Genomic DNA, 111687 nt, shown 5'->3' on the forward strand with positions numbered 1-111687 from the left:
GGCCGGGGCGGGGGCCGCGGAGGGACTGCCCACCGCGCTGCCGGTCGGGCATGATCTTCTGGGCGGGGACGGGTTCCCCGCGTACGGGGGAGAGGCTGTGACGGAACGAGTGGGGCGGTGGCGCGCCCGGGTGACCGGGGTCGACCCGTACGTCGTCGACGGCCTGCTGGCGGTGGGCTCGGCGGCGATCTCGCTCTGGTCGGTGTACCACGACGACACCGCCTGGGACTGGTGGGTCTACCTGCTGGCGTTCGGGACGGCCCTGCCGCTGCCCTGGCGGCGGCGGGCGCCGGTCACCGTGCTGGCGCTCAGCGGCGGGCTGTCGGCGGTGCTCTCGGTGCTCGCCCACTCGGCGATGCCGCAACTGCCGCTGTACGCGGTGATCGCGCTCTACACGGTGGCCGACCGGGCCGGGGAGCGGCAGCGCTGGACGGTGCTGGCGGTGACCGTGGTCGCCAATGTGGTGGGCACCCGCTCGCCGAACGGCGCGCTGTTCTCGCTGCTGACCTCGGTCGGGGCGTTCGTCTTCGGCTGCCTGGTGCGGGAGCTGCGCCGGCTGGCGGCGGTGGAGGCGGAGCGGGCCCGGGAGGCCGGCCGGCGGGCGGCCAGTGACGCCGCCCGCGCGGTGGCCGAGGAACGCGCCCGGATCGCGCGGGAGATGCACGACATCCTGGCGCACGCCGTCTCGCTGATGGTGATCCAGGCGGAGGCGGGGCCGCTGGTGGTCCGCGGCGACCCGGAGCGGGCGGTCAAGGTCTTCGACACCATCGCCGACTCCGGGCGGGACGCCATGGTCCAACTGCGGCGGGTCCTGGGGGTGCTGAAGGAGGACGGCGCGGTGCCGGAGCTGGCCCCGCAGCCCCGGTTGGCCGAACTGCCCGCGCTGGCCGAGCGGGTGCGCCGCACCGGGGTGCGGGTCGAGCTGGAGGTCGACGATCCGGCCGGACCGCTGCCCGCCGACGTCGAGGCGGCCGGCTACCGGATCGTGCAGGAGGCGCTGACCAACACGGTCAAGCACGCGGACGCCGCCCGGATCGAGATCCGGGTGGTCCGGGAGGGGACGGAACTGGTGGTGCTGGTGTCCGACGACGGGCGCGGGGTGCGGCTGCGGCCGGACCGCACGGCGGGCGGCCTCTCCGGCGGCCGGGGGCTGGTCGGCATCCGGGAGCGGGCGGCGGCCTGCGGCGGCCGGGCGGAGGCCGGTCCCGGGCCGGAGGGCCGGGGGTTCCTGGTGAGCGCCCGGCTGCCGCTGGGCCGGGAGGAGGGGGTGGGGGCGTGAAGCCGATCAGGGTGGTCGTCGCGGACGACCAGGAGCTGGTGCGGGCCGGGTTCGGGATGATCCTGGACGCGCAGCCGGACATCGAGGTGGTCGCCGAGGCGGCGGACGGGGCCGAGGCGGTCGAGGCGGTCCGCGCGCACGCCCCGGACGTGCTGCTGCTGGACGTCCGGATGCCGGTCATGGACGGTCTGGAGGCGGCCCGCCGGGTGTGCGCCGAGTACCCGGAGACCAAGGTGATCATGCTGACCACCTTCGACATCGACGACTACGTCTTCGACGCGCTGTACGCGGGGGCCAGCGGCTTCCTGCTCAAGGACGTCCGCCGCGACGACCTGGCGCACGGCGTCCGGATGGTGGCCTCCGGGGACGCGCTGCTGGCGCCCTCGGTGACCCGCCGGCTGATCGGCGAGTTCGCCGCCCGGCGTCCCGGCTCCGGCGAGCGCCCGGCGCGGCCGCCGTCCCGGCTGCTGGAGCAGCTGACCGCGCGCGAGCGGGAGACGCTGGTGCTGCTCGCCCGGGGGCTGTCCAACGCCGAGATCGCCGCCGAGCTGGTGGTGAGCGAGCACACGGTGAAGACCCATGTCAGCAATGTGCTGGCCAAGCTGGGGCTGCGGGACCGGGTGCACGCGGTGGTGTTCGCCTACGAGGCGGGCGCGGTGGTGGCCGGCGAGGGCTGAGTGCGGGGACGGCGGTCGGCGGGGGAGCCGGGTGCGGGGTGTCCTCCCTCGCGCGGGGGAGCCGCCGGGTTCGCCGGTGCGGGCGATCCGCGACGAGGGCCCCGGCGGACAGGATCCGTGGTGCCGGCCGTCGCCGGAGCCGCCGGCCGGGCCGGTGGACCCCACCTCGTCAGGAGTGCCCCGTGAACACCGTGCCGCCCGCCCGCCTCACCACCGTCGCCGTTGTCGCCGCCCCCGTGCTGGCGGGGCTGTACGGCGGCATCCGGCTGCTGGACGGATCGCGCGCCCCCGGCCCCGGCTGGCTGGTCGGTCACAGCCTGCTGCTGCTGGCCCTGCTGCTGTTCGCCCCGCTGCTGGTGGCGCTGGAGCGGGCCCCCGGCCCGCGCCGGACGCCCGCGGCCCGGGTGGCCGGCCGGGTGGCGCTGGGCGCGGCGTTCACCGGGCTCGCCGCCTCGCTGGGGCAGATCGGGATCGACCTGTACGTCGGCGCGGTGGCGGTGGACAAGGCGGACCAGCACCGCCTGTTCGAGGCGGTGCAGAGCCGGCCGGGCGTCGAGCCGGTCTTCTACTCGGTGCTCCCGCTGCTGTTCCACCTGGGGCTGCTGGCGCTGCTGGTGGGCGCCTCGGTCGGGGCCGGGCGGGTGCTGCGGTGGTGGAGTCCGGTGCTGGTGGCCGTCGGGACCGTGCTGACGGCGGCGGACCTGGCGTTCCTGCCGCTCGCGGCGGTCTGCCAGCTGGTGGCGCTGGCCCCGCTGGCCGGGTTCGGGCCGGGGGTCGGCCGTCCGGTCGCGGCCTGAGCGGCCTGAGCGGTCCGAGCGGCCCGAGCGGCGGCGCCCCGGGGCACGGGTGCCCGGGCCGGAGAGCCGACGTCCGGCGGGGCGGTCCGGCATCATGGGCGGGAGATGCACGGGACCGTTCGTGGGACGAGGTAGGCGTGGGCAGGCGTGGACAGAGTGGCAACGGCGGGGGCGGGGACGTCGGGGTGCTGCTGGACACGGCGGTGCGCGGGGTGGTGACGGCCCCCGAGGAGGGGCTGGACCTCGCGCTGGACACCGGCGCCTCACTGCTGGCGGCCTCCGCCGGGTTGTGGCCGTCGGTGAGCCGGGCGGCGCTGGGCCACGCCGACACCGCGGTCGGCCGGTGCTGGTCGGCCGGCTGGCGCCCGGCGGACCTGGTGCGGGTGGTGCGGCGCGAACTGAAGCCGGTGCACCTGGCGCTCGCCGTGGACCTCATCGCCGCCGAGGGGCGGCGCCACCCGGCCGCCGCGCTCGACCGCCGCTGGCACGAGCAGCTGCGGGAGCTGGAGGCGGAGGTCTGGTGGCCCTCCGACGAGGCGTACCTGTCCGGCTTCGCCCACCGGCACCGGCTGGACCGCTTCGCGCTGGCCACCGTACTGCTGGAGCTGCTGCGCAGCTGGGGCCGGCTGCCGCCGATCGCCCCGGTCGGCCCCGCCCCGGGGCGCTCGGCGCACACGGCGCAGGCTGCGCAGCAGCGGCCGCGCGGCCCGGTGGCGGGCGAGCCCCGGATGCTGTCGCGGATCCGCGCACTGCTGGCGAAGGCCGAGTCCACCGACTTCCCCGAGGAGGCCGAGGCGCTGACCGCCAAGGCCCAGCAGCTGATGGCCCAGCACAGCATCGACGAGGCGCTGCTCGCCGTCGAGGGTGCCGACCCGCACGCCCCGGGCGCGTTGCGGATCGGGGTGGACAACCCGTACGAGGGCCCCAAGACGATGCTGCTGGACGCCGTGGCGGCGGCCAACCGCTGCCGGGTGGTGTGGGCCAAGGAGTTCGGCTTCTGCACCGTGATCGGCTTCGACGCCGACCTCGACGGCGTCGAGCTGCTGTACACCTCGCTGCTGGTGCAGGCCACCCACGCGATGCAGCAGGCCGGGGCCCGGCAGCACCTGGACGGGGCCTCCCGGACCAAGGCGTTCCGGCAGTCCTTCCTGGTCGCGTACGCGGCGCGGATCCGGGAGCGGCTGACCGAGGCGACCGAGCGGACGACCAGTGACGCGGCGGCCGGCCGGCACCTGCGCGAGGACGGCACGGCGGAGCAGCTGGTCCCGGACGAGCGGCTGCTGCCGGCCCTGAAGGCGCGCACCGAGGCGGTGGACCACGAGGTCGGCCGGATGTTCCCCAAGCTGGTGTCGCAGCGGGTGCGGGTGAGCGACGGCGAGGGCTGGGCGGCGGGCCGGGCGGCGGCGGACCGGGCGTCCCTGCGCGGCCGTTCGGGGGAGATCCGCGGCTGACCCCGGGCCGCCCCCGCGGCCGACCCCGGGGCGGTTCGCCCGGCGGGGAGCCTCGGCCGGGACCGGGGCGCCTGGTACAACAGGGCACGGGGACCGACGAGGGGCGGGCAGTGTGAACACGACTACGGAGACCGGCTACCGGGACCGGGTGCGCGGCGCCCTGCTCGGCGGGGCGGTCGGCGACGCGCTGGGCTGGCCGGTGGAGTTCCAGCGGCTGGACCAGATCCGGGAGCGCTTCGGGCCGGACGGGGTGACCGGCCTGCCGGGCGGCGGGCTGGTCGCCGAGGTCACCGACGACACCCAGATGACGCTCTTCACCGCCGAGGGCCTGATCCGCGGCTTCGTCCGGGGCTGGTCCGGCGGCGGTGGTTCGGTGCCGGAGGCCGTGCACGGCGCGTACCGGCGGTGGCTGCTCACCCAGCAGCAGGGCGCACCCGACCGCAAGCCGCTGCCCCACCCGTACGACGGCTGGCTGCTGCGCGAGCCGTTCCTGTACGCGCGGCGGGCGCCCGGCAACGCCTGCCTGACCGGGGTGCAGTACCACCCGGTGTTCGAGGCGCCGGTGGCGCTGGGGCAGCCGGGACCGATCAACGCGCACTCCAAGGGCTGCGGCACGGTGATGCGCTCGGCCCCGTTCGGTCTCGGGCGGCTGGGGGTGGAGCAGGCGTTCGGGCTGGCCGCGCAGTGCGCGCAGCTGACCCACGGGCACCCGACCGGCTACCTCGCGGCGGGCGCCTTCGCGGCGCTGGTGGAGCGGCTGGCGGCCGGGACGGAGCCCTGGGCGGCGGTCGGCGAGACGGTGGAGCAGACCCGGGAGTGGCCGGCTTCGAAGGAGACCGTGCAGGCGCTGGCCCGGGCGGTGCGGGTGGCCCAGGAGTCCGGGCCGTCGGCGGAGGCGGTGGAGCGGGTCGGCCTCGGCTGGATCGCCGAGGAGTGCCTGGCGATCGCGGTGTACTGCCTGCTGGCGGGGGCCGAAGGCGCCGAGCCGGCCCGGGCGGCGCTGCTGCTGTCGGTGAACCACTCCGGGGACAGCGACTCGACCGGCGCGGTCTGCGGCAATCTGGTCGGCGCCGCGTACGGCGCCTCGGGGCTGCCGGCCGACTGGACCGAGGCGGTGGAGGGCCGGGAGACGCTGCTGCGGACGGCGGACGACCTGCTGGTGCTGTTCGGCAGCCGGGAGCCGGGCCATCCGGCGCTCGGGGACCGCTACCCGGTCTGACCGTTCGTTCGCCCGTCCGTCCGCTATGCCGCGGGGTCGGTGACCTGGCCGAGGAAGAGCGGCAGCCCGGTCGCGGTGTCCCGGACCAGGAACAGGAACGGCCGGTCGATGTGCAGCCGGGCCGGGTCCCGCGGCGCCGGCGCGCCCACCGCCTCCACCCCGACGCCGCTGCCGGCCGCCGCGACCGTGCCCTGCTCGTCGACCTGGACGGTGGCCTTCTGCACCACCGGGCCGATCCGGAGCTGCTCGGCGGCGCCCGGCCCCGGGATGCCGGAGAGGTCGGCGTCCTCGAACGCGGCGGTGACGCCGAGGGCCTTCAGCACGGGCGAGAGCTCGCCCCCGCTGCCGAAGCGGAACTTCGGCAGGGTGAGGTCGACCGTCCGCTCGGCGAGCGCGCCCAGCACGAGGTCCAGCTGCGCCTGGTCCAGCCCCTGGCGGAACGCCGTGAAGCCGCCCTGCGCGGGCACGATCAGGTCCATCGCCAGGGTGCTTCCCGCGTAGGGGAGTTCGACGGCCTGCCAGGGCTCGCCGAGGATGCCGCCGGAGCCCTCGGCGTAGCGCAGCGACTCGTTGCCGGCCATGGTCGGCACCAGCGCCTCGGAGCCGTCGAGGCGGTGGAACGGCAGGCCGGTGGTCCGCCCGGCCTTGAACGGGCGGGCCCAGTCGGCCTTGAGGTACAGCGCGTCGGTGAGCGCGAGCCGGGTGTCCGGATTGATCTGCCCCTCGGCGAAGAGGTCCTTGATCCGGCCCTCGGTGGCCTTCTCGACGACGCCGTTGACGGCCTTCCTGGCCCCCTCCGGGTCCTTGCGGAAGTCGGCGGTGCGCACACCGGTGCCGAAGCCGGCGGCCAGCACCCCGAGGTAGTGCGGGTCGAGCGGGAAGTCGCGCTGGGCCCAGAGGTCGTCGGAGCGCCGCAGGACGGCCCCGCCCTTGCCGCCCGGCGCGGCGGCGCGGTTCAGGGCGCCGGTGGCGAGCGCGTACTGCTCGGGGGAGAGCCCGGTGTGCAGGGCCTTGGCCAACTGCTCGGCGGTGGCGCCCCGGGCCCCGGGCAGCACCATCGCGAGGACGGTCGCCAGGCCGGACGGCGACAGCACCAGATTGCGGTCGGCCGCGCCGGGATCCGCGGTGAGGGTGTGCAACAGGTCGAGCCCGAACGCGGCGGTCGCCGTCGCGGTGGCGGCGACCGCCGCCGGGTCCGCGGGTGGCAGCGAGGCGGGTTCGGCCCGGACCACCCCGGTCCCGCCGCCGGTGGAGCCGCAGGCGGTGAGCAGGGCCGCGCAGCAGAGCAGGAGCACCGCCGGGCGGCGGGTGCGGACGGTCGTGGCGGACATGGCTGACCTCGCCCCTGGGTCCTGGCACGGGCCGGTGCCCGCGCCTCGGTGCCGGTTCGACGCGGCCCACCCGGACCCGGTTCCCGCCGGGAGGGCCGCAGCGCCATGATCGTTCGCCGTCGCGCGAACAGTGGGACGACCGGACCGACCGGGGGGCTCGATGAGCGGCGGTCGGTCCCGGAGCGCACCGGATCCCTCTTCCGTCACACCTCGACCAGCAGTTCCTCCAGCCCGCGGATCACGTAGCCCGGGCGCCACTCGGGCTCGCGGACCAGGCGCAGGTCCGGGGCGCGGCGGAGCAGGGTGCCGTAGGACTCGGTGAGCTCCAGTCTGGCAAGGGGGGCGCCGAGACAGAAGTGGATTCCGGCGCCGAAGGTGATGTGCGGGTTGTCGGTGCGGCCGAGGTCGAGGCGGTCGGGGGCGGCGAAGCGCTCGGGGTCGCGGTTGGCGGAGCCGAAGAGCAGGGCGATCTCGGCGCCGCGGGGGACGGTCACGCCGCCGATCTCGATGTCCTCCAGCACCCAGCGCTCGAACATCTGCAGCGGGGTGTCCCAGCGCATCAGCTCCTCGACGGCGGTGGGCAGCAGCCCGTCCACGTCGGCGCGCAGCCGGGCGAGTTCGGCGGGGTTGCGGAACAGCGCCCACCAGCCGTTGCCGGTGGTGTTGACGGTGGCCTCGTGGCCGGCGTTGAGCAGCAGGACGCAGGTGGAGACCATCTCCTGCTCGGTGAGCGCGTCGGAGCCCTCCTGGGCCTGGATCAGCGCGCTGATCAGGTCGGTGCCGGGGGCGGTGCGGCGGTCGCGGATCAGGGCGCGGAGGTAGTCGGAGAACTCGGTGCTCGCGGTGACGGCCCGGCGGGCGGTCTCCTCGGTCGGGTTGAGTTCGAACATCCCGGTGATGTCGGCGGACCAGGGGCGCAGCAGGTGCCGGTCGGACTCCGGGACGCCGAGCATCTCCGCGATCACCGCGACCGGCAGCGGCTCGGCGACGGCGGCGATCAGGTCGCCGCCGCCGGCCGCGAGCAGGTCGTCGACGAGTTCGCCGGCCAGGCGTCGCACGGTCGGGCGCAGGCCCTCGACCATGCGCGGGGTGAAGGCCTTGGAGACCAGGCGGCGGATCCGGGTGTGGTCCGGGGCCTCCAGGTCGAGCAGGCCGTTGTCGTTGAGGGTGTGGAACGGCTCGTGCGCCGGGTCGGGTTCGGGCCGGCCGAACTCCTGGTGGCTGAACCGGTGGGTGTAGGTGCGGCCGAGGCGGCGGTCCCGCAGCAGTGCGCCGACGTCGGCGTAGCGCGGGACCAGCCACTGGTCGGTGGCTTCGAAGTACGTCGCCGGACCCTGGGCGCGCAGTTCGGCGTACGCGTCGTAGGGGTGGGCCACGAACGCCGCGGACCAGGGGTCGAACTTCACCGTCGTCGTCATCGGTCGATCACTCCAGGCCGTGAGGGGGAGCCGGAAGGATCATCGTACGCACGCGCTCCGTCCGGCCCCCAGGGGCGGAGGACCTGCCGTCAGTCCGGCCGCCGCAGCCGGATGCTGCCCCGGGGCGCCCGGCCGTCGAACAGCCGCGCGTCGACCGGCCGGGACGGCCGCGGCACCGGAGTACCGGCCGGGGCGAGCGGGATGCTGCCCCGGCCGCCGAGCGCCAGCAGCCAGGCGGTCGGGTCCGGCCGGCTCCCGTACGGTCCGCCGGCCTGTTCCCAGACCCGGCGGGCCAGGCCCAGCTGCCGTTCCGTCAGCACCCCGGGCAGCGGATCGAACGGCGCTCCCGGCGCCAGGTACGGGTCCTGGGCCAGGATCCGGCCGATCAGCAGGGCCGCCTTGTAGCGGTCGCTGTCCACCGAGGCGGCGCTGCCGTGCGGGGAGAGCGGGTCGGACCAGTTGGGGGTGTCGGCCTGCTCCAGCACCGGCGCCGCCCCGACCCGGCGGATGCCGTCGCAGTCCAGCAGGTGCACCGCCGGTCCGGGCCGCACCGACCAGAGCACATTGGCGTGCGAGAGGTCGCCGATCACCAGCCCCAGGCGGTGCAGCCGGTCGATCAGCCCCAGCAGTTCCAGCACCAGGGCGAGCCGCTGCTCCGGGTCCGGGCGGACGACGCCCTGGGTGGCGGGCTTCTCCGGGTAGAGCAGGTACTGCGCCTCGGTGAGCCTGGACCCGCCGGAGGCCGTCCGCCAGGTCATCGAGGCGGGTGCCTCGCGCATCAGGAAGCCGACGCAGCGCGGGCCGTCGACCACCCGGCAGAGCGGCCAGGCGGTCTGCGCGTCCAGTCGGTCCCGGTCGTCCGGGGGCAGGCCGAGCCGCAGCGCGACCAGCTCGGCCAGGGCCGGGCCGTGCACCCGCCCGGGCTCCAGGTAGCGCTTGAACAGCACGCCCGGGACGCCGTCCAGCCGCCGCACCAGGCCCTGGCCGCCCCGGCCGGCCTCGGGGCCGGCGGGCAGCAGGGCGAGGCCGAGGTCAGCGCCGCCGGCCAGCGCGCCGGCGATGTCCGGGGCGGTCATGCCGGCGCCTCCCAGAGGCAGACGACCGAGCGGTCGTCGTCGTAGCTGCGCACCCGGACCTGGGCCTGCCAGAGGAACTCGGCCAGGCCGGGCACCTCGCGGCCCCAGCGCCCGCCGAGGAACTCCCGCAGTTCGGGCTCCTTGACCAGGGGGAGGGCCAGCCCGTCGGTGCAGAGCACCAGCACGTCACCGGGGCGGGTGTCGGTGATCAGCGCGGTCCGGACGAGCTCGTACGCCTCAGGCAGGCAGTCCGTCCGGGTGCTGATCAGGGTGCCCGCGCCGTCGCCGTCGCCGCCGTCCCCGTCGGCGTCCAGGTTCTCCCAGCCGCCCTCGCGCAGGCGCAGCAGTCCGCCGTCGCCGACCGCGAGGAAGCCCCGGGTCGGGACCTCCGGGTCGGCCGGTACCAGCAGCGCCCGGAGGGTGGTCGACCAGGTCTTCGGCGGATGTCCGAACCGTTCGGCCTCCTGCGCGAGTTCCTCGGCCGCGGCGGCGACGAGCCGGCTCGTCAGGGCGGTGAAGTCCGCCGCGGCGCCGGTCCGCAGCAGGTCCAGCAGGGTGTCCGCCCGCGGCAGGACCTGCTTGGCCAGCAGCCGGACGATGCCGTTGGAGCCGTGGTGGGAGTGCGGCTGGGAGCCGACGCCGTCGGCGACCGCGACGAGCAGCAGTCCGCCGGCCCGGACGACCAGGGCGGCGTCCTGCCGGCACTCGGCCGCGTAGCGGTGCGAGTCGCCGCGGACGGAGGCGGCCCGGACGGTGACCCGGCCGAACCGGCCGCCGTCCACGACGGTGTCGGGCAGCAGGACGCCGTAGAGGTCGCCGCCGCGGACGGTGGGGATGTCGGTCGGTTCGGCGGGATAGGCGGGGGCCTTGCGGCCGACGTGGGCGAGCGGTCCCGGGGTGCGGAACGAGGGCGGCCGTACGACCGGGTCGGCGCCGGTGGGCGCGCTCCCGGTGGGCGCGGCCGTCCCGGCCGGAGGTGCGGCCGGGGGTGCGGCGGCGGCCGGTTCGACCGGGCCGCCGAGCGGCGACACCGGGTCCGCCCAGGGCCCGCGGACCGCTGCCGGGCCCTGGCCGATCGGCCGCGGCAGGAAGTCCTCGGGCGTCACCCGCCCGGGGGTGACGACGGGCCCCACGACGGCGTCGGTGGGCGCGGGCGTGGGGCCCGGCGGCTTGAGGTCCCAGTCCTCGTAGACCGAGGCGGCGACCTCGATCGGGTCGTTCTTGCGGGTCGGCGCGTGTTCCGGCCCGGGCTCGGGCACCTGGCCGCCCGGCGCCGGACTCTCGTGCGGATTCATCCGGCGGCCCGGCTCAGAGCTTGTCGAGCGAGACGGCGGTGAAGCCGGACACCTGGTCGTCGACCTGGAGGCTCATCCCGGTGCCGGCGGCGGTCGCCCCGCTCACCGAGCGCACGATCGACCGGGTCAGGCTGGCCGCGAACTCCCGCAGCGCGGGCGCCACATCGGCGTTCCCGTCCTCCTGCATGAAGGCCTTGAAGGTCGCGACCTGCGCGATCACCGCCCGGTCGGCCTGGCCGATGCCGAAGGCGATGATGTGCGGCCGGAACGCGGCGGCGAGCAGGTCCTGGTAGGGCTGCTCCCAGTCGGTGTCGGTCGGCTCGCCGTCGGAGAGGAAGAAGACCACCGGACGGTAGACGTCGTGGCCCTCCGCCTTCAGCTCCTTCACGTCCCGCTCGATCGCCCGGCCGAGCAGGTCGAAGACTCTGCCGAAGGACGTCAGGCCGGAGGCCTCCAGGGCCGGCAGCTCCTCGAGGTCGCTCAGGTCGACCAGCGGCTGGAGTTCGTGGGCGTCGGTGGAGAAGCCGATCAGCCCGAACCGGGTCTTGTCGGCGACGGTCGGGTTGGTGCTGATCTCCTGGTGGAGCTCGAACAGCGCCTTGTTGAGGGTGTCGATGTACAGGGTCATGGACGAGGACTCGTCGCAGACGGCGTAGAACGGGAGGATCTGCACTGCACTTCTCCTTCGAACGGCAGGGCGTCGGCGGTCGGCCGCTGTGGCGGTCAGCCGGTGTAGAAGTAGATCTCCAGCGAGGCGTGCCGGGGGTTGTCCGCGAGCGAGATGAAGTCCCGGGCGGTGGTGCCCCGGAACATCTCCGGACGGGCTTGCGCCAGCAGGCCGTTGACGGTGTGGGCGTAGGCCTGGCCGGCGCCCGGGTCGCGGTTGCTGCCGAAGGTGAGGACCACGGCGGCCTGCCGTCCGGCGTACGGCTCGGTGGCGGTGCGGATCTGCGCGGCCAGGCCCGCCGTGTCCGCGGCGTCCCCGGTCACGTCGACGGTGACCGGGTCGTGCTCGACCCCGCGCGGCCCGGTCGGGGTGGGGGCGGGGAGCGGCGCGGCGCTCGCGGTGGCGCTCGCGCTCGGGGTGGCGGTGGGCGTCGCGGCGGCCCGTTCGGCGGCCACCGGGTCGCCCTGGTCGCCCATCGCGACCAGGGCGAGCACCAGCAGCATGTCGGCGAACAGCCAGCCGACCAGGTGGGTGCCGCGGAGGCCGGGCCGCGCGGTCCGGAACCGGCCCCTCATCGGCCCTGCCCGTGCACCGGCACCTCGTCCAGCTCCAGCAGCGTCCGGTCGTCCAGGTCGCCGGCCGTACTGCCGCCCGTACCGCCGGCGGCGGCGGTGCCCCGGGAGCGGGCGGCGCCCTCGTCGGGTCCTGGGCCGGCGGAGGTCTTCACCATCACGATCCCCGGGGACCCGTCGCTCCGCCGGTCGGCCGCCGCGTCCAGCCGGGCCGCCGCCGCGGTCGCCGCCGAGGCCGCGGCGGCGACCCGGTCCGCCATCGCCACGACCTCCCGCGCCAGGCCGTCGAGCCGCTCCAGCACCTGCCCGCCGACGTCCGCGACGGTCTCCGCGCCGGTGGTGAAGCCGCGCTGGGCGACCGCGAGGTCCCGCACCGCGTCCTCCACCCGCTCCCCGGCGTCCACGAGTCCGGTGCCGACCCGGTCGGTGGCCTGCCGGACCAGGTCGACCGCGTCGGCGGCCTGCCTGCCGCTCCGGTGGACCAGGCTGTCGGTGGCCGCCGCGCCGTCCCGGACGGTCTCGGCGAGCCGGTCCCCGCTGTCCTTCACCGCCCGGCCGACGCCGTCGACGGCCCGGCCGATGCCGTCGACCGCCTTCTCCACGCCGTCGACAGCCCGGCGCAGCGGGTCCACCGCCTCGCCCGCCTCGGCCAGCCGCTGCTCGGCCCCGGCGACCGAGCGTTCGACGGCCAGCGCCGCCGCGCTCAGCTCGCGCTGGGTGTCGGCGGCCTGCCGGGCGAGCCGTTCCAGGGTCTCCGCCGCGCCGGTGAGCTCGGCCGCGAAGCGCTGCGGCGTCGAACGGCGGCGCTCGTTCAGCACCAGCTGGGCCCGGGTGAGCAGCGGCGCCAGCTCCGCCAGCAGGTCCTCCGCCTCGGCCTCGGCCGCCGCCTCGCGGCGCTCGGTGCCCGCCCGGCGCAGGCCGTGCGCGACGGACAGGGCCAGCAGCAGCGCGATGAACACGGTCGCGGACCGCGCGATGTCGCCGAAGCCGGCCCAGCCGGGCAGCCGGCCCTCGAAGCCGGTCTGCCAGAGCTGGAGGAAGGGCCGCGCGGCCTGCCGGGGGTCCGCGCCGATCAGTGCCCGGTAGGCGCTGCTGGCCTGCATCAGGCCGCCCCAGGTGACCAGCAGGGGGACGAACACCAGCCCGCCGAGCGCCACTTCGGCCCAGGACCAGAACCTCGGCGCGGGCCGGGGCCGGACCGCGGCCCGTACGCTCTCCGGCCGGACGAAGCTGTGCACCAGGTCGAGTTCGGTCCAGCGGTCCAGGTCGCCGGCCCCGGAGAGCGCCAGACCCAGTTCGCGGAGCTCCTCCTGACGGTGCGCCAGTCCGGGGCGGTCGGCCAGCGCCCGCAGTTCGCCCCCGAGTGCGGTGCGGTCCAGCAGCTGGCCTGGGGTCATGAGGGCTCCTTCGTACGCGCCGCCGCGGAGCGGGCACGCCCGTGCCCCGGTGCGGCGCGCGGGCGTGCCCCGCCCGCGCGGCCTCCCCCCGTGGCCGGAAACCGACCACGCCGCTCCGCGCGGCAGCGTAGCGCAGAACAGGCCACCGGGACTTGGCAGTTCGGAAAGGTCGCGACCCTTTCCGGCGCCGCGCCCGGCGTGCGCGGGCGGTCAGCCGACCCGGGCGACCAGCCGTTCCACGAGGGCCGGCAGGGCGGTCGAGATCGGCTCCCGGACGACCTCCTCGGCGGCCTCGTCGAGCGGCGTCGGCTCGCCGTTCACCACGATCAGCCGGGCGCCGGCCCGCACCGCGTCGTACGGCAGCGCGGCCACCGGGTAGACCTTCAGGCTGGTGCCGACGGCGATGAACAGCTCGCAGGCCGTGCTGATCGCCTCCGCCTGCCGGAGCACCTCGGTGTCCAGCTGCTCGCCGAACATCACGGTGCGCGGGCGCAGGATCCCGCCGCAGGCCCGGCAGGCCGGATCCGGCTCGCCCGCCGCGACCCGCTCCAGGGCCTCTTCCATCGGGCCGGTCGCGCGGCAGTCCACGCACTGCACTTCCCTTGCGGTGCCGTGGAGTTCGAGCACCTTGCGCGGGGTCTGCCCGGCCCGCTGGTGCAGTCCGTCGACGTTCTGGGTGAGGATCCGCAGCGGCAGCCCGGACCGCTCCAGCGCCACCAGCGCCCGGTGCCCGGCGTTCGGCTCGGCGGCGAGCGCGCCGGTCGCGGCCCGCATCCGCCACGCCTCGCGGCGGACCTCCGGATCGGACAGGTACGGGCCGACGGTGACCAGCCGCTGCGCGCCCGGGTCGCGCTGCCACAGGCCGTTCGGGCCGCGGTAGTCGGGGATGCCGGAGTCGGTGGAGATCCCGGCGCCGGTGAGTACGGCGATCAGCGGGCGCTTGGCGTTCATGGCCGGGACGCTACGGTCCCCGCCGACCGCCCGCCACCGAAAATCCGCCCGGGGCAGGGGTGCCGGGTGCCGGGCTCCGGCGGATTCCGCGGGTCCGGCACCCCGCCGCCGGCGGGGTCAGCGTTCGACGGCCTTGGCGAGGATCTCCGGGAGGCGCTCCAGCAGCCGCCCGGCGGCGAGGCGCAGCCCGAGGGCGGCGACGGCGGCGCCGTAGAGGGGGCCGGCGAGCAGCAGCGGCCAGGTGGCGGCGCCGGTGGCGAGGGCCCAGACCAGGTAGCCGACGACCGGGGCGGCGACGAGGGCGCTGCCGAACATCGAGCCGAAGCTGTTCAGCATCACCAGCCCGCCCTGGCCCGGGGCGGCGTTGCGCATCGGGTTGTTGTCGGCGGGCATGGTGTACGGCGCGAGCACGCTGAGCACGGCGCCGATCGCGAGGCCGCTGCCGAGCAGGGCGAACGCGACGCCGACGGCGGCCGGCAGCCCGGACCAGTCGCCGGTGGCGGCGGCCAGCACCAGGGCGAGCACCAGGGTGACCGGGACGGCGTAGGAGAGGACGGCGTACGCCCGCCCGCGCAGCTCGTCCCGGGCGTCCGCCGGGGTGAGCAGGGTGGCCGCGACCATCCAGAACGCGGAGCCGTCCATGCCGAACAGGTTGAGCATCTGCAGCCCGAGGAACATCCCGGTCATCGCCACCAGGTAGACCGTCGACCAGCCCTGGACGATCGACAGCACGCAGATCACCAGCGTCATCCCGATGCTGGTGAAGACGGCGGCCTTGGCCCGCGGCTCGCGCCAGGCGTAGCGCAGGTGGCGCTGCATCACCGCGCCGGTCCGGCCCTCCGGCAGGAAGCGCGGGCCGCGCCGCGCCCGCTGCACGCCGCGGACGACCTCCACCGTCGAGGCGTCCGCGGTGACCATCAGCTGCTGCAGGCTGGCGCGCCACCACCGCAGCAGCAGGGCGAGCAGCGCGGCGGTCGCGGCGAGCTGGAGCAGCGCGAGCGGCCACCGGCCCTCGCCCGCGGTGCGGGTCGCGTCGACGGCGCTCACCGGCGGGATCCAGCGCAGCACGGCGGCGAAGGGGGCCAGCGGGCCGAGGTCGGCGCCGTTCTCGCCGGCCTTGCCGAAGACGCTCTGCGAGCCGAGGTTGGCGAGCTGCGCCAGCAGCGCGAAGAGCAGGCCGCCGAAGACGGCGAAGTCCTTGCCGCGCCGGCTGGACAGCAGCCGGGCGTTGCCGGCGGCGACCGCGCGGGAGAGCGTCACCACGGTGAGCACCGCGAGCGGCACCCCGACCGCGCCGGCCACCGCCGAGGCGGCGCCGTGCGCGCCGGACAGCGCGGCGCCGGTGAGCAGCACCAGGCTGATCAGCGGTCCGGGGCCGAGCAGCGCGGCCAGCACCGAGCCGCGCAGCAGCGGTCCGGGCCGCAGCGGCAGCATGGTGAGCCGGGTGGGATCGGCGCTCTCGTCGCTGGTGAAGAGGAACAGCGGGATCGCGGCCCAGCCGAGGGTGAGCGCGCCGGCCAGGACGACGCCCGCGTCACCGGCGGCGCCGTGCTCGACGTGGTCGTGGAGGATCGTCAGCAGCAGGGCGATGCCGGTCGCGAACAGCAGGCCGACGGCGGCGCCGAGCACGTAGAGGGCGGCGCGGCCGCGGCTGCGGCGCAGTCCGTTGCGCAGCAGCCGGAGCTTGAGCGAGACCAGGGTGCGGACGACCGTCCGGTCGTCCGGGATCCCGGACGTCGGGAGCGGGGCGGCAGCCGGGAGCGGCGCCGGGGCCGGGAGCGGGGCGGGGGAGGAGCTCACCGCTCGCCCCCGCCGAGCCAGTCGAGCGAGCGGCCGTCGTCCTCGCGGACGCCGATCAGGTCCAGGAACGCCTCGTGCAGGCTGCGCCCGCCGCGGACGGCGTCGAGCGGGCCCTGGGCGATGACCCGGCCGGCGCTGATGACGGCGACCCAGTCGCAGAGCTGCTCGACCAGCTCCATCACATGGCTGGAGAAGACGACGGTGGAGCCGGCCGCCGCGTACCGCTTGAGCACACCGCGGATGGTCTGGGCGGAGACCGGGTCGACGCCCTCGAACGGCTCGTCGAGGAAGAGCACGTCCGGGTTGTGCAGCAGGGCGGCGGCGAGGCCGATCTTCTTGCGCATGCCGGTGGAGTAGTCGGCGACCAGCTTGTCGGCGTGGTCGGCGAGGTCGAGGACGGCGAGCAGCTCCTCGGCGCGGCGGTCGACCTCGGCGCCCGGCAGTCCGCGCAGCCGGCCGTTGTACTGGAGCAGCTCGCGGCCGCTGAGCCGCTCGAACATGCGCAGGCCCTCGGGCAGGATGCCGATCCGGGCCTTGGCGGTGACCGGGTCGGCCCAGACGTCGGCGCCGTGGATGAGCACGGTCCCCTGGTCGGGCCGGAGCAGGCCGGTGACCATCGACAGCGTGGTGGTCTTGCCGGCGCCGTTCGGGCCGACCAGTCCGATGAACGCCCCGGTCGGCAGCTCCAGGCTGAGCCCGGCGACGGCGGCCTGGCTCCCGAAGTGCTTCCACAGGCCCTGGATGGACACGGCGGAGGGCACGGCCGGGGGCACGGGGGTGGTCGGGTCGGGGGACGGCGGCGGCGCCGAGGCCTGCATGGCGGCTCTCTCTGCTGGTGGTCGGAGCGGTCGGGCCGATGGTCGTTCCATGATCGAAACGGGCCCGACGACAGCCTGCCACCGCCCGGCCCGGCCTGTCTCCTGTGGCGATGCCCCAGGTGTGTCGGGACCAAACGGGTGAACGGTGCGGCGCGGGAGGACCGGCGGAACCGGAGGTGTACCGGATCGGGAGAATCGGCAACTACTCGGAGCCCCCGTTCGTCCTGCACTATGAGAGTCCGACGTACGGGGGGACTCCGTGGTCGCGCGGGGGTAACGGGAGGTGGCGGATGGCCGTTCAGCCGTGGGGTGAGCAGGAGTTCGGGGCGGCCCGGCCGCCGGTTCCGGGCCCGCCCCCGATGCCGTACCCCGTGATGCCGCCGGCCGCCGTGCCCCAGGCCGCGATGCCGCAGGTCGCGATGCCTCAGTCGGCGATGCGGGCGGCGACCGCGGACCGCGAGCGCACGGTGGACGTGCTGAAGGCCGCGTTCGCCGAGGGCCGGCTCAGCGCCGCCGAGTACGGCGAGCGCTTCGAGGCGGCCAGCACCGCGCAGACCTACGGCCAGCTCGCCCGGCTCGTCGCCGACCTGCCGGCCGGGCCGATGGTCGCCCCGCAGATGACGGTGGCGCAGGCCGGACCGGTCCTGGTCCCGGTGCCGCCGACCTTCCTGGCCCCGCCGCCGCAGCGGCGGACCAACGCCGTGGCGGTCACCTCGCTGGTCCTCGGCCTGCTCTGCGTGCCGACCGGCGGCCTGCTGGGGGTGCCGGCCGTGATCACCGGTCACATCGGACGCCGGCAGGTGGCCGAGCGGAACGAGGACGGCGACGGGATGGCCGTCACCGGGATCGTCTTCGGCTGGCTGTCGATCGCCTTCTGGGCGACGATCATGATGACGGTGGCCGTCTTCGGCTGACGCGGCCGGCCCGGGGGTGCCGCGACGGACCGGGCGACCCCTCCGGCCAGGTGTGACGGGTAGGTGAAGGTCCGGGTGAACCGCCGTGGGGACCAAGCCTTAGGATGCCGGGAAGGCTGCCCCGGACCTCGTGCCCGGGGCGGTTCCATGAGACGCGATCTCATTCCCGCCGGTACCTGCTCGAAGGACCTCGACGGGCGGTGACAGTGCCGCCAGGGAGAAAGTCCGGTGACGGGCTCGATGCTGACACGAAGAGACGGCAGTGACTCCTAATCCCAACCGACCGATGACGAAGACCTTCAAGCGGATAGCCGACCGCCTGGTGAACTCCCCGCGACGGCTGTGGGGGATCTCGTTCCTCCTGTTCGTCCTCCTCGGTTCGGCCTGGTCGGTGTCCACCCCGATGGGCGGCTCGCCGGACGAGTACGCGCACCTGGTGCGGGCCGCCGCGGTCGCCCGCGGGCAGCTCAACGGCACCGAGGTGATGGTCAAGCACCAGGTCGCCGGCATGGACGGCCAGTTCGCCGAGACCGGCGTCCAGCTGCCCGAGTGGTACCGCGAGCTGTCCACCCGTCACACCTGCTACGCCTTCCAGCAGTGGCAGTCGGCCGACTGCGCCCCGGCGCTGGGCACCTCGGAGAAGATCGTCGAGGTGACCACCGCGGCCGGTCGCTACAACCCGCTGTACTACACCCTGGTCGGCTGGCCGAGCCGGATCGTCTCCGGCGAGCCCGGGCTGTACCTGATGCGACTGGCCTCCGCGGTGTTCTGCGCCGCGCTGCTGGCCAGCGCCGTGGTCGCGGCCGCCGAGTGGCGCCGGCGGGGAATCGTGATCGCGGGGCTGCTCGCCGCCCTGACGCCGACGACTCTCTACATGGGCGGGGTGGTGAACCCCAGCGGTCCCGAGATCGCCGCCGGCGTCCTGGTCTGGAGCGCCGCGCTGCCGATGTTCATGGCGCCCGACCGCGTCCTGCTGAACCGCCGGCTGCTGAGGCTGGGGGTCGGCGGCCTGGTGCTGATCAACATCCGCCCGCTGGGCCTGGTCTGGTTCGCCGGCGCGGTCGCCTGCGCGCTGCTGCTGACCCAGCGCTCCGCCATCCGCATGGTGGTGCGGACGAGGGCGACCTGGGTGTGCGCGGCGGCCCTCGCGGCGAGCACCGGCGTCGCCATGGCCTGGTCGATGGCGCACCCGGACAACTCGGTGATCGAGATCCCGGACTGGTTCACCCCGCTGAATGCCGCGCGGCTGACCTTCGACCACTCGCTGATCTTCATCCACCAGATGATCGGCGACTTCGGCTGGCTGGACACCCCGGCCCCGGCGATCACCTGGCTGCTCTGGCCGGCCGCGATCATCCTGCTGATCCTGCTGGCGCTCTGCTTCGGCCGTCCGCGCCAGGCCCTCGTGGTGATCGCCGTCATGGTCGCGCTGATCGCGGTGCCGGTGGCCGCCCAGTCGATCCAGGCGAGCAAGCTCGGCATGGTCTGGCAGGGCCGCTACCTGCTGCCCTTCATGGTCGGCCTGCCGATGACGGCGGCGGCCGTGGCAGCCCTGCGGGTGCCTTCCGGCGGGCTGCCGTGGCGGCGGCTGATCGGCTGGATGGCGCTGACGCTGACCGTGGCGAACGTCTCGGCCTTCCTCTGGACGCTGCGCCGCAACGCCGTCGGCACCGGCGGCTCGTTCTTCATCCACCCCGCGCACTGGTCGCCGCCGGGCACCTGGCTGCTCTGGCTGCTGGTCTACGGCATCGGCGCGACCGGCCTGGCCGTGATCGCCCTGGCCGGCGACCGGGCGCCGACCCCGCCGGCGACCCCGCGGCCCCCGGCGGACGGGGAGCGGTCGGTGCGTCCGGTGGGTCACCGCCCGATGACTCCGGTCGGCTGAGCGCGGGACGAGTTGCGCGGCACGCCGTGAGGGAGTGTGCTATAAGCATCGGCCGTGGTGTCGGGGACCCCGGCGCCACGGCCATGACCTGCGATGTTCCATTTGTTTTGACCGAGCCCGATGCGCTAGGTACGCTCTGACCTTGTGCCTGGGGTGTCCCCGGGTCCTTGTGCGTGCATGCACACCGGTCGCCGCGCCGAGCCGGAGCGCCTTTTACGGCGCGCCGCGCGTAGAGCGCCGTCGCTGTACATCAGCCCACGGGATTCCGTGCCGGAAAAAACCCAACACACCCGACCGCGTGGGTCGAACCACGGGGCCGTGTGCGAGGGAACACCGCAGGTTAGTTCCACCAAGCCTTGGCACACAGAAAACGGAGAAACGGTGCCTACGATCCAGCAGCTGGTCCGAAAGGGCCGGCAGGACAAGGTCGAGAAGAACAAGACTCCCGCGCTGAAGGGTTCCCCGCAGCGCCGTGGGGTCTGCACGCGTGTGTACACGACCACCCCGAAGAAGCCGAACTCGGCCCTTCGTAAGGTCGCCCGTGTGCGCCTCACCAGCGGGATCGAGGTCACCGCTTACATCCCGGGCGAGGGCCACAACCTGCAGGAGCACTCCATCGTGCTGGTGCGCGGTGGTCGTGTGAAGGACCTTCCTGGTGTCCGCTACAAGATCATCCGCGGTTCGCTCGACACCCAGGGTGTCAAGAACCGCAAGCAGGCTCGCAGCCGCTACGGCGCCAAGAAGGAGAAGTAAGAATGCCTCGTAAGGGCCCCGCCCCGAAGCGCCCGGTCATCATCGACCCGGTCTACGGCTCCCCGGTCGTCACCCAGCTGGTCAACAAGATCCTGCTGCACGGCAAGCGCTCCACCGCCGAGCGGATCGTCTACGGCGCCCTCGAGGGCGTCCGTGAGAAGAGCGGCGCCGACCCGGTCGTCACGCTGAAGCGTGCGCTGGAGAACGTCAAGCCCGCCCTCGAGGTCAAGTCCCGCCGTGTCGGTGGCGCGACCTACCAGGTTCCGGTCGAGGTCCGCCCGGGCCGCGCCAGCACCCTGGCGCTGCGCTGGATGGTCGGCTACTCGCGCGCCCGTCGCGAGAAGACCATGACCGAGCGCCTGATGAACGAGATCCTCGACGCCAGCAACGGCCTGGGCGCTTCCGTGAAGCGTCGCGAGGACACCCACAAGATGGCCGAGTCCAACAAGGCCTTCGCGCACTACCGCTGGTAGTCCGTACCCCGTCACTAGACAGAGAGAGAACGAGCCACCATGGCTGCAACCTCCCTTGACCTCGCCAAGGTCCGCAACATCGGGATCATGGCGCACATCGACGCGGGCAAGACCACCACCACCGAGCGGATCCTGTTCTACACCGGCGTGTCGTACAAGATCGGTGAGGTCCACGATGGCGCTGCCACCATGGACTGGATGGAGCAGGAGCAGGAGCGCGGCATCACGATCACGTCGGCCGCGACGACCTGTCACTGGACCGTCGACGATGCCGACCACACCATCAACATCATCGACACCCCGGGTCACGTCGACTTCACCGTCGAGGTGGAGCGTTCGCTCCGCGTCCTCGACGGTGCCGTGACGGTGTTCGACGGTGTCGCCGGTGTCGAGCCCCAGTCCGAGACCGTGTGGCGGCAGGCTGACCGCTACGGCGTCCCGCGCATCTGCTTCATCAACAAGCTGGACCGCACGGGCGCCAACTTCTTCTTCTGCGTCAAGACCATCGTGGACCGCCTCGGCGCGACCCCGCTGGTCATGCAGCTGCCGATCGGTGCCGAGTCGGACTTCCAGGGCGTTGTCGACCTGGTCCGCATGAAGGCGCTGGTCTGGTCCGCCGAGGCGGCCAAGGGCGAGATGTACGACATCGTCGACATCCCGGCCGAGCTGCAGGAGCAGGCGGACGAGTACCGCGAGCAGCTGATCGACACCGTCTCGAACGTCAGCGACGAGATCATGGAGCTCGCCCTCGAGGGCGAGGACATCCCGGTCGAGCTGCTGCAGGACGCGATCCGCAAGGGCACCCTGAACTCGGACTTCACCCCGATCTTCTGTGGTACCGCGTTCAAGAACAAGGGCGTTCAGCCCCTGCTCGACGCCGTCGTCAAGTACCTGCCGTCCCCGCTGGACATCGAGTCCATCGAGGGCACCAAGCCGGGCGACGACACCGTCAAGATCTCCCGCAAGGCCTCGGACGACGAGCCGCTCGCCGCGCTCGCGTTCAAGATCATGTCGGACCCGCACCTCGGCAAGCTCACCTTCGTCCGGGTCTACTCGGGCCGCCTGGAGTCCGGCACCTCGGTGCTGAACGCCGTCAAGGGCAAGAAGGAGCGCATCGGCAAGATCTACCGCATGCACGCGAACAAGCGTGAGGAGATCGACTCGGTGGGCGCCGGCGACATCATCGCCGTCATGGGCCTGAAGCAGACCACCACCGGTGAGACGCTGTCCGACGAGAAGAACCCGGTCATCCTGGAGTCCATGGACTTCCCGGCCCCGGTCATCCGCGTCGCGATCGAGCCCAAGTCCAAGGGTGACCAGGAGAAGCTGGGTGTTGCCATCCAGCGTCTCGCCGAGGAGGACCCGTCCTTCCAGGTCAACACGGACGAGGAGACCGGCCAGACCATCATCGCGGGTATGGGCGAGCTGCACCTCGAGGTGCTCGTCGACCGTATGCGCCGTGAGTTCAAGGTCGAGGCCAACGTCGGCAAGCCGCAGGTCGCGTACCGCGAGACGATCCGTCAGGCCGTCGAGCGCATCGACTACACCCACAAGAAGCAGACCGGTGGCTCCGGTCAGTTCGCCAAGGTGCAGATCGCGATCGAGCCGCTCGAGCAGGCCGAGGGCTACGAGTTCGTCAACCTGGTCACCGGTGGCCGCGTGCCGCGGGAGTACATCCCGTCGGTCGACGCCGGCTGCCAGGAGGCCATGGAGTTCGGTATCCTCGCCGGCTACCCGCTCCAGGGCGTTCGCGTGAAGCTGCTCGACGGTGCGGCGCACGACGTCGACTCGTCCGAGCTCGCGTTCAAGATCGCCGGCTCGATGGCCTTCAAGGAAGGCGCCCGGAAGGCCAAGCCGGTCCTCCTGGAGCCGATGATGGCCGTCGAGGTCACCACGCCCGAGGACTACATGGGCGACGTGATCGGCGACATCAACTCTCGCCGTGGCCAGATCCGGTCCATGGATGAGCGTCACGGTGCCCGCGTCGTCACGGCGCTGGTGCCCCTCTCCGAGATGTTCGGCTACGTCGGTGACCTGCGCAGCAAGACCTCTGGTCGCGCGAGCTACTCGATGCAGTTCGACTCGTACGCCGAGGTTCCGAGGAACGTCGCGGACGACATCATCGCGAAGGCCAAGGGCGAGTAACGTCCCGACTTTCGGGACAACAGCCACCCCTTAGGCTATTGGGAGGCAACCCGGGAGGATCCGGTCGGATCCTCCCGGGGCCTCCGGCCCCCCACCCAGTGGGACGGCACGGGGTGTCCTCCGGACAGCCCACACAAAACATCAAAGACCAACTGACGTCACCACGGCGTACAGAACTGTCCTCAGGAGGACTCAGTGGCGAAGGCGAAGTTCGAGCGGACGAAGCCCCACGTCAACATCGGCACCATCGGTCACATCGACCACGGTAAGACCACGCTGACCGCGGCCATTACCAAGGTGCTGCACGACGCGTACCCGGAGATCAACCCCTTCACGCCGTTCGACCAGATCGACAAGGCGCCGGAGGAGCGGCAGCGCGGTATCACCATCTCCATCGCGCACGTCGAGTACCAGACCGAGGCGCGTCACTACGCCCACGTCGACTGCCCGGGTCACGCGGACTACATCAAGAACATGATCACCGGTGCCGCCCAGATGGACGGCGCCATCCTGGTGGTCGCCGCCACCGACGGCCCGATGCCGCAGACCAAGGAGCACGTCCTCCTGGCCCGCCAGGTCGGCGTCCCCTACATCGTTGTCGCCCTGAACAAGGCCGACATGGTGGACGACGAGGAGATCCTGGAGCTCGTCGAGCTCGAGGTCCGCGAGCTGCTCTCCGAGTACGAGTTCCCGGGCGACGACCTGCCGGTCGTCCGCGTCTCCGCGCTGAAGGCCCTCGAGGGCGACGCCGAGTGGGGCGAGAAGCTCCTCGGCCTGATGCACGCCGTCGACGAGAACATCCCCACCCCGGCCCGCGCCGTGGACCAGCCGTTCCTGATGCCGATCGAGGACGTCTTCACGATCACCGGTCGTGGCACCGTCGTCACCGGTCGTATCGAGCGTGGCATCCTCAAGGTCAACGAGACCGTCGACATCATCGGCATCAAGACCGAGAAGACCACCACCACGGTCACCGGCATCGAGATGTTCCGCAAGCTGCTCGACGAGGGCCAGGCCGGTGAGAACGTCGGTCTGCTGCTCCGCGGCATCAAGCGCGAGGACGTCGAGCGCGGCCAGGTCATCATCAAGCCGGGGTCGGTCACGCCGCACACCGACTTCGAGGCCCAGTCCTACATCCTGTCGAAGGACGAGGGTGGCCGTCACACCCCGTTCTTCAACAACTACCGCCCGCAGTTCTACTTCCGTACCACGGACGTGACCGGCGTCGTGACCCTCCCCGAGGGCACCGAGATGGTCATGCCGGGCGACAACACCGGCATGACGGTCGCGCTGATCCAGCCGATCGCCATGGAGGAGGGCCTGAAGTTCGCCATCCGTGAGGGTGGCCGGACCGTCGGCGCCGGCCAGGTCACCAAGATCATCAAGTAATTGATGCTCTGACCTGTCGACCCCGGTCGAGGAGGGCTTGACGAGGACCCCCTGGGTCCTCGTCAAGCCCTCTGTCATTGGCAAAACATTTGGTCAACTAGGATCGCTCCGTACCGGCGGGACATCGGCCGTACGGACTGTCCGACGCAGGGGATGGGATTCAGGGTCTCGATGGAAAGACTCCGCACCATGATGGCCGCGCGTTCCTCGGTCGAGGAGGACACTCCCGAGGACCTGGCGGCCGGCTCCCGCCCCCCGGCCCGCAGGCCGGCCCGCAGCCTTCCGGTCCTGGCCGGCGCCCTGGCCGCCGGCTGGGTGCTGCCCGCCGCACTGATCTCGCTCGGCCTCGGGATCCTGGTCCTGCCGCTGCTGGTCCTGGCGGTCGCCTCGCTGCTCCGGATCGGCGGCGTGCTGCTCGACCGGCTGGTGGCCGCGGCCCTGGTCGTGGCCGGCGGCGTGCTCGTGCTCGGGCTGCTGTTCTCGCTCTGGCCCTGGGGCATCGACCCGATCCCGACCTCGGGCGGACTCTTCACCGTCGTGGTCCTCACCGGCTGGCTCGGCCGCCGGGTCCCGCGGCTGCCGCTGCGGTTCCGGCCCTCCGACCTGATGGTGGTCGGCACCACGTACGTGATGTGGCACTACCTGTACAAGCCGCTGATCGGCAAGGGGCCGGGCTGGCGCCTGGAGTTCCTGACCACCGCCGAGGACCGGCTCAACCACTTCTCGTACTTCGTGGGCATCCAGCACGTCGGCGGCTACAACTTCCTGCACCAGGAGGCCGCCAAGGCGTACATGATGTCGCCCTCCGAAGCGGTCTACCCGCAGGGCACCCACTTCCTGCTCGCCTGGGTCGACTCGTTGGTGCGGTCCGCCGCGGACCTCGGCGCGCCGCTCGACACCATGAACCGCTACCTGCTCTACGTGCTGGCCGCGTACGCGCTGCTGGGCACGGCCCTGGTCTGGGCGGCCCGCTGGATCGGCGGCCCGCGCCTGCGGGGCTGGCGGACGGCGGCGGTGTGCGGCACGGTCGCCGCGCTGGTGTTCTCCAGCAACTACACCGATCTGGTCATCCACGGCTTCGACTCCACCGTCGTCGGCCTGCTGATGGTGGCCCTGCTCGCGGCCTTCATGGTGCGGCCCGCGATGGGGACGGTCGAGTTCCTGCTCGTCGCGGCGCTCGGCCTGATCACCGTCACGTACGTCTACAACCTCTTCGGCGCCGTGGCCGGCCTCGCCGTGGTCGGCGCCCTGGTGGTCCACCGCCGCCGGTTCCGGCGCGCGCACTGGCTGCGCTACGCCCTGGCCGCCGCGGTCGCGCTCGGCGTCGCGGGCCTGCCCAGCCTGGTGTCCGTGCTCTCCAAGCTCGATGTCGCCAGCACCTCCAACCTCGGCGGCCCCAGCGTCGGAGCGGACCGGGCCATCATGATCGGCGGTCTGCTGCTGGGCGCGCTGGCCGCCCTGTCGCCGAGCCTGCGGCGGACCGCGACCGGGCAGGCCCTGTTCGTGGTGGTGCTCGCCACCGGGGTCGCGGTCGGCGGCTTCGCCTGGTGGCAGATCCGCACCATCGGGCAGCTCTCCTACTACTTCGAGAAGCTGGCCGGCACCGGGATCGTGATCGCGCTGATCTCGATCGGCGCGGTCGGCCCGCTGCTGCGCACCGTCTCGCCCGCCCGGGTCCCGGTGCTGCGGCGCCGGATCAGCGACGCCGTGCTCTCGGTGCTCGCGGTGGCGACGGCGCTCAGCCTGTTCGCCGGCGTCCAGTGGGGCATGGACTCGTTCAAGGGGATGCCCTCGGTCTGGCGCAACAACCCGCTGATGGCCTGGAGCCGCGGCGACGCCTGGAGCGACATCGGCCCCCGGGAGGGCGCCACCGTGATGGGCGACCTGGACGGCATCCGGGGCCCGATGATGGTGCTCTACTCGAACGACGACTACAAGAACCTCAAGTCCACCTGGCTCGCCGCGCTGCTGCGTTCGCGCGGCGGCGACATGCTGCCGCTCTACGAGACGCACTGGGTGAACATCGGCGCCGCCGAGCGCGCCGAGCCGGAGCACAGGGCGGCGATGGAGCACGTCAGGAAGGCCGCCGAGAGGCTGGGCGAGCCGATGACCGTGGTGGTGGCCGACCAGGCGACCGGCGACCGGATGCGCCGTGAGCTCGTGGGCTTCCAACCGCAGATCACGGTCGTGGTCAAGCCGGGCAACAACTGGGTCCACCCGTGGGAGCGGAGCTTCCCCGGGGTCTGACCCCCGACCGGCACCCGGAGCCGTTCCCGCCGCGACCGGCGGGGACGGCTCTCATGCACTGCTCATCCGGTCTCATTCCGGGCTCAGCACCGGCTGCTAGGGTCGGCCACGATCCAGCAGCCCCGGCCGAAAGCGGGACCAACTCATGTCGACAGCGCCGCAGTTGTCGGTCGTCATGCCGATCTACAACGAGCAGGAGGCGCTGCCGAGGACCGTCGAGCGGCTGCGGCCGATCCTCGACGCGCTCGGGGTGGGCTACGAGGTGGTCGGCATCGACGACGGCAGTACCGACGCGACCCCCGTACTGATGCAGAAGATCCGCCAGGACTGGCCGGAGTTCCGGATCATCAGGCTGGCCCGCAACTCCGGCCACCAGGCCGCCCTGAAGGCCGGCCTCGACCGCGCCCTCGGCGACTACGTGGTGAGCCTCGACGCCGACCTCCAGGACCCGCCGGAGAAGATCCCGGAGATGTTCGCGCTGGCCCGCGAGCAGAACCTCGACATCGTCTACGGGGTGCGCGGCGACCGCACCACGGACAGCTCGTTCAAGCGGCGCTCGGCCGGTGCCTACTACTGGCTGATGCGCAAGCTGGTCGGGAAGCGGATGCCCAGCCAGGCCGGCGACTACCGGCTGCTCAGCCGGGCCGCGGTGGACGCGCTCAAGGCCCTGCCCGAGCACCAGCCGGTCTACCGGCTGCTGGTGCCGTGGCTGGGCTTCCCCAGCGGGGAGGTCGTCTACGTCCGCGAGGAGCGGGTGGCCGGCACCACCCACTACCCGCTGGGGAAGATGGTCCGGCTCGCGCTGGACAGCATCGTCAACTTCTCGGCCGCCCCGCTGCGGCTGGCCACCTGGCTCGGCCTGCTGAGCTTCGCGGTGTGCCTGGTCATGAGCGTCTACACCGCCGTCGCGTTCGCCATCGGGGTCACCGTCCCCGGCTGGTCCTCGCTCTTCATGGGGATGCTGTTCCTCGGCGCGGTGCAGCTGATCTGCGTCGGCCTGCTGGGGGAGTACACCGCGCGGATCTACTCGGCGGTGCAGGCCAGACCGGCCTATTTCGTCGGCTACGACTCGGTCGACGATGAACGCCGGGACAATTCTCGATGACATTCACCGGCGATCCGGCGCCTTCGACGCCGCCACCCGCACCGCCACCGGCACCGCCCGGCCGGGGTCCCCGGCGGCAGCTGCCGTCCTTCCTGGTGATCGGCGCGCTGAGCACCCTGTTCTACCTGGCGCTGTACGTGGGGCTGCGCCAGGTGTCCTCGAAACAGGTGGCCAACCTGGTCGCGCTGGCCGTGAGCGCGGTCGCCAACACGGCCGCCAACCGGCGCTTCACCTTCGGGGTGACCGGCAGCGAGGGCGCGCTGCGCCACCAGGCCCAGGGGGCGGTGGCCTTCCTGATCGCGCTCGGCCTGAGCATCGGCGCGCTGGAGCTGCTCGACCGGCTGGCGCCGACCGCCTCCCGCCCGGTCGAGGTGGCCGGGCTGGTGCTGGCGAACGGGCTCGCCACGGTGGTCCGCTTCCTGCTGCTGAAGGTCTGGGTGTTCCGGGGCCGCTGAGGCCGGTCGGTGCCCGGGACGACGGGAAGGGCCCGGCCGCGTTCGACGCGGCCGGGCCCTTCCCGTTCGGAGCGTTTCCGGATCAGGCCCGGTGGGCCTTGCCCAGCTCGGCGGTGAACGCCTTGACCGCCTTGTAGTCGGGCAGCAGGCCGCTCGCCAGCGCCTCGGCCAGCGAGGGGGCCTCGGTGTCCTTGGCGGACAGCTGCGGCACGTCGGCCGGCCACTCGATGCCCAGGTCCGGGTCCAGCGGGTGCACGCCGTGCTCGCCGGTCGGGTTGTAGGTCTCCGAGCAGAGGTAGGTCAGCGTCGCGTCGTCGCTCAGCGCGCAGAACCCGTGGCCGAGGCCCTCGGAGATGTACACCGCCTTGCGCTCGGTCTCGTCGAGCCGCACACCCTCCCAGGTGCCGAAGGTCGGCGAGCCGACCCGCAGGTCGACGATGACGTCCAGGACGGCGCCGCGCACGCAGGTGACGTACTTGGCCTGGCCGGGCGGGACGTCGGCGAAGTGGATGCCGCGGACGACGCCCCGGCTGGACAGCGACAGGTTGGCCTGCGCCAGCCGCAGCGGGTGGCCGACCACCTCGGCGAGCCGGTCGAAGCGGTACCACTCGGTGAAGTGGCCACGCGCGTCACCGTGCACCTGGGGGGTGAGCTCCCAGGCGCCCTCGATGGACAGCTCGCGGATCTTCATCGGGTGCCCTCCTCGTCCAGCAGCGCCACCAGGTACTGGCCGTAGCCGCTCTTCAGCAGCGGCTCGGCCAGCTCGCGCAGCTGGGCGTCGTCGATCAGGCCGGCCCGCCAGGCCGCCTCCTCGATGCAGCCGATCTTGAAGCCCTGGCGCTCCTCGATGACCCGGACGAACTCCGAGGCCTGCACCATCGAGACGAACGTGCCGGTGTCCAGCCAGGCGGTGCCCCGGTCGAGGATCGTCACGTGCAGGTCGCCGGCCTGGAGGTACGCCTCGTTGACCGCGGTGATCTCCAGCTCGCCGCGGGCACTCGGCTTCAGGCCGCGGGCGATCTCGACCACGCGGTTGTCGTAGAAGTACAGGCCGGGGACGGCGTACCGGGACTTGGGCTCGGTCGGCTTCTCCTCGATGGAGATGGCCTGGCCGTCCTCGTCGAACTCGACCACGCCGTAGGCGGTCGGGTCGGCCACCGGGTAGGCGAAGACCCGGCCGCCCTTGGCACCGGTGTGCTCGGAGAGCCGGGTGCCGAGACCGCTGCCGTGGAAGATGTTGTCGCCGAGGATCAGCGCGACGGACTCGTCGCCGATGAAGTCGGCACCCAGGACGAAGGCCTGGGCGATGCCCTCGGGCTTCTCCTGGACGGCGTACTCCAGGCGGAGGCCGAACTGGGAGCCGTCGCCGAGCAGGCGCTCGAACTGGTCGCGGTCGTTCGGGGTCGTGATGATCAGGATCTCGCTGATCCCGGCCATCACGAGGGTCGAGAGGGGGTAGTAGATCATCGGCTTGTCGAAGACCGGGAGGAGCTGCTTCGACACCGCTCGAGTCAGCGGCCACAGCCGGGAGCCGGTGCCGCCGGCCAGAAGGATTCCACGCATGCGTGCACCTTATGCGAGAACGGGCGGGGGGTACGGCCGGGGTCCTTGGCAGGTGCGGGACGGCGATAGACTGCGCGCATTATGCGCATCCTTGTGACCGGCGGCGCCGGGTTCATCGGGTCGGAGTTCGTCCGTCAGCTCCTCGGAGCCGACGCCGAGGCTCGGATCACCGTCTTCGACAAGCTCACCTACTCCGGTGTCGAGGCCAACCTGGCTTCCGTCGCGGGGCACAGTGGCTACACCTTCGTCCGCGGCGACATCTGCGACGCCGCAGCTGTCGACGACGTCATGCCCGGGCATGACGTCGTCGTCCACTTCGCGGCCGAGTCGCACGTGGACCGCTCCATCGCGGGCGCGGGCCCGTTCGTGCTGACCAACGTCGTCGGCACCCAGGTCCTGCTGGACGCCGCGCGCAAGCACGGCGTCGGCCGCTTCGTGCACATCTCCACCGACGAGGTGTACGGCTCGATCAGCGAGGGCTCCTGGACGGAGGAGTGGCCGCTGGTGCCGAACTCCCCGTACTCGGCCTCCAAGGCCTCCTCGGACCTGCTGGCGCTGGCCTACCACCGCACGCACGGCATGGACGTCGTGGTGACCCGCTGCTCCAACAACTACGGGCACTACCAGTTCCCGGAGAAGGTCATCCCGCTGTTCACCACCAACCTGATCGACGGCAAGAAGGTGCCGCTGTACGGCGACGGCGGCAACGTCCGCGACTGGCTGCACGTGTCGGACCACTGCCGCGGCATTGAGCTGGCCATGCGCAAGGGCCGCGCCGGCGAGGTCTACAACATCGGCGGCGGCACCGAGGCCACCAACAAGGAGCTCACCGGGCTGCTGCTGGAGGCCGCCGGGGCGGGCTGGGACATGGTCGAGCACGTCGCCGACCGCAAGGGCCACGACCTGCGCTACTCGATCGACATCAGCAAGATCCGCGAGGAGCTCGGCTACGAGCCGCAGGTCCGCTTCGAGGACGGCCTCGCCGAGACCATCACCTGGTACCGCGAGAACCGCGCCTGGTGGGAGCCGCTGAAGACGAAGGCGGCTCTGGAGAAGTGACCGGGACCTCCTCGGGTCCGGTCCGCTGGCTGGTCACCGGCGCGGCCGGGATGCTCGGCCAGGACCTGCTGACGGTCCTGGCCGGCGACCCGGCGGCCGAGGTGACCGCCCTCGGGCGGGCCGACCTCGACATCACCGACGCGGCGGCCGTGCTGGCCGCCGTCGAGGGCCACCACATCGTCGTCAACTGCGCGGCCTGGACGAACGTCGACGGCGCCGAGACGGCCGAGGAGGCCGCCACCGCCGTCAACGGCACCGGCGTCCGCCACCTGGCGGCCGCCTGCGCCAAGACCGGCGCCCGGCTGCTCCAGGTGTCGACCGACTACGTGCTGCCCGGAGACGCCACCGAGCCGTACGCCGAGACCGCGCCGACCGGCCCGGTCAACGCCTACGGCCGGGGCAAGCTGGTGGGGGAGCAGGCCGTGGCCGAGCTCCTTCCCGAGCACGGCTACGTGGTCCGCACCGCGTGGCTGTACGGCGAGCACGGCAAGAACTTCGTGGCCACCATGCTCCGGCTCGCCGCCCAGCGCGACAGCCTCGACGTGGTGGAGGACCAGCAGGGCCAGCCGACCTGGTCGCTGGCGCTGGCCCGGCAGCTCGTCGCGCTCGGCCTGGCCGCGCTCGCCGGGCAGGCGCCGGCCGGTGTCTACCACGGCACCGGCAGCGGCCGGACCACCTGGTACGGCCTGGCCCGGGAGGCGTACCGGCTGAGCGGGCTGGACCCGGAGCGGATCCGCCCGACCACCTCCGCCGCGTACGTCACGCCGGCCGTCCGGCCCGCGTTCAGCGTGCTCGGCCACGACCGCTGGGCCGACGCCGGGCTGAGCCCGCTGCCGGACTGGCGGGAGCAGCTGGCCGAGGCGCTCGGTACGCCGGTCTTCGCCGAGCTGGGCTCGGTGGCCCGGTCGACCGAGAGTGACAGGTCTCAGTGAAGAATCCGCTGACCAAGGTCGCCGCCGCGCTGCCGCCGGGAACCCTGGCGGTGGCCGGCGGCACCGTGGTGCTCGGGGCCGCCTCGTACATCCACCTCGGGGTGGCCGGCCACAGCCTGTCCGTCGACGACATGGCGAACGTCTCCCTGCTGTGGACGATCGTGATGTCCGTCGGGATCGGTGTGTTCTTCCCGATCGAGCAGGAACTCACCCGGATCGTCGCGGCCCGCGCCGCGCTCGGCCACGGCGCGGCACCGGTGCTGCGCCGTGCCACGCTGCTGACCGGCGGGATCCTCGGTGTCGTCCTGCTGGCGCTCGGCATCGGCTCGCGGAAGATCGCCGATGTGATGTTCCACGGCGACCGCTCGCTGGTGCTGGCCCTCGGCGGCGCGTTCGCCGGCATGGCCGTCTGCTACCTCACCCGCGGTGTGCTGGCCGGCCTCGGCCGGTTCGGTGCCTACGGCACCCAGCTCGGCATCGACGGCGGCCTGCGGATCGGACTGGCCTTCGGCGCCGGCCTGGCCGGGGTGCACTCCGCGCTGGCGTTCAGCCTGATCCTCGCCCTGGCGCCGGTCGCGGCCACCCTGCTGACGCTGCCGCCGCTGTTCAAGGCGGTCCGGCCCGGCCCGCGGATCCCCTGGTCCGAGCTCTGCTCCGGCCTCGGCCTGCTGATCTGCTCGACCCTGCTGTCGCAGGTCGTGGTGAACGCCGCGGTGGTGAGCACCAAGCTGCTCGCCCCGGAGGAGTCGGCCCTGATCGCGGCGCTGCTCAACGCGCTCGTGCTGGCCCGGGTCCCGCTCTTCGTCTTCGGCTCGCTCCAGGCCTCGCTGCTCAGCGGCCTCTCCGCGGCGATCGCGGTGGGCGACCGCGCGGCCTTCACCGGTATGCTTCGCCGGATCGGCGTCGTGGTCGGCGGTCTCGGTCTGCTCGGCGGAATCCCGGCGGTGCTCCTCGGACCCCGGCTGATCCAGGTGCTGTTCGGGGCCGAGCCGGTGCTCGGCCACCTCGACTTCTTCTGGATGTCCGCCGGTACCGTGGCGTACATGTTCGCGATGGTGCTGGGTCAGGCGCTGATGGTATTCAAGCGGCACAACCTGCAGCTGCTCTGCTGGGCGCTCGGCACCGGCGTGCTCGCCGGCATCACCTTCATGCCCGGCGAGGTCGCCACCCGGGTGGTGGTGGCGTACACCGCCGGATCGGTGGCGACCGTGCTCGGTATGCTTGCCGCTCTCAGGCGCAGCTTCCCCGGTTCGACGGCGAACCAGGCCGGTCCCGCGCCGAGTACGTCGGAGCAGGCTGTGCCCACCATGAGTGCCCGGGTGAGCGGCGAATGACCGTCTCGCCCCCCGACATACGGATTTTTGCCGCGCACGAGCGCGGGAGACACCACGAACATGGAGCCCCCATGTCCCAGTACGACGATGTCTGGCTGGTGATCCCGGCCTACAACGAAGGCCAGGTGATCGCTGACGTTGTGGAGGGAGCGCGCAAGACGTTCCCGAACATCGTTGTGGTCGACGACGGCAGCGCCGACGACTCCGCCAAGCACATTATGAGCACCGGCGCGCACCTGGTGCGGCACCCGGTCAACCTCGGCCAGGGCGCCGCACTGCAGACCGGGCTGGCCTACGCCCTGGCCCAGCAGGGCGCCAAGTACTTCGCCACCTTCGACGCGGACGGCCAGCACCAGACCGCCGACGTCGAGAAGATGGTCGCGCTGCTGCGCACCGGTGAGGCCGACGTGGTCCTCGGTTCGCGCTTCATCGAGCAGAACGGCCAGGTGCCGTGGATCAAGCGCGTGGTCCTGCGGACCGCCGCGACGGTCAGCCCCACCGCCCGCAAGCTCAAGCTGACCGACTCGCACAACGGCCTGCGCGTGCTCAACCGTGAGGCGGCCGGCCGGCTGCGGATCACCATGAACGGCATGGCCCACGCCTCGGAGATCGTCAGCTTCCTGGCCGGCGCGGACCTGCGGGTCGCCGAACTCCCGGTCGACATCCTGTACACCGACTACTCACGCGCCAAGGGTCAGTCCCTGATCAACGGCGTCAACATCATCTTCGACATCTCGCTTCGGGAGCGTGGCCGCCGATGAACTACTTCTGGATCCAGTTGGTCCTGATCGCTGGCGCGGTCATCCTCGCGTTCATGTTCATCCGGCGCTGGGACGCCGCGAACACCCGCGCCTGGAAGCGCATCGCGTTCTCGGTCTTCGTGGTCGCGAACATCTACGCGATCCTGCGCCCCAGCGACGTCACCTGGTTCGCCCACAAGATGGGCGTCGGCCGCGGCACCGACCTGGTGCTGTACGTGATGGTCCTGGCCATGGGCTTCCTGACCCTGAACACCTTCCTGCGCTTCCGCTCGCTGGAGAAGAAGCTCACCGACCTCGCCCGGACCGTGGCCATCAACGAGGGCGCCCGGCTGAACGAGGAGCGCTTCGACCTGGACCTCCCGGTCTCCGCCCCGGTGAACAGCAGCGGAGCCTGACCTCCATGGCCACCTTCGAGTTCATGCTGCCGTACTACGGCGACGTGGCCCTGATGCAGGCCGCCGTGCGCAGCATCCTCAACCAGAGCGACCCGGACTTCCGGCTGACCGTCGTCGACGACGGCAAGGAGCCCGAGGTCCCGGGCTGGTTCGCCGGGCTCGGCGACGACCGGGTCCGGTACCTGCGCAACGAGCAGAACCTCGGTATCACCAAGAACTTCCAGAAGTGCGTGGAGCTCTCCACGGCGGACCACGTGGTCATCATGGGCTGCGACGACCTGCTGCACCCGCACTACCTGGAGACCGTCCGGGCGGTCCTCAAGGACAACCCCGACCTGGGCATGGTGCAGCCGGGCGTCGAGGTGATCGACGGCGCCGGTGTCGTCACCAGCGGCCTGGCCGACAACGTCAAGGACAAGCTCTACTCGCCGAGCGTCAAGGGCCGACGGCTGATGGGCGGCGAGGAGCTGGCGGCCAGCGTGCTGCGCGGCAACTGGCTGTACTTCCCGTCGATCTGCTGGCGCGGCGAGGTGCTGCGGCAGGTGAACTTCCGCGACGAGTACTCGGTCATCCAGGACCTGGCGCTGGTCGTGGACCTGCTGGAGCGCGGCGAGACGATGATGGTGGACAACACCACCGTCGTCTTCCAGTACCGCCGGCACGCGGTGAGCGAGTCCTCCGTGCAGGCGTTCTCGGGCACCCGCTTCGCCGAGGCGGAGAAGTACTTCAACGCGGTGGCGGAGCGGATGGACGCCCGCGGCTGGCCGAAGGCCGCCCGGGCGGCCCGGTTCCGCAGCGCCTCGCGGCTGCACGCGCTGACGATGCTGCCGGGCGCGCTGCGCCGCGGGAAGAGCGGCGGGGCCAAGGTGCTCGTCCGCCACGCCCTGACCTCGGGGCAGCGGCACGACGCCTGAGGCGTCCCGCGCCGGCGACGGCGAACAGAACGGCCGTGGGGCCGGTGGATCGGAAGGTCCACCGGCCCCACGGCCGTTCCGGCTTCCCGGGCGGGGCGCCGGGTCGGGCCCTCCCGGTCAGGGCTTCCGGGCGTTCGGGAAGGGGCCGAGGTGCAGGCAGGTCAGGATCCCCAGGTCCGGCTCGGGCTGCCCGACCGTGGCCGGGTCGCCGGGCTGCCGGCAGGTGCCGCCCGGCGCGTACGCGGAGCAGTGGCCGCGCTGGTCGGCGGTGACCTGGGCCTCCCAGGCGAGGTTGCCGGTGCCGCCGTCCTGCTTCGGCATGTACTTGTCGGCGGTGGCCGAGCCGGCCATGCCGAACAGCAGGCCCAGGGCGCAGAGCGTGCCGACGGCCACCGCGCGCGGGCCGGGGCGCCGGGAGAGCCGCACCACACCCAGGACGGCCCCGGTGTCGGTGCCGCGGCGGGCCACCAGGAAGCAGGCGAGGCCGGTGAGCAGCAGCAGGCAGTGGAGCAGCTGAGCGCTGGTCCGCGGGTAGAGCATGACCGCCTGGTTGCTCTCCATGTGCGAGGCGTACCAGTAGCGCATCAGCAGGGCGCTCGCGGCGCAGGCGGCGGGGACGAGCACCGAGGCCCGGTCGCTGCCGAGGGCCAGGGCGACCGCGAGTCCCACCAGCAGGACGATCGTGAACAGGCCCACGCCGCCGAGCTCGCCGGGCAGCGGCCAGGTGTTCAGCGCGTCCGTCCCGGGCAGGTCGTCGCGCCACATCGCGAAGTAGGTGGGCTCGGTGTAGGTGTCGAAGTAGCAGTAGCGGTCGACCGTGGCACCGGCCGAGGAGAGCAGCCGGAACAGGCTGATCCCGGCCAGGGCGAGGAAGCCGGCGGCGGCGGCGCCGAGCGTGTACCCGGCGGTGACCAGGGCGTCGGCGCCGGCGGTCCGCCGGAGCCGGACCAGCAGCACGACGGTGAGGACCACGGCGCCCGCGGCGGACCAGACGAACCAGCCCGAGTAGACGAGGAACATCAGGCCGAGCAGCAGGCCGAGGAGGCCGCCGGTGACGGCGGCCTTCCGGCGCGGCAGCCGGGGCGCGCGCTGGACGGTCTGGAGCAGCTTGGCCAGCACCGGCACGAAGGCCACCAGCACGATGTTGGTGTAGGGCTTGTACGGCTGCATCATCGGCAGCGCCGCGGTGACGCCGATGCCCAGGGCCCAGAGCGGGGGCAGCAGCAGCCGCCAGGACAGGTAGGCGGCGGGCCCGAGCAGGGCGACGAACAGCAGGCCGACCAGCTTGAGGGCGTACCCCGGCTGTCCGTCGGTGATGTACTCGGCGGTCCAGGCGACCAGGTGCGGGTAGACCGGCGGGTAGCCGCCGTCGAGCGACTTGCCCTCCATCAGGGCGGTGGCCCAGGCCTGGAGGTTCCCGGCGTCGCCGCCCTGGGCGTTCAGCGGCCAGGTGGTGTCGCGCAGCGCGAGCGACACCCCGGCGGCCGTGACGCCGGAGGCGAGGCCGGAGACCGCGGCGGCGGCGAAGCGGACCGTGGCGAGCGGTCGGCGGCGCATCAGGAAGGCGCAGGCCACCAGCACGCAGCCGAGCAGCAGCAGCAACCGGAGCTGGAGTCCCGCCAGCCCGCTGACCTGGCCTATGCGCATCATCGGGTTCAGTTCGACGGTCGACGCGGCCGCGGTCATGAGCAGCGCCGCGGCGACGGCCGTCAGGCCTTCCGCGACCAGGGAGAAGGTCGGCCGGCCCTGGAGGCCCCGGGTGCTGCGGCGGCCTCGGGACGCCGGAGGCTGCCTGGTCAGGTCGGGGGCGGCTGTCGGTGCGCTCGTCACTGTCCGAGAGTCCTTCAGGGGTAGTGATCAGGGTGCGGGGCCGACGTGGACGACCGCGTGGGCCGACCGGTGGTGTGCCATGGCCGTGGGGCCGTGCGGCCGCGCCTCGATTCTGCCAGGCGCACGGGAGTCGTTCGAACGCCACCTGTGTAGACCACCCCGGCAGGAAAAGGGTTGCGCCCGGCAGATGAACACTCGTCCGCGCCGGGTGCTCGACTGCCCGAAGGGGTCGACCCGGTGGCGGGGCGCAACGGGGCCGGGCGGCGCCGGCGTCACCCCGTTGGACACATTGGCCTGGCCCAGGGCCGCGTGGCAGACTTCCCGGTGCGATCCGGAGGGTTCTGGTGGACCGACGCGCCACCCGCCCCGGTCGGATCGGACGCCCCGGGAGCGGCGCGCCGGCGGAGAGCCGCACGGATCCGTGGTCGACGGCCCGTCCACCGCACGGGAGCCACGAGGTGCTCCTCCGAGTTCCGGCGGTCCCGCGCGGCCGCCCGACGGAATGGACTGAGATGACGAACCTGGCCCCCGAAGCGGTCGACAACGCCGCGAGCACCGATCGCGACGGCGCACCGCCGCCGGAGGCGGGCGCGAGAGCGGGCCTTCCCGCCCTGCTGGAGCGGCGCTCGGTCCAGATCGCCGCCGAGGTCGTGGTCAGCGTCGCGGCCGCACTCCTCCTCACCCTGCTGTGCACGCGCATCTCCGTGAACCCGCTGAACCGGATCGGCCAGGTCAGCGGCCTGGCGAAGATCCAGCTGTACGCGGCGTTCCTCGGTCTGCCCGTGCTCGCGGTACTGGTCTACACCGCCTACCGGGGCGCGGCGCTCCGGCACCGGCTGGTCCAGCGGCTGGTCTGCGCGGCGGTCGCGGGCCTGGCGACCGGCGTGGTCGCCGGGGGAGTGGTGGTCGCGCTGCGCGGCACCCCGTGGCCGCTCGGCGGCCAGGAGGGCGACCCCAGCCAGCTGATCCACATGGCCACGTCGATCCTCGACGACAAGGGGCTGCCCGGCGTCTACCCGCCGCTGTTCCCCGGGCTGATCGCGCTCTGGGCGAAGCTCAACTACGGCGGGATCGGCGGCGAGGGCTACGCCCTGCACGATCTGCAGATCTTCTTCACCGCCGTGGCCGGGCCGATGAGCTACCTGGCCTGGCGGCTCATGCTGCGGCCGTTCTGGGCGCTGGCCGTGGCGGTGCCCTCGGTGCTGGTCTTCCTGGACCCGATCCGGCCCTACAGCCACGTCACGATGATCATCCTGGTGCCGCTGCTGGCGGCCTGCCTGCGCGAGCTGCGCCGGGCCGGCGAGCTGTCCACCCGCTCGGTGCTGCTGCGCGGCGCGGGCTTCGGCGCGGTCTTCGGGGTGCTCTTCCTCTACTACTCGGGCTGGTACCTCTGGTCGGCGCCGGGCATCTTCGTGCTGACCCTGTTCCTGTTCCCCTGGCGCGGCGGCGGCCGCGCCGTGCGGCGGACGCTGCTGTTCGTGGGCACCACGGTGGGTCTGGCGGGCGCCATCGGCTCGCCGCTGCTGTACCAGATCGCCAAGGAAGGGGCGACGACCCCGGACCGGTACGCCTACATCGTCAACTACGTCGACCCGGCCTATGTGCTCGGCTGGCTGTCGGACCGCTCCGGCCAGGAGACGTACCACACCTGGCCGCAGGCGGGCGAGATGGCCGGCCAGACCGGCTTCGCGCTGCTGCTGGTCGCCGCGGTCGGCATCGGCATCGGGATGGGGCTGCGCAGCCTGGTGGTCCGGGTGGCGGCGGCGGTGCTCGTCGGCGCCTGGCTGATGCGCTTCTACTACGCCTCGCACATGGCGCACGACCAGATGGTCCAGCTCTACCCGCGGACGACCTGGATCATCATGTACTGCCTGATCATCCTGGCGGTGACCGGTCTGATGGCCGCCACCGACCGGGGCCGGGGCTGGGCCGAGCGGGCGTTCCGCTCGGTCGGCCGCAGCGAGGCGGCGGGCCCGGTCGTCCCGCTCCGCGGTACCAGGCAGCTCGCCGCCGGACTGGTCTGCGCCCTGGCGCTGTTCGCCACCATGGGCGCGTCCTGGTCGGTGGACCGCTACATGCCGCAGGACGAGAAGACCAACACGATGGGCATCGACGCCTGGCGGGCGCACAACATCAAGAAGCAGGACGGCAGTTGCCCGAAGTTCGCCCCGGTGAAGTCGGAGACGCCGCAGCGGCCCTGCGCCGACCCGATCGTCAAGGACTGGGAGGCGGAGCCGGACAAGAAGTCGCTCCACTGCGCCGGGGTGTCGACCGAGGACTGGCCCGTGGTCTGCGGCAGGATCGCTCCCTGGGTGACCCAGAAGTAGTCCGCCCCTGAGGGTGCGCCCCCGACCGGGGCCGGTGAGGCCTGCCTCACCGGCCCCGATTGGCTTTCCGGCTCCCACCTGTGGCAGTATGTCCAAGTTGCTCGGTTGAGTGCCGATGCTGCGCGCCTCCCGCCGGGAGGACCGGAAGCGAGTCCCATCTACTCGTCGTTCCCGTGATGGCCGTCAAGCGTGTGTGTTACGCCACGGCAGCTGCGGGGCGAAAGTACGGGAATCTTCCGGGAAGCGTGTGCGGGGTCTCAGCCCGGCTTTTCCCCCTTTCCCGAAAGTTTGAAACCGACGAGTCAATCGCCGGTTTTTTGCAAGCGCGAGAGCGACACGCCCGAGCGCGGGGGTCGGAGGAGGAGTCGTGCAGCGACTGGACAGAAGGACTACAAGGTAGCCATGGCGGGACAGAAGATCCGCATCCGGCTCAAGGCCTACGACCACGAGGTCATCGACTCTTCGGCGAAGAAGATCGTCGAGACGGTGATCCGTACTGGTGCGCAGGTCGCGGGCCCGGTGCCGCTGCCCACTGAGAAGAACGTGTACTGCGTCATCCGCTCGCCGCACAAGTACAAGGACTCGCGCGAGCACTTCGAGATGCGCACTCACAAGCGTCTGATCGACATCCTCGACCCCACGCCGAAGACGGTTGACTCGCTCATGCGTCTCGACCTGCCGGCTGGCGTCGACATCGAGATCAAGCTCTGAGAGGCGCACCGAAGATGGCTAAGCAGATTAAGGGCATCCTGGGCGAGAAGCTCGGCATGACCCAGGTCTGGGACGAGAACAACCGGGTCGTTCCGGTGACCGTCGTCAAGGCTGGGCCCAATGTCGTGACCCAGGTCCACACCGCCGACAGCCCGGCCGGCTACGACGCCGTCCAGATCGGCTTCGGCGAGATCGACCCCCGCAAGGTGAACAAGCCCCTCGCGGGTCACTTCGCCAAGGCCGGCGTCACCCCGCGCCGCCACCTGGTCGAGCTCCGTACCGCGGACGCGTCCGAGTACACCCTGGGCCAGGAGATCACCGCCGAGCTGTTCGAGGCGGGTGTCAAGGTCGACGTGACCGGCACCTCCAAGGGCAAGGGCTTCGCCGGTGTCATGAAGCGCCACAACTTCCGTGGTCTCGGCGCAGGTCACGGCGTGCAGCGCAAGCACCGTTCGCCCGGTTCCATCGGTGGCTGCGCCACCCCGGGCCGCGTGTTCAAGGGCCTGAAGATGGCCGGCCGGATGGGTCACGAGCGCGTGACCACCCAGAACCTGACCGTGCACGCGGTTGACGCGGAGAAGGGTCTGCTCCTCATCAAGGGTGCGATCCCGGGCCCGAACGGCGGCCTCGTCCTCGTCCGCACCGCGGCGAAGGGGCTGTGAAGGATATGAGCACCATTGACATCCTGTCGCCCTCGGGTGACAAGACCGGCAGCCTCGAGCTGCCGGCCGAGATCTTCGACGCGAAGGTCAGCGTTCCGCTGATGCACCAGGTCGTCGTGGCGCAGCTCGCTGCGGCCCGTCAGGGCACCCACAAGACCAAGACTCGTGGCGAGGTCCGCGGTGGCGGCAAGAAGCCGTACCGCCAGAAGGGCACCGGCCGCGCCCGTCAGGGCTCGACCCGTGCGCCGCAGTTCGCCGGCGGTGGCGTTGTGCACGGTCCCGTGCCGCGCGACTACTCGCAGCGGACCCCGAAGAAGATGATCGCCGCCGCTCTGCGTGGCGCGCTCACCGACCGGGCCCGCCACAACCGCATCCACGTCGTCACCGACGTGATCGCGGCCGAGGTGCCGTCGACCAAGGCCGCCAAGGGCCTGTTCGGCAAGATCACCGAGCGCAAGAACATCCTCCTCGTCGTCGAGCGTGCCGACGAGCTGGGTCTGAAGAGCGCCCGGAACCTGCCGCACGTGCACATCCTGGACGCCGGTCAGCTGAACACCTACGACGTGCTCGTCTCCGACGATGTGGTCTTCACCCAGGCCGCCTTCGAGCGTTTCGTGGCGGGTCCCGCCGCGTCCGCCAAGGCCGTTGCTGCTGAGGGCGAGCTCGAAGGGAGCGCCGCCTGATGGCTGCAGAGATCACGAGCAAGACGTTCACGGACCCCCGTGATGTCCTGGTGAAGCCGGTCATCTCCGAGAAGAGCTACTCGCTTCTCGATGAGAACAAGTACACGTTCGTCGTGTCGCCCGGTGCCAACAAGACCCAGATCAAGCAGGCCGTCGAGGCGGTCTTCTCGGTCAAGGTCGAGTCCGTCAACACGCTCAACCGTCAGGGCAAGCGCAAGCGCTCCAAGACGGGTTTTGGCAAGCGCAAGGACACCAAGCGCGCCATTGTGACGCTGGCTGAGGGCAACCGCATCGACATCTTCGGTGGTCCGACCTCCTGACGGAGGCCGTGATCGTCGATCAAGACGAGGACGAAAATGGGTATCCGCAAGTACAAGCCGACTACGCCGGGCCGTCGTGGCTCGAGCGTGGCCGACTTCGTCGAAATCACGCGGTCCACGCCGGAGAAGTCGCTGGTTCGCCCCCTGCACAGCAAGGGCGGCCGTAACAACGCCGGTCGGATCACCGTTCGCCACCAGGGTGGCGGACACAAGCGCGCCTACCGTGTGATCGACTTCCGTCGTCACGACAAGGACGGCGTGCCGGCCAAGGTCGCGCACATCGAGTACGACCCGAACCGCACCGCGCGCATCGCGCTCCTGCACTACGCGGACGGCGAGAAGCGCTACATCATCGCGCCGCGCGGCATCACGCAGGGCGACCGGATCGAGAACGGCGCTGGCGCCGACATCAAGCCGGGCAACAACCTGCCGCTGCGCAACATCCCGGTCGGTACCACCATCCACGCGGTGGAGCTGCGTCCCGGTGGCGGTGCCAAGCTGGCCCGCTCCGCCGGCTCCGGCATCCAGCTGCTGGCGCGTGAGGGCAAGATGGCGCACCTGCGCATGCCCTCCGGTGAGATCCGCCTGGTGGACGCGCGCTGCCGCGCGACCGTCGGCGAGGTCGGCAACGCCGAGCAGTCGAACATCAACTGGGGCAAGGCCGGCCGTATGCGCTGGAAGGGCGTTCGCCCGACCGTGCGTGGTGTGGCCATGAACCCGATCGACCACCCGCACGGTGGTGGTGAGGGTAAGACCTCCGGTGGTCGCCACCCGGTCTCGCCGTGGGGCCAGAAGGAGGGTCGTACCCGTCGCCCGAAGAAGGCGTCGGACGCTCTCATCGTGCGCCGCCGCAAGACCAACAAGAAGCGCTAGGAGCAGGTCAGATGCCGCGCAGTCTCAAGAAGGGCCCCTTCATCGACGGCCACCTTCTCAAGAAGGTGGACGCGCAGAACGAGGCGGGTACCCAGAACGTCATCAAGACCTGGTCCCGTCGCTCCGTGATCTTCCCGGCCATGCTCGGCCACACGATCGCGGTTCACGATGGTCGCAAGCACGTCCCGGTGTTCGTCACCGAGTCGATGGTCGGCCACAAGCTGGGCGAGTTCGCTCCGACCCGCACGTTCCGCGGCCACGTCAAGGACGACCGCAAGTCGAAGCGTCGCTAGTCGCCTGAGCTTCACCGCCAGACCGACTCAATGACTTACTCCATTAAGGGGACAACCATGGAAGCCAGGGCCCAGGCGCGGTACATCCGCGTCACGCCCATGAAGGCCCGCCGCGTGGTGGACCTCATCCGTGGCCTGCCGGCCACGGAGGCCCAGGCCGTCCTGCGTTTCGCTCCGCAGGCCGCCACCGTGCCGGTGGGCAAGGTGCTCGACAGCGCCATTGCCAACGCCGCGCACAACTACAACCACTCCAACGTGGACGACCTCGTCATCAGCGAGGCGTACGTTGACGAGGGTCCGACCCTGAAGCGGTTCCGTCCGCGTGCCCAGGGCCGCGCCTACCGGATCCGCAAGCGGACCAGCCACATCACCGTGGTCGTCAGCAGCAAGGAAGGGACCCGGTAATGGGCCAGAAGGTTAACCCGCACGGGTTCCGCCTCGGCATCAGCACGGACTTCAAGTCCCGCTGGTACGCCGACAAGCTGTACAAGGACTACGTCAAGGAAGACGTTGCCATTCGTCGCATGATGACGAAGGGCATGGAGCGCGCCGGCATCTCCAAGGTCGAGATCGAGCGCACCCGCGACCGCGTCCGCGTCGACATCCACACCGCCCGCCCCGGCATCGTCATCGGTCGCCGTGGCACCGAGGCCGACCGCATCCGCGGCGACCTCGAGAAGCTGACCGGCAAGCAGGTCCAGCTGAACATCCTCGAGGTCAAGAACCCCGAGCTGGACGCCCAGCTCGTGGCTCAGGGCGTCGCGGAGCAGCTGTCCTCCCGCGTCTCCTTCCGTCGTGCCATGCGCAAGTCGATGCAGGGCACCATGAAGTCCGGCGCCAAGGGCATCAAGGTCCAGTGCTCCGGTCGTCTCGGCGGCGCCGAGATGAGCCGTTCGGAGTTCTACCGCGAGGGTCGTGTGCCGCTGCACACCCTTCGTGCGAACGTCGACTACGGCTTCTTCGAGGCCAAGACCACCTTCGGCCGCATCGGCGTGAAGGTCTGGATCTACAAGGGCGACGTCAAGAACATCGCCGAGGTCCGCGCTGAGAACGCCGCTGCCCGCTCGGGCAACCGCCCGGCCCGTCCCGAGGGTGGTCGTCCCGCCCGCGGTGGCGAGCGCCGTGGTGGCGAGCGTGGTGGCCGCGGCCGTCGCCCCGCCGCTTCCGAGGCCCCCGCGGCCCCGGTCGCCGAGGCTCCGGCTGCCGAGAACACCGGAACGGAGGCCTGACCGTCATGCTGATCCCCCGTCGGGTCAAGCACCGTAAGCAGCACCACCCGAAGCGCCGCGGCGCTTCGAAGGGTGGCACCGAGCTCGCGTTCGGCGAGTACGGCATCCAGGCCGTCACCCCGGCCTACGTGACGAACCGGCAGATCGAGTCCGCTCGTATCGCCGTCACCCGTCACATCAAGCGTGGCGGCAAGGTCTGGATCAACATCTACCCGGACCGTCCGCTCACCAAGAAGCCGGCCGAGACCCGCATGGGTTCCGGTAAGGGTTCGCCCGAGTGGTGGATCGCGAACGTGCACCCGGGTCGGGTCATGTTCGAGCTGTCGTACCCCAACGAGAAGGTGGCTCGTGAGGCGCTGACCCGCGCAGCTCACAAGCTCCCGATGAAGTGCCGGATCATCCGGCGCGAGGCAGGTGAGAGCTGATGTCGGCCGGCACCAAGGCTGCTGAGCTTCGCGAGCTGGACAACGAGGGTCTCGTTGCCAAGCTCCGTGAGGCCAAGGAGGAGCTGTTCAACCTCCGCTTCCAGGCGGCGACCGGGCAGCTCGACAACCACGGACGGCTCAAGCTCGTCCGTAAGGACATCGCGCGGATCTACACCCTGATGCGCGAGCGCGAGCTGGGCATCGAGACGGTGGAGAGCGCCTGATGACTGAGAACACCAACGAGACGCGCGGTTTCCGCAAGACCCGTGAGGGTCTCGTCGTCAGCGACAAGATGGACAAGACCGTCGTCGTCGCCGTCGAGGACCGCGTCAAGCACGCTCTGTACGGCAAGGTCATCCGCCGTACGAACAAGCTGAAGGCGCACGACGAGGCGAACGCCTGCGGCATCGGCGACCGGGTCCTCCTCGCGGAGACCCGCCCGCTGTCCGCGACGAAGCGCTGGCGCGTCGTCGAGATCCTCGAGAAGGCCAAGTAACGAAGTTGATGCGGTACGGCCGTATGTGCACCAGGTCCCTCGCGGGCGCTGGTGTGAGCAGCGGCCGGCCCGTCAGCTCTCGTTGACGATCAGGAGAAAGCTGTGATCCAGCAGGAGTCGCGACTGCGAGTCGCCGACAACACGGGCGCGAAGGAAATCCTTTGCATCCGCGTTCTCGGTGGTTCCGGTCGCCGCTACGCCGGCATCGGGGACGTCATCGTCGCGACCGTCAAGGACGCGATCCCCGGCGGTTCGGTCAAGAAGGGTGACGTCGTCAAGTGCGTCGTCGTCCGCACCGTGAAGTCGCGCCGTCGTCCCGACGGTTCGTACATCCGGTTCGACGAGAACGCCGCTGTCGTCCTCAAGAACACCGATGGCGACCCCCGCGGTACCCGCATCTTCGGCCCGGTGGGCCGCGAGCTGCGTGACAAGAAGTTCATGAAGATCATCTCGCTTGCGCCGGAGGTGCTCTAACTCATGGCGAACAGCATGAAGATCAAGAAGGGTGACCTGGTCCAGGTCATCACCGGCAAGGACCGCGGCAAGCAGGGCAAGGTCATTCAGGCCATGCCCGCCGAGAACAAGGTCCTGGTCGAGGGTGTCAACCGGGTCAAGAAGCACACCAAGCCGGGCCCGGGCACTCAGGGTGGCATCGTCACCGTCGAGGCCCCGGTGCACGTCTCCAACGTCCAGCTGGTCGTGGAGAAGGACGGCAAGAAGGTCGTCACCCGCGTTGGCTACCGCTTCGACGACGAGGGCAACAAGATCCGCGTTGCCAAGCGAACCGGTGAGGACATCTGATGTCTGAGACGACTGTTGAGAAGGTGACCCCCCGTCTCAAGGAGCGTTACAACTCCGAGATCAAGGGTCAGCTGCAGGAGCAGTTCTCGTACGAGAACGTCATGCTGACGCCCGGCCTGGTCAAGGTCGTCGTCAACATGGGTGTCGGCGAGGCCGCCCGTGACAGCAAGCTGATCGAGGGCGCGATCCGCGACCTCACCGCGATCACCGGCCAGAAGCCGGCTGTGACCAAGGCTCGCAAGTCCATCGCGCAGTTCAAGCTGCGTGAGGGCCAGCCGATCGGCACCCACGTCACCCTCCGTGGTGACCGCATGTGGGAGTTCCTGGACCGTCTGGTTTCGCTGGCCCTGCCGCGAATCCGTGACTTCCGCGGCCTCTCGCCGAAGCAGTTCGACGGCCGTGGCAACTACACCTTCGGTCTGACCGAGCAGGTTATGTTCCACGAGATCGACCAGGACAAGGTCGACCGTCAGCGCGGTATGGACATCACCGTCGTGACCACCGCTCAGACCGACGACGAGGGCCGGGCGCTCCTGCGTGCTCTGGGCTTCCCGTTCAAGGAGGCGTGAGCCAATGGCGAAGAAGTCCCTCATCGCGAAGGCCGAGCGGAAGCCGAAGTTCGGCGTCCGGGCCTACACCCGGTGCCAGCGCTGCGGTCGTCCGCACTCGGTGTACCGCAAGTTCGGCCTCTGCCGTGTCTGCCTCCGTGAGATGGCGCACCGCGGCGAGCTGCCGGGCGTGACCAAGAGCTCCTGGTAGTCCTCTCCCGCAGAGGTCAGCCAGGTGCCCTGGGCACCCAGCGAAGCAGAGGTGCCCGATCCCACACCGGCCTGTTTTGGGCCTGCCGTACGGAGTCCCGTAAGGTAGTGGGGTCGGGCCCCCTGCCACGGCTTCCCCATGGATGCCCGTGGCCCTCTTGCGAGAGGGCTCGCACCCAGTCTTACGACGTCGCAGGTCCCCTGCGCTTGTGCCCCTGACGAACTCGGAAGAGTCCGGCAGGGGGACCTGGCGCGGAGAAACCGCGGCGAGAGAGGCCTGAGGCCATCATGACCATGACCGACCCCATCGCAGACATGCTCACGCGTCTGCGTAACGCGAACTCGGCGTACCACGACTCCGTGGCGATGCCGGCCAGCAAGATCAAGGCGCACGTCGCCGAGATCCTGCAGCAGGAGGGGTACATCTCCTCCTACAAGGTTGAGGAGCCGGTTGAGGGCGAGGTCGGCAAGAAGCTGACCATCGAGCTCAAGTTCGGCCCCAACCGTGAGCGCTCCATTGCCGGCATCAAGCGCATCAGCAAGCCGGGTCTGCGCGTTTACGCAAAGTCCACCAACCTGCCGAAGGTTCTCGGCGGCCTGGGCGTGGCGATCATCTCCACGTCCTCCGGCCTCCTGACCGACAAGCAGGCCGCCAAGAAGGGCGTAGGCGGAGAAGTTCTCGCCTACGTCTGGTAATTCGGGAAACGGAGGTACAGCAATGTCGCGCATTGGACGGCTGCCCATCCAGGTCCCCGCTGGCGTGGACGTCACCATCGATGGCCAGACGGTCTCGGTGAAGGGTCCGAAGGGCTCCCTCACCCACGTCGTCGCCGCGCCGATCGAGATCGGCAAGGGCGAGGACGGCATTCTGGCTGTCACCCGCCCCAACGACGAGCGTCAGTCGAAGGCCCTGCACGGCCTGACCCGCACGCTGGTGGCGAACATGATCACCGGTGTGACCGCGGGCTACCGCAAGTCGCTGGAGATCAGCGGTGTCGGCTACCGAGTCCTGGCGAAGGGCTCCGACATGGAGTTCCAGCTGGGCTACAGCCACCCGATCCTCGTCGAGGCCCCCGAGGGCATCTCCTTCGTCGTCGAGTCGGCCACCAAGTTCCACGTGGACGGCATCGACAAGCAGAAGGTCGGCGAGGTCGCCGCGAAGATCCGCAAGCTGCGCAAGCCCGACCCGTACAAGGCCAAGGGTGTCAAGTACGCGGGCGAGGTTATCCGCCGCAAGGTCGGAAAGAGTGGTAAGTAAGCGATGAGTGTCTCTGTCAAGATCGGCAAGGGCAACGCCTACAAGAGCGCCGCTCGCAAGCGCCGCGCGATCCGCGTTCGCAAGCGCGTCGTCGGCAACGAGGTGCGTCCGCGCCTCGTCGTGACGCGCTCGAACCGTCACATGGTCGCCCAGGTCATCGACGACGCCAAGGGTCACACCCTGGCGTCGGCGTCCACCCTCGACGTGTCCATCAAGGGCGCCGAGGGCGACAAGACCGAGCTGGCCAAGAAGGTCGGGAGCCTGGTCGCCGAGCGCGCCAAGGCTGCCGGCATCGAGTCGGTCGTCTTCGACCGCGCGGGCAACCGGTACGCCGGCCGCATCGCCGCCCTGGCGGACGCGGCCCGCGAGGCCGGGCTCGACTTCTAAGCCGCTCGTCGACTCTGTCGGCGGACGTAATCGAGAGAGGTAATTCCAATGGCTGGACCCCAGCGCCGCGGTAGCGGCGCCGGCGGCGGCACCGGTGGCGAGCGGCGCGACCGTAAGCGTGACGACCGGGGCAACGCCCCCGCCGTCGAGAAGACCGCTTACGTCGAGCGCGTCGTCGCGATCAACCGTGTCGCCAAGGTTGTCAAGGGTGGTCGTCGTTTCTCCTTCACCGCGCTGGTCGTGGTGGGCGATGGCGATGGCACCGTGGGTGTCGGTTACGGGAAGGCGAAGGAGGTTCCGGCCGCCATCGCCAAGGGTGTTGAGGAGGCCAAGAAGAACTTCTTCAAGGTCCCCCGTATCCAGGGCACCATCCCCCACCCGATCCAGGGTGAGAAGGCCGCCGGCGTCGTGCTCCTGAAGCCCGCCGCCCCGGGTACCGGTGTTATCGCCGGTGGTCCGGTGCGCGCCGTCCTGGAGTGCGCCGGCATCCACGACATCCTGTCGAAGTCGCTCGGCTCGGACAACGCGATCAACATCGTGCACGCCACCGTGGCCGCTCTGAAGGGCCTCGTGCGCCCCGAGGAGATCGCCGCCCGTCGTGGTCTGCCGCTGGAGGACGTGGCCCCCGCCGCTCTGCTGCGGGCGCGTGCTGCTGGGGTGAGCGCCTGATGGCTCGCCTCAAGATCACGCAGACCAAGTCGTACATCGGCAGCAAGCAGAATCACCGTGACACCCTGCGTTCGCTCGGTCTCAAGCGCATGCACGACGTCGTGGTGAAGGAGGACCGTCCCGAGATCCGTGGGATGGCCCAGACCGTTCGTCACCTCGTGACGGTTGAGGAGGTGGACTGATCATGGGCGAGAACCCGATCAAGATCCACAACCTGCGTCCCGCCCCGGGTGCCAAGACCGACAAGATCCGTGTGGGTCGTGGCGAGGCGTCCAAGGGTAAGACCGCTGGTCGTGGTACCAAGGGCACCAAGGCCCGCTACCAGGTTCCGCAGCGCTTCGAGGGTGGCCAGATGCCGCTCCACATGCGCCTGCCGAAGCTGAAGGGCTTCAAGAACCCGTTCAAGATCACGTTCCAGGTCGTCAACCTCGACAAGCTGGCCGAGCTCTACCCGCAGGGTGGTTCGGTCACGGTCGAGGACCTGGTCGCCAAGGGCGCGGTTCGCAAGAACTCCCTCGTCAAGGTGCTCGGCACCGGCGAGATCTCGGTTGCCCTGCAGGTGACGGTCGACGCCGTCTCCGGCTCCGCCACCGAGAAGATCGTCGCCGCCGGCGGCACCGTCACCGAGCTCGTCTGAGCCCGCTGACTTCGTGAGCCCCGCGCTTCCCGTTCCGGGAGGCGCGGGGCTCACGCCTTTTCCGGACTTTCCCCGCCCCGGGCGCGGTCCGGATCGCGGTGAACGGGCTGTCGTTCTTTTGTGTGGCAAAACCGGGCATCCCGTACCCCATGAGTGGGGGAGAGGCCGTACGCGCTTCTTTCGAGTGGCCGCGCACTGTTAGAGTCCGTGGAGTTCCCTTGTAGGCTGCGCGCAGGCTCGCCTGTGCCGTCTGTACGGGGCCCGAACCGCAAACTCCCCATTCCAGGACCGACCCTCCCGCCGACGACGTGCGGGAGGCGCAGGAGGCACCGTGCTCAGTGCGTTCGCGCGGGCGTTCCAGACGCCCGACCTGCGCAAGAAGCTGCTGTTCACGCTGGGCATCATGGTGCTGTTCCGGCTGGGCTCGCACGTTCCCGTACCCGGGGTCGACTTCGAGGCGGTTCACGCCTGCATCAAGGAGACCAAGAACAACGGGCTCTTCGGCCTGGTGAACCTGTTCTCCGGCGGCGCTCTGCTCCAGTTGACGATCTTCGCCCTCGGCATCATGCCGTACATCACGGCGAGCATCATCCTCCAGCTCCTCACCGTCGTGATCCCACGACTCGAGGCGCTGAAGAAGGAGGGGCAGGCCGGCCAGGCGAAGATCACCCAGTACACCCGCTACCTCACCATCGCGCTGGCGGTGCTCCAGGGCACCGGGATCGTGGCGACCGCGTCCAGCGGCGCCCTCTTCTCCGGGTGCGTCTACGCCAACCAGATCGTCCCGGACACCGGGGTCTTCCGGATCGCCGTGATGGTCCTGACCATGACCGCCGGCACCACGGTGATCATGTGGCTCGGTGAGCTCATCACCGACCGGGGCATCGGCAACGGCATGTCGCTGCTGATCTTCACCTCGATCGCCGCGCAGTTCCCCACCTCGATGTGGGCGATCAAGCAGTCCGGCACCATCGGCGGCGGCTGGGTCGAGTTCCTCTCGGTCATCGCGATCGGCGTCATCGTTGTGATGCTCGTCATCTTCGTCGAGCAGGCGCAGCGCCGGATCCCGGTCCAGTACGCGAAGCGGATGATCGGCCGTCGGGCCTTCGGCGGAACGTCGACCTACATCCCGCTCAAGGTGAACCAGGCCGGTGTCATCCCGGTCATCTTCGCCTCGTCGCTGCTGTACATCCCCGCCCTGGTGGTCCAGCTGACCAACAGCCAGTCGAGCTGGGCGGTCTGGGTCACCAAGCACTTCGTCCGCGGCGACCACCCGGTCTACATGGCCACGTACTTCCTGCTGATCGTCTTCTTCGCCTTCTTCTACGTCGCCATCTCCTTCAACCCCGAAGAAGTTGCCGACAACATGAAGAAGTATGGTGGGTTCATCCCGGGTATCCGGGCCGGCCGCCCGACGGCCGAGTACCTGAACTACGTGCTCACCCGCATCACGTGGCCGGGTTCGCTCTACCTGGGCCTGATCGCGTTGATCCCGATGATCGCCCTGGTCGCCTTCGGACAGCAGACCAACTTCCCGTTCGGCGGCACCAGCGTGCTCATCGTCGTCGGCGTCGGACTCGAAACTGTGAAGCAGATCGAGAGCCAGCTCCAGCAGCGCAATTACGAAGGGTTCCTCCGCTGATGCGTATCGTCCTCGTCGGACCCCCCGGGGCCGGGAAGGGTACTCAGGCGCACCTGCTCGCCAAGACCCTGTCCATTCCCCACATCTCGACCGGCGACCTGTTCCGCGCGAACATCGGCCAGGGCACCCCGCTGGGTGTCGAGGCCAAGAGCTACATGGACGCGGGCCGCCTGGTGCCCGACGAGGTCACCATCGGGATGGCCAAGGACCGCATGCTCCAGGAGGATGCCGCCAACGGCTTCCTGCTGGACGGTTTCCCGCGCAACCTGGGCCAGGCGGAGGCGCTGGACGTCTTCCTCGCCGAGCAGGGCATCGCGCTGGACGGCGTGCTGGACCTGGAGGTCCCCGAGGACGAGGTCGTCCGCCGGATCGCCGGCCGCCGGCTGTGCCGCAACGACGGCGGCCACGTCTTCCACGCGGTCTACAACCCGCCGAAGACCGAGGGCGTCTGCGACGAGTGCGGCGGCGAGCTGTACCAGCGTTCGGACGACACCGAGGAAGCGGTGCGGACCCGGCTGGAGGTCTACCACACGGAGACCGAGCCGATCATCGACTACTACCGCCAGCAGGGTCTGATCGCCACGATCCCCGCGCTCGGCAAGGTGGACGAGGTCACCGCCCGCGCGATCGAGGCGCTGAAGCAGAACAGCTGAGTTTTTTCAGCGACGTACGTACGGCCGCGCTGCCCGCCCATGGGCAGCGCGGCCGTACGGCGTCGTACGGTGGAACGAGTGCACGGCCGCCGGCAAGGACCGCGCGGGAACCCAAGGAAGGCGTGACCCAGATGGTGGAGATCAAGACCCCCGACCAGATCGCGAAGATGCGAGCGGCCGGGCTGGTCGTCGCCGAGGCGCTCAAGGCGTGCCGCGAGGCGGTCGCCCCGGGAATCACCACCCAGGAGCTCAACGACATCGCGGACAAGGTCATCACCGACCACGGTGCGACCTCGAACTTCCGGGCGGACCACGGCGGCCTGTGGTTCCCGGGCGTCATCTGCGCCTCGGTGAACAACGAGGTCGTGCACGGCATCCCCGGCGACCGGGTGCTCCAGGAGGGCGACCTCATCTCGATCGACTGCGGCGCGATCCTGGACGGCTGGCACGGTGACGCGGCGATCTCGGTCGCGGTCGGCGAGGTGAGCCCGGAGGTGGAGATGCTGAGCCGGGTCACCGAGGGCTCGATGTGGGCGGGCATCGCCCAGATGCGCAAGGGCAACCGCCTGGTCGACGTCTCCAAGGCGATCGAGGGCTTCATCCGCCGCCAGCCGCTGCCCCCCAAGGGCAAGTGGGGCATCACCGAGGGCTACGGCGGCCACGGCATCGGCACCGCGATGCACATGGAGCCGCACGTGCTGAACTACGTCGAGCGCGGCCGGGGCAAGGGCATGAAGCTGGTCCCCGGCACCGTGCTGGCGATCGAGCCGATGGTCTCGCTGGGCACCCCGCACACCTCGGTGCTGGAGGACGACTGGACCGTGGTCACCAACGACGGCACCTGGGCCTCGCACTGGGAGCACTCGGTGGCGGTCACCGAGGAGGGCCCGCTGGTGCTCACCGCCTTCGACGGCGGCAAGGAGATGCTGGCCAGGCTGGGTGTCACGGCCGCTCCGGACCCGCTCGGCGCGTAGCCGACCGGGCCGGCCACCGGCCCGGCGAAGGATGCGGAGCCCTGGAGGTTTGGACCTCCAGGGCTTTTGTCCTATTTTTATGCGCTGGCAGTGGGTTCGAGCGAGGAGAGTGCAGTGTTCAAGGGATTCCGCGACTTCATGATGCGCGGCAACGTCGTCGACATGGCGGTCGGTGTGGTCATCGGTGCCGCGTTCACCGGGGTGGTGACCGGCTTCGTGTCCGCGTTCCTCACCCCGCTGGTGGGTGTGGTGGTCGGCGCCGCCGGCGACTTCGGCTCGTACAAGGCCACCATCGCCGGGGTGACCTTCCCGTACGGGCAGTTCCTCAATGTGCTGATCGCGTTCTTCATGACCGCCGCGGTGCTCTACTTCTGCGTGGTCCTGCCGGTGACCAAGGCGACCGCCCGGTACATGCCGAAGAAGCCGAAGACCCCGAAGCGCCCCTGCCCGGAGTGCCTGACCGAGATCCCCGAGGCCGCCCGCCGCTGCTCCGCCTGCACCGCCCACGTCGAGCCGCTGGCCGTCCCGGTCGTTCCGGTCGCCGCGACCGGCCGCTGACCGGGCCCCGTTTTGGTGCATCCCTCGTGCTGGCGTAGGATGGACCGTCGGCTCACTCGTAGCGTGCTCCAGCACGCCCTCTTCCCCCTCGTCGGGGTCGGGGTGGACCCAGGTTCGCACGAGCGTGCCGCATACGGTAGCCGGTCCCGGAAGGTGGATCTCGCAGTTCATGGCTAAGAAGCAAGGCGCCATTGAGATCGAGGGCACCGTGATCGAGTCTCTTCCGAACGCGATGTTCAAGGTCGAGCTGCAGAACGGTCACAAGGTCCTCGCGCACATCAGTGGCAAGATGCGCATGCACTACATCCGCATCCTGCCGGACGACCGGGTCGTGGTGGAGCTCAGCCCCTACGACCTGACGCGTGGCCGGATCGTCTACCGCTACAAGTAAGAACGCCAGATCTAGACCCGGAGAACCTGAAGCATGAAGGTCAAGCCGAGCGTCAAGAAGATCTGCGACAAGTGCAAGGTGATCCGCCGTCACGGCCGGGTCATGGTGATCTGCGACAACCTGCGCCACAAGCAGCGCCAGGGCTGATCTCTTTCCCGCATTTCTCGTAGTACTTCGCGCGACGCGAAAAACGTCATAAGCGGGCCACCCGATCCGTCCAGGACGGACTGCCGCCCCCGGTCAGAGGCCGGGGCTCCCTCACCGTGAGGTGTCGGAGTAGGTGGCTCGCCAGACCTCTGAAGAAACACAGGAGCCTTGAATGGCACGCCTCGCCGGCGTTGATCTCCCCCGTGAGAAGCGGATCGAGATCGCCCTTACGTACGTGTACGGCATCGGCCGTACCCGCGCCCAGCAGACCCTCGCCGAGACCGGTGTCAGCCCCGATGTCCGCGTTCGCGACATCGCCGAGGACGACCTGGTCAAGCTGAGCCAGTACATCGACGCCAACTTCACGGTCGAGGGTGACCTCCGCCGCGAGGTGGCCGCCGACATCCGCCGCAAGGTCGAGATCGGCTGCTACGAGGGTCTGCGTCACCGCCGCGGCCTGCCGGTCCGCGGTCAGCGCACCCACACCAACGCGCGTACCCGCAAGGGCCCGCGTCGCGCGATCGCCGGTAAGAAGAAGCCGGGCAAGAAGTAGTCCGTCCCGTAACCGGACATCCCTCCGGCCCGCGGGTCAGCGGACCGACCACCTCAGTAGGAGAACAGACTTATGCCCCCCAAGGGTCGTCAGGCTGCCGGCGCGAAGAAGATCCGCCGCAAGGAAAAGAAGAACGTCGCTCACGGCCACGCGCACATCAAGAGCACGTTCAACAACACCATCGTTTCGATCACCGACCCGTCGGGCAACGTGATCTCCTGGGCCTCCGCCGGCCACGTCGGCTTCAAGGGCTCGCGCAAGTCCACCCCGTTCGCCGCGCAGATGGCCGCCGAGGCCGCTGCCCGTCGCGCGCAGGAGCACGGCATGCGCAAGGTTGACGTCTTCGTGAAGGGTCCGGGCTCCGGCCGCGAGACCGCGATCCGTTCGCTCCAGGCCACCGGCCTGGAGGTCGGCTCGATCCAGGACGTCACCCCCACCCCGCACAACGGCTGCCGCCCGCCGAAGCGCCGCCGCGTCTGACGCAGCGCCTTCGGGCTCGCAGTACCTGTTTCAAACCTCGTACGGGGTCCCGTTTCCGACGGGACCCCGTACGCTGGTTCTGTTCGGCATCAAATAGTGGGTGCCGAAGATCAATGGAGGATCTGACACCATGCTGATCGCTCAGCGCCCCTCGCTGACCGAAGAGGTCGTCGACGAGTTCCGCTCGCGGTTCGTGATCGAGCCGCTCGAGCCGGGCTTCGGCTACACCCTCGGCAACTCCCTGCGCCGCACGCTCCTCTCCTCGATCCCGGGTGCCGCTGTCACCAGCATCCGCGTCGACGGTGTCCTGCACGAGTTCACCACCGTGCCGGGCGTCAAGGAGGACGTCACCGACCTCATCCTCAACATCAAGCAGCTGGTCGTCTCCTCGGAGCACGACGAGCCGGTCGTGATGTACCTGCGCAAGCAGGGCCCGGGTGTCGTCACCGCCGCCGACATCGCCCCGCCGGCCGGTGTCGAGGTGCACAACCCCGAGCTGATCCTCGCCACCCTGAACGGCAAGGGCAAGCTGGAGATGGAGCTGACCGTCGAGCGCGGTCGCGGCTACGTCTCGGCCGTCCAGAACAAGGCCTCCGGCCAGGAGATCGGCCGCATCCCGGTCGACTCGATCTACAGCCCCGTGCTGAAGGTCACCTACAAGGTCGAGGCGACCCGTGTCGAGCAGCGGACCGACTTCGACAAGCTGATCGTCGACGTCGAGACCAAGCCCGCTATGCGTCCGCGCGACGCCATGGCCTCGGCCGGCAAGACCCTGGTGGAGCTGTTCGGTCTCGCCCGCGAGCTGAACATCGACGCCGAGGGCATCGACATGGGCCCGTCCCCGACGGACGCCGCCCTGGCCGCCGACCTGGCGCTGCCGATCGAGGAGCTGGAGCTCACCGTTCGGTCGTACAACTGCCTCAAGCGCGAGGGCATCCACACCGTGGGTGAGCTCGTCGCCCGCTCCGAGGCCGACCTGCTCGACATCCGCAACTTCGGTGCGAAGTCGATCGACGAGGTCAAGGCGAAGCTGGCCGGCATGGGCCTGGCGCTCAAGGACAGCCCGCCCGGGTTCGACCCGACCGCCGCCGCCGACGCCTTCGGCGCCGACGACCTGGACGACGCGGGTTACGCGGAGACCGAGCAGTACTGAGAGACTTGACCGCGGGGGCGGTTCCCCGGAACCGCCCCCGTCGTCGTGAAAGTCGTGCGGGCACAGTGTCCGTACGCCCGCTGCGGTACCTGGTACGGCCGCAGTCGGAGATTCGAGGAGTAATTCCATGCCGCGTCCCACCAAGGGTGCCCGCCTCGGCGGCGGCCCGCACCACGAGCCGCTGCTGCTCGCCGGTCTGTGCCGTGAGCTGTTCCAGTACGGCCGCATCACCACGACCGAGGCCAAGGCCCGTCGGATGCGCCCGCTGGCGGAGAAGCTGATCACCAAGGCGAAGAAGGGCGACATCCACAACCGTCGCCTGGTGCGCAAGACCATCACCGACATCTCGGTGCTGCACACCCTCTTCACCGAGATCGCGCCGCGCTACGAGAACCGCCCGGGTGGCTACACCCGTATCACCAAGATCGGTCCCCGTCGTGGCGACAACGCCCCGATGGCCGTGATCGAGCTGGTCGAGGCGCTGACCGTCGCGCAGAACGCCGTCGGCGAGGCCGAGGCCGCCACCAAGCGCGCCGTCAAGGAGGCCGACGAGGCCAAGGTCGAGGCCCCCAAGGCCGACGAGGCCGAGGCCGCCGAGCAGGCCTGACACCCACCAGGTGTGTTGCGGGCCCGCTTCCCCATCCGTGGGGAAGCGGGCCCGTTCCTCTTTGTCCAGGGAGTGGAGAGCAGTGGTCAACGATTGCGCCGAGCGGCCGCCGGTGAAGGACGGGCCGGCCGACGGGTACGTCCGGGTCCGGCTGGACCTCGCCTACCACGGCGCCGAGTTCTCCGGCTGGGCCCGGCAGAAGGGCGGCCGGCGGACGGTCCAGGAGGAGATCGAGACCGCGCTGCAGATCGTCACCCGCAGCCAGGAGCTCCACCCGCTCACCGTGGCCGGCCGCACCGACGCCGGTGTGCACGCCCGGGGCCAGGTCGCCCACGTCGACCTGCCGGCCGAGCTGTGGGAGGCGCACCGGGAGAAGCTGATGCGCCGGCTGGCCGGGCGGCTGCCCGGTGACGTCCGGATCTACCGGGTGGGCGAGGCCCCGGCCGGCTTCGACGCCCGCTTCTCGGCGATCTGGCGCCGCTACGCCTACCGGGTCGCCGACCACCCCGGCGGGGTCGACCCGCTGCTGCGCGGCCATGTGCTCTGGCACGACCGCCCGCTCGACCTGGACCGGATGAACGCCGCCGCCCGGCTGCTGCTGGGCGAGCACGACTTCGCGGCGTACTGCAAGAAGCGCGAGGGCGCGACCACCATCCGCACCCTGCTGGAGCTGCGCTGGGACCGGGTCCCGGTGGACGGCTACGCGTCCCAGGAGGGCTCGCTCGCGGTCGCCACCGTGCGGGCCGACGCCTTCTGCCACAACATGGTGCGCGCCCTGGTCGGCGCCATGCTGCTGGTCGGCGACGGCCACCGGCCGGTGGAGTTCCCCGGCGAGGTGCTGGCCGGCGGTGTGCGCAACTCCGCCGTCAACGTGATCCGGCCGTACGGACTGACCCTGGAGGAGGTCGGCTACCCGGCCGACGAGCAGCTCGCCGAGCGCAACCGCGCCGCCCGCCGGATGCGCACCCTCCCCGGCACCCCCACCGCCCCGTCAGGCCCCGACGCCACCTAATCCATTTGGGTCCGGGGCGGCGGCTTGGGACAATCTCCCCCATGGGACACGTCGAGATTTCGCACCTGGAGTACTACCTGCCGGACGGGCGGGTGCTGTTCGACGACGCGTCCTTCCGGGTGGGGGAGGGCGCGGCCGTCGCGCTGGTCGGCGCCAACGGCGCGGGCAAGACCACGCTGCTGCGCATGATCGCGGGCGACCTCCAGCCGCACGGCGGCTCGGTGACGATCAGCGGCGGGCTCGGCGTGATGCGCCAGTTCGTCGGCACCACCGGCCGCGAGGAGCAGAAGAAGGCCGGTGACGAACAGGAGGGCCCGGGCGCGCTGCCCGCCGACGCCTCGGTCCGCGACCTGCTGGTCTCCGTCGCCCCCGCGCGGATCGCCAAGGCCGCCCGCGCGGTCGACGCCGCCGAGCTGGCGATGATCGCCCAGGACGACGAGAAGACGCAGATGGCCTATGCCCAGGCGCTCTCCGACTGGGCCGACGTCGGCGGCTACGACTACGAGACCGACTGGGACGTCTGCACCACGGCGGCCCTCGGGGTGTCCTTCGACAAGGCCCAGTGGCGCGGCCTGAACACGCTCTCCGGCGGCGAGCAGAAGCGGCTCGTCCTGGAGGCGCTGCTGCGCGGCCCGGAGGAGGTACTGCTGCTCGACGAGCCGGACAACTACCTGGACGTCCCGGGCAAGCGCTGGCTGGAGGAGGCCATCAGGGCCACCCCGAAGACCGTGCTGTTCATCTCCCACGACCGCGAGCTGCTGTCCCGCACCGCCGAGAAGATCATCAGCGTCGAGTCCGGCGCGGCCGGCTCCAGCGTCTGGGTGCACGGCGGCGGGTTCGACTCCTTCCACGAGGCCCGCAAGGCCCGCTTCGAGCGCTTCGAGGAGCTGCGCCGTCGCTGGGACGAGGAGCACGCCAAGCTCAAGAAGCTCGTCGTCAACCTGCGCCAGGCCGCCTCGATCAGCCATGACATGGCCTCCCGCTACTCGGCCGCGCAGACCAGGCTGAAGAAGTTCGAGGACGCCGGCCCGCCCGAGGCCCCGCCGCGCGAGCAGAGCATCACCATGCGGCTCAAGGGCGGGCGCACCGGAGTGCGCGCCTTCACCATGGAGCAGCTGGAGCTCACCGGCCTGATGAAGCCCTTCGACCTGGAGGTCTTCTACGGCGAGCGGGTCGGGGTGCTGGGGTCCAACGGCTCCGGCAAGTCGCACTTCCTGCGGCTGCTGGCCGGCGACGACACGGTGGCCCACACCGGGGCCTGGAAGCTCGGCGCCCGGGTGGTGCCCGGCCACTTCCGGCAGACCCACGCGCACCCCGAGCTGCTCGGCCGCACCGTCCGCTCGATCGTCGAGGAGGAGCACGCGCTCGGCCGCGGCGCCGCGATGGGCGTGCTGCGCCGGTACGAGCTGGACCGGCAGGAGGAGCAGAAGTTCGAGTCGCTCTCCGGCGGCCAGCAGGCCCGGCTGATGATCCTCAAGCTGGAGCTGTCCGGCGTCACCGCGCTGCTGCTCGACGAGCCGACCGACAACCTGGACCTGGAGAGCGCCGAGGCGCTGCAGGCCGGGCTGGAGGCCTTCGACGGCACTGTGCTGTGCGTCACCCACGACCGGTGGTTCGCCCGGACCTTCGACCGTTTCCTGGTTTTCGGCGCCGACGGCCGGGTCTACGAGTCCCCGGAGCCGGTCTGGGACGTCAGCCGGGTCGAGCGGGACCGCTGATCAGGGGCCCGGGAGACCGTTCCGGCGGGGAGGATTTTGACCGTCCCCGTCCGGCCCGGTAGCCTGGGCGCTTGATGTGCGTATTGGCTCGCTCTATCTCACGTGAGAGGTCGGTACGCCGGAGACACCAGGTCGACGACCAGCGGCTCCCCCTTGAATTGCGTCCAAGGCGGCCAGGCTGATCCCTCCTCCGGGTACTCCTGTCAGGACTCACTCACTGAAAAGCGAAGGCATACGACCGTGCGTACGTACAGCCCCAAGCCCGGCGACGTCCAGCGTCAGTGGCACGTCATCGACGCGACCGACGTCGTGCTCGGCCGTCTGGCCTCCCAGGCCGCCAACCTCCTCCGGGGTAAGCACAAGGCGATCTACGCGCCGCACGTTGACACTGGTGACTTCGTCATCATCATCAACGCCGACAAGGTGCACCTGTCCGGTAACAAGAAGACCCAGAAGCTGGCCTACCGCCACTCGGGCTTCCCGGGCGGTCTGCGTTCGGTGCGCTACGACGACCTGCTGGCGAACAACCCGGAGAAGGCCGTCGAGAAGGCCATCAAGGGCATGATCCCCAAGAACACCCTGGGCCGTCAGATGCTCTCCAAGCTGAAGGTCTACTCGGGCGACCAGCACCCGCACGCTGCGCAGCAGCCGGTGCCGTTCGAGATCACCCAGGTCGCGCAGTAATTCCGGCCACCAAGCCCCCCATCACTGAAAAGAGCTGAGGAACACCGTGGCCGAGACCACCGAAACCCTTGAGGTCGAGTTCGACGAGACTGTCGTCGAGGGCGAGTTCACCTCCGAGGAGTACACCTCCGAGTCCCTGGCCGGCCGCTTCGGCGAGGCCGTCCCCGGCGCCGGCCTCGGCCGTCGCAAGGAGGCGATCGCCCGCGTGCGCATCGTCCCGGGCACCGGGCAGTGGAAGATCAACGGTCGCACCCTGGAGAACTACTTCCCCAACAAGGTGCACCAGCAGACCGTGAACGAGCCCTTCAAGCTCCTCGAGCTGGACGGCCGTTACGACGTTGTCGCCCGCATCTCCGGCGGCGGCGTCTCCGGTCAGGCCTACGCGCTGCGCCTCGGCGTCGCCCGTGCCCTGAACGAGGCCGACGTGGACAACAACCGCGCCGCGCTGAAGAAGGCCGGCTTCCTGATGCGTGACGCGCGTGCCGTCGAGCGCAAGAAGGCCGGTCTCAAGAAGGCCCGCAAGGCGCCGCAGTACAGCAAGCGCTAATTGCGCCCCCGGGGGTGCGTACCGCCCTGGTGGTGCACGCCCCCGGATGCGCTCCATACGCCCCGGAGTACCCCGTGTACTCCGGGGCGTCGTGCTCCCCGGCCATTGTGCGGAGGCCGGGGATTCGATCGGATTCACTGCAAGGCATTGCGGCGATGTGAGGACGGGACAATGGGACGACTCTTCGGTACGGACGGTGTGCGCGGTGTGGCCAACCAGGGGCTGACGGCTGAGCTGGCGCTCGGCCTGTCGGTCGCGGCGGCGCACGTGCTCGGCGAGGCGGGAGCCTTCGACGGCCACCGGCCGGTCGCGGTCGTCGGCCGTGACCCGCGTGCCTCGGGCGAGTTCCTGGAGGCCGCGGTCATCGCGGGCCTCGCGAGCGCCGGCGTCGACGTACTGCGGGTCGGAGTGCTCCCCACCCCGGCGGTGGCCTACCTCACCGGCGCGCTCGGCGCCGACTTCGGCGTGATGCTGTCCGCCAGCCACAACGCCATGCCGGACAACGGCATCAAGTTCCTCGCCCGCGGCGGCCACAAGCTGGACGACCGCATCGAGGACGCCATCGAGGCCCACTTCCACAAGCACGCGGCGGGCGGTGAGGACTGGAACCGTCCGACCGGCGCCGCCGTCGGCCGGGTCCGCGAGTACACCGAGGGCTTCGACAAGTACGTCGCCCACCTCATCGGCGTGCTGCCCAACCGCCTGGACGGCATCCGGGTCGTCATCGACGGCGCGCACGGCGCGGCCGCGTACGTCGCCCCCGAGGCCTTCGCCCGGGCCGGCGCCGAGGTCGTGCACACCCTGGGCGCCGAGCCCACCGGCCTCAACATCAACGACGGTGTCGGCTCCACCCACCTGGACCGGCTGCGCACCGTCATGCGCGAGCACTCGGCGGACCTCGGGATCGCCCTGGACGGCGACGCCGACCGCTGCCTGGCCGCCGACGCGGCCGGCGACGAGGTCGACGGCGACCAGATCATCGCGATCCTGGCCGTCGCCATGAAGGAGGCCGGCACGCTGCGCCGCAACACCGCGGTCGCCACCGTGATGTCCAACCTGGGCTTCAAGCTGGCGATGGAGCGCGAGGGCATCGACCTGGTCGAGACCTCGGTCGGCGACCGGTACGTGCTGGAGGCGATGAAGGAGCACGGCTTCGCGCTGGGCGGCGAGCAGTCCGGCCACGTCATCCTGCTGGACCACGCGACCACCGGCGACGGGACCCTGACCGGTCTGATGCTCGGCGCCCGGCTGGCCGCCACCAAGCAGCCGCTGGCGGACCTGGCCGCCGTGATGACCCGCCTGCCGCAGGTGCTGATCAACGTCAAGGGCGTCGACAAGAGCCGGGTCGGGACCAGCGAGGAGCTGGCCGCCGCGGTGGCCGCCGCCGAGGCCGAGCTGGGTGCCACCGGCCGGGTGCTGCTGCGTCCGTCGGGCACCGAGCCGCTGGTCCGGGTGATGGTCGAGGCCGCCGACGAGGCGCAGGCGCAGTCCGTCGCCGAGACGCTCGCCGAGGCGGTGCGCAGCTCGCTGAGCTGACGGCCCCGGAGAACACGCCGGAAGGCCCCCGCCGCGGACGATCGCGGCGGGGGCCTTCGGCGTTTCCCTCAGAGCTTGCGCAGCAGCGCCCGGCGGACCTTGTGGTCCGAGCCCTTCTGCAGGACCAGGGTGGCCCGGCCGCGGGTGGGCCGCACGTTCTCCAGCAGGTTCGGACGGTTGATGGTGCGCCAGACCTGGCGGCCGTACTCCATCGCCTCCTCCTCCGGTACCTCGGTGAAGCGGCGGAAGTAGGAGCTCGGGTCCTGGAAGGCGGTCTGCCGCAGCTTGCGGAACCGGTCCAGGTACCAGCTCTCGATGTCGTCGGTGCGGGCGTCGACGTAGATCGAGAAGTCGAAGTAGTCGGCCACCGCGAGGCGGGTGCGGCCGTCGCTGCCGGGCAGGGCCGGCTGGAGCACGTTCAGGCCCTCGACGATGAGGATGTCCGGGCGCTCCACGGTGAGCCGCTCGTCGGGCACGATGTCGTACACGAGGTGCGAGTAGACCGGGGCGGTGACCCGCTCCTTGCCGGCCTTCACATCCGCGACGAAGCGGGTCAGCGCCCGGCGGTCGTACGACTCGGGGAAGCCCTTGCGGGCCATCAGGCCGCGCCGGCGCAGCTCGGCGTTGGGCAGCAGGAAGCCGTCGGTGGTGACCAGCTCGACCCGGGGGTGCTCCGGCCAGCGGGCCAGCAGCGCCTGGAGCAGTCGGGCGGTGGTGGACTTGCCGACCGCGACCGAGCCGGCCACCCCGATGATGAACGGGGTGCGGGTGCGTTCGGTGTCCGGGGTGTCCAGGAAGGTGCCCAGTGCGCCGCGCAGGTCGTGCGTGGCGTGGATGTAGAGGTTCAGCAGCCGGGACAGCGGCAGATAGACGTCCCGGACCTCGTCGAGGTCGAGTGCGGTGCCGAGACCCCGCAGCCGTTCCACCTCCTCCGCGGTCAGTGGCAGCGGCGTACGCTCGCGCAGCGCGCTCCACTCGGCCCGGCTGAGGTCCACGTAGGGGGACGGCGAGGGGCCGGGCGTGATGTCGCCCCGCGTACAGAGTTCGGTCAGCACATGCTCCATTGTGGGCCGTAGCGCCGTTCGTGGCGGCTGTGGTGTCGGTCACGGCCTGTGGGCGAACCGTGCGAATGGGGCGTCCGAAGCGCCCTTATGCTGGCACGCATGTGCGGAATTGTTGGATACGTGGGCTCCCAGCCCGCCCTTGATGTTGTAATCGCAGGCCTGCAGCGACTGGAGTACCGGGGTTACGACTCCGCCGGTGTCGCCGTGCAGGTGCAGGGCTCCGACGGGCAGTGGAGCCTCGCCACCGACAAGCGGGCCGGCAAGCTCGCGAACCTGGAGAAGTCGCTCGCCGAGACCCCTCTTCCCGGCGGCACCACCGGCATCGGCCACACCCGTTGGGCCACCCACGGCGGGCCGACGGACGCCAATGCCCACCCCCACCTGGACGACGCGGCCAAGGTCGCGGTGGTCCACAACGGCATCATCGAGAACTTCGCCCAGCTCCGGGCCGAGCTGGCCGAGCGCGGCCACACCCTGCGTTCGGAGACGGACACCGAGGTCGTCGCGCACCTGCTCGGCGAGCTGTACGAGGGCGACCTCGCGGAGGCCATGCGCGCCGTCTGCCGCCGGCTGGAGGGCGCCTTCACCCTCGTCGCCGTGCACGCCGACGCCCCGGACGTGGTGGTCGGCGCCCGTCGCAACTCGCCGCTGGTGGTCGGGCGCGGCGAGGGCGAGAACTTCCTCGCCTCCGACGTGTCCGCGTTCATCGCGCACACCCGCGAGGCGATCGAGCTGGGCCAGGACCAGGTCGTCGAGCTGCGCCGCGAGGGCGTCACGGTGACCAACTTCGACGGCACCCCGGCCGACGTGACCGAGTACCACGTCGACTGGGACGCCTCGGCCGCCGAGAAGGGCGGCTACGACTACTTCATGCTCAAGGAGATCGCCGAGCAGCCGAAGGCCGTCGCCGACACCCTCCTGGGCCGGATCGGCACCGACGGCCGGCTCACCCTCGACGAGCTGCGGATGTCGGACGCCGACCTGCGCGCGGTCGACAAGGTCGTCATCGTCGCCTGCGGCACCGCCTTCCACGCGGGCATGATCGCCAAGTACGCGATCGAGCACTGGACCCGGATCCCGTGCGAGGTCGAGGTCGCCTCGGAGTTCCGCTACCGCGACCCGATCATGGGCCCGGGCACGCTGGTCATCGCCATCTCGCAGTCCGGCGAGACCATGGACACCCTGATGGCGCTGCGCCACGCGCGCGAGCAGGGCGCCAAGGTGCTGGCGATCTGCAACACCAACGGCTCGACCATCCCGCGCGAGTCGGACGCGGTGCTGTACACCCACGCCGGCCCCGAGGTGGCGGTCGCCTCGACCAAGGCGTTCCTGACCCAGCTGGTCGCCTGCTACCTGGTCGCGCTGTACCTGGGCCAGGTGCGCGGCACCAAGTGGGGCGACGAGATCCTCGCCGTCATCAAGGAGCTCGGCGACGCGCCGAAGCAGGTCGAGCAGGTCCTGGAGACCATGGAGCCGGTGCGCGAGCTGGCCCGCTCCCTCGCCGACGCCAAGTCGGTGCTGTTCCTCGGCCGGCACGTGGGCTTCCCGGTCGCCCTGGAGGGCGCGCTCAAGCTCAAGGAGCTCGCCTACATGCACGCCGAGGGCTTCGCCGCCGGTGAGCTGAAGCACGGCCCGATCGCGCTGATCGAGGAGGGTCTGCCGGTGGTGGTCGTCGTGCCGTCGCCGCGCGGCCGGTCGATCCTGCACGACAAGATCGTCTCCAACATCCAGGAGATCCGGGCCCGCGGTGCGCGGACCATCGTGATCGCGGAGGAGGGCGACGAGGCGGTCGTCCCGTACGCGGACCACCTGATCCGCATCCCGGTCACGCCGGTGCTGCTGCAGCCGCTGGTCGCCACCGTGCCGCTGCAGGTCTTCGCCTGCGAGCTGGCCACGGCCAAGGGCCACGAGGTCGACCAGCCCCGCAACCTGGCGAAGTCGGTCACCGTCGAGTAGTCCGACCCCGCTCCGTCCCGGGGCCCCTGCGGTGGCTGCGTCCTACCGCAGGGGCCCTGTGTCGAGCGTGAAGGAGAACGGGGCGGGCAGGTCCAGGGGCTTGCCGAACTCGACCTTGGTCGTGGTGATGTAGTCGCCGTCATCGGGCTGGGTGAACAGGGTGACGGTGCCCGCGTCGCGGTCGACCAGCAGGTAGCAGGGGATCCCGGCGGCGGCGTAGCCCTCGCGCTTGGGCCCGCGGTCCTTGAACGGATTCGTCGACGTCACCTCGAAGACCAACAGGACTCCGCTCGGGTCGGCCCAGGACTCGGCGTTCTCGAAATGGCCGACCGGACTCACGGTGCCGTCCGGGATGAAGCGGCCCTTGGGCGTGATCAGCCCCTTGGCGCCGGCCAGGTCGAACTCCGTTTCGGCCTTCCGCATGAACTGCCTGTTCAACAGCGAGAACGCGGTCTCGTGGGACCCGTCCGGTGGCGGCGTCACGACGATCTCCCCTTCGATGAATTCGGCCTTGCTGCCCAGCGGGGTGTCCAGCTCCAGAAACGCCTGGAGGAGGCTGCCCTCGCTCAGCGGGTGCTCGACTGCCGGCATGGCGACCATGGCCCTTCTCCCTCCTGTGGGTCCGTGCCGAGCCACACCGTAGGCACCCGGACCGACACCGGTGGGGAATCGAAGTTGGTGTCACTCGAAAGTGTGCCGCACGGCCGGAGGCGCCGTCGGGAGCTCCTTCGCGTAGCGTCGGCGGGAGTTGCCGCCGAGTTCCGGGGGAGAGCCCGCCATGCGTTGTGCCCACCGCGTCGACCAGGTCCGCGCCGCAGAGGCGGAGCTGATGGCCCGGCTCCCGGAGGGCACGCTGATGCAGCGGGCCGCCACCGGGCTCGCCGTGACCTGCGCCCGGCTGCTCACCCGCCGGCGCGGCCGGGTGTACGGCAGCCGGGTGGTGGTGCTGGCCGGCAGCGGCGACAACGGCGGTGACGCCCTGTACGCCGGTGCGGAGCTGGCCCGGCGCGGGGCGCGGGTGACGGCGGTGCTGCTCGCCCCCGGGCGGGCGCACGGCGGCGGGCTGGCGGCGCTGCGGGCGGCACGCGGGCGGGTGGTGGTGGAGCAGGAGGTCGGCCTGGCCGACTTCTCGTGCGCGGATCTGGTGCTGGACGGCATCGTCGGCATCGGCGGCCGGGGCGGACTGCGCCCGGAGGCCGAGCCGTACGCCCGGGCCGCGCGGACCGGGGTGGTGGTGGCCGTCGACGTGCCCAGCGGGGTGGACGCCGACACCGGCGAGGTCGCCGGGGCGGCGCTGCGGGCGGACGTCACGGTCTGCTTCGGCACCTACAAGCCCGGGCTGCTGATCGACCCGGGCGCCTCGTACGCCGGAGCGGTGCAACTGGTGGGGATCGGACTCGAACTGCCGCCGGCCGGGGTGGTGGCCCTGCAGCACGCCGACGTGGCCGCTCTGCTGCCGGTGCCGGGAGCGGAGAGCGACAAGTACCGGCGCGGTGTGGTCGGGGTCGCCGCCGGTTCGGCGCGGTACCCGGGGGCGGCGCTGCTCGCGGTCGCCGGCGCGCTGCGCGGCGGCGCGGGCGCGGTGCGGTACGTGGGGACGGCGGCCGAGGAGGTGGTGCGGCGCTTCCCGGAGACGCTGGTCACCGAGGGCGGTCCGGCCGGGGCCGGCCGGGTGCAGGCCTGGGTGGTCGGACCGGGCGGCGGCGAGGGCGCCGGACGGGCGCTCGCCGAGGCGCTGGCGGCCGACGTGCCGGTACTGGTCGACGCGGACGGGCTGACCGAGCTGGCCCGGCTCGGCCCCGGCGCGCTCGCCGGTCGGACGGCACCGACGCTGCTCACCCCGCACACCGGGGAGGCGGCCCGGCTGCTCGCCGGGGCCGGGGGCGACGGCGGCACCCGTTCGGAGCAGGCCCGCCCGCCCGCCGCCGACGAGCTGGCGGCCGCCCGGCTGGCCACCGCGCGCCGGCTCGCGGCGGCGTACCGGGCGACGGTGCTGCTGAAGGGGTCGACCACCGTGGTCGCCGATCCTCCCCCAGCCTCCGGCCGGGGGTACCCCCAGGGCGCCGTGCGGGTGAACCCGACCGGGACCGCCTGGCTGGCCACGGCCGGCAGCGGGGACATCCTGGCCGGGCTGGCCGGCTCACTGCTCGCCGCGGGCCTGTCCGCGCCGGACGCCGCCGCGGTGGCGGCCTATCTGCACGGGCTCGCCGCCCGGCACACCGCAGCCGTCCCCGGCGCCCCCGTCACCGCCTCGGAGGTGGCGGCCGCGCTGCCGGCGGTCTGGAACGACGTCCGCGCCGGGGCCGCCCCGGAACCGCGTTCCCGGCGGGCGGGTGGAACCGGCCGCTGATTCGTGGGCGTCCGGAAGGGGGTGGCGGGTCGCGGGGGGTCCCGGGCGCGGGCGGCCCGGGGCGGCGACCCGAAGGGCCGTTCGGCAAGGACCCCGGGACGTCTGGGAGACTGACCCTGATGACAACTGCGAAGACGCCCGTGATGGCCGGCCTCACCGAAGGCGTACGGGCCGAGGCGACCATCGATCTCGCCGCCCTGCGCGGCAACCTCGACGCGCTGCGCGAGCGCATCGGCGGGGCCACGGTGATGGCCGCGGTCAAGGCGGACGCCTACGGCCACGGCGCGCTGCGCTGTGCCCGGGAGGCGGTCGCCGCGGGAGTCGGCTGGTTGGGCACCGCGACGCCGGAGGAGGCGCTCGCCCTGCGCGCCGGCGGGGTGGGTCCCGGACAGGCGCGGATCCTCTGCTGGCTGTGGACCCCCGGCGGGCCCTGGCGGGAGGCGCTCTTCGCGGACCTCGACATCTCGATCAGCGGCGAGTGGGCGCTCACCGAGCTGCTCGCCGCCGTCCGCGCCACCGGCATACCGGCCCGGGTCCACCTCAAGGCCGACACCGGCCTCGGCCGCAACGGCTGCCAGCCGCACGACTGGCCCGAGCTGGTCGCCGCCGCCCGCCGCGCCGAGCTGGACGGCCTGCTGACCGTGGTCGGCGTCTGGTCGCACTTCGCCGCCGCCGACGAGCCCGGCCACCCCTCGATCCAGGCACAGCTGGACGCCTTCCGCTCGGCCCTGGCCTCCGCCGAGGCGGCCGGGCTGCGCCCCGAGGTGCGGCACCTGGCCAACTCGCCGGCCGCCCTGCTGCTGCCGCAGTCGCACTTCGACATGGTCCGCACCGGCCTCGCCATGTACGGGCTGTCGCCGGTCCCCGACGTGGGCTCGCCGTCCGACTTCGGCCTGCGCCCGGTGATGTCGCTGACCGCCCGGCTGGCCCTGGTCAAGCACGTGCCCGGCGGCCACGGGGTCAGCTACGGCCACCACTACACCACCCCGGGGCCGACCACGCTGGGCCTGGTCCCGGTCGGCTACGGCGACGGCATCCCGCGGCACGCCAGCGGCATCGGCCCGGTGCAGGTCGACGGCAAGTGGCGCACGGTGGCCGGCCGGGTGGCGATGGACCAGTTCGTGGTGGACCTCGGCGGCGACACCCCGCCGATCGGCGACGAGGTACTGGTCTTCGGCAGCGGCGACCGCGGTGAGCCGACCGCCGAGGACTGGGGCCGCGCCTGCGGCACCATCTCCTACGAGATCGTGACCCGGATCGGCTCCCGGGTGCCGCGCCGCTACGTCGGCGGCCTGGACGAGGGCCTGCTCGGATGAGCGGGCCGAGCGACACCGACCCGGTCGCGACCCTCGGCCGGGCGGCCCGGGCCGTCAAGGCGGCCGAGGCGGCCACCGGGGTGAGCCGGGCCGGTCTGATCGGCATCTCGGTCGGCGTGCTCGCCGCCGGCGCCGCCGCCGGGGTCGCGATCGACCGGCTGACGGTCGGCCGGAGCACCCGCCGCCGGGCCCGCGCCGAGCTGGACGCCAACGCCCCGTACGGCTCGCTGCGCGGCCGCCCCCGCACGGTGGCCGCCGCCGACGGCACCGAGCTGTACGTCGAGCTTGACGGCCTCGGCATCCCGGAGGGCCGCGACAACCCGGACGGGGAGCGGGACGGCGCAGCCGAGCCGCTGACCGTGGTCTTCTGCCACGGCTACTGCCTCAACCAGGACAGCTGGCACTTCCAGCGCGCCGCCTTCCGGTCCGGTGCCCGGCTGGTCCTGTGGGACCAGCGCAGCCACGGCCGCTCCGAGCGCTCCCGCTCCTTCCTGGCCGGCGAACCCGCCGGTATCGACCAGCTGGGCGGCGATCTCAAGGCCGTGATCGACGCCGTCGCGCCGACCGGCCCGCTGGTCCTGGTCGGCCACTCGATGGGCGGCATGACGATGATGGCGCTGGCCGACCAGCACCCGGAGCTGTTCCGGGAGCGGGTCGCCGGGGTCGCGCTGATCGGCACCCTGGCCGGGAACTGGGACGCCGTCACCTTCGGCCTGCCGGTCGCCGGCGCCAAGCTGTTCCGCAAGGTCGCGCCGGGCATGATGAAGCTGCTCGGACGCCAGGTGGACCTGGTGGAGGCGACCCGCCGGCTCGGTGCGGACGTCAGCGCCGTCTTCTACCGGCGGTACTCCTTCGGGGCGAAGGACGTCGACCCGGGCGTGGTCCGGTTCGCCGAGCAGCTGCTGGACGCCACCCCGATCGACGTGGTGGCCGAGTTCTACCCGGTGTTCTCGGCGCACGAGAAGACCGAGGCGCTGGCCGTCCTGCACGGCATCCCCACCCTGGTGCTGACCGGCACCAAGGACCTCCTCACCCCGCCCGGCCACGGCGAGGTGATGGCCGAGCAGCTGCCGGGGGCCGAGCTGGTCCTGGTCCAGGACGCCGGGCACCTGGTGATGCTGGAGCGCCCCGACCTGGTCGACCACCACCTGGCCGACCTGTTCGACCGGGCCGCCCGCTTCCGCGGCGCGGCCCCGCTGCCGCCCCAGGTCGGCGAACCGGCGTAGGCCGGGGCCCGCGCCCCGGCGGTCCTGCCCCCGGGGCGGGCCCGGCGCGGGCGGTGCCGGGGATGTGGCACGGTAGCGGGGGCGCCCGAGGACCGGTGCGCCGCCGTACGGACCGAAGGGCTTGATTCGCGCATGGGCTCCCACACCTCTCTCACCGTCGCCACCCCCGACCGGATGGGCCGGCTCGGCCGGGAGCTGGCCGCGCTCCTGCGGCCGGGGGACCTCGTGCTGCTCTCCGGCGAGCTGGGAGCGGGCAAGACCACGCTGACCCGGGGCCTCGGCGAGGGGCTCCAGGTGCGCGGGGCGGTCACCTCCCCGACCTTCGTGATCGCCCGGGTGCACCCCTCGCTGGTGGGCGGCCCGGCGCTGGTGCACGTCGACGCGTACCGGCTGGGCGGCGACCTCGACGAGATGGAGGACCTCGACCTCGATGTCTCGCTGCCCGAGTCGGTGGTGGTGGTCGAGTGGGGCGAGGGCAAGGTCGAGCGGCTCTCGGAGAACCGTCTGGAGGTCCGGATCGGACGCGCGATCGGCGCCGAGGCGGCCGGGGACGACCTGGACCCGCGCCGGGTGGAGCTGACCGGCATCGGCACCCGCTGGGACGGCACGGACCTGACCGTGCTGGCCTGACCGCGCCCGACCGCGCCGGCCCGCGCCGCACCGGAGCGCCCCTGCCGCGCTGCCGGGGCGGCCCCGCCGTGTCACGGTTTGCCGACAGGGTGTCGGGAAGATGTTGCGATCGAGGTCCCGGGCGTGGTGGGATGGTTCTTGAGGTTAGGTCTGCCTAACTAGGAGGCGCCATGCCGAGCACCACGCCCGCCCCGGAGCGCGCACCGCGCGGGACCGGGGCCGAGGAGCCCGCCCGCCGTGCCGCGGGGGAGCCGATGCGGGCCCTGCTGGCCGCCTGTGCGGCGGCGGAGGCGGTCTCCACCCCGCCCGAACGCCGTCCGGCCGCCCCCGTGCTGGGCGAGGGCCCCGGGACGTCCGGACCGTCGCCGTCGAGCGGCGGCGCGCACGAGACCCGGCGCGCCGCCTAGGGCGCGCCCCCGGTCAGTGGATCACGACGACCTTGGTGTCCTTCGGCGCGAAGTCCCAGAGCAGCTGGCCGTCCGCGCGGCTGCTGCGGATGCCGCCGGTCTTGCCCGCCGAGGCGGCCGGGGAGGACGCGGCCGAGGTGGGCGCCGGGGCGGCGGGCGGAGCGCCGGTGCCGCCGTCGACGGCCGCGCCGAAGCCGAACACCACGCCGTTCTGCTGCGCGAAGCGCACCACGTGCTCGATCTGCTTGCCGTCGGTGCCGGTCCCGGACGGGGTCCGGCTGTAGACGGGGTAGCTGCCGGGGGCCGGCTCGACCGTGCCCGGGGTCACCGGGAAGGTGGCCACCACCTGGGGGGTCTTCTTCGGGTCGATCAGCCAGACGTAGTGGGCGCTGACCGAGTAGACGACCCGCAGCCCGGTGCCGGTGCCCACGGCGGGCAGCGTCGGGGCGGCCGGCGTGGGCGTGGCGGTCGGGGTGGCCGAGGCGGCCGGTCCGCTGGAGGTGGCGGCCGTGCTCGTGACCGGGTTCGCGGCGACCGCGCGGTCCTGCGCGCCGTTGGCCTGGAAGGCCAGCAGGCTCACCACCGCCAGGGCCCCCAGGGTCAGCCCGGTGACCACCACTCCAGGACCCATCTTCGCCACGTGCCGCTCCCACCGCCGTCCCAAAACCGTCGGCCCCATCGTGCCAGGTTCGCCCGTCCGGTCCGCATCGTGTCGGACGTGTGTTCCGGAGCCGGTCCGGTTTTCGATCGGGCGGAGCACGTGCCCCGGCGGGACCGGCCCGGACGGGGTGCTGGCCGACCGGTCTAACCTTGACCCGTGCTGCTGCTCGCGTTCGACACCGCTACCCCCGCCGTCACCGCCGCCGTCCACGACGGCACGGCCGTCCTCGCCGAGACCGACCAGGTCGACGCCAGGCGCCACGGCGAACTCCTGATTCCCGCGATCGACCGGGTGCTCCGGGAGGCCGGTGTCGACCGGCACCGGCTGACCGACATCGCGGTGGGCGTGGGCCCCGGCCCGTACACCGGTCTGCGGGTCGGCCTGGTGACCGCCGCCGCGCTGGGCCACGCGCTCGGCCTGCCGGTGCACGGCGTCTGCACCCTGGACGCGATCGCCCACGCGGCCCGCGCCGAGGGGCTGGCCGGCGAGGCGTTCACGGTGGCCACCGACGCCCGCCGCAAGGAGGTCTACTGGGCCGCGTACGACGCCGAGGGCCGGCGGACCGAGGGGCCGTCGGTGGACCGTCCGGGCGAGCTGACCCCGCCGGCGCGGTCGGTCGGCGCCGGTGCGCTGCTCTACCCGGACGCCTTCCCGGGCGCGCACGGCCCCGAGCACGTCTCGGCCGGAGCGCTCGCCGCGTTCGCCGTCGCCGAGCTGGCCGCCGGCCGGGCCCTGCTGCCCAACGCCCCGCTGTACCTGCGACGCCCCGACGCCCAGGTGCCGGCCGGCTACAAGGCGGTGCTCCCGGCGTGACCGGCCCGAGCCCCGCCGGCCCGAGCACCACGGGCCCGAGCACCGCCGGCCCGAGCACCACGGACCCCGGTGCCGCCCGGCTGCGGCCGATGCGCTGGTGGCACATAGCCCCGGTGCTGGCGCTGGAGCTGGAGCTGTTCCCGGAGGACGCCTGGTCCGCCGGCATGTTCTGGTCCGAGCTGGCCGAGGCCCACCCCGGCGGCACCCGGCACTACACCGTCGCCGTCACCCCGGACGGCGCGGTCGTCGGCTACGCCGGGCTGATGGCGGTGGGTGGCGACGGCGATGTGCAGACCATCGCCGTCGACGGACGCCACCAGGGCACCGGGCTCGGCGCGGCGCTGCTCACCGACCTGGTCCGGGAGGCCGCCCGGCGCGGCTGCGCGGACCTGCTGCTGGAGGTGCGGGTGGACAACACCCGCGCGCAGCGGCTCTACGAGCGCTTCGGTTTCGAGCCGGTCGGCATCCGGCGCGGCTACTACCAGCCGGCCGGCATCGACGCGCTGGTGATGCGGCTCGACCTCGCGGCCGCCCCCGCCGACCACGCCGCTCCTGCCGACCACGCCGCTCCTGCCGCCCCCGCCGCGGCCCCCGAAGACCTCGACGAACCCGCGGGCCACCCGCGACCGGATGTGAAGAAGGACACCCCCCATGGCTGACGAACCGCTCGTCCTCGGCATCGAGACCTCCTGCGACGAGACCGGCGTCGGCATCGTGCGCGGCACCACCCTGCTGGCCGACGCGGTGGCCTCCAGCGTCAACGACCACGCCCGCTTCGGCGGCGTCGTCCCCGAGATCGCCAGCCGCGCGCACCTGGAGGCGATGGTCCCGACCATCCAGCGCGCCCTGGACACCGCGGGCGTCAAGGCCGGCGACCTGGACGGCATCGCCGTCACCGCCGGACCGGGCCTGGCCGGCGCGCTGCTGGTCGGCGTGAGCGCCGCCAAGGCCTACGCGTGGGCCCTCGACAAGCCGCTGTACGGGGTCAACCACCTCGCCTCGCACATCTGCGTGGACCAGCTGGAGCACGGCCGGCTGCCCTCGCCGACGATGGCCCTGCTGGTCTCCGGCGGGCACTCCTCGCTGCTGCTGAGCGAGGACATCACCACCGACGTCCGCCCGCTCGGCGCGACCATCGACGACGCGGCCGGCGAGGCCTTCGACAAGGTGGCCCGGGTGCTCGGCCTGGGCTTCCCCGGCGGCCCCGTGGTGGACCGCAGGGCCCGTGAGGGCGACCCGAAGGCGATCGCCTTCCCGCGCGGCCTGACCGGCCCCAAGGACCCGGAGTACGACTTCTCCTTCTCCGGCCTGAAGACCGCCGTCGCCCGCTGGGTGGAGGCGAAGCGCCGGGCCGGCGAGGAGGTGCCGATCGCGGACGTCGCGGCGTCCTTCCAGGAGGCGGTCACCGATGTGCTCACCCGCAAGGCGGTCAAGGCCTGCAAGGACAACGGCGTCGACCATCTGATGATCGGCGGCGGTGTCGCGGCCAACTCCCGGCTCCGCGAGATGGCCCAGCAGCGCTGCGACCGCGCCGGCATCCGGCTGCGGGTGCCGCGTCCGGGCCTGTGCACCGACAACGGCGCGATGGTCGCCGCACTCGGCAGCGAGATGGTCTGGCGGGACCGCGCGCCGTCCTCGCTCGACCTGTCGGCGGACTCCTCGCTGCCGGTCACCGAGGTCCATGTGCCGCACACCGACTTCCACGGGCAGGCCTACCAGGCCCTGACCGGGCAGCAGCAGTGAGCGCCACCACTGCCGCGATGTGGGAGGCCAGGGCCGCCGACGGCCGGGGCGCCGAGCTCTCCGGCTGGGTCCGGGGGACGGCGCTGCCCGCGCTGCGCGGTTCGGCCGGGCTGCTCCGGACCGAGCTGCTCGCCGCCCCCGGGGAGCGGGTGCTGCTGATCACCTGGTGGTCCGGCGAGCCGGTCCCGGTGCCGGAGCCGCCCGCCGCCCTGCTGGGCCGTCCGGTGCACCGCTGGTCCTTCACCAGCGAGCACGTGGAGTAGCCGCCCGCAGCCGTTCGCACGCCTGATCGGGAACCGAACGCCGGACCGTTACCGTGCTAGCGATCGAGGTCGCTGAACGGGAGCGGGGAGCACGGCGCGGTGAACAGGCACGCACGGAGCAGGACGACGGTGTACGCGGCGGGGGCGCTGGCCCTGCTGGCCGCCGCCACCGGGTGCACGAGCGACGGCGGCAGCGGCGCGGCCTCGGCCGCGCTGGTCCCGGCGAGCGGCTCCCCGGCGAGCGGCTCCCCGGTGACGGCCGCGCCGTCGCGGTCCGCGGCCCCGTCGCCGACCGCGTCCCCGACCGGGGGTGGCCCGGCTGCCGGGGACGCCGCCGCGTGGGCGAAGTGGCAGCTCACGCCGCTGCCGCCGGCGCCGCCCGCACCCGCCGACAAGCCGGTGAAGCTCGCGCGGACCGGGCCCGTCCCGGTGTTCAGCGAGGTGAAGACCTCCGACAAGGTCGTCTTCGTCACCATCGACGACGGTGCCGAGAAGGACCCGAAGTTCGTCGAGATGCTGACCGACCTCAAGGTGCCGGTGTCGATGTTCCTGACCCGCGACATCGTCAAGGACGACTACGGCTACTTCAAGCGCCTCCAGGCGCTCGGCAACCACGTCCACAACCACACCGTGGACCACGCCCAAATGAGCAAGGTGCCGCCGGAGAAGCAGAAGTCCGAGATCTGCGACGCCCAGGCCGCGCTCACCCAGCAGTACGGCACCCCGCCGCTGCTGTTCCGCCCGCCGTACGGGGACGGCGCCAACACGCCGGCGCTCAACACCTCGGTGCAGCAGTGCGGGCCGAGGGCGGTGGTGCTGTGGCGCGAGTCGATGCAGATCCACGACATGCAGTACCAGGCCGCGGACAAGAAGCTGCGGCCCGGCGACATCGTGCTCGCCCACTTCCGGGGCCCGAAGGACCTCAAGGGCGAGACGATGACGCAGATGTTCGGCGAGCTGCTGGCCCGGATCCAGGAGCAGGGCTTCGCGGTGGCCCGGCTGGAGGACTACATCGAGGCGCCGGCCGCCTGAACGGCCGCGGCCGGTCCGGTGACGGGGTGGCCGAGCATCATCAGCGGGCCGTTGTCGGTGCGGCTGAGGACCACCGTGACGGCGTTCGGGCCGGCGGGCCGCAGCTGCCGGCGCAGCTCCTCCGGGGTGATCGCCATCCCGCGCTTCTTGATCACCACCGTGCCGACCTTCCGCTCGCGCAGCAGCGCCTTGAGCTTCTTGATGTGGAACGGCATCACGTCGGTCAGCTCGAAGGCGTGCGCGTACGGGGTGTCGACCAGCTCGTCGGAGGTCAGGTAGGCGATCTTCGGATCGATCAGCCGCCCGTTCACCAGCCCGGCCACCTCCGCGACCAGATGGGCGCGGATCACGGCGCCGTCCGGCTCGTACAGGTAGCGGCCGACCGGTCCGGCCGGGGGGTCGGGCAGGTCGCCGCCGGTGAGGCCGGCCCGCTGCGGCAGCAGGGTGGCGCGGTGCGGGTGCCCGGCCCGGGTGCCGAACCAGAGCACCGCCTCCTTGACGTCGCCGTGGTCCGAGACCCACTCGGCCTCGGCGTCGGCCGGCACGGCCTCGTGCGGGATGCCGGGCGCCACCTTGAGCGCGCCGACGGGGGCCCGCCGGCCGGCCTCGATCGCCCAGGACAGCGGCGGGGCGTACGCCTCGGGGTCGAAGACCCGGCCGCGCGCGGTGCGTCGGGCGGGGTCGGTGAACACCGCGTCGTAGCCGGTGACGTCGACCTCGGCGACGTCCGCGCAGCGCACCTCGACCAGGTCGGCCAGGCCCAGGGCGGCCGCGTTGGCGGCGAGGGCGGCACAGGCCGCCGGGTCCCGGTCGACGGCGAGCACCTCGATCCCGGCCCGGGCCAGCGCCAGGACGTCGCCGCCGATGCCGCAGCAGAGGTCGGCCAGCCGCTTCACCCCGAGCCCGGCGAACCGTTCCGCCCGCCACTCGGCGACCTCGCGCCGGGTGGACTGCTCGACGCCGTTGGGCGTGAAGTACATGAGATCGGCGTCGGCGCCGAACTTGGCCCGGGCCCGCTGCCGCAGCCGGGCCTGCCCGAAGGCGGCCGACACCAGCTCGGCGGGGTGCTCCTTGCGCAGCCGGGTGGCGAGTGCCAGCTCCTCCTCGGGCGCGAACTCGCGCAGTTCGGCGAGCAGGGCCTGGCCCCGCTCGGTCAGCAGGGCCCGCAGGTCGTCGTTCTCCACCCGCTCATTCTCCCCGGTCACGGGCGGGCCCGGGGCGCCGGCCCCGCGGGCGGGAGCGCGCGGTCACGGGTGCCTCCGACAGGACCGGCCCGCGTGGCGTTGGCACTCTGGTTGACTGAGTGCTAACGGCGGCCTATGGTCGTCACTAGCACTCACCACCGGGGGAGTGCTAACGCGACAATGCGTGTCTGACCCCCGCGACGGCAGATCCGTGAGTTCGCCCCTACCCGTTAGAAAACCCCGTAATCTCCGAAGGGGAGCTCGGACGTGACCACCAGCAGCAAGGTTGCCATCAAGCCGCTCGAGGACCGCATTGTGGTCCAGCCGCTCGACGCCGAGACCACCACGGCCTCCGGCCTGGTTATCCCGGACACCGCCAAGGAGAAGCCCCAGGAGGGCGTCGTCCTGGCTGTCGGCCCGGGCCGCTTCGAGGACGGCCAGCGTCTGCCGCTCGACGTCGCCGTGGGTGACATCGTCCTGTACTCGAAGTACGGCGGCACCGAGGTGAAGTACCAGGGCGAGGAGTACCTGGTGCTCTCCGCGCGCGACGTTCTCGCCATCATCGAGAAGTAAAAGCGTTCAGCCACGCCCCGGATCCGTGTCCCTAGTGACAGGGGCCGGGGCGTGGCTGTTGGTTCACGTAGTCGAGCGGCCCGCGACGGCCGCACCCCGAAGGAATAGGGAACATGCCGAAGATCCTGCAGTTCGACGAGGACGCCCGCCGCTCGCTCGAGCGCGGTGTCAACAAGCTGGCCGACACCGTCAAGGTGACCATCGGCCCCAAGGGCCGCAACGTCGTCATCGACAAGAAGTTCGGCGCCCCGACCATCACCAACGACGGTGTCACCATCGCCCGTGAGGTCGAGCTCGACGACCCGTACGAGAACCTTGGCGCGCAGCTCGTCAAGGAGGTCGCCACCAAGACCAACGACGTCGCGGGTGACGGCACCACCACCGCCACCGTGCTGGCCCAGGCCCTGGTCAACGAGGGTCTGCGCAACGTCGCCGCGGGCGCCGGCCCGGCCGCCCTGAAGAAGGGCATCGACAAGGCCGTCGCCGCCGTCTCCGAGCACCTGCTGTCGGTCGCCCGCGAGATCGAGGGCAAGGACGACGTCGCCGCCGTCGCGAGCCTCTCCGCCCAGGACACCCAGGTCGGCGAGCTGATCGCCGAGGCGATCGACAAGGTCGGCAAGGACGGTGTCATCACCGTCGAGGAGTCGAACACCTTCGGCGTGGAGCTGGACTTCACCGAGGGCATGCAGTTCGACAAGGGCTACCTGTCGCCGTACTTCGTCACCGACGCGGAGCGTCAGGAAGCGGTCCTCGAGGACCCGTACATCCTGATCAACCAGGGCAAGATCTCCTCCATCCAGGAGCTGCTGCCGCTGCTGGAGAAGATCCTCCAGGGCGGCACCTCCCGCCCGCTGCTGATCATCGCCGAGGACGTCGACGGCGAGGCGCTGTCCACCCTCGTGGTGAACAAGATCCGCGGCACCTTCAACGCGGTGGCCGTCAAGGCCCCGGGCTTCGGCGACCGCCGCAAGGCGATCCTCGGCGACCTGGCCGTCCTCACCGGCGGCACCGTGATCTCCGAGGAGGTCGGCCTCAAGCTCGACCAGGCCGGTCTGGACGTGCTGGGCTCCGCCCGCCGCGTGACCGTCACCAAGGACGAGACGATCGTCGTCGACGGTGCCGGTGACTCCGAGGCCGTGACCGGTCGGGTCGCCCAGATCAAGGGCGAGATCGCCAACACCGACTCGGACTGGGACCGCGAGAAGCTGCAGGAGCGCCTGGCCAAGCTGGCCGGCGGCGTCTGCGTCATCCGTGTCGGTGCCGCCACCGAGGTGGAGCTGAAGGAGCGCAAGCACCGCCTGGAGGACGCCATCTCGGCGACCCGTGCCGCGGTCGAGGAGGGCATCGTCGCCGGTGGTGGCGCCTCCCTGGTCCACGCCGCCAAGGTGCTGGACGGTGGCCTGGGCCTGTCCGGCGACGAGGCCACCGGTGTCGCGGTCGTCCGCAAGGCGCTGCACGAGCCGCTGCGCTGGATCGCCCAGAACGCCGGCCTGGAGGGCTACGTCATCACCTCCAAGGTCGCCGAGCTGGAGCTGGGCCAGGGCTACAACGCGGCCACCGGCGAGTACGGCGACCTGGTGAAGGCCGGCGTCATCGACCCGGTCAAGGTCACCCGCTCCGCCCTGGAGAACGCCGCGTCGATCGCCTCCCTGCTTCTCACCACCGAGACCCTCGTGGTGGAGAAGAAGGAGGAGGAGGCCGACGCCGGTCACGGCCACGGCGGTCACGGCCACTCGCACTGAGGCCCGAAGCACTGACCGGAGGCCCGGTCCGCGCCCCGCTGGGGGTGGCGGGCCGGGCCTCCGGCGTTGCGGCACCGGCCGGGCCCGGGCGAGGCCGCACCGGTGTGTTCCATCCTTCAACTATCAGTTGAATTTTGCTAGTTGCAAAGAATGCCTTATATCTTGGAGGCATGATCGAGGCCCGCCATCTGCGCGTCCTGCGTGCCGTCGCCCGCACCGGCTCCTTCTCCGCCGCCGCTCGTGAGCTGGGTTGCACCCAGCCCGCGATCAGCCAGCAGATGAAGGCCCTGGAGAAGTCCGTGGACACCCCGCTGGTGGTCCGTTCGGGCCGCGGGATGCAGCTCAGCGAGGCCGGCCGGGTGCTGCTCAAGCATGCCACCGGAATCCTCGCCGGACTCTCCGCCGCCGAGGAGGAGGTGGCGGCGATCGCCGGACTGCGGGCCGGACGGGTCCGCCTGGTGTCCTTCCCGACCGCCAGCTCGACCCTGGTGCCGCCGGCCGTCGCCCGGCTGCGGGGCACCCATCCGGGGGTCCGCGTGTCGCTGGTCGAGGCGGAGCCGCCGGAGTCGCTGGCGATGCTGCGCGGCGGCGAGTGCGAGGTCGCGCTCGCCTTCCGCTATCCGCAGGCCCCCGGTTCCGCCCTCGCGACCGCGTCGGCGCCCGCGCACAGCACGCCGCGGGAGGCGCGCGCCGAGGCCAATCTGGAGGCCCAGCAGCTGAGCGCCGGCGCCGACTGGTCCGACCTGGTGGCCACCCCGCTGCTGGACGACCCGCTGGTCGGCCTGCTGCCCGCCGGGCACCGGCTGGCCGGGCGCGGCGGGCCGGTGGAGCTGGCCGAGCTGGCGGAGGAGCAGTGGATCGCCGGCTGCCCGCAGTGCCGGGGCCACCTGGTGGAGCTGTGCGCGGGGGCCGGCTTCGAGCCGCGGATCGACTTCGCCACCGACGACTACCCGGCGGTGGTCGGGCTGGTGGCGGCCGGGCTCGGGGTGGCGGTGCTGCCCGGACTGGCGCTGGAGTCGGTGCGCCCGGACGGGGTGGCGACGGTGGCGGTGCACGCCGCCTCGGGGGCGCCGGCGGTACGGCAGGTGGTCGCGCTGACCCTGCCGGACCTCGCCGAGGTGCCGGCGGTGGCGCTGATGCTGGAGCGGCTGTCCGGGGCGGCCGCCGGCCGCTGACACCGCCGCCCCGCCCGGCCGCCGGAGGAGCGGGCCGCCGGGCGGGACCGGGCCGGCGGGGCCGGGTTCCGGACGGAGGTCACCCGGAGGGGGTCGGAAGGGCCGCAGGGGGGTCGGTGGGAGGCCGGGGGAGATCGCCGGTGGAGAAACGTTTCTCCTGGCCGGCGCGGAACCGGCCGCCTACTGCTGCGACACGCCCGGAGCGACCAGCGGCACTTCCGCCAGACGGTGGCGCGAGCGGCCCATCAGCTCCTCGCGCTCGTCCTCGGTGAGACCTCCCCACACGCCGTACGGCTCGCGGACCGCCAGGGCGTGCGCGGCGCACTCGGTGCGGACCGGGCAGCGGGTGCAGACCTCCTTGGCACTGGCTTCGCGTGAACTGCGGGCGGCGCCGCGTTCTCCCTCGGGGTGGAAGAAGAGGGAGCTGTCCACGCCGCGGCAGGCTGCGGAGAGCTGCCAGTCCCAGAGATCCGCGTTGGGGCCGGGGAGGCGGGAGAAATCTGCCATGGCTCATTCCCTTCAGAGGTCGTCGACCGCGGGCCGGTCACCAGCGGGTCGCGCTGGAGTCGGCTCGGCGGGGCGTCCGGCGCGGTGTGGACACCTGGAAATATGACTTACGGCAACTCCATGGACAAGTCACCCACAGAGTGGCACAACAGTCAATGACCATACAAAAGCTCTAAAAACGGGCAAAGTGGGCATGACTGTCGAGCTGACAGTCGCCCGGCGCAAGCGTGGCAATCGGGTGGCCGACCGGCGCGCGGAGCCCCGCGCGGGTGTGCGGGTTGTACGCCGACCGCGCGCGAGCTGGGCAAAAGTGCGGCGTGTGCACCGCGATGCGGCTGATCGGTAACGGGTCGGCCACGTACAGTGGTGGAGATGGCCCTGAAGGCCGTAACTCATTCGAGTGACGGTCGTTGGAAGTGCGGAGGCGGTTAGCGGACGCCGGACGTCGGGAACGATCGCGGGGAACCTGGGCGATCAGCACGGAGTCTGACGCCGGTGGGCCGTGTCGGAGAGGTTCGTACCAGCCAGGAGGCTCAACGTGACGCGGATCAGCTGCGGAGGACGACAGTCATGACTTCCGTTCTCGTTTGCGACGATTCCCCGCTCGCCCGCGAGGCGCTTCGCCGCGCGGTCGCGACCGTACCCGGTGTCGATCGGGTCACCACCGCGACGAACGGGGAGGAGGTCCTCCGCCGCTGGGTGGCCGACCGCTCCGATCTCGTCCTGATGGACGTCCGGATGCCCGGCCTCGGCGGGGTGGAGACGGTCCGGCGGCTGCTGTCCGCCGACCCCGGTGCCCGGATCATCATGCTCACCGTCGCCGAGGACCTCGACGGTGTCGCGCTCGCGGTCGCCGCGGGTGCGCGCGGTTACCTGCACAAGGACGCCTCGCGCGCCGAACTGCGGGCCACCGTGACCCAGGCCCTCGCCGACCCGACCTGGCGGCTCGCCCCCCGGCGGCTGCGCAGCCCCGACATGGGGGCCGCGCCGACCCTGACGGCACGTGAGATCCAGGTGCTGGAGGGCATGAGCCACGGCCGCAGCAACGCCGAGATCGGCCGTGAGCTGTTCCTCTCCGAGGACACCGTCAAGACCCACGCCCGGCGGCTGTTCAAGAAGCTCGGCGCCTCGGACCGCGCGCACGCGGTGGCCCTGGGCTTCCGGTGGGGCCTGGTCCGCTGACCGCCGGCGCCGCCGCCGGTTCCGGCCCGCTGTTCGCGATTGCCCCTGCGGAGGCGTGTGACGTTACGGCCCCGAGGTTGCACCATGGAGGAGTGGAGCACCTCGGGGACCAGCGGACAGGAACTGCGGCGAACCACGCAGCCGCAGGAGACTCGGCGGACGGCGCCGCGGACGGGACCGTCGGCGGCGGTGGGGCGGGAGGCGGTGCGGTGCAGGAGGGGCCGGTGGTGCGTACCGGAGCGGCACCGCATAACGTTCCGGTGCACAACTCCGGACGCGGTGCCGCGTTTTCCCGCGCGACCAGGCACCATGGACCGATGCGTGACGACGTGACGGGGTCTCCCGGCGAGGCGGACCCGGTGGAGGCCGAGCCCTCCGCGCCCGGGCCCGGCCCGGCGTACGCGGATCCGGCCGACGGGCCGGGCGCGCTCGCCGCGCTGGTCGCGGCCGCCGTCCGCGGCGAGGGCCCGGCGATCGACGCCCTGCTCGCCCACGTCCACCCGCTGGCGCTGCGCTACTGCCGCGGCCGGCTGGTCCGGCTGCCCGGCGGCGCCCGGCACCATGTCGACGACATCGCCCAGGAGGTCTGCGTCGCGGTGCTCTGCGCACTGCCCCGCTACCGGGACCTGGGCCGCCCGTTCGAGGCCTTCGTCTACGGGATCGCCGCACACAAGATCGCCGATCTGCAGCGGGCCGCGATGCGCGGGCCCGGATCGACCGTGGTCCCGCAGGACGACCTGCCGGAGGTGCCGGACGACGCGCTCGGCCCGGAGGAGCGGGCGCTGCTCAGCAGCGACGCCGCGTGGGCCAAGGAGCTGCTCTCCAACCTGCCGGCCCGGCAGCGCGAACTGGTGCTGTTGCGGGTGGCCGCCGGACTCTCGGCGGAGGAGACCGGCGAGGTGCTCGGCATGTCGCCGGGGGCCGTCCGGGTCGCCCAGCACCGGGCCCTCAGCCGCCTCCGCGCCCTGGCGGAGGAGTCCTCCTAGGGGCTGGTTCCCGCCCTGGGGGCGCGCGGGCGAATCATGGAATGACTCATGGTGGGCCGGTGTTGTCAAGGGCAGCACGAGGAGCCGTTCGCGGTGCCAGTACGATGGGGTATCGGCGTCTGGGCGGGTCGCCAAAGTTCCGACGGTGCGTGTGGGGTTCCCCTGGAGGATCCTCCAATGGACACCCGGCTTTCGGCGGTCCGAGTAGCTGATGACTGCGCCCCCACCCTCGGGCGTGAGCGGATTAGGCCGGCCACGGAAGGTACCCCCGAAATGTCTTACAACGCCGCAGGCGTACCCGAGAAGTTCGCGATGCTCGGGCTCACGTACGACGACGTCCTGCTGCTGCCGGGGGCGTCCGAGGTGCTGCCGAACCAGGTCGACACCTCCTCGCGGGTCTCCCGCAACGTGCGGGTGAACATCCCGCTGCTCTCCGCCGCGATGGACAAGGTCACCGAGGCGCGGATGGCGATCGCGATGGCCCGTCAGGGCGGCGTCGGCGTCCTGCACCGCAACCTGTCGGTCGAGGACCAGGCCAACCAGGTCGACCTGGTGAAGCGCTCCGAGTCCGGCATGGTCACCGACCCGATCACGGTCGGCCCGGACACCACGCTGGGCGAGGCCGACGCGCTGTGCGCGAAGTTCCGCATCTCCGGCGTGCCGATCGCCGACGAGAGCGGCAAGCTGCTCGGCATCGTCACCAACCGCGACATGGCCTTCGAGTCGGACCGCAGCCGCCGGGTCCGCGAGATCATGACCCCGATGCCGCTGATCACCGGCAAGGTCGGGATCTCCGGCGTCGACGCGATGGCGCTGCTCCGCCGCCACAAGATCGAGAAGCTTCCGCTGGTCGACGACGAGGGCCGGATCAAGGGCCTCATCACCGTCAAGGACTTCGTCAAGGCCGAGCAGTACCCGAACGCCGCCAAGGACGCCGAGGGCCGGCTGCTGGTCGGCGCCGCCGTCGGCGCCAGCGCCGAGGCCTTCGACCGCGCCCAGGCCCTGGTCCAGGCGGGCGTGGACTTCCTGGTCGTCGACACCTCGCACGGCCACAGCCACAACGCGCTGGCCTGGATCGCGAAGATCAAGTCGGCCGTCGGGGTCGACGTGGTCGGCGGCAACGTCGCCACCCGTGACGGCGCCCAGGCGCTGATCGACGCCGGCGTGGACGGCGTCAAGGTCGGCGTCGGCCCGGGCTCCATCTGCACCACCCGCGTGGTCGCCGGCATCGGCGTCCCGCAGGTCACCGCGATCTACGAGGCGGCCCTGGCCTGTCAGGCGGCCGGCGTGCCGGTCATCGGCGACGGCGGCCTGCAGTACTCCGGCGACATCGGCAAGGCGCTCGCCGCCGGTGCCGACACCGTGATGCTCGGCTCGCTGCTGGCCGGCTGCGAGGAGTCCCCGGGCGAGCTGCTGTTCATCAACGGCAAGCAGTTCAAGTCCTACCGCGGCATGGGCTCGCTGGGCGCCATGCAGACCCGCGGCCAGGCGCGGTCCTTCTCCAAGGACCGCTACTTCCAGGGCGAGGTCACCTCCGACGAGAAGCTGATCGCCGAGGGCATCGAGGGCCAGGTGCCCTACCGCGGCCCGCTGTCCGCGGTGCTGTACCAGCTGGTCGGCGGCCTGCGTCAGACCATGGGCTACGTGGGTGCCGCCACCGTCGCCGAGATGGAGAGCAAGGGCCGGTTCGTCCGGATCACCTCGGCGGGCCTCAAGGAGAGCCACCCGCACGACATCCAGATGACCGTCGAGGCGCCGAACTACACCAGCCGCGGCTGATCACGCGCTGGTCCGGAGGGCCCGTCACCGACCGGTGGCGGGCCCTCCGGGCTGTCCGGGCGCCGGTCCGCGGCCGGTCCGGGGGACGGGGCGGCGCCGTGCGGCCCCCGGGGGGTGCGGGATACTGGGGGGCGGCCGGGGTGACCCGGCCGGGCATGAGCAATACCAGCAGAAGGGCTCGAAGTGACTGAGATCGAGATCGGGCGTGGCAAGCGCGGCCGCCGGGCGTACGCCTTCGACGACATCGCCGTCGTCCCCAGTCGCCGTACGCGCGACCCGAAGGAGGTCTCGATCGCCTGGCAGATCGACGCCTACCGTTTCGAGCTGCCGTTCCTGGCCGCGCCCATGGACAGCGTGGTCTCCCCGCAGCAGGCCATCACCATCGGCCGCCTCGGCGGCCTGGGCGTGCTGAACCTCGAGGGCCTGTGGACCCGCTACGAGGACCCGCAGCCGCTGCTCGACGAGATCGCCGCGATCACCGACGAGGCCGCCGCCACCCGCCGTCTGCAGGAGATCTACTCGGAGCCGATCAAGGCCGAGCTGATCAAGCAGCGGATCCAGGAGGTCCGCGACTCGGGTGTGGTCACCGCCGCCGCGCTCTCGCCGCAGCGCACCGCCGAGTTCTCCAAGGCCGTCGTGGACGCCGGGGTCGACGTCTTCGTCATCCGCGGCACCACCGTCTCGGCCGAGCACGTCTCCGGTGCCGCCGAGCCGCTCAACCTGAAGCAGTTCATCTACGAGCTGGACGTCCCGGTCATCGTCGGCGGCTGCGCCACCTACACCGCCGCCCTGCACCTGATGCGCACCGGCGCGGCCGGCGTGCTGGTGGGCTTCGGCGGCGGCGCCGCGCACACCACCCGCAACGTGCTGGGCATCCAGGTGCCGATGGCCACCGCCGTCGCCGACGTGGCCGCCGCCCGCCGCGACTACATGGACGAGTCCGGCGGCCGCTACGTGCACGTCATCGCGGACGGCGGCGTCGGCTACAGCGGCGACATCCCGAAGGCGGTCGCCTGCGGCGCCGACGCGGTGATGATCGGTGCCGCGCTGGCCCGCGCCACCGACGCGCCCGGCAAGGGCTACCACTGGGGCATGGAGGCCGTGCACGAGGAGCTGCCGCGCGGCAAGGTGGTCGACCTCGGCACCGTCGGCAGCACCGAGGAGATCCTCACCGGTCCGTCGCACACCCCGGACGGCACCATGAACCTGTTCGGCGCCCTGCGCCGGGCGATGGCGACCACCGGGTACACCGAGCTCAAGGAGTTCCAGCGGGTCGAGGTGACCGTCAACCCGGCGCTCCACCACCGCTGAGCCGGCCGCTCCCGCCCGAGGCCCCGTCGCACCGCGCGACCGGGGCCTCGCGCCGTTCCGGGCCGGGCGGGCCCGCTACTGGCGGGTGGCGGCCCGGCGGGTCAGCAGGAAGCCGCCGATCACGGCGATGCCGTAGAAGACCAGGTCCAGCGTGCGGCGGTCGGCGCGCCAGAGCGGGAGGGCGTCGCGGAGCAGCTCGCCGTACCCGGTGCCGGCCAGCTGGTGCAGCCGGCGGGTCTGCCCGAGCAGCTGGCCGAGGAACAGCGCGCCGGAGGCCAGCACGGCGCCCAGCGGCGGCAGCAGCCGGCCGGGGCCGCCGAGCCGGCCGAGCGGCCAGGCCACCGCGGCCGCCGGGGCGATGGCCAGCCAGCCGACGGTGGCCTCGGCGCGGATCGGCGCGCAGCCGAGGGCCGCCGCGCCGGCCAGCATCGCGAGGACGGCGATCGCCACCGCCGGGACGGTCCGTCCGCGTCCGCGCCCGGGCCGGCGACGGCGTCCGGGGGCGTTCAGGTCGGGCGTCGCGGCGGCCGCCGGGGCGGGGTCGGCCGGGTCGACGGGGCGGTAACCGGCCACCGGCGCACCGGGCATACCGGGGGCGACGTACCCCTCCGGGGTCTCCGGTTCCGGTGCGACCGAGAAATGCCGGGCCGTGGGCGGCCGGTTCGACTGGCCGTCAGCGCCCGGTGCGGATGCGGTCATGGACGTCCTTTTCCCCCCGGAAAGACGGTGAGCTGCCGAACGGTAGCAGTGGCCGGAGCCGGCCGGACAGAGTTTTCGATCACAGATCGGGCACGGAGCGCCGCCCCGGTCCGGGGTGCGGACCAGGGTGGCCGGGGGCCGGGTGGCCGGGCGCGCGCGGGACAGGGGATGATGGAGGCTTGGGCGTTCGGGCCCGACGCCGGTCCGACGTGCCGTCATCACGACCGCCAGCAGCACATGGGGGAACGTTCCGAATGACCCAGGCGCAGGGTTCCACCGGCCGCCTCCTGGCCGGACGCTACCGGCTGGACGCGGTGCTCGGTCGTGGTGGCATGGGCACAGTGTGGCGCGCCGAGGACGAGATGCTGGGCCGGACGGTCGCGGTCAAGGAACTGCGGATGAACGCCAGCGTGGACGAGGACGAGAAGCACCGGCTGATCGTCCGGACCCTGCGCGAGGCCAAGGCGACGGCGCGGATCCGGCACTCCTCGGCGGTCACCGTCTTCGACGTGGTCGAGGAGGACGACCGGCCGTGGATCGTCATGGAGCTGGTCGAGTCCCGCTCGCTCGCGGACGTCATCCGGGAGGACGGCCCGCTGGCGCCGGCCCGGGCGGCGGAGATCGCGCTGGACGTGCTCGGCGTGCTGAGCGCCGCGCACGCGCACGGCATCCTGCACCGGGACGTCAAGCCGTCCAATGTGCTGATCGGCGAGGACGGCCGGGTCGTGCTCACGGACTTCGGCATCGCCAGCGTGGAGGGGGACTCCTCGGTGACGTCGACCGGGATGCTGGTCGGCGCGCCCTCGTACATATCCCCGGAGCGGGCCCAGGGACAGAAGCCCGGACCGCCGGCCGACCTGTGGTCGCTGGGCGGCACGCTGTACGCGATGGTCGAGGGCCGGCCGCCGTACGACCGGGGCTCGGCGCTGGCCACCCTGACGGCGGTGATGACGGAGGAGCTCACCGCGCCGGTGAACGCCGGGCCGCTGCGGCCGGTGGTCGAGGGGCTGCTGGCCAAGGACCCGGCGGAGCGGCTGACCGCCCCGCAGACCCGGTCGATGCTCAAGCGGGTGGTCGCGGAGGCGACCGCGCGGGCCGAGTCGACCACCGAGCACGCGGTGCCGGTGGCGGGCGCGGGCGGCGGTACGGGTAGTGACACCGGCGCGGGCGGCGGTTCAGGCGACGGTGCGGGCGGCGGTTCGGGCAAGGGCACCGGCAAGGGCGGGAAGCCGCCGGTCGGCGGACTGCTCGGGACGGTCCGGGTGGGCAGCCGGGCCGGGGACGCCGGGAGCGGGGAGACGCCGGTGGCACCGGGCACCCCGGAGGCGCCGGTACCGGTGGGGGACGCGGAGACCTCGGCCGAGGCGGCCAGGCCGGTCACCAGTGAGTGGACGCTGGGCGCGACCCAGGCCGCCGGGGCCGACCCGCGCACCGGCCGGCGGCGGCTGGCCGTCGCGACGGCGGTGGTGGTGCTGCTGCTGATCGCGGGCCTGATCGTGCTGCTGCAGGCGTTCGGCGGCTCCGAGGACGGCTCGGCCGAGGGCGCGCGCGGCACCGCGCCGGTGGCGGCGGTCACGGCCGGAAGCACGGACGGCGCCGCGCCGGCGACGGCCTCGGAGAGCACCGGCCCGGGGGAGGCCGCGGCGCCCGCGCCGACCGCCGCCCCGGCCGCCACGCCGACGCCCACGCCCACGCCGACTCCCAGTGCCACGCCGACGCCGACGCCGACACCGACGCCGACGCAGACCGGGGCGGTCGTGCCGGCCGGGTACCACGAGTACAAGGACCCGTCCGGCTTCTCGATCGTGCTGCCCGACTGGCTGCAGCCGACGGGCTCCGACTCGAACCGCCGCACCTTCAAGGGCAACGGCAGCACCCTGCGGGTCGAGTGGACGACCACGCCGGGGGCGAGCGCGCTCGCCGACTGGCAGGCCTCCGAGCCCGGGCTGCGCGGGCAGGTGAGCAACTACCAGCGGGTGCAGCTGCAGTCCGTCGCCTACCGGGAGTGGACCAACGCGGCCGACTGGGAGTGGACCAACGGCACCCCCAGGACGCACTCGCTGAACCGGGGCTTCGTCACCGGCTCCCCGGCCAAGTACGGCTACGCGATCTACTGGACCACGCCGGACGCGGACTGGTCGGCGGCGCCGAACGCGCAGGCGCGGCAGACCGCGTTCGACACCTTCCAGCCCGCGCCGTAAGTCCGTCCGCTCGCCCCTCCGGGGCGGGGGCACCCGCTCGTGCTTCGCGGGTGCCCGTCCGGTCAGCCGATCAGGCGCTGTTTGGCGCGGGTGAACTCCTCGGCGGTGAGGGCGCCGGCGGTGTGCAGGGCGGCCAGCCGCTCCAGCTGGTCGAGCAGGTCGGCGCCGGTGGAGGCGGGGGCCGCGGGGGCCGCGGCGATCGGCTCCTTCCGGGAGCCCTCGCGGGCCAGCCGGGCGGCGGCCCGGAGCTGCTCGGCGAACACCTCGGCCTTGACCACGTCCTCGAAGCGGTGCGAGCCGGTCAGCGCGACCACGAGCAGTACCTCGCCGTTGATCCGGGTCCTGGTGACGGTCGCGTCGGTGACCGCCGCGAGCGGAACCGGGACCGGGGGCTTGCCGTCCTTGAGGAAGAGCAGCCGATGGGTGGTCAGGACCAGCACGCCCTTGCGGAAGTGGTCGGGGTGGCGTCCCGCCGTCGAGGCGATCGGCTTCTCGTCGGGGGCGACGTTCGCCTCGACCGTGCGCAGGGCCGCGGCCCGGTGGTCACTGCTGCTGTTGCCGGCCACGTCGAAGGCCGTGTCGATGAGATCGCTCCAGTCCATGGACCGAGGGTAATCCGGGGGACCGGGGCGGTGTCTTCCGCGGGCAACTAGGCTTGGCGGCGAGCGGAGAGGAACACGCATGCGAGCGGGCCCGGGGCAGGTGCTGGCGGGGCGTTATCGGCTGACGGACCACCTGGAGGCGCTGGGCGCGTTCGCCGCGGACGAGCGGACCGGTGACGTCGTGCGGCTGCGCGCGCTGGAGCTGCCCGCGGTGCTGATCGGGGATCAGGAGCCGGACGGCCCCGGCGCGGAGCCGGGGGAGCGGCTGGTGCGGCGGGTGGCGGCGGTCGGTGCCGCGGCGCCCCGGCACGCCCGACTGCTGCAGGGCGCGGGCGCGTTCGTCGAGGGCGACCTGCTGTGGACGGTCGAGGAACGGCCCGCCGGACAGCCGCTGGACGCGCTGCTCGGAGCCGGCCCGCTGCCGCCGTACCGCGCGGCGGAGGTGGCGGCGGACCTCGCCGGGGCGCTGCGGGCGCTGCACGGGGCGGGCCTGGTGCACGGGAACGTGACGGCCGCCTCGGTGCTGGTCGGCGAGGACGGCGCGGCCCTGCTGGGCGGGCTTCTCCCCGGGGTGGCCGAGGAGGCGCTGGCCGAGGAGCTGGGCGGTCCGGGCGGGCGGCGGCGGTACGAGGTGCGGGCCGCGCTGGTCGGGCCGGTGGCCGAGCGGTGGCCGTTGGACGGCGGCCCGGCCGGCGACTGCTGGGCGCTCGGGGTGCTGCTGCACCGGATGGCGACCGGGCGGGCGCCGTACCCGGAGAGCGGGGTGCCGGAGCTGGTGACGGCGGTGCGGGAGGGCCGGCGGGTCCCCGCCGAGGCGTGCGGGCCGCTGGGGCCGCTGGTGGAGCGGCTGGTGCAGTCCGATCCGGCGCTGCGGCCGACGGCGGCGGAGATCACGCTGGAGCTGGCGGAGCTGCTGGCGCGCGCGCCGGAGCCGGTGGACGGGCCGGCGGCGGCCGGTGCGCCGGGACTTCCGGGGCCCCGGTCGGCGCGGCCGGCCGGGCGGCGCCGGGCGAAGGGCGCGGCTGCGGCGGGCCGGTCGCGGGACCGGCACGGGGGGCCGCCGAAGGCGGAAACGGTGCGGGCGGAGGCGGCCGGAGCGGCCCGGCCGCCGCGGATCCCGCCGGCGCTGCTGGGGCCGCTCCTGGTCGGCGGAGTGTTCCTGCTGCTGGTCCTCGGCGTGGCGGCCGTGGTGCTGTTCGCAGGCTGACGGGGCCGGTGGGAACATGGTCGCCGGGACGGCGGGCGGGGGAGATTCCCGGGGGACACCCGGGACGCCTAGGGTGTCCGTGGAATCTGTTCGATTCAGTGGTCTGCACCGAGTGGTCTGCACCGGGCCCTCCGTCGCGTGACGGCAGGTGAATGAGGGGGAGCGGTCGCGGATGGGCGCGCAGGACCGGCCGGAGTCGGCCGAGGGGGAGCGGCTGCTGGTCGGTCGCTACGAGCTGGGCGAGCGGCTCGGCCGCGGCGGGATGGGCACGGTCTGGCGGGCCCGGGACCGGATGCTGGACCGCGAGGTCGCGGTCAAGGAGCTGACCGTCAGCCACCTCCCCGAGGAGGAGGTGGAGATCCTGCACGCCCGGATGAAGCGGGAGGCCGCCGCGGCCGCCCGGATCAAGCACCCCGGCGTGATCACCGTGCACGACGTGCTGGAGCAGGACGGCCGGCCGTGGATCGTCATGGAGCTGGTCGACGGCCGTTCGCTGGCCGATGTGATCAGCCAGGACGGCACCCTGCCGCCGCGCGCCGCCGCCGAGGTGGGCGGCCAGGTGCTGGCCGCGCTGCACCGGGGCCACCAGCTGGGAGTGCTGCACCGGGACGTGAAGCCGGCCAATGTGCTGCTGGAGCACGGGACGGGGCGGGCGGTGCTGCTGGACTTCGGCATCGCGACGTACGAGGGCTCGGCCGAGCTGACCCGGCCGGGCGACCTGGTCGGTTCGCCGGACTACCTGGCCCCGGAGCGGGCCCAGGGCGAGCGGCCGGGGCCGGCCTCCGACCTGTGGGGGCTGGGGGCGACGTTGTACGCGGCGGTGGAGGGCGACTCGCCGTTCCGCCGCACCTCGCCGCTGACCACGCTGGCCGCGGTGGTCGGTGACCCGCTGCCGGAGCCGCGCCGGGCCGGGCCGCTGGGTCCGGTCCTGGCCGCGCTGATGGCGAAGGACCCGGACGAGCGGCCGAGCGCGGACGAGGCGGCCCGGATGCTGGCCGAGGTGCAGGCCGGGCACACCGTCGGGCTCAAGCCGGTCGCGCCGGTGCGGATGCCGACCCAGTCGGTGCCGGTGGTGGACCGGGCGGGCCAGCCGGAGGAGCGGTCGGACGACGGGTCGGAGAACGAGGACGAGGCCGGGGCGGCCTCGGCGTCGGCATCGGGATCGGCGGAGGGCGCGGAGGCCGTCACGGTGCCCCAGGCCCGGACGGCGTCGGAGCGGGCGGAGGAGCCCTCGGACGAGCCTTCCCCCGGGACCGGCCCGGCGCGGGAGAGCGACGAAGGGGCGCCCACCGGACCGGTCACGCCGGTGCCGTACACCGATGCGCCCGCGCGCGGGCCGGCCAGGCGCCGGACGGTGCTGCGGGTGCTCGCGCTCGTGGTGGGCCTGGCGGTGCTGGCCGCCGGGGCGCTCTACCTGGTCCAGCGCCAGCGCGCGGAGGACCCCGACCGGTCCGCCCCGAGCCTGACCCAGGGCCCGGGCCCGGTCGGGCCGCAGCCGACCGCCCCGGTCGACGGCGCTCCCGCGCCCAGCGGCTACCAGTGGGTGGACGACCCGGCGGGTTTCCGCTTCCCGCTGCCGGTGACCGTCCCGGCCTGGCAGCGCTCCAGCACGCCGGACAACCAGATCTACTACAGCCCCGACAACAAGGCGCACTACCTGCAGTTCGCCGTCACCGTGGGCCAGTCGGTCCGGCCGCTGGAGCACATGCGGCAGATGGAGAGCACCGTCTCCAAGTCGTTGAAGGAGTACAAGCAGCACCGGCTCACCGGCGTCGCCGTGAACGGCCACGAGGCCGCGGTCTGGGAGTTCAGCTACCTGGCCAAGGAGGGCGGCCGCCGCCGGGCGATCGAGGCCGAGTTCATCGACGAGGACGGCACCAGCTACGCGATCTACTCCTCCAGCTTCGACCGGGGCAACGAGTGGAACGAGGCCGAGCAGCGGTTCAACGCGGTGCTCCACTACTTCACCCCGACCCGCTGACCGCCGCCGGCCGCCGCTGATCCGTAGCGTCCGCACCCGCACGGGGGTTTCTTGTTACCGACGGGTACCGCACCGGCCGCCGAGCGCCTAGGCTGCGCCCTATGTCGGACCTCACAGCAGCTGCCACGGCCACCGATCCCGCCGGCCCGGGCGCGCCGGGCCGCAACCCCGCCGCCCCGGGCGGTGGGCGTACCGTCGCCTCGGCCGTGCCCTCGTCACTGGTCGACCGCCTCGCCGCCGGGGTCACCGCCACCGGCGAGCCCAGTGTGGTGGAGACCGTCGCCCCGCTGACCGGCGAACGGCTGGCCGGCCTGCCGCGGTCCACCCCCGCGGACGTCGAGGTCGCCTTCGAGCTCGCCCGCCGCGCCCAGCCGTCCTGGGCCGCGCTGCCGGTCCGCCGGCGCGCCGCCGTCCTGCTGCGCTTCCACGATCTGCTGATCAAGCGGCAGGACGAGGTGCTCGACCTGATCCAGGCGGAGACCGGCAAGGCCCGGCTGCACGCCTTCGAGGAGGTGCTCGCGGTCGCGATCGCGGCCCGCCACTACGGCCGGGCCGCGCACGGCTACCTGCGCGACAAGCGGCACCTCGGTGCGGTGCCGCTGTTCACCCAGGCGGTCGAGGCCCGCCGCCCCAAGGGCGTGGTCGGCCACATCTCGCCGTGGAACTACCCGTTCGAGCTGTCGGTCGGCGACGCGCTGCCGGCCTTCGTGGCGGGCAACGCGGTGGTCAACAAGCCGGACACCCAGACCGCGCTGACCGCGCTCTGGGCCCGCGAGCTGCTGATCGAGGCCGGACTGCCGGCCGACCTGTGGCAGATCGTGATCGGCGACGGCCCGGTGATCGGCCCGGCCGTGGTCGAGCACGCCGACTACGTCTCGTTCACCGGCTCCACCCGCACCGGCCGCGAGGTCGCCCGGCGGGCCGCCGAGCGGCTGGTCGGCGCCTCGCTCGAACTCGGCGGCAAGAACGCCCTGCTGGTGCTGGCCGACGCGGACCTCGACAAGGCCGCCGAGGGCGCCGTCCGGGCCTGCTTCTCCTCGGCCGGCCAGCTGTGCATCTCGATCGAGCGGCTGCTGGTCCACCGCTCGGTGGCCGACGAGTTCCTGGCGAAGTTCGCCGCCCGCACCCGCGCGCTGCGGCTCGGCGGCGGCCTCGCCTACGGGGCGGACATGGGCTCGCTGGTCTCGGGCCGCCAGCTGGAGGCCACCACCCGGCACGTCGAGGAGGCGGTCAAGGCCGGCGCCACCGTGCTGGCCGGCGGCAGGGCCCGGCCGGACCTCGGCCCGTTCTTCCACGAGCCGACCATCCTGGAGGGCGTCACCCCGGACATGGCGGTCTGCGGCGAGGAGACCTTCGGCCCGGTGGTGTCCGTCTACCGCTTCGACACCGAGGAGGAGGCGGTGGCCGCCGCCAACTCCACTCCGTACGGCCTCAACTCCAGCGTCTGGACCACCGACGTGCGGCGCGGGCGGGCGATCGCGGCCCGGCTGCGCACCGGCACCGTGAACGTCAACGAGGCGTACGGCGCCGCCTACGGTTCGGCCGCCTCGCCGATGGGCGGCATGGGCGACTCCGGGCTCGGCCGGCGGCACGGCGCCGAGGGCATCCTGCGGTTCACCGAGGCGCAGACGATCGCCAGCCAGCGGCTGGTGCCGCTCGCCCCGGCGTTCGGCCAGGACGACAAGCAGTACGCGGCGATGATGACCGCCGGGCTGCGGATCCTGAAGGCGCTGCGCGTCAAGTAGCCGGGCCCCCGGGCCGGCCCCCGTTTCGTGAACGACTTCCGAAGGAGCAGAGGCAGATGGTGGGTTCGGCTGACGGCCAGGAGTTCGACTACGACGTGGTCGTGGTCGGCTCCGGCTTCGGCGGTTCGGTCTCGGCGCTGCGGCTGACCGAGAAGGGGTACCGGGTCGCCGTCCTGGAGGCCGGGCGCCGCTTCGACCGCGACGAGCTGCCCAGGAACTCCTGGGACGTCGCCAACTACCTGTGGGCGCCGAAGCTCGGCCTGTACGGCATCCAGCGCATCCATCTGCTGGCCAATGTGCTGATCCTGGCCGGCGCCGGGGTCGGCGGCGGCTCGCTGAACTACGCCAACACCCTGTACGTGCCGCCGAAGGCGTTCTTCGAGGACCGCCAGTGGCAGCACATCACGGACTGGCAGGAGGAGCTGGCGCCGTTCTACGACCAGGCGCGGCGGATGCTCGGGGTGCGGCTCAACCCGACCGTCACGCCCTCGGACGTCCACCTCCGGGCGGCCGCCGAGCGGATGGGCGTCGGCGACACCTTCCACATGGCACCGGTCGGGGTGTTCTTCGGCGACGGCAAGGACGCCGACGGCGCGGCGAAGGCGGCGCCCGGCGAGGAGGTGCCGGACCCGTACTTCGGCGGCGCCGGCCCGGCCCGGCGGTCCTGCGTCGAGTGCGGCGAGTGCATGACCGGCTGCCGCCACGGCGCCAAGAACATGCTCACCGAGAACTACCTGCACCTGGCCGAGCGGGGCGGCGCCGAGATCCACCCGCTCACCACGGTGGCCCGGATCCGGGAGTGGGGCGAGGGCTTCGCGGTGGATGTCCGGCGCACCGACGCCCGCTCCACCACCGACCGGGTCAAGGCCGGGGCGCGGACGATCACGGCCGCCCGGGTGGTGGTCGCGGCCGGCACCTACGGCACCCAGAACCTGCTGCACCGGATGCGGGCGGGCGGCCACCTGCCCCGGATCTCCGCCCGGCTCGGCGAGCTGACCCGGACCAACTCCGAGGCGCTGGTGGGCGCGCAGACCACCGACCGGCGCTACGGCGCCCGCGCGGACTTCACCAAGGGCGTGGCGATCACCTCCTCGATCCACCCCGACGAGAACACCCACATCGAGCCGGTCCGCTACGGCAAGGGCTCCAATGCGATGGGCGCGCTCTCGATCGCCCAGGTGCGGGGCGGCGGGCGGCTCCCGCGCTGGCTGCGCTACCTCGGCAACTCGGTCAAGCACCCGGTGACCTTCGGCCGCTCGATGAACCAGCACCGGTGGTCGGAGAAGACGATCATCGGCCTGGTGATGCAGTCGCTGGACAACTCGATCACCGTCTCGCTGAAGGAGAAGGGCCTCGGCAAGGGCACGCTGACCTCCCGCCAGGGCCACGGTGCGCCCAACCCCACCTGGATCCCGGCCGCCGAGCAGGGCGCGCAGGCGCTCGCCGAGGAGATCAACGGCTTCGCCGGCAGCAGCGTGGGCGAGATCTTCGACATCCCGCTGACCGCCCACTTCCTCGGCGGCTGCGCGATCGGCGACTCCCCGGAGACCGGTGTGGTCGACCCCTACCACCGGCTCTACGGCTACCCCGGGATCAGCGTGGTGGACGGTGCGGCGGTCTCCGCCAACCTCGGCGTCAACCCCTCGCTGACCATCACGGCGCAGGCCGAGCGGGCGATGTCGATGTGGCCCAACAAGGGCGAGGAGGACACCCGGCCCGCCGCCGGCGAGGCCTACCGCCGGGTCGCCGCGGTCGCGCCGGTCGCACCGGCGGTGCCCGAGGACGCGTTCGGCGCCCTGCGGCTGCCGCTGCTGGCGGTGCCGGAGGTGCCGAAGAAGCGGGACTGAGCCCGGCCGGGGGCCGCGCCGCCGGAGCGCGGCGCGGCCTCCGGCGTCTCCCGGTGTCTTCCGGTCCGTGGACGGTGACCGGTTGACAGCTGTCCGTGCCCGATGAAAGAAAAGGGGCGCCCTGGGGGGACCAGGCGATCGTTCGTTCGGACGGGGGGACGCGGCCCATGGCCATCTGCGCATCCTGCGGCGCGGTTTCGGCGGAAGGGGCGTCGGTCTGCGCGTCCTGCGGGCGGCCGGCGGTGCCGCCCCCGCTCCTGCCACCTGCTCCGCTGCCGCCGCCGGTGCTGCCGCCCGCTCCGCTGCCGCCGCCGGTGCTGCCGCCCGCGTCGCCGGCCCCGGCGAAGCCGGCCCTGCCGCCGCCGGTGCTGCCCCCGCCGCTGCCGGACCCGCCGCCCGTCGCGGGGAGCTGGGGCGCCGGGCGGCCGTACGACCCGGCCGGTGCCCGGCCCGCCGCCCTCGCGTGGCTCACCGGCGCCGACTGGCGCCCGGCCCTGCGGGCGGTCGTCGCACCGACCGCCGTCCTGCTGCTGGCCGCGCTGATCGCCGCCGTCCCGGAGAGCGCCTACTACTCCGGCGCCCTCGACGCGCCGTCCTTCGGCAAGCGCCTCGGCAGCTCGCTGGCGATGGCGCTGGGCGCGCTCGGCGCGCCCTACCGGCTGGGCTTCGAAACCTCCGGGGGCGGCAGTTCCTCGGTGTTCCGCGCCCTGCCGATGACCGTCACCGCGCTCTGGCTGTTCACGCTCTGGCTCGGCCTGCGGGTCGGCGCGCGCCGTCGGCAGCAGCACACCGGCGAGCAGCAGACCCGCCGGCAGGCGGCCGGCGAGGCCGTGCGCACCGCGGTGGCCGCGGCCACCGTGACCCTGCTGCTCGGCCTGGTCGGCGGTGCGCAGTGGCACCCCGGCGGCGCCCGTTTCGGCCTGGACGCCGCGGCCTCGGCCAGGTTCCTCGGCCGGACCACCTACAGCTCCTCGGCCGGCTGGTGGGAGGCGGTCGCGTGGACGGCCCTGCTGGCCGGCCTGCTCGCCTTCGCCGTGCACGGCACGGACGCGCTGCGCTGGGCGGCCTGGCGCAACCGGGCGGTGCGCGGCTGGGCGGTCGCGGGCCTGGCGGCCGGGCGCGCGCTGACGGTCTCGGTGGCGCTGGCGGCGGCGGCCGGTTTCGTGGTGGTCGCGGTCCGGGTCGACGGCGATCTGACCGGCGCAGCGGTGGCCTTCCTGCCCAACCTCGGTCTGCTGCTGCTCGGGGTGGGCTCCGGGGCGACCTTCCGGGTCAGCAGTTCCACCGCGCCCGGCGGGGCGCCGGACTGGCAGCCGGACCCGCGCGACGTGGACGAGTACTCCTTCTTCGACCCGCACACCGCGGGGACCGACTGGCGCTGGTCCGCCCTGCTCGCGCTGGTCTCCGCCGCGGTGCTGGGCTGGACGGCGTACCGGCGGCGGCTGGACCGGGCGGACCGGCTCCGGCTGGCGGCCGTGTACGCGGTCGGGCTCAGTCTGCTGATGCTGGTCTCGGGGACGCTGGTGTCCACCGAGTCCGTGCTCGACCCGTTCGGCCGGTCCCGGGAGTCCGGTTTCGAGGACTCGCTGGGCCTGGTGCCGTGGACGCTGCTGGTGGCCAACGCGGTCTGGGCGGCCGTCGGCGCGCTGGCGCTGCCCCCGCTGCTGGCGGCCCGCGACCGGAGGCCGGCGCCGCCGGCGGACCGGGGCCCGGGGGAGCCCGGGGCGGAGTCCGCCGGGGCGACGCCGATGGTGCTGGAGGTGGTCGGCTCGGAGGACGGGCGGGCGCCGGCCGGGCCGGCGCCGGAGGACGACGGCCCGGTGGACCCGAGCGTGTGGAGCCGGCGGCCGTAGCCGGCACCCGGGCCCGGTCGGGGCCCGGCCGGAAACGGGGAGCCGGTCGGAAGCAGGGAGTCGGCCGGAAACGGACCCCGGACAGGGCAAAGGGCCCCGCGGGGGAACGGGGCCCTTTGTCGCTCAGCACCCGGCGTCAGGGCCGCGCCGGTGCTGGGGTGACGGCGCCGGGGGAGGAGCGCCGTCCGGTCAGTCGGTCGATGGGTCGCGCGTCGCCGCGGCTCCGGCGGGGTGGGCCGGCGCGCGCGGGCGCACAAGGCCGTGGCGGTGGTCCCGGACGCATGCCTGCGTCGAGCCTTCGCTCACGGAGCGTGAGGTGATAATCGTTGCCACTGCGGGTCTCGGCGGCATCGATCGGCACTCCGCAGATGGCGCTCAGGCCATCGGGAGAACCTCTTCCAAGCAGCATCGTGCTGGACGAAGGGCTTGCTCTGCAACCGATTCGGCATGATTCGGTACAGGCCGTTTCCGGCCGGGCCGGTCGTCGGGCCCGGGCCGGGGCACCCCCGCCGGGTACCGGACGGGGTGGCGGCAGAGTGGCAACGATGATCACGGTGTGTAGTGGCAGCGCTCGGGGCGCACGGAGACGCGCGTAGCGGCGCGGGGACGGGGACCGGGGTGCGCCGGGATCGAACCGGGTGCGGCGGCCGGCACCGGGCGTCCCCGGCGGCCGACCGCCCCACCTCCTTGGTCCAGTCACGGCCGGGTTCGCTGTCCCCTGCTGGCCGGCCGCAGCACCCGCGCACGGTCCCACGGCGCGCCGCTCCCCGGTCTGGCCGGTTCCGCGACGGCGCCACGCGCGCCGGTGGACTGGTTCGAGCTCCACGCGTGGTCCTGCACAGCCGTACGGGGCGCCCTGGCCGGGGCGGGGTGACGCGTCTGGCGGACGCGGCGCGGTCGTACGGTCCGCCCGGAGCAACGAACCGGCTGCCGCGGCGGTCACGGCCGCGGGGGCGGGCAGACGAGTGAAACCGGCCAGCCCGGTAGACTCGACGGCAGACCCCCGCCTGTCGCCCGGCGCCCGCCCTCCGAGGGATGCGCCGCGTGCGGCACCTTTCGTACCGCTGCCGGAAGGCCGTCTGTGTCCTCTGCTACTCCCGTCCAGTCCGCGCCTGAGACCGACACCGTCCTGGTCGTCGACTTCGGTGCCCAGTACGCCCAGCTCATCGCCCGACGGGTGCGTGAGGCCAGGGTCTACAGCGAGATCGTGCCGAGCAGCATGCCGGTCGCCGAGATGCTCGCCAAGAACCCCAAGGCGATCATCCTCTCCGGCGGCCCCTCGTCGGTCTACGAGGACGGCGCCCCGCAGCTGGACCGCGCGATCTTCGAGGCCGGCGTGCCGGTCTTCGGCATGTGCTACGGCTTCCAGCTGATGGCCAAGACGCTCGGCGGCACCGTCGACAACTCCGGTGCCCGGGAGTACGGCCGCACCCCGCTGGTCGTCTCGCGCACCGGCTCGACCCTGTTCGAGGGCGTCCCGGCCCAGCACTCGGTGTGGATGTCGCACGGCGACGCCTGCTCGGCGGCCCCGGAGGGCTTCACCGTCACCGCCTCCACCGACGTGGTGCCGGTCGCGGCCTTCGAGAACGACGAGGCCCGGCTCTACGGCGTCCAGTACCACCCCGAGGTGCTGCACTCGGACCACGGCCAGCAGGTCCTGGAGCACTTCCTGTACCGCGGCGCCGGCCTCGCCCCCACCTGGACCACCGGCAACGTGGTCGAGGAGCAGGTCGCGCTGATCCGCGCCCAGGTCGGCGACAAGCGCGCCATCTGCGGCCTGTCCGGCGGCGTCGACTCGGCGGTCGCGGCCGCCCTGGTCAACAAGGCCATCGGCTCCAAGCTCACCTGCGTCTACGTCGACCACGGTCTGATGCGCAAGGGCGAGACCGAGCAGGTCGAGAAGGACTTCGTCGCCGCCACCGGCGTGCAGCTGAAGGTCGTCGACGCCAAGGAGCGCTTCCTCACCGCGCTGAAGGGCGTCAGCGACCCGGAGGAGAAGCGCAAGATCATCGGCCGGGAGTTCATCCGGGTCTTCGAGCAGGCGCAGGCCGAGATCGTCGCCGAGGCCGGCGAGCACGGCGAGTCGGTCGACTTCCTCGTCCAGGGCACCCTGTACCCGGACGTGGTGGAGTCCGGCGGCGGCACCGGCACCGCCAACATCAAGTCCCACCACAACGTCGGCGGCCTGCCCGAGGACCTGCAGTTCTCGCTGGTCGAGCCGCTGCGCAAGCTGTTCAAGGACGAGGTCCGGATGGTCGGCCAGGAGCTGGGCCTGCCGGAGGAGATCGTCCAGCGCCAGCCGTTCCCGGGCCCGGGCCTGGGCATCCGGATCGTCGGCGAGGTCACCGAGGAGCGGCTGGACCTGCTCCGCGAGGCCGACGCGATCGCCCGCGAGGAGCTGACCGCGGCCGGCCTGGACCGCGAGATCTGGCAGTGCCCGGTGGTCCTGCTCGCGGACGTCCGCAGCGTCGGCGTCCAGGGCGACGGCCGTACCTACGGTCACCCGATCGTGCTGCGTCCGGTGTCCTCCGAGGACGCCATGACCGCCGACTGGTCGCGTCTGCCGTACGACGTGCTCGCCCGCATCTCCACCCGGATCACCAACGAGGTCCCCGACGTCAACCGCGTCGTGCTGGACTGCACCAGCAAGCCGCCGGGCACCATCGAGTGGGAGTGAGCACTCCCCGCCCCGGCCGGTCCTGAACCGGTTCTGAACGACCGTGCCGCCGCTCCCGTACCGGGGAGCGGCGGCACGGTCGTTCCGTGTCCACGGGCACCCGGCGGGTGGGCCCTCCCACCGAAAGCGTTCACGACCGGGCAGAATGCGTCCGGACCTGTCAGGCGGTGACGGGCCGGCGAGGAAGGTGTGGGGAATGTCGGAGGCCAGCAGCTCCGTGGCGGCCGGGCCGGGTCCGGCCGCCAGCATCGGCGACGGTACGGCCGGACCGCCCCCGGGTGCCGGCGAGGGTTCGGGACCGGCGGGCAGAACCGGGCGGGTCGCCGCCTGGAAGGCGGCCGGCTCGCGGCTCGCGCTGCTGCCGCTGCGGCTCTTCCTCGGGGTCACCTTCGTCTACGCGGCGCTCGACAAGCTCTCCGACAGCCACTACCTGGCCGGCGCCGGCGACCCGGCCTCCTTCGTCTCGCAGACCCGTGCCGCCAAGGGCTCCAGCCCGATCTCCTTCCTGCTCGGCCCGGCCCTCGACCACCCCACGCCGTTCGCCCTGCTGGTGGCCTTCGGCGAGCTGGCGGTGGGCCTGGGCACCCTGCTCGGCCTCTGGGGCCGGCTCGCCGCCGCCGGCGGGGCCCTGATCGGCCTCAGCCTCTGGCTCACCGTCAGCTGGAACGTCTCGCCCTACTACCTCGGCAACGACCTCGTCTACCTGATGGCCTGGACGCCGCTGCTGCTGGCCGGCACCCCCTACCTGTCGGTGGACGGCTACCTCGCCCGGCGGTCCGGCCGGGACCGGCTCCGCGGCCTGCACGAGGACCACGTCCGGCGGCGGGCCCTGATGGACGGCGGCATCGCGGCCGTGGCGATGGGCGGGGCCGGGCTGCTCGCCGGCTCGCTGACCGCCACCTTCGGGCGGGACGAGCCCGCCGCGAAGGCGAAGCAGCCCGCGGCCCCGGCGCCGGCCGGCCCGCCCGTCACGGTGGACGCCGCGAGCGTCCCGGTCGGCGGTTCGGCCCAGGTCAAGGACCCGGCCAGCGGTGACGCGGTCTACGTGGTGCAGCCCAAGGCGGGCCAGTACTGCGCGTTCTCCTCGGTCTGCACCCACTCCGGCTGCGCCGTCGACGCGCCGAAGAACGGTCAGCTGTACTGCCCGTGCCACGGCTCCCGGTTCGACGCGGCGACCGGGGCGGTGCTGAACGGGCCGGCCACCAAGCCGCTGCCGAAGTACCGGGTCACCAAGGAGGGCGACAAGCTGCGCCTGGGGCCGCCGGAGAGCTGACGGCCCGCCGGGGGCCGGTCCTGAGGGGATCGGACCTGCGGGGATCGGCTCCGCGGGGACCGCTCCTGCCGGGGTCAGTCCTGCCGGGGCTCCTCCGGCCGGGAGCGGCGGACCGCCGCCGCCACCGCCCCGGCCAGGCCGCCCAGGCCCAGCACGATGAAGGTGACCGGGATGACGATCCGGCCGTTCACCGAGACGTCGTTCACCGCCGCCACCAGGTAGAGCACCGCGATCACGGTGAACAGGCCCCCCGCGATCAGCGAGAAGAGATCGAGCTGGTGCTTCCTCACTTCTGGACCACCTTGATGTTGCCGAGCCCGATCCGCAGCGCGAGGTCGAGCGTTCCCTTGGATGTCTGTCCGTTCGCCGGCAGCACCTGGTAGCTGCGCTTGCCCGGGCCGTCGTCGGGGCCGTCGAGGCCCGGCACCCGGACCTGGCCCAGGCCGACCTCGGCCCGTACGTTCACCGTCACGTCCGGGGGCACCGTCACGGTCAGGTCCCCGGCGCCGAGTTCCACCTCGGTGGCCAGGGTCGCGCCGGCCGGGTCGAGCCCGCCGAGGTCCAGCCGTGCCGAGCCGATCCCCAGCGTGTACTTCGGCTCCAGCTCGACCGCCGTGACGGCCGTCCAGGAGCGCTCGCCGAGCAGGTTCTGCGCCGAGACCGAGGACTGGCCGATCGCGGTCAGCGCGACCGTCAGCAGCACACCCGGGACCACCAGCCGGCGGGCCCGGCCGAACTTGGCGCCGAGCAGCAGGGTCAGACCGATCACCAGCAGCGCCGTCGCCAGCACAGTGCCGGCCGCCACGGCCGTCCCGCCGTCCGCCGAGGCGGACCAGACCGCGCTGGCCGCGCCCACCGCCAGCAGCAGGCCGATCAGGCCGAGCGGGGAGCGCTCGCGCCGGTGCACCACCACGGGCGGGCGCGGCGCGGGCGGCGGGGTCGGGCCGGTCTCCTTGCGCAGCGGGTCGCCCTGCGGCAGGTCGGCCCGCTGCCACCAGGGCCGGGCCGGGGTGCCGTACGGCGGGGCCGGGGTGCCGTACGGCGGCGCGGGCGGGGCCGGCGGGGCCGGTGCCTCCCCGCCGTACGGGTTGCGCTCGGGGTGGCGCGGGTCCCACAGGTAGCCGGTCGGACCGGCGTGCGGGGTGTCGGCGGGGACGGTGCCGGCGGCCCGTTCCCGGGCGTGCCGGGCCCGGGCGTCCGCGTCGTCCTCCTCCGGCGGCCAGCGGTAGCCGCTCGCGGCGGCCCCGGCGTCCGGTCCGGCGTCCGGGAACCAGCGGTCGTACGGGCCGCCGGGCCGGTCGCCCGCGCCGTGGAGGTGCGGGTGCCCGAAGCCGTGGCCGTGGCGGCGGTTGCGCCGGCCCCGGATCCGGCCGCGCCGGCGCTCCGGGTCGTAGCGGACGGCGAGGAACACCATCCCGCCGAGCAGCAGCAGCGGGAACAGCTGGTCGCCGTCGCCCATCGAGGAGAAGAAGACGCCGGTGCCGATCACGGTCAGCAGCACCGCGCCGACCGACTGGCCGTCCACCCGTCCGGTGAGCACCCGCTGGAGCTCGGTGCGGCCGGAGCGCCCGCCGCCCTTGCCGTCCGGGCCGGCCTCGGTCGGCACGATCAGCCAGGCGAGTCCGTAGAGGAAGAGGCCGAGACCGCCGGAGAGGCAGAGCACGACCGTGACGACGCGGAACACCACCGGGTCGATGTCCAGGTGCCGGCCGAGACCGCCGCAGACGCCGGCGACCACGCGGTGGCGCTCGGCCCGGGTCAGCGGCGGCCGGTCGGGGGCGGGCCGGGTACCCGGCCCGGCCTCGTGGAGCTCCTCGGTGCGGTGGTCTTCGGTCATGCCACCATCCTGGTGGGTGCCGGAGCCGGGCCCAACCGGTCCTGCCCCTGCTCGGACCCTGACTTGTCCCTGAGAAGGGTCAGGGCTTCACCCTGATGCGTGCGGGTCCGCCCGCGTGGAACGATCGGTGCCGTGGCAGCACCCGGTTCCGATCCCCGTCCCCTCGCCCCCGAGCCCGCGTCGGCCGGGGGTGCCGACCCGTCCGTTCCCGGCGACGGGAAGCCGCCGTACCGCCGGCTGTACCGCAGCCCGCAGGGGCGGATGCTCGGCGGCGTCGCGCACGGACTGGCCGTGCACCTCGGACTGCCCGTCAGCTGGGTGCGGATCGCCTTCGTGGTGCTGTTCTTCGCCCAGGGGCTCGGCGGGCTGCTGTACGCGGCGTTCTGGTTCGTGGTGCCGATCGGCATCGGTGAGCCGGCCCGGCGCGGCGGCGGCCCGCACTGGCTGTACGTCAACGGCACCTTCGTCCCGGTGGGTGCCGGGACGGTGGGCGGCGGGGAGCTGAGCAAGGGCGGCGGCCGGCGCGGCGGGGAACCGGACGAGGACGGCGGCCGGCGCGGCGGCTGGATCGGCCGGATGCGCGAGGTCCTGCAGCACACCTTGCGCGGCGAGCCCGTCGAGCTGGGCGAGGGGCCGGCGGCCGCGGCGCCCGGCACCCCGTCCGCCGGTACGGGTACGGGCACCGGCGCGGGCCAGCGGCAGGGCGGTCTCGGCCAGCTGGCCGCCCTGGTGATGCTGGTGATCGGCGTGATCGCGCTGCTCAACGCGCTCAATGTGCAGACCGCCAAGCCGTACACCTGGCCGCTGCTGGCGATCGGCGTCGGGGTGGCGCTGGTCTGGCGGCAGGCCGACGACTCGCGCTGGCAGCGCTGGTTCGGCCTGGAGGAGGGCGAGAAGCGGCGCGGCGCCTTCACCCGGGTCGGCGCGGGCGTGCTGCTGGTGGTGGCCGGCATCATCGCCTTCCTCGCCACCCAGGGCAGCGGCTCGACCATCGGCTCGGTGGTCGAGGCCTCGCTGGCGGTGCTCGCGGGTGTGCTGGTGCTGGTGGGCCCGTACGCGCTGCGGATGTGGCAGGACCTCGGCGCCGAGCGCACCGCCCGCATCCGGGCCCAGGAGCGCGCCGAGATCGCCGCCCATGTGCACGACTCGGTGCTGCACACGCTGACCCTGATCCAGCGCCGGGCCGAGGACCCCAAGGAGGTGCTGCGGCTCGCCCGGGCCCAGGAGCGCGAACTGCGGCTGTGGCTCTACCGCCCCGAGGCGGTCGCGGAGGCGGCGCCGGACACCATGGCGGAGAGCCTGCGGGCGGTGGTCGCCGAGGTCGAGGACCGGCACGGCGTCCCGGTCGAGGTGGTGGTCGTCGGCGACTGCCCGATGGACGACCGGATCGCGGCCCAGATGCAGGCCGCGAGGGAGGCGACCGTCAACGCGGCCAAGTACGGTGGCGGGGGACCGGTCCAGGTCTACGCCGAGGTCGAGGGGAGGACCGTGATGGTGTTCGTCCGCGACCACGGACCCGGCTTCGACCCGGACACGGTGCCGGAGGACCGGATGGGCGTACGCGAGTCGATCCTCGGCCGGATGAAGCGCAACGGCGGCACCGCACGGGTGCGGCCCGCGCCGGACGGCGGGACCGAGGTCGAGCTGGAGATGGAGAGGGCCAATGACTGAGGCAGCGCCGGAGCGCCGAGCGAGGGTCGTCCTGGTGGACGACCACCGGATGTTCCGGACGGGGGTGAGGGCCGAGATCGGGCGCACCGAGACGACCGGCATCGATGTGGTGGGCGAGGCCGACGACGTGGAGTCCGCGGTCCGGGTGGTGGCCGAGACGCGGCCCGACGTGGTGCTGCTGGACGTCCACCTGCCCGGCGGCGGCGGGGTCGAGGTGCTGCGGCGCTCGGCCGGGCTGATGGGCGAGCAGGGGGGCGTGAAGTTCCTGGCGCTCTCCGTGTCGGACGCGGCCGAGGACGTGATCGGCGTGATCCGCGGCGGGGCGCGCGGCTACGTGACCAAGACGATCACCGGGACCGACCTGGTCAACGCGATCTTCCGGATCGGCGACGGCGACGCGGTCTTCTCGCCGCGGCTGGCCGGGTTCGTGCTGGACGCCTTCGCGGCGACCGACACCCCGCCGGTGGACGAGGACCTGGACCGGCTCACCCAGCGCGAGCGCGAGGTGCTGCGGCTGATCGCCCGGGGCTACGCCTACAAGGAGATCGCCAAGCAGCTGTTCATCTCGGTGAAGACGGTGGAGAGCCACGTCTCGGCGGTGCTGCGCAAGCTCCAGCTGAGCAACCGGCACGAGCTGACCCGCTGGGCGACCGCCCGCCGGCTGGTCTGACCGCTCCCGCTCCGGCCGTCGGCGGCCCGCACGGCCCGGCCCGCTCCGCCCGGTCCTGTCAAGGGCCGGGCGGGGTTGTCGGTGGGTGGCCATAGACTCGTCATTGCCATGAATAGCCTCTTTGACGACCTCCCGCTCCCCGGTTTCGAGGCCCCTGCCGCCGGGTCGAAGCAGCCCGCGCCGCCGATCGACGAGGAGCCGCCGCCGTACGGGGACGACGTCCCGTACGACGCCTTCGAGGAGGCGATCCCCGAGGGGCTGTTCCACACCGACCACGCCGCCCAGGCCGAGCGGGACGCGTTCTACCGCAACGGCGCCGCCCGCCCGGTGATCGACCCGGCGGCGCTGCTGGAGGGCATGAACGACCCGCAGCGCGAGGCCGTGCTCCACGCCGGCTCGCCGCTGCTGATCGTGGCCGGCGCCGGCTCCGGCAAGACCAGGGTGCTCACCCACCGGATCGCCCACCTGCTCGGCGCCCGCGGCGTGCAGCCCGGCGAGATCCTGGCGATCACCTTCACCAACAAGGCGGCCGGCGAGATGCGCGAGCGCGTCGAGCAGCTGGTCGGCCCGCGCGCCCGGGCGATGTGGGTGTCCACCTTCCACAGCGCCTGCGTGCGGATCCTGCGCCGCGAGTCCAAGCTGCTCGGCTTCACCTCGTCGTTCTCGATCTACGACTCGGCCGACTCGCAGCGGCTGATGGCCCTGGTCTGCCGCGACCTCGACCTGGATCCGAAGCAGTACCCGCCGAAGTCCTTCACCTCGAAGGTCAGCAACCTCAAGAACGAGCTGATCGACGAGGAGACCTACGCCGACCAGGCCGCCAACCCGATGGAGAAGAAGCTCGCCGAGGCGTACTTCCTCTACCAGCGGCGGCTGCGCGAGGCCAACGCGCTCGACTTCGACGACATCATCATGACGACGGTGAACCTGCTCCAGGCCTTCCCCGACGTCGCGGAGCACTACCGGCGGCGGTTCCGGCACATCCTGGTCGACGAGTACCAGGACACCAACCACGCCCAGTACATGCTGGTCCGCGAGCTGAGCGGCGGCGCGGTCGCCGCCGCGCCGAAGCGCACCGTCGACGGCGACCTCGTCGACCCGGCGGCCGGCCGGCTCGCCGAGGTGCCGCCCGCCGAGCTGTGCGTGGTCGGTGACGCGGACCAGTCGATCTACGCCTTCCGCGGCGCGACGATCCGCAACATCCTCCAGTTCGAGGAGGACTACCCGAACGCCACCACGATCCTGCTGGAGCAGAACTACCGCTCCACCCAGACCATCCTGAGCGCGGCCAACGCCGTCATCGAGCGCAACGCCAACCGGCGCGCGAAGAAGCTCTGGACGGCCGGCGACGACGGCGAGAAGGTGGTCGGCTACGTCGCGGACGACGAGCACGGCGAGGCCCAGTTCATCGCCGACGAGATCGACCGGCTCACCGACGCGGACGCGGCCAAGCCGGGGGACGTCGCGATCTTCTACCGCACCAACGCGCAGTCCCGCGTCTTCGAAGAGGTGTTCATCCGGGTCGGCCTGCCGTACAAGGTCGTCGGCGGGGTGCGCTTCTACGAGCGCAAGGAGGTCAAGGACGTCCTTGCCTACCTGCGGGTGCTGTCCAACCCCGAGGACACCGTGCCGCTGCGCCGGATCCTCAATGTGCCCAAGCGCGGCATCGGCGAGCGTGCCGAGGCGATGATCGACGCGCTGGCCGCGCGCGAGCGGATCTCCTTCGCGCAGGCGCTGCGGCGGGTGGACGAGGCGTACGGCATGGCCGCGCGCTCGGCGAACGCGGTGAAGAAGTTCAACGAGCTGATGGCCGGGCTGCGCCAGGTCGTCGAGTTCGGGGCGGGCCCGGCCGCGGTGCTGGAGGCGGTGCTGGAGGAGACCGGCTACCTGGCCGAGCTCCAGGCCTCCACCGACCCGCAGGACGAGACCAGGGTGGAGAACCTCCAGGAGCTGGCCTCGGTCGCCCTGGAGTACGAGCAGGACCCGGGCGAGCGCCCGGACGCGGGGGAGGACGGCGCGCCGCCGGTCGGCTCGCTGCCCGACTTCCTGGAGCGGGTCGCGCTGGTCGCCGACTCCGACCAGATCCCGGACGGGGACGACGAGGGGCGGGGCGTCATCACGATGATGACCCTGCACACCGCCAAGGGCCTGGAGTTCCCGGTGGTCTTCCTGACCGGCATGGAGGACGGCATCTTCCCGCACATGCGGGCGCTCAACCAGGTCAAGGAGCTGGAGGAGGAGCGGCGGCTCGCCTACGTCGGGCTCACCCGGGCGCGGCAGCGGCTCTACCTGACCAGGTCGGTGCTGCGCAGCGCCTGGGGGCAGCCGGCGTACAACCCGGCCTCGCGGTTCCTGGAGGAGATCCCGGAGACGCTGGTGGAGTGGAAGCGCACGGGGGGCGCCCCGGCGCCGGCCGCGCGCGGCTTCTCCTCGGGGTCGTCCTGGGGCGGGAGGTCCTCGGGCGGCTCGGGCGGTTCGGGCGGTTCGTCGCGCGGGGGCTCCGCGCGCGGTGCGGCGGCGGCCTCGCCGAAGGCGGGCTGGGGGCAGTCGGCGCGCCGGACGGGCGCGGCGGTGGAGCGTGAGGTGGTCGCGCTGGCGGTCGGCGACCGGGTCACCCACGACACCTTCGGCCTGGGCACGGTGGTGGCCACCGCCGGGGTCGGCGACAAGGCGCAGGCCACCGTGGACTTCGGTACGGAGGGCCGTAAGCAGCTGCTGCTGCGCTACGCGCCGGTGGAGAAGCTCTGAGTCGGGCCGAGGCGGCATGAGCCGGAGTCGGTCTGTGCCCGGGTCGGTCTGAGCCGGTCGGGGTTGCTCGGCCCGCGCTGCCTCAGCGCGGGTCGAGGCCCTGGGCGAGGAACCAGGGCAGGGGGTCGACGGGGGCGCCACCGTCGGCCGGGCGGATCTCGAAGTGCAGGTGCGGGCCGGTGCTGTTGCCGCTGCTGCCGACGAAGGCGATGACGTCGCCCGCCTTCACCGCGCCCTTGCGGATCTTGTAAGACCGCAGGTGGCAGTACCAGGCCTCGGTGCCGTCGGCCATCTTGAGTATCGTCATGTAGCCGTACGAAGGGTTCCACTGGGTCCGGACGGTGCCGTCCGTGACGGCCATGACGGCGGTGCCGCCGTCCACCGGGAAGTCGATGCCGGTGTGCCGCTTCGCCCAGTGGGTGCCGGCCGCGCCGAAGACCTCGCCCAGGCCGTGCTGGGCCACCGGCATCGCGATCCTGGGGCGCTCCGGCGGGGCCTGGTCGGTCGTGGTGACCTGGGCGGCCGACTGCCCGGCGGGGTCGGCCCCGCCCTGGGTGCCGGTGAGCGGCTGGCGGGCGTCGCCCCGGGAGGCCTGGGCGCCGCCGCCGGAGGCGAGCGCCTGCTGGGCGGCCCCGGCGGCCTCGGCGCGCTGGGCCTCGGCGTTGTCCGGGGCGCCGGCGGCGGTGGTCTGCTCGGGGATCCGTCCGGCCGCCTGGGCCCGCTGCTGGTCGGCCTCGCCCTGGACGGTGACGGCGGCCGCGGCCGCGACACCGAGCGCGGCCACCGAGGGCAGCGCGACCCGCAGCAGCGCCGTCCGGGTGGCGGCCTTGGCGGCGTCGCGGCGCTGGGCCCGGGACTGCTCGCGGGCGGCGACGCGCAGTTCCGCACGGGTCGGGCGAGGTGCGGCTTCGGGAGCCATCGCGGCTGCCTCCTCGGGCGCGTCGTCGGGCGAGGGGGTAAACGACCGAGACTGTAGCCGCAAGCCGGACATCCGGACAAAAGTCCGGTTGTCAAGGGGCTGTGGGCGTGCGGTTGCGGGGTAGAACAGGGGAGGGGCGGCGGGTGCCTGTGATTTTCCCCTCCTCTTGAGGGGCGGCGGGCCCAACCGGGACGGGTGACGCTAACCTCCCCTCAGATTGGTTATTGCTCGTTAACTCCGCCCCATGCCCACAAGGTGCCGGCGGGGTGATGGACGACGAGGTCCAGGAGGCAGTGATGGGTGTGTCAGGACCGATCCGCGTGGTGGTCGCCAAGCCGGGACTGGACGGGCACGACCGAGGCGCCAAGGTCATCGCGCGCGCCCTGCGCGACGCCGGCATGGAGGTCATCTACACCGGCCTGCACCAGACGCCGGAGCAGGTGGTCGACACCGCGATCCAGGAGGACGCGGACGGCATCGGCCTGTCGATCCTGTCCGGCGCGCACATGAGCCTGTGCACGCGGGTGCTGGAGCTGCTGAAGGAGCGGGACGCGGCGGACATCAAGGTGTTCTGCGGCGGGATCATCCCGCCCGAGGACATCGTCGAGCTGAAGGCGATGGGTGTCGCCGACATCTTCACCCCGGGCACGCCGACCACCGAGGTGGTCGCCTGGGTCACGGCCAACCTGCGCGCCGCCGGCTGACGGCCGGGCCGGGGCCGGGCACGTCGTCCGGCCCCGATCCGTCCGGCCCCGATCCGTTCGCGCCGGGTCCGTTCGCCCGGGCTGCTTCGCGCCGGGTTGGGTCGGGCCCGGGTCAGGCCGCCAGCTCGGCGAGCATCGCCTCGCGGAAGCGCAGCGTCCCGGCCAGCCGGGCGAAGGTCTCGCCCCACGCGGTGGCGGGCGCGGCCCCGGCGGCCAGTTCCTCGACCGCCCCGGCGGCCGTCGGCGAGAGCGCCCGCTCGGTCATGCCGAGCACCCCGCTGTGGCTCCACGGGTAGGCCCCGGAACCGGCGGCCCGGGCCAGGGCCCCGACCACGGCGGTGGAGAGCGGCGGCGTCCACGGGGTGGCGCAGGCCCCGAGCAGTTGGAAGGCGTCCCCCAGTCCGTGCGCCTCGACGAAGGCGGCCGTCCAGGCGGCCCGTTCGGCGGGCGGGAGCACCGCGAGCAGCTTGGCCGGGGCACCGGTGGTGCGGGCCGTCCGCCCGGGACCGGGAACGGGCGGGGGGCCGAGCAGGGCACGCGCCCAGTCCGGGTCCTGCTGGCGGACGGCGGCCCGGGCCCAGGCCTCGCGCAGGTCGTCGGCCCAGGTGCTGCTGGTCTCGTCGATGGCGTCGCCGACCCGCAGGCCGAGCAGCCGCTCGGGCGTCAGACCGGTGTGCGCGGACCACAGGGCCAGCGGCGCGGCGGCGATCACCTCGCCGAACCACCAGGCCCGTTCGCCGCGCCCGGTCGGCGACTTGGGCGGTATGCCGTCGCGCTGCATGGCCGGGTCGCAGGCGGTGGGCGGGGTGACCAGCAGATGGGTGCCGTGCTCGGAGAGCCGGACGGCGGCGCGGGCGCGCTCGCCCATCCGGGCGGCCAGGGCGGAGCCGGGCAGGGTGGAGAGCAGCTCGGCGGCGGTGGCCCGGACGTTCTTGCTGCGGTCGCCGAGCGCGGCCTCCAGGAACGGTTCGTCGGCGGGGGAGAGGCCCTCCTGGAGGGCGTCCAGGAACAGCAGCCGGTCCTCGGCCCGCTCGGTGGGCCAGGTGCCGCGCAGCAGCGCGAGGCCG

General features: G+C 72.5%; 111 protein-coding genes and 1 pseudogene (1 of these 112 only partly in view). 88 read left to right on the top strand and 24 right to left on the bottom strand.

Going from position 1 to position 111687, the window contains the following annotated elements; translation table 11 throughout:
* Positions 1-97: 97 nt before the first annotated feature.
* The 5 genes from ADK60_RS25255 (at position 98) to ADK60_RS25275 (ending at position 5423) form a co-directional block, all read left to right on the top strand.
* A complete protein-coding gene (locus ADK60_RS25255; RefSeq protein WP_063783260.1) occupies positions 98-1279 on the top strand; it encodes a sensor histidine kinase in 1182 nt (393 codons plus the stop codon).
* 56 nt (positions 1280-1335) lie between these two features.
* On the top strand, positions 1336-1956 hold the full coding sequence (locus ADK60_RS25260; RefSeq protein WP_045937842.1) for a response regulator: 621 nt from the start codon (positions 1336-1338) through the stop codon (positions 1954-1956).
* Between the two features lie 182 nt (positions 1957-2138).
* A complete protein-coding gene (locus tag ADK60_RS25265) occupies positions 2139-2753 on the top strand; it encodes a hypothetical protein (RefSeq protein ID WP_053649086.1) in 615 nt (204 codons plus the stop codon).
* A 188-nt stretch (positions 2754-2941) separates the two neighbouring features.
* Positions 2942-4204, top strand: a complete 1263-nt coding sequence (locus ADK60_RS25270) for a DUF2786 domain-containing protein (RefSeq protein WP_053649175.1) — start codon at positions 2942-2944, stop codon at positions 4202-4204.
* 112 nt (positions 4205-4316) lie between these two features.
* On the top strand, positions 4317-5423 hold the full coding sequence (locus ADK60_RS25275) for an ADP-ribosylglycohydrolase family protein (RefSeq protein ID WP_053649088.1): 1107 nt from the start codon (positions 4317-4319) through the stop codon (positions 5421-5423).
* Positions 5424-5446: 23 nt separating this feature from the next.
* Here the strand turns inward: ADK60_RS25275 and ADK60_RS25280 are convergent, their stop codons facing one another.
* The 10 genes from ADK60_RS25280 to ADK60_RS25325 form a co-directional block, all read right to left on the bottom strand.
* Complete coding sequence (locus ADK60_RS25280; protein ID WP_053649090.1) at positions 5447-6754, bottom strand: serpin family protein; 1308 nt, start codon at positions 6752-6754, stop codon at positions 5447-5449.
* Positions 6755-6957: 203 nt separating this feature from the next.
* Positions 6958-8172 carry a cytochrome P450 gene (locus tag ADK60_RS25285; protein ID WP_053649092.1) on the bottom strand — a complete coding sequence of 405 codons (1215 nt, stop codon included), beginning with the start codon at positions 8170-8172 and terminating at the stop codon, positions 6958-6960.
* 89 nt (positions 8173-8261) lie between these two features.
* Positions 8262-9248 carry a hypothetical protein gene (locus ADK60_RS25290; RefSeq protein ID WP_053649094.1) on the bottom strand — a complete coding sequence of 329 codons (987 nt, stop codon included), beginning with the start codon at positions 9246-9248 and terminating at the stop codon, positions 8262-8264.
* Positions 9245-10543, bottom strand: coding sequence for a protein phosphatase 2C domain-containing protein (locus tag ADK60_RS25295; protein WP_053649096.1), 1299 nt, complete (start codon positions 10541-10543; stop codon positions 9245-9247). The genes ADK60_RS25290 and ADK60_RS25295 overlap by 4 nt, the downstream gene beginning before the upstream one ends.
* Positions 10544-10556: 13 nt before the next feature.
* Complete coding sequence (locus tag ADK60_RS25300; protein WP_053649098.1) at positions 10557-11216, bottom strand: vWA domain-containing protein; 660 nt, start codon at positions 11214-11216, stop codon at positions 10557-10559.
* Positions 11217-11266: 50 nt separating this feature from the next.
* Positions 11267-11785 carry a hypothetical protein gene (locus ADK60_RS25305; RefSeq protein ID WP_053649100.1) on the bottom strand — a complete coding sequence of 173 codons (519 nt, stop codon included), beginning with the start codon at positions 11783-11785 and terminating at the stop codon, positions 11267-11269.
* A complete protein-coding gene (locus ADK60_RS25310) occupies positions 11782-13179 on the bottom strand; it encodes a hypothetical protein (protein WP_053649102.1) in 1398 nt (465 codons plus the stop codon). Before ADK60_RS25310 ends, ADK60_RS25305 begins: the two co-directional genes overlap by 4 nt.
* A gap of 210 nt (positions 13180-13389) precedes the next feature.
* The gene (locus tag ADK60_RS25315; protein ID WP_053649104.1) at positions 13390-14130 is read right to left on the bottom strand and encodes an SIR2 family NAD-dependent protein deacylase; all 741 of its coding nucleotides are present in this window, start codon (positions 14128-14130) and stop codon (positions 13390-13392) included.
* 117 nt (positions 14131-14247) lie between these two features.
* Complete coding sequence (locus tag ADK60_RS25320; protein WP_063783261.1) at positions 14248-15930, bottom strand: hypothetical protein; 1683 nt, start codon at positions 15928-15930, stop codon at positions 14248-14250.
* Positions 15927-16748, bottom strand: a complete 822-nt coding sequence (locus ADK60_RS25325) for an ABC transporter ATP-binding protein (protein WP_107094713.1) — start codon at positions 16746-16748, stop codon at positions 15927-15929. The genes ADK60_RS25320 and ADK60_RS25325 overlap by 4 nt, the downstream gene beginning before the upstream one ends.
* Positions 16749-17038: 290 nt before the next feature.
* Between ADK60_RS25325 and ADK60_RS25330 the strand changes: the two genes are divergently transcribed.
* The 9 genes from ADK60_RS25330 to ADK60_RS25370 all read left to right on the top strand — a co-directional run bounded on the left by ADK60_RS25330 (position 17039) and on the right by ADK60_RS25370 (position 28114).
* Positions 17039-17662, top strand: coding sequence for a DUF1707 and DUF4190 domain-containing protein (locus tag ADK60_RS25330; protein WP_234371246.1), 624 nt, complete (start codon positions 17039-17041; stop codon positions 17660-17662).
* A 286-nt stretch (positions 17663-17948) separates the two neighbouring features.
* A complete protein-coding gene (locus ADK60_RS25335; protein WP_045937820.1) occupies positions 17949-19547 on the top strand; it encodes a DUF2142 domain-containing protein in 1599 nt (532 codons plus the stop codon).
* A gap of 381 nt (positions 19548-19928) precedes the next feature.
* Entirely contained in the window at positions 19929-20300 is a 372-nt protein-coding gene (gene rpsL / locus ADK60_RS25340) for a 30S ribosomal protein S12 (protein ID WP_014144289.1), read from the top strand.
* Positions 20301-20302: 2 nt separating this feature from the next.
* Positions 20303-20773: a 30S ribosomal protein S7 gene (rpsG, locus tag ADK60_RS25345; RefSeq protein ID WP_030393278.1), complete on the top strand. Its 471-nt coding sequence runs from the start codon at positions 20303-20305 to the stop codon at positions 20771-20773.
* A gap of 39 nt (positions 20774-20812) precedes the next feature.
* Complete coding sequence (gene fusA / locus ADK60_RS25350) at positions 20813-22918, top strand: elongation factor G (RefSeq protein WP_045937819.1); 2106 nt, start codon at positions 20813-20815, stop codon at positions 22916-22918.
* 195 nt (positions 22919-23113) lie between these two features.
* Complete coding sequence (tuf, locus tag ADK60_RS25355; protein WP_053649107.1) at positions 23114-24307, top strand: elongation factor Tu; 1194 nt, start codon at positions 23114-23116, stop codon at positions 24305-24307.
* 189 nt (positions 24308-24496) lie between these two features.
* Positions 24497-26554 (top strand): hypothetical protein, encoded by a 2058-nt coding sequence (locus tag ADK60_RS25360; RefSeq protein ID WP_053649109.1) that lies wholly within the window; start codon positions 24497-24499, stop codon positions 26552-26554.
* Between the two features lie 145 nt (positions 26555-26699).
* Complete coding sequence (locus ADK60_RS25365; RefSeq protein ID WP_045937816.1) at positions 26700-27659, top strand: glycosyltransferase family 2 protein; 960 nt, start codon at positions 26700-26702, stop codon at positions 27657-27659.
* Positions 27656-28114, top strand: coding sequence for a GtrA family protein (locus ADK60_RS25370; protein WP_078896131.1), 459 nt, complete (start codon positions 27656-27658; stop codon positions 28112-28114). The genes ADK60_RS25365 and ADK60_RS25370 overlap by 4 nt, the downstream gene beginning before the upstream one ends.
* A gap of 82 nt (positions 28115-28196) precedes the next feature.
* Here ADK60_RS25370 and rfbC read toward each other — a convergent pair whose 3' ends face one another.
* Positions 28197-28805: a dTDP-4-dehydrorhamnose 3,5-epimerase gene (gene rfbC / locus ADK60_RS25375; protein ID WP_045937815.1), complete on the bottom strand. Its 609-nt coding sequence runs from the start codon at positions 28803-28805 to the stop codon at positions 28197-28199.
* Positions 28802-29677 carry a glucose-1-phosphate thymidylyltransferase RfbA gene (gene rfbA / locus ADK60_RS25380; protein ID WP_045937814.1) on the bottom strand — a complete coding sequence of 292 codons (876 nt, stop codon included), beginning with the start codon at positions 29675-29677 and terminating at the stop codon, positions 28802-28804. Before rfbA ends, rfbC begins: the two co-directional genes overlap by 4 nt.
* Before the next feature lie 81 nt (positions 29678-29758).
* Between rfbA and rfbB the strand changes: the two genes are divergently transcribed.
* The 6 genes from rfbB (at position 29759) to ADK60_RS25410 (ending at position 35072) form a co-directional block, all read left to right on the top strand.
* Positions 29759-30736: a dTDP-glucose 4,6-dehydratase gene (gene rfbB / locus ADK60_RS25385; RefSeq protein ID WP_030393286.1), complete on the top strand. Its 978-nt coding sequence runs from the start codon at positions 29759-29761 to the stop codon at positions 30734-30736.
* On the top strand, positions 30733-31668 hold the full coding sequence (gene rfbD / locus ADK60_RS25390) for a dTDP-4-dehydrorhamnose reductase (protein WP_079008678.1): 936 nt from the start codon (positions 30733-30735) through the stop codon (positions 31666-31668). Before rfbB ends, rfbD begins: the two co-directional genes overlap by 4 nt.
* On the top strand, positions 31665-33002 hold the full coding sequence (locus ADK60_RS25395; RefSeq protein WP_199839756.1) for a lipopolysaccharide biosynthesis protein: 1338 nt from the start codon (positions 31665-31667) through the stop codon (positions 33000-33002). Before rfbD ends, ADK60_RS25395 begins: the two co-directional genes overlap by 4 nt.
* Before the next feature lie 71 nt (positions 33003-33073).
* Positions 33074-33763 (top strand): glycosyltransferase family 2 protein, encoded by a 690-nt coding sequence (locus ADK60_RS25400; protein ID WP_030393289.1) that lies wholly within the window; start codon positions 33074-33076, stop codon positions 33761-33763.
* Positions 33760-34158 (top strand): DUF2304 domain-containing protein, encoded by a 399-nt coding sequence (locus ADK60_RS25405; protein ID WP_030393290.1) that lies wholly within the window; start codon positions 33760-33762, stop codon positions 34156-34158. The genes ADK60_RS25400 and ADK60_RS25405 overlap by 4 nt, the downstream gene beginning before the upstream one ends.
* 5 nt (positions 34159-34163) lie before the next feature.
* Positions 34164-35072 carry a glycosyltransferase family 2 protein gene (locus ADK60_RS25410; protein ID WP_045937813.1) on the top strand — a complete coding sequence of 303 codons (909 nt, stop codon included), beginning with the start codon at positions 34164-34166 and terminating at the stop codon, positions 35070-35072.
* A 117-nt stretch (positions 35073-35189) separates the two neighbouring features.
* Here ADK60_RS25410 and ADK60_RS25415 read toward each other — a convergent pair whose 3' ends face one another.
* Complete coding sequence (locus tag ADK60_RS25415) at positions 35190-36902, bottom strand: hypothetical protein (protein WP_053649111.1); 1713 nt, start codon at positions 36900-36902, stop codon at positions 35190-35192.
* Between the two features lie 512 nt (positions 36903-37414).
* Here ADK60_RS25415 and ADK60_RS25420 point away from each other — a divergent pair.
* The 37 genes from ADK60_RS25420 (at position 37415) to glmM (ending at position 62086) form a co-directional block, all read left to right on the top strand.
* Positions 37415-39229, top strand: a complete 1815-nt coding sequence (locus tag ADK60_RS25420) for a hypothetical protein (protein WP_053649113.1) — start codon at positions 37415-37417, stop codon at positions 39227-39229.
* A 402-nt stretch (positions 39230-39631) separates the two neighbouring features.
* Positions 39632-39940: a 30S ribosomal protein S10 gene (rpsJ, locus tag ADK60_RS25425; RefSeq protein WP_012785157.1), complete on the top strand. Its 309-nt coding sequence runs from the start codon at positions 39632-39634 to the stop codon at positions 39938-39940.
* Between the two features lie 14 nt (positions 39941-39954).
* Positions 39955-40602, top strand: coding sequence for a 50S ribosomal protein L3 (gene rplC, locus ADK60_RS25430; protein WP_030393294.1), 648 nt, complete (start codon positions 39955-39957; stop codon positions 40600-40602).
* A gap of 5 nt (positions 40603-40607) precedes the next feature.
* Complete coding sequence (gene rplD / locus ADK60_RS25435; RefSeq protein ID WP_045937810.1) at positions 40608-41285, top strand: 50S ribosomal protein L4; 678 nt, start codon at positions 40608-40610, stop codon at positions 41283-41285.
* Positions 41285-41605, top strand: coding sequence for a 50S ribosomal protein L23 (rplW, locus tag ADK60_RS25440; RefSeq protein ID WP_030393296.1), 321 nt, complete (start codon positions 41285-41287; stop codon positions 41603-41605). Before rplD ends, rplW begins: the two co-directional genes overlap by 1 nt.
* 36 nt (positions 41606-41641) lie before the next feature.
* Complete coding sequence (rplB, locus tag ADK60_RS25445) at positions 41642-42478, top strand: 50S ribosomal protein L2 (protein WP_030393297.1); 837 nt, start codon at positions 41642-41644, stop codon at positions 42476-42478.
* Between the two features lie 11 nt (positions 42479-42489).
* Positions 42490-42771 (top strand): 30S ribosomal protein S19, encoded by a 282-nt coding sequence (rpsS, locus tag ADK60_RS25450; RefSeq protein ID WP_030055821.1) that lies wholly within the window; start codon positions 42490-42492, stop codon positions 42769-42771.
* A 57-nt stretch (positions 42772-42828) separates the two neighbouring features.
* Complete coding sequence (rplV, locus tag ADK60_RS25455) at positions 42829-43176, top strand: 50S ribosomal protein L22 (RefSeq protein WP_030055822.1); 348 nt, start codon at positions 42829-42831, stop codon at positions 43174-43176.
* Entirely contained in the window at positions 43176-44000 is an 825-nt protein-coding gene (rpsC, locus tag ADK60_RS25460) for a 30S ribosomal protein S3 (RefSeq protein ID WP_030393298.1), read from the top strand. Before rplV ends, rpsC begins: the two co-directional genes overlap by 1 nt.
* A 5-nt stretch (positions 44001-44005) precedes the next feature.
* Complete coding sequence (gene rplP, locus ADK60_RS25465) at positions 44006-44425, top strand: 50S ribosomal protein L16 (protein ID WP_030393299.1); 420 nt, start codon at positions 44006-44008, stop codon at positions 44423-44425.
* Entirely contained in the window at positions 44425-44649 is a 225-nt protein-coding gene (gene rpmC, locus ADK60_RS25470) for a 50S ribosomal protein L29 (RefSeq protein ID WP_030393300.1), read from the top strand. Before rplP ends, rpmC begins: the two co-directional genes overlap by 1 nt.
* Complete coding sequence (rpsQ, locus tag ADK60_RS25475; RefSeq protein WP_030055826.1) at positions 44649-44921, top strand: 30S ribosomal protein S17; 273 nt, start codon at positions 44649-44651, stop codon at positions 44919-44921. Before rpmC ends, rpsQ begins: the two co-directional genes overlap by 1 nt.
* A gap of 102 nt (positions 44922-45023) precedes the next feature.
* Positions 45024-45395 (top strand): 50S ribosomal protein L14, encoded by a 372-nt coding sequence (gene rplN / locus ADK60_RS25480; RefSeq protein ID WP_030393301.1) that lies wholly within the window; start codon positions 45024-45026, stop codon positions 45393-45395.
* A gap of 15 nt (positions 45396-45410) precedes the next feature.
* On the top strand, positions 45411-45722 hold the full coding sequence (gene rplX / locus ADK60_RS25485; RefSeq protein WP_030055828.1) for a 50S ribosomal protein L24: 312 nt from the start codon (positions 45411-45413) through the stop codon (positions 45720-45722).
* Positions 45722-46291, top strand: a complete 570-nt coding sequence (rplE, locus tag ADK60_RS25490) for a 50S ribosomal protein L5 (RefSeq protein ID WP_030393302.1) — start codon at positions 45722-45724, stop codon at positions 46289-46291. The genes rplX and rplE overlap by 1 nt, the downstream gene beginning before the upstream one ends.
* Before the next feature lie 4 nt (positions 46292-46295).
* The gene (locus tag ADK60_RS25495) at positions 46296-46481 is read left to right on the top strand and encodes a type Z 30S ribosomal protein S14 (protein ID WP_030393303.1); all 186 of its coding nucleotides are present in this window, start codon (positions 46296-46298) and stop codon (positions 46479-46481) included.
* Positions 46482-46768: 287 nt separating this feature from the next.
* Entirely contained in the window at positions 46769-47176 is a 408-nt protein-coding gene (gene rpsH / locus ADK60_RS25500) for a 30S ribosomal protein S8 (protein WP_030055831.1), read from the top strand.
* 22 nt (positions 47177-47198) lie between these two features.
* Entirely contained in the window at positions 47199-47738 is a 540-nt protein-coding gene (gene rplF, locus ADK60_RS25505) for a 50S ribosomal protein L6 (RefSeq protein WP_030393304.1), read from the top strand.
* 3 nt (positions 47739-47741) lie between these two features.
* Complete coding sequence (gene rplR / locus ADK60_RS25510) at positions 47742-48125, top strand: 50S ribosomal protein L18 (RefSeq protein ID WP_030393305.1); 384 nt, start codon at positions 47742-47744, stop codon at positions 48123-48125.
* Between the two features lie 48 nt (positions 48126-48173).
* Entirely contained in the window at positions 48174-48794 is a 621-nt protein-coding gene (gene rpsE / locus ADK60_RS25515) for a 30S ribosomal protein S5 (protein WP_030393306.1), read from the top strand.
* Positions 48794-48976 (top strand): 50S ribosomal protein L30, encoded by a 183-nt coding sequence (gene rpmD / locus ADK60_RS25520; protein ID WP_030251557.1) that lies wholly within the window; start codon positions 48794-48796, stop codon positions 48974-48976. The genes rpsE and rpmD overlap by 1 nt, the downstream gene beginning before the upstream one ends.
* A 2-nt stretch (positions 48977-48978) precedes the next feature.
* Complete coding sequence (gene rplO, locus ADK60_RS25525; protein WP_030393307.1) at positions 48979-49431, top strand: 50S ribosomal protein L15; 453 nt, start codon at positions 48979-48981, stop codon at positions 49429-49431.
* A 331-nt stretch (positions 49432-49762) separates the two neighbouring features.
* Positions 49763-51073, top strand: a complete 1311-nt coding sequence (secY, locus tag ADK60_RS25530) for a preprotein translocase subunit SecY (RefSeq protein WP_045937809.1) — start codon at positions 49763-49765, stop codon at positions 51071-51073.
* Complete coding sequence (locus ADK60_RS25535; protein ID WP_045937808.1) at positions 51073-51726, top strand: adenylate kinase; 654 nt, start codon at positions 51073-51075, stop codon at positions 51724-51726. The genes secY and ADK60_RS25535 overlap by 1 nt, the downstream gene beginning before the upstream one ends.
* Before the next feature lie 131 nt (positions 51727-51857).
* A complete protein-coding gene (map, locus tag ADK60_RS25540; protein WP_045937832.1) occupies positions 51858-52700 on the top strand; it encodes a type I methionyl aminopeptidase in 843 nt (280 codons plus the stop codon).
* A gap of 114 nt (positions 52701-52814) precedes the next feature.
* The gene (mscL, locus tag ADK60_RS25545) at positions 52815-53258 is read left to right on the top strand and encodes a large conductance mechanosensitive channel protein MscL (protein WP_079008679.1); all 444 of its coding nucleotides are present in this window, start codon (positions 52815-52817) and stop codon (positions 53256-53258) included.
* A 169-nt stretch (positions 53259-53427) separates the two neighbouring features.
* Positions 53428-53649 (top strand): translation initiation factor IF-1, encoded by a 222-nt coding sequence (gene infA, locus ADK60_RS25550; RefSeq protein ID WP_003956442.1) that lies wholly within the window; start codon positions 53428-53430, stop codon positions 53647-53649.
* Positions 53650-53682: 33 nt separating this feature from the next.
* Complete coding sequence (gene rpmJ, locus ADK60_RS25555) at positions 53683-53796, top strand: 50S ribosomal protein L36 (RefSeq protein ID WP_003956441.1); 114 nt, start codon at positions 53683-53685, stop codon at positions 53794-53796.
* A gap of 172 nt (positions 53797-53968) precedes the next feature.
* Positions 53969-54349, top strand: coding sequence for a 30S ribosomal protein S13 (gene rpsM, locus ADK60_RS25560; protein WP_030393312.1), 381 nt, complete (start codon positions 53969-53971; stop codon positions 54347-54349).
* Between the two features lie 72 nt (positions 54350-54421).
* Positions 54422-54829, top strand: coding sequence for a 30S ribosomal protein S11 (gene rpsK, locus ADK60_RS25565; RefSeq protein WP_014136257.1), 408 nt, complete (start codon positions 54422-54424; stop codon positions 54827-54829).
* 130 nt (positions 54830-54959) lie between these two features.
* Positions 54960-55982, top strand: a complete 1023-nt coding sequence (locus ADK60_RS25570) for a DNA-directed RNA polymerase subunit alpha (RefSeq protein ID WP_030393313.1) — start codon at positions 54960-54962, stop codon at positions 55980-55982.
* A gap of 127 nt (positions 55983-56109) precedes the next feature.
* Positions 56110-56589 (top strand): 50S ribosomal protein L17, encoded by a 480-nt coding sequence (gene rplQ / locus ADK60_RS25575; protein ID WP_045937807.1) that lies wholly within the window; start codon positions 56110-56112, stop codon positions 56587-56589.
* Between the two features lie 82 nt (positions 56590-56671).
* Complete coding sequence (gene truA, locus ADK60_RS25580; RefSeq protein WP_053649115.1) at positions 56672-57601, top strand: tRNA pseudouridine(38-40) synthase TruA; 930 nt, start codon at positions 56672-56674, stop codon at positions 57599-57601.
* Positions 57602-57642: 41 nt separating this feature from the next.
* On the top strand, positions 57643-59319 hold the full coding sequence (locus ADK60_RS25585; RefSeq protein ID WP_053649117.1) for an ABC-F family ATP-binding cassette domain-containing protein: 1677 nt from the start codon (positions 57643-57645) through the stop codon (positions 59317-59319).
* A gap of 240 nt (positions 59320-59559) precedes the next feature.
* Positions 59560-60003, top strand: a complete 444-nt coding sequence (rplM, locus tag ADK60_RS25590) for a 50S ribosomal protein L13 (protein WP_030393317.1) — start codon at positions 59560-59562, stop codon at positions 60001-60003.
* A gap of 46 nt (positions 60004-60049) precedes the next feature.
* Entirely contained in the window at positions 60050-60550 is a 501-nt protein-coding gene (gene rpsI, locus ADK60_RS25595; RefSeq protein WP_030393318.1) for a 30S ribosomal protein S9, read from the top strand.
* Between the two features lie 171 nt (positions 60551-60721).
* Complete coding sequence (gene glmM, locus ADK60_RS25600) at positions 60722-62086, top strand: phosphoglucosamine mutase (protein ID WP_045937804.1); 1365 nt, start codon at positions 60722-60724, stop codon at positions 62084-62086.
* A gap of 68 nt (positions 62087-62154) precedes the next feature.
* Here glmM and coaA read toward each other — a convergent pair whose 3' ends face one another.
* A complete protein-coding gene (gene coaA / locus ADK60_RS25605) occupies positions 62155-63150 on the bottom strand; it encodes a type I pantothenate kinase (RefSeq protein WP_045937803.1) in 996 nt (331 codons plus the stop codon).
* A gap of 99 nt (positions 63151-63249) precedes the next feature.
* Between coaA and glmS the strand changes: the two genes are divergently transcribed.
* A complete protein-coding gene (gene glmS / locus ADK60_RS25610; protein ID WP_078896134.1) occupies positions 63250-65106 on the top strand; it encodes a glutamine--fructose-6-phosphate transaminase (isomerizing) in 1857 nt (618 codons plus the stop codon).
* Between the two features lie 42 nt (positions 65107-65148).
* On the opposite strand, the gene ADK60_RS25615 is transcribed toward glmS, so the two are convergent.
* Positions 65149-65706 (bottom strand): Uma2 family endonuclease, encoded by a 558-nt coding sequence (locus ADK60_RS25615; protein ID WP_502687456.1) that lies wholly within the window; start codon positions 65704-65706, stop codon positions 65149-65151.
* Between the two features lie 178 nt (positions 65707-65884).
* Here ADK60_RS25615 and ADK60_RS25620 point away from each other — a divergent pair, with 178 nt between their 5' ends.
* The 5 genes from ADK60_RS25620 to ADK60_RS25640 all read left to right on the top strand — a co-directional run bounded on the left by ADK60_RS25620 (position 65885) and on the right by ADK60_RS25640 (position 71035).
* Positions 65885-67456 carry a bifunctional ADP-dependent NAD(P)H-hydrate dehydratase/NAD(P)H-hydrate epimerase gene (locus tag ADK60_RS25620; protein ID WP_053649121.1) on the top strand — a complete coding sequence of 524 codons (1572 nt, stop codon included), beginning with the start codon at positions 65885-65887 and terminating at the stop codon, positions 67454-67456.
* Between the two features lie 119 nt (positions 67457-67575).
* Positions 67576-68772, top strand: a complete 1197-nt coding sequence (gene alr / locus ADK60_RS25625; RefSeq protein WP_045937799.1) for an alanine racemase — start codon at positions 67576-67578, stop codon at positions 68770-68772.
* Positions 68769-69998, top strand: coding sequence for an alpha/beta fold hydrolase (locus tag ADK60_RS25630; protein ID WP_053649123.1), 1230 nt, complete (start codon positions 68769-68771; stop codon positions 69996-69998). The genes alr and ADK60_RS25630 overlap by 4 nt, the downstream gene beginning before the upstream one ends.
* Positions 69999-70130: 132 nt before the next feature.
* The gene (gene tsaE / locus ADK60_RS25635) at positions 70131-70628 is read left to right on the top strand and encodes a tRNA (adenosine(37)-N6)-threonylcarbamoyltransferase complex ATPase subunit type 1 TsaE (RefSeq protein ID WP_053649125.1); all 498 of its coding nucleotides are present in this window, start codon (positions 70131-70133) and stop codon (positions 70626-70628) included.
* Positions 70629-70798: 170 nt separating this feature from the next.
* On the top strand, positions 70799-71035 hold the full coding sequence (locus ADK60_RS25640; RefSeq protein ID WP_053649127.1) for a hypothetical protein: 237 nt from the start codon (positions 70799-70801) through the stop codon (positions 71033-71035).
* Between the two features lie 13 nt (positions 71036-71048).
* On the opposite strand, the gene ADK60_RS25645 is transcribed toward ADK60_RS25640, so the two are convergent.
* Complete coding sequence (locus tag ADK60_RS25645; RefSeq protein ID WP_063783266.1) at positions 71049-71666, bottom strand: lipase chaperone; 618 nt, start codon at positions 71664-71666, stop codon at positions 71049-71051.
* A gap of 186 nt (positions 71667-71852) precedes the next feature.
* On the opposite strand from ADK60_RS25645, the gene tsaB reads away from it, so the two are divergent.
* The 5 genes from tsaB (at position 71853) to ADK60_RS25670 (ending at position 75547) form a co-directional block, all read left to right on the top strand.
* Positions 71853-72509, top strand: a complete 657-nt coding sequence (gene tsaB / locus ADK60_RS25650; RefSeq protein ID WP_045937795.1) for a tRNA (adenosine(37)-N6)-threonylcarbamoyltransferase complex dimerization subunit type 1 TsaB — start codon at positions 71853-71855, stop codon at positions 72507-72509.
* An 89-nt stretch (positions 72510-72598) separates the two neighbouring features.
* The gene (gene rimI, locus ADK60_RS25655; RefSeq protein ID WP_079008684.1) at positions 72599-73168 is read left to right on the top strand and encodes a ribosomal protein S18-alanine N-acetyltransferase; all 570 of its coding nucleotides are present in this window, start codon (positions 72599-72601) and stop codon (positions 73166-73168) included.
* Positions 73161-74252 (top strand): tRNA (adenosine(37)-N6)-threonylcarbamoyltransferase complex transferase subunit TsaD, encoded by a 1092-nt coding sequence (tsaD, locus tag ADK60_RS25660; RefSeq protein ID WP_053649132.1) that lies wholly within the window; start codon positions 73161-73163, stop codon positions 74250-74252. The genes rimI and tsaD overlap by 8 nt, the downstream gene beginning before the upstream one ends.
* On the top strand, positions 74249-74515 hold the full coding sequence (locus ADK60_RS25665) for a hypothetical protein (protein ID WP_053649135.1): 267 nt from the start codon (positions 74249-74251) through the stop codon (positions 74513-74515). The genes tsaD and ADK60_RS25665 overlap by 4 nt, the downstream gene beginning before the upstream one ends.
* A gap of 99 nt (positions 74516-74614) precedes the next feature.
* Positions 74615-75547, top strand: a complete 933-nt coding sequence (locus tag ADK60_RS25670) for a polysaccharide deacetylase family protein (RefSeq protein WP_053649137.1) — start codon at positions 74615-74617, stop codon at positions 75545-75547.
* Here the strand turns inward: ADK60_RS25670 and ADK60_RS25675 are convergent.
* Positions 75523-76731, bottom strand: coding sequence for a THUMP-like domain-containing protein (locus tag ADK60_RS25675; RefSeq protein WP_045937791.1), 1209 nt, complete (start codon positions 76729-76731; stop codon positions 75523-75525). The genes ADK60_RS25670 and ADK60_RS25675 overlap by 25 nt on opposite strands.
* A 267-nt stretch (positions 76732-76998) precedes the next feature.
* Here ADK60_RS25675 and groES point away from each other — a divergent pair, with 267 nt between their 5' ends.
* The 3 genes from groES (at position 76999) to ADK60_RS25690 (ending at position 80221) form a co-directional block, all read left to right on the top strand.
* Positions 76999-77304 (top strand): co-chaperone GroES, encoded by a 306-nt coding sequence (gene groES / locus ADK60_RS25680; protein ID WP_014136232.1) that lies wholly within the window; start codon positions 76999-77001, stop codon positions 77302-77304.
* 113 nt (positions 77305-77417) lie between these two features.
* On the top strand, positions 77418-79046 hold the full coding sequence (groL, locus tag ADK60_RS25685; RefSeq protein WP_053649139.1) for a chaperonin GroEL: 1629 nt from the start codon (positions 77418-77420) through the stop codon (positions 79044-79046).
* Positions 79047-79216: 170 nt separating this feature from the next.
* Positions 79217-80221 carry a LysR family transcriptional regulator gene (locus tag ADK60_RS25690; protein WP_053649141.1) on the top strand — a complete coding sequence of 335 codons (1005 nt, stop codon included), beginning with the start codon at positions 79217-79219 and terminating at the stop codon, positions 80219-80221.
* Between the two features lie 180 nt (positions 80222-80401).
* On the opposite strand, the gene ADK60_RS25695 is transcribed toward ADK60_RS25690, so the two are convergent.
* A complete protein-coding gene (locus ADK60_RS25695) occupies positions 80402-80728 on the bottom strand; it encodes a WhiB family transcriptional regulator (RefSeq protein WP_053649143.1) in 327 nt (108 codons plus the stop codon).
* A gap of 570 nt (positions 80729-81298) precedes the next feature.
* Between ADK60_RS25695 and ADK60_RS25700 the strand changes: the two genes are divergently transcribed.
* The 4 genes from ADK60_RS25700 to ADK60_RS25715 all read left to right on the top strand — a co-directional run bounded on the left by ADK60_RS25700 (position 81299) and on the right by ADK60_RS25715 (position 85986).
* Positions 81299-81910, top strand: coding sequence for a response regulator transcription factor (locus ADK60_RS25700; RefSeq protein WP_014136228.1), 612 nt, complete (start codon positions 81299-81301; stop codon positions 81908-81910).
* Between the two features lie 317 nt (positions 81911-82227).
* Positions 82228-82896, top strand: a complete 669-nt coding sequence (gene shbA, locus ADK60_RS25705) for an RNA polymerase sigma factor ShbA (protein ID WP_078896129.1) — start codon at positions 82228-82230, stop codon at positions 82894-82896.
* A gap of 273 nt (positions 82897-83169) precedes the next feature.
* Positions 83170-84675 carry an IMP dehydrogenase gene (gene guaB / locus ADK60_RS25710; protein ID WP_045937788.1) on the top strand — a complete coding sequence of 502 codons (1506 nt, stop codon included), beginning with the start codon at positions 83170-83172 and terminating at the stop codon, positions 84673-84675.
* 183 nt (positions 84676-84858) lie between these two features.
* Positions 84859-85986 (top strand): GuaB3 family IMP dehydrogenase-related protein, encoded by a 1128-nt coding sequence (locus ADK60_RS25715; RefSeq protein WP_045937787.1) that lies wholly within the window; start codon positions 84859-84861, stop codon positions 85984-85986.
* Between the two features lie 75 nt (positions 85987-86061).
* Here ADK60_RS25715 and ADK60_RS25720 read toward each other — a convergent pair whose 3' ends face one another.
* Positions 86062-86685: a hypothetical protein gene (locus ADK60_RS25720; protein ID WP_053649145.1), complete on the bottom strand. Its 624-nt coding sequence runs from the start codon at positions 86683-86685 to the stop codon at positions 86062-86064.
* A 254-nt stretch (positions 86686-86939) separates the two neighbouring features.
* On the opposite strand from ADK60_RS25720, the gene ADK60_RS42330 reads away from it, so the two are divergent.
* Positions 86940-88886 carry a serine/threonine-protein kinase gene (locus tag ADK60_RS42330; protein ID WP_053649147.1) on the top strand — a complete coding sequence of 649 codons (1947 nt, stop codon included), beginning with the start codon at positions 86940-86942 and terminating at the stop codon, positions 88884-88886.
* Positions 88887-88948: 62 nt separating this feature from the next.
* On the opposite strand, the gene ADK60_RS25730 is transcribed toward ADK60_RS42330, so the two are convergent.
* A complete protein-coding gene (locus tag ADK60_RS25730) occupies positions 88949-89488 on the bottom strand; it encodes an SHOCT domain-containing protein (protein ID WP_052708754.1) in 540 nt (179 codons plus the stop codon).
* Positions 89489-89567: 79 nt separating this feature from the next.
* Between ADK60_RS25730 and ADK60_RS45055 the strand changes: the two genes are divergently transcribed.
* The 8 genes and pseudogenes from ADK60_RS45055 (at position 89568) to ADK60_RS46950 (ending at position 102071) form a co-directional block, all read left to right on the top strand.
* The gene (locus ADK60_RS45055; protein ID WP_053649148.1) at positions 89568-90695 is read left to right on the top strand and encodes a protein kinase family protein; all 1128 of its coding nucleotides are present in this window, start codon (positions 89568-89570) and stop codon (positions 90693-90695) included.
* Positions 90696-90867: 172 nt separating this feature from the next.
* On the top strand, positions 90868-92676 hold the full coding sequence (locus tag ADK60_RS25740) for a serine/threonine-protein kinase (RefSeq protein ID WP_053649150.1): 1809 nt from the start codon (positions 90868-90870) through the stop codon (positions 92674-92676).
* Positions 92677-92777: 101 nt separating this feature from the next.
* Entirely contained in the window at positions 92778-94421 is a 1644-nt protein-coding gene (locus tag ADK60_RS25745; RefSeq protein ID WP_053649152.1) for a succinic semialdehyde dehydrogenase, read from the top strand.
* 56 nt (positions 94422-94477) lie between these two features.
* Positions 94478-96268 (top strand): GMC oxidoreductase, encoded by a 1791-nt coding sequence (locus ADK60_RS25750; RefSeq protein ID WP_045937779.1) that lies wholly within the window; start codon positions 94478-94480, stop codon positions 96266-96268.
* A 167-nt stretch (positions 96269-96435) separates the two neighbouring features.
* Entirely contained in the window at positions 96436-98121 is a 1686-nt protein-coding gene (locus ADK60_RS25755) for a hypothetical protein (RefSeq protein ID WP_159400583.1), read from the top strand.
* Positions 98122-99202: 1081 nt separating this feature from the next.
* Positions 99203-100798 carry a glutamine-hydrolyzing GMP synthase gene (gene guaA / locus ADK60_RS25760; protein ID WP_045937776.1) on the top strand — a complete coding sequence of 532 codons (1596 nt, stop codon included), beginning with the start codon at positions 99203-99205 and terminating at the stop codon, positions 100796-100798.
* A gap of 196 nt (positions 100799-100994) precedes the next feature.
* A pseudogene (locus tag ADK60_RS46945) lies at positions 100995-101588 on the top strand (DoxX family membrane protein); the annotation flags it as partial.
* A gap of 69 nt (positions 101589-101657) precedes the next feature.
* Complete coding sequence (locus ADK60_RS46950) at positions 101658-102071, top strand: QcrA and Rieske domain-containing protein (RefSeq protein ID WP_233290269.1); 414 nt, start codon at positions 101658-101660, stop codon at positions 102069-102071.
* 74 nt (positions 102072-102145) lie between these two features.
* On the opposite strand, the gene ADK60_RS25770 is transcribed toward ADK60_RS46950, so the two are convergent.
* Together ADK60_RS25770 and ADK60_RS25775 are read right to left on the bottom strand one after the other, a co-directional pair.
* The gene (locus ADK60_RS25770) at positions 102146-102361 is read right to left on the bottom strand and encodes a hypothetical protein (protein ID WP_045937775.1); all 216 of its coding nucleotides are present in this window, start codon (positions 102359-102361) and stop codon (positions 102146-102148) included.
* Positions 102358-103908, bottom strand: a complete 1551-nt coding sequence (locus ADK60_RS25775) for a PspC domain-containing protein (RefSeq protein ID WP_053649156.1) — start codon at positions 103906-103908, stop codon at positions 102358-102360. Before ADK60_RS25775 ends, ADK60_RS25770 begins: the two co-directional genes overlap by 4 nt.
* A 132-nt stretch (positions 103909-104040) precedes the next feature.
* Between ADK60_RS25775 and ADK60_RS25780 the strand changes: the two genes are divergently transcribed.
* The 3 genes from ADK60_RS25780 (at position 104041) to pcrA (ending at position 108997) form a co-directional block, all read left to right on the top strand.
* Entirely contained in the window at positions 104041-105579 is a 1539-nt protein-coding gene (locus tag ADK60_RS25780; protein ID WP_502687457.1) for a PspC domain-containing protein, read from the top strand.
* Positions 105572-106249 carry a LuxR C-terminal-related transcriptional regulator gene (locus tag ADK60_RS25785; RefSeq protein WP_045937772.1) on the top strand — a complete coding sequence of 226 codons (678 nt, stop codon included), beginning with the start codon at positions 105572-105574 and terminating at the stop codon, positions 106247-106249. Before ADK60_RS25780 ends, ADK60_RS25785 begins: the two co-directional genes overlap by 8 nt.
* 108 nt (positions 106250-106357) lie before the next feature.
* The gene (gene pcrA / locus ADK60_RS25790; protein WP_053649158.1) at positions 106358-108997 is read left to right on the top strand and encodes a DNA helicase PcrA; all 2640 of its coding nucleotides are present in this window, start codon (positions 106358-106360) and stop codon (positions 108995-108997) included.
* Positions 108998-109079: 82 nt separating this feature from the next.
* Here pcrA and ADK60_RS25795 read toward each other — a convergent pair whose 3' ends face one another.
* Positions 109080-109916 (bottom strand): M23 family metallopeptidase, encoded by an 837-nt coding sequence (locus tag ADK60_RS25795; RefSeq protein WP_053649159.1) that lies wholly within the window; start codon positions 109914-109916, stop codon positions 109080-109082.
* A 296-nt stretch (positions 109917-110212) separates the two neighbouring features.
* On the opposite strand from ADK60_RS25795, the gene icmB reads away from it, so the two are divergent.
* Positions 110213-110620, top strand: coding sequence for a coenzyme B12-dependent isobutyryl CoA mutase small subunit (gene icmB / locus ADK60_RS25800; RefSeq protein WP_030393356.1), 408 nt, complete (start codon positions 110213-110215; stop codon positions 110618-110620).
* Positions 110621-110732: 112 nt separating this feature from the next.
* Here the strand turns inward: icmB and ADK60_RS25805 are convergent, their stop codons facing one another.
* Positions 110733-111687, bottom strand: the 3' portion of a protein-coding gene (locus ADK60_RS25805; protein WP_053649161.1) for a DUF5691 domain-containing protein. Its footprint extends 626 nt past the window's final position; 955 of the gene's 1581 nt are visible here — the last part of the coding sequence; its start codon lies off the right edge, out of view; the stop codon is at positions 110733-110735.

It is taken from the genome of Streptomyces sp. XY431 (assembly GCF_001279805.1).
Taxonomy (GTDB): domain Bacteria; phylum Actinomycetota; class Actinomycetes; order Streptomycetales; family Streptomycetaceae; genus Kitasatospora; species Kitasatospora purpeofusca.

What these genes read in the sequence shown, in the direction of transcription:
- glmM (WP_045937804.1), top strand. Translation starts at nt 60,722, where the DNA reads ATGGGACGACTCTTCGGTACGGACGGTGTGCGCGGTGTGGCCAACCAG.
- rplP (WP_030393299.1), top strand. Translation starts at nt 44,006, where the DNA reads ATGCTGATCCCCCGTCGGGTCAAGCACCGTAAGCAGCACCACCCGAAG.
- ADK60_RS25400 (WP_030393289.1), top strand. Translation starts at nt 33,074, where the DNA reads ATGTCCCAGTACGACGATGTCTGGCTGGTGATCCCGGCCTACAACGAA.
- ADK60_RS25420 (WP_053649113.1), top strand. Translation starts at nt 37,415, where the DNA reads ATGACGAACCTGGCCCCCGAAGCGGTCGACAACGCCGCGAGCACCGAT.
- rplD (WP_045937810.1), top strand. Translation starts at nt 40,608, where the DNA reads ATGAGCACCATTGACATCCTGTCGCCCTCGGGTGACAAGACCGGCAGC.
- glmS (WP_078896134.1), top strand. Translation starts at nt 63,250, where the DNA reads ATGTGCGGAATTGTTGGATACGTGGGCTCCCAGCCCGCCCTTGATGTT.
- ADK60_RS25330 (WP_234371246.1), top strand. Translation starts at nt 17,039, where the DNA reads ATGGCCGTTCAGCCGTGGGGTGAGCAGGAGTTCGGGGCGGCCCGGCCG.
- ADK60_RS42330 (WP_053649147.1), top strand. Translation starts at nt 86,940, where the DNA reads ATGACCCAGGCGCAGGGTTCCACCGGCCGCCTCCTGGCCGGACGCTAC.
- ADK60_RS25310 (WP_053649102.1), bottom strand. Translation starts at nt 13,179, where the DNA reads ATGACCCCAGGCCAGCTGCTGGACCGCACCGCACTCGGGGGCGAACTG.
- rpsC (WP_030393298.1), top strand. Translation starts at nt 43,176, where the DNA reads ATGGGCCAGAAGGTTAACCCGCACGGGTTCCGCCTCGGCATCAGCACG.
- ADK60_RS25750 (WP_045937779.1), top strand. Translation starts at nt 94,478, where the DNA reads ATGGTGGGTTCGGCTGACGGCCAGGAGTTCGACTACGACGTGGTCGTG.
- rpsJ (WP_012785157.1), top strand. Translation starts at nt 39,632, where the DNA reads ATGGCGGGACAGAAGATCCGCATCCGGCTCAAGGCCTACGACCACGAG.
- ADK60_RS25535 (WP_045937808.1), top strand. Translation starts at nt 51,073, where the DNA reads ATGCGTATCGTCCTCGTCGGACCCCCCGGGGCCGGGAAGGGTACTCAG.
- rfbA (WP_045937814.1), bottom strand. Translation starts at nt 29,677, where the DNA reads ATGCGTGGAATCCTTCTGGCCGGCGGCACCGGCTCCCGGCTGTGGCCG.
- ADK60_RS25370 (WP_078896131.1), top strand. Translation starts at nt 27,656, where the DNA reads ATGACATTCACCGGCGATCCGGCGCCTTCGACGCCGCCACCCGCACCG.
- ADK60_RS25315 (WP_053649104.1), bottom strand. Translation starts at nt 14,130, where the DNA reads ATGAACGCCAAGCGCCCGCTGATCGCCGTACTCACCGGCGCCGGGATC.
- ADK60_RS46950 (WP_233290269.1), top strand. Translation starts at nt 101,658, where the DNA reads ATGGGCGGGGCCGGGCTGCTCGCCGGCTCGCTGACCGCCACCTTCGGG.
- ADK60_RS25410 (WP_045937813.1), top strand. Translation starts at nt 34,164, where the DNA reads ATGGCCACCTTCGAGTTCATGCTGCCGTACTACGGCGACGTGGCCCTG.
- rpmC (WP_030393300.1), top strand. Translation starts at nt 44,425, where the DNA reads ATGTCGGCCGGCACCAAGGCTGCTGAGCTTCGCGAGCTGGACAACGAG.
- ADK60_RS25285 (WP_053649092.1), bottom strand. Translation starts at nt 8,172, where the DNA reads ATGACGACGACGGTGAAGTTCGACCCCTGGTCCGCGGCGTTCGTGGCC.
- ADK60_RS25785 (WP_045937772.1), top strand. Translation starts at nt 105,572, where the DNA reads ATGACTGAGGCAGCGCCGGAGCGCCGAGCGAGGGTCGTCCTGGTGGAC.
- ADK60_RS25495 (WP_030393303.1), top strand. Translation starts at nt 46,296, where the DNA reads ATGGCGAAGAAGTCCCTCATCGCGAAGGCCGAGCGGAAGCCGAAGTTC.
- ADK60_RS25365 (WP_045937816.1), top strand. Translation starts at nt 26,700, where the DNA reads ATGTCGACAGCGCCGCAGTTGTCGGTCGTCATGCCGATCTACAACGAG.
- alr (WP_045937799.1), top strand. Translation starts at nt 67,576, where the DNA reads ATGACAACTGCGAAGACGCCCGTGATGGCCGGCCTCACCGAAGGCGTA.
- ADK60_RS25405 (WP_030393290.1), top strand. Translation starts at nt 33,760, where the DNA reads ATGAACTACTTCTGGATCCAGTTGGTCCTGATCGCTGGCGCGGTCATC.
- ADK60_RS25585 (WP_053649117.1), top strand. Translation starts at nt 57,643, where the DNA reads ATGGGACACGTCGAGATTTCGCACCTGGAGTACTACCTGCCGGACGGG.
- ADK60_RS25620 (WP_053649121.1), top strand. Translation starts at nt 65,885, where the DNA reads ATGCGTTGTGCCCACCGCGTCGACCAGGTCCGCGCCGCAGAGGCGGAG.
- rpsG (WP_030393278.1), top strand. Translation starts at nt 20,303, where the DNA reads ATGCCTCGTAAGGGCCCCGCCCCGAAGCGCCCGGTCATCATCGACCCG.
- rplB (WP_030393297.1), top strand. Translation starts at nt 41,642, where the DNA reads ATGGGTATCCGCAAGTACAAGCCGACTACGCCGGGCCGTCGTGGCTCG.
- rplO (WP_030393307.1), top strand. Translation starts at nt 48,979, where the DNA reads ATGGGCGAGAACCCGATCAAGATCCACAACCTGCGTCCCGCCCCGGGT.
- rpsQ (WP_030055826.1), top strand. Translation starts at nt 44,649, where the DNA reads ATGACTGAGAACACCAACGAGACGCGCGGTTTCCGCAAGACCCGTGAG.
- rplE (WP_030393302.1), top strand. Translation starts at nt 45,722, where the DNA reads ATGTCTGAGACGACTGTTGAGAAGGTGACCCCCCGTCTCAAGGAGCGT.
- fusA (WP_045937819.1), top strand. Translation starts at nt 20,813, where the DNA reads ATGGCTGCAACCTCCCTTGACCTCGCCAAGGTCCGCAACATCGGGATC.
- infA (WP_003956442.1), top strand. Translation starts at nt 53,428, where the DNA reads ATGGCTAAGAAGCAAGGCGCCATTGAGATCGAGGGCACCGTGATCGAG.
- ADK60_RS25260 (WP_045937842.1), top strand. Translation starts at nt 1,336, where the DNA reads ATGATCCTGGACGCGCAGCCGGACATCGAGGTGGTCGCCGAGGCGGCG.
- rpsK (WP_014136257.1), top strand. Translation starts at nt 54,422, where the DNA reads ATGCCCCCCAAGGGTCGTCAGGCTGCCGGCGCGAAGAAGATCCGCCGC.
- map (WP_045937832.1), top strand. Translation starts at nt 51,858, where the DNA reads ATGGTGGAGATCAAGACCCCCGACCAGATCGCGAAGATGCGAGCGGCC.
- ADK60_RS25730 (WP_052708754.1), bottom strand. Translation starts at nt 89,488, where the DNA reads ATGGACTGGAGCGATCTCATCGACACGGCCTTCGACGTGGCCGGCAAC.
- coaA (WP_045937803.1), bottom strand. Translation starts at nt 63,150, where the DNA reads ATGGAGCATGTGCTGACCGAACTCTGTACGCGGGGCGACATCACGCCC.
- ADK60_RS25570 (WP_030393313.1), top strand. Translation starts at nt 54,960, where the DNA reads ATGCTGATCGCTCAGCGCCCCTCGCTGACCGAAGAGGTCGTCGACGAG.
- rpsH (WP_030055831.1), top strand. Translation starts at nt 46,769, where the DNA reads ATGACCATGACCGACCCCATCGCAGACATGCTCACGCGTCTGCGTAAC.
- ADK60_RS25645 (WP_063783266.1), bottom strand. Translation starts at nt 71,666, where the DNA reads ATGGGTCCTGGAGTGGTGGTCACCGGGCTGACCCTGGGGGCCCTGGCG.
- ADK60_RS25755 (WP_159400583.1), top strand. Translation starts at nt 96,436, where the DNA reads ATGGCCATCTGCGCATCCTGCGGCGCGGTTTCGGCGGAAGGGGCGTCG.
- ADK60_RS25360 (WP_053649109.1), top strand. Translation starts at nt 24,497, where the DNA reads ATGATGGCCGCGCGTTCCTCGGTCGAGGAGGACACTCCCGAGGACCTG.
- ADK60_RS25640 (WP_053649127.1), top strand. Translation starts at nt 70,799, where the DNA reads ATGCCGAGCACCACGCCCGCCCCGGAGCGCGCACCGCGCGGGACCGGG.
- ADK60_RS25700 (WP_014136228.1), top strand. Translation starts at nt 81,299, where the DNA reads ATGACTTCCGTTCTCGTTTGCGACGATTCCCCGCTCGCCCGCGAGGCG.
- ADK60_RS25305 (WP_053649100.1), bottom strand. Translation starts at nt 11,785, where the DNA reads ATGAGGGGCCGGTTCCGGACCGCGCGGCCCGGCCTCCGCGGCACCCAC.
- ADK60_RS45055 (WP_053649148.1), top strand. Translation starts at nt 89,568, where the DNA reads ATGCGAGCGGGCCCGGGGCAGGTGCTGGCGGGGCGTTATCGGCTGACG.
- ADK60_RS25615 (WP_502687456.1), bottom strand. Translation starts at nt 65,706, where the DNA reads ATGGTCGCCATGCCGGCAGTCGAGCACCCGCTGAGCGAGGGCAGCCTC.
- ADK60_RS25695 (WP_053649143.1), bottom strand. Translation starts at nt 80,728, where the DNA reads ATGGCAGATTTCTCCCGCCTCCCCGGCCCCAACGCGGATCTCTGGGAC.
- ADK60_RS25325 (WP_107094713.1), bottom strand. Translation starts at nt 16,748, where the DNA reads ATGCAGGCCTCGGCGCCGCCGCCGTCCCCCGACCCGACCACCCCCGTG.
- rpmD (WP_030251557.1), top strand. Translation starts at nt 48,794, where the DNA reads ATGGCTCGCCTCAAGATCACGCAGACCAAGTCGTACATCGGCAGCAAG.
- rplV (WP_030055822.1), top strand. Translation starts at nt 42,829, where the DNA reads ATGGAAGCCAGGGCCCAGGCGCGGTACATCCGCGTCACGCCCATGAAG.
- ADK60_RS25290 (WP_053649094.1), bottom strand. Translation starts at nt 9,248, where the DNA reads ATGACCGCCCCGGACATCGCCGGCGCGCTGGCCGGCGGCGCTGACCTC.
- tsaD (WP_053649132.1), top strand. Translation starts at nt 73,161, where the DNA reads ATGGCTGACGAACCGCTCGTCCTCGGCATCGAGACCTCCTGCGACGAG.
- guaB (WP_045937788.1), top strand. Translation starts at nt 83,170, where the DNA reads ATGTCTTACAACGCCGCAGGCGTACCCGAGAAGTTCGCGATGCTCGGG.
- ADK60_RS25690 (WP_053649141.1), top strand. Translation starts at nt 79,217, where the DNA reads ATGATCGAGGCCCGCCATCTGCGCGTCCTGCGTGCCGTCGCCCGCACC.
- rpsM (WP_030393312.1), top strand. Translation starts at nt 53,969, where the DNA reads ATGGCACGCCTCGCCGGCGTTGATCTCCCCCGTGAGAAGCGGATCGAG.
- rplF (WP_030393304.1), top strand. Translation starts at nt 47,199, where the DNA reads ATGTCGCGCATTGGACGGCTGCCCATCCAGGTCCCCGCTGGCGTGGAC.
- rplQ (WP_045937807.1), top strand. Translation starts at nt 56,110, where the DNA reads ATGCCGCGTCCCACCAAGGGTGCCCGCCTCGGCGGCGGCCCGCACCAC.
- rfbB (WP_030393286.1), top strand. Translation starts at nt 29,759, where the DNA reads ATGCGCATCCTTGTGACCGGCGGCGCCGGGTTCATCGGGTCGGAGTTC.
- rplC (WP_030393294.1), top strand. Translation starts at nt 39,955, where the DNA reads ATGGCTAAGCAGATTAAGGGCATCCTGGGCGAGAAGCTCGGCATGACC.
- icmB (WP_030393356.1), top strand. Translation starts at nt 110,213, where the DNA reads ATGGGTGTGTCAGGACCGATCCGCGTGGTGGTCGCCAAGCCGGGACTG.
- tsaE (WP_053649125.1), top strand. Translation starts at nt 70,131, where the DNA reads ATGGGCTCCCACACCTCTCTCACCGTCGCCACCCCCGACCGGATGGGC.
- rplX (WP_030055828.1), top strand. Translation starts at nt 45,411, where the DNA reads ATGAAGATCAAGAAGGGTGACCTGGTCCAGGTCATCACCGGCAAGGAC.
- ADK60_RS25295 (WP_053649096.1), bottom strand. Translation starts at nt 10,543, where the DNA reads ATGAATCCGCACGAGAGTCCGGCGCCGGGCGGCCAGGTGCCCGAGCCC.
- rpmJ (WP_003956441.1), top strand. Translation starts at nt 53,683, where the DNA reads ATGAAGGTCAAGCCGAGCGTCAAGAAGATCTGCGACAAGTGCAAGGTG.
- rimI (WP_079008684.1), top strand. Translation starts at nt 72,599, where the DNA reads ATGCGCTGGTGGCACATAGCCCCGGTGCTGGCGCTGGAGCTGGAGCTG.
- ADK60_RS25630 (WP_053649123.1), top strand. Translation starts at nt 68,769, where the DNA reads ATGAGCGGGCCGAGCGACACCGACCCGGTCGCGACCCTCGGCCGGGCG.
- pcrA (WP_053649158.1), top strand. Translation starts at nt 106,358, where the DNA reads ATGAATAGCCTCTTTGACGACCTCCCGCTCCCCGGTTTCGAGGCCCCT.
- ADK60_RS25280 (WP_053649090.1), bottom strand. Translation starts at nt 6,754, where the DNA reads ATGTCCGCCACGACCGTCCGCACCCGCCGCCCGGCGGTGCTCCTGCTC.
- rplW (WP_030393296.1), top strand. Translation starts at nt 41,285, where the DNA reads ATGGCTGCAGAGATCACGAGCAAGACGTTCACGGACCCCCGTGATGTC.
- ADK60_RS25795 (WP_053649159.1), bottom strand. Translation starts at nt 109,916, where the DNA reads ATGGCTCCCGAAGCCGCACCTCGCCCGACCCGTGCGGAACTGCGCGTC.
- ADK60_RS25775 (WP_053649156.1), bottom strand. Translation starts at nt 103,908, where the DNA reads ATGACCGAAGACCACCGCACCGAGGAGCTCCACGAGGCCGGGCCGGGT.
- groL (WP_053649139.1), top strand. Translation starts at nt 77,418, where the DNA reads ATGCCGAAGATCCTGCAGTTCGACGAGGACGCCCGCCGCTCGCTCGAG.
- rpsE (WP_030393306.1), top strand. Translation starts at nt 48,174, where the DNA reads ATGGCTGGACCCCAGCGCCGCGGTAGCGGCGCCGGCGGCGGCACCGGT.
- ADK60_RS25335 (WP_045937820.1), top strand. Translation starts at nt 17,949, where the DNA reads ATGACGAAGACCTTCAAGCGGATAGCCGACCGCCTGGTGAACTCCCCG.
- rfbC (WP_045937815.1), bottom strand. Translation starts at nt 28,805, where the DNA reads ATGAAGATCCGCGAGCTGTCCATCGAGGGCGCCTGGGAGCTCACCCCC.
- shbA (WP_078896129.1), top strand. Translation starts at nt 82,228, where the DNA reads ATGCGTGACGACGTGACGGGGTCTCCCGGCGAGGCGGACCCGGTGGAG.
- rplR (WP_030393305.1), top strand. Translation starts at nt 47,742, where the DNA reads ATGAGTGTCTCTGTCAAGATCGGCAAGGGCAACGCCTACAAGAGCGCC.
- ADK60_RS25720 (WP_053649145.1), bottom strand. Translation starts at nt 86,685, where the DNA reads ATGACCGCATCCGCACCGGGCGCTGACGGCCAGTCGAACCGGCCGCCC.
- ADK60_RS25740 (WP_053649150.1), top strand. Translation starts at nt 90,868, where the DNA reads ATGGGCGCGCAGGACCGGCCGGAGTCGGCCGAGGGGGAGCGGCTGCTG.
- ADK60_RS25745 (WP_053649152.1), top strand. Translation starts at nt 92,778, where the DNA reads ATGTCGGACCTCACAGCAGCTGCCACGGCCACCGATCCCGCCGGCCCG.
- rpsS (WP_030055821.1), top strand. Translation starts at nt 42,490, where the DNA reads ATGCCGCGCAGTCTCAAGAAGGGCCCCTTCATCGACGGCCACCTTCTC.